General features: G+C 68.0%; 93 protein-coding genes (2 of these 93 only partly in view). 55 read left to right on the top strand and 38 right to left on the bottom strand.

Going from position 1 to position 115,343, the window contains the following annotated elements; genetic code table 11:
* The 4 genes from ABZX86_RS09185 to ABZX86_RS09170 all read right to left on the bottom strand — a co-directional run.
* Nucleotides 1–230, bottom strand: the start of a protein-coding gene (locus ABZX86_RS09185; RefSeq protein WP_355121674.1) for a PadR family transcriptional regulator. It extends 337 nt beyond the left edge of the window; only the first 230 of its 567 coding nucleotides appear in the window; its start codon is at nucleotides 228–230; the stop codon falls past the left edge of the window.
* A gap of 14 nt (nucleotides 231–244) precedes the next feature.
* Nucleotides 245–2,143 (bottom strand): precorrin-3B C(17)-methyltransferase, encoded by a 1,899-nt coding sequence (gene cobJ, locus ABZX86_RS09180; protein WP_355121672.1) that lies wholly within the window; start codon nucleotides 2,141–2,143, stop codon nucleotides 245–247.
* Nucleotides 2,140–2,775, bottom strand: coding sequence for a precorrin-8X methylmutase (locus ABZX86_RS09175; RefSeq protein ID WP_355121670.1), 636 nt, complete (start codon nucleotides 2,773–2,775; stop codon nucleotides 2,140–2,142). The genes cobJ and ABZX86_RS09175 overlap by 4 nt, the downstream gene beginning before the upstream one ends.
* Nucleotides 2,776–2,837: 62 nt before the next feature.
* Nucleotides 2,838–3,275: an Lrp/AsnC family transcriptional regulator gene (locus tag ABZX86_RS09170; RefSeq protein ID WP_327139704.1), complete on the bottom strand. Its 438-nt coding sequence runs from the start codon at nucleotides 3,273–3,275 to the stop codon at nucleotides 2,838–2,840.
* A gap of 158 nt (nucleotides 3,276–3,433) precedes the next feature.
* Here ABZX86_RS09170 and ddaH point away from each other — a divergent pair, with 158 nt between their 5' ends.
* A complete protein-coding gene (gene ddaH / locus ABZX86_RS09165) occupies nucleotides 3,434–4,309 on the top strand; it encodes a dimethylargininase (RefSeq protein WP_355121668.1) in 876 nt (291 codons plus the stop codon).
* Here ddaH and ABZX86_RS09160 read toward each other — a convergent pair.
* The 3 genes from ABZX86_RS09160 to ABZX86_RS09150 all read right to left on the bottom strand — a co-directional run bounded on the left by ABZX86_RS09160 (nucleotide 4,278) and on the right by ABZX86_RS09150 (nucleotide 6,522).
* The gene (locus ABZX86_RS09160; protein WP_355121666.1) at nucleotides 4,278–4,826 is read right to left on the bottom strand and encodes a hypothetical protein; all 549 of its coding nucleotides are present in this window, start codon (nucleotides 4,824–4,826) and stop codon (nucleotides 4,278–4,280) included. The genes ddaH and ABZX86_RS09160 overlap by 32 nt on opposite strands.
* Nucleotides 4,827–4,997: 171 nt before the next feature.
* Complete coding sequence (cobG, locus tag ABZX86_RS09155) at nucleotides 4,998–6,197, bottom strand: precorrin-3B synthase (protein ID WP_355121664.1); 1,200 nt, start codon at nucleotides 6,195–6,197, stop codon at nucleotides 4,998–5,000.
* 37 nt (nucleotides 6,198–6,234) lie between these two features.
* Nucleotides 6,235–6,522 (bottom strand): hypothetical protein, encoded by a 288-nt coding sequence (locus ABZX86_RS09150; RefSeq protein WP_327139700.1) that lies wholly within the window; start codon nucleotides 6,520–6,522, stop codon nucleotides 6,235–6,237.
* 273 nt (nucleotides 6,523–6,795) lie between these two features.
* Between ABZX86_RS09150 and cobN the strand changes: the two genes are divergently transcribed.
* The 3 genes from cobN to ABZX86_RS09135 all read left to right on the top strand — a co-directional run bounded on the left by cobN (nucleotide 6,796) and on the right by ABZX86_RS09135 (nucleotide 11,818).
* Nucleotides 6,796–10,404: a cobaltochelatase subunit CobN gene (gene cobN / locus ABZX86_RS09145; protein WP_355121662.1), complete on the top strand. Its 3,609-nt coding sequence runs from the start codon at nucleotides 6,796–6,798 to the stop codon at nucleotides 10,402–10,404.
* A 327-nt stretch (nucleotides 10,405–10,731) separates the two neighbouring features.
* Nucleotides 10,732–11,271 (top strand): hypothetical protein, encoded by a 540-nt coding sequence (locus ABZX86_RS09140; RefSeq protein ID WP_355121660.1) that lies wholly within the window; start codon nucleotides 10,732–10,734, stop codon nucleotides 11,269–11,271.
* 166 nt (nucleotides 11,272–11,437) lie between these two features.
* Nucleotides 11,438–11,818, top strand: a complete 381-nt coding sequence (locus tag ABZX86_RS09135; RefSeq protein WP_355121658.1) for a PPOX class F420-dependent oxidoreductase — start codon at nucleotides 11,438–11,440, stop codon at nucleotides 11,816–11,818.
* Here the strand turns inward: ABZX86_RS09135 and ABZX86_RS09130 are convergent.
* Both ABZX86_RS09130 and ABZX86_RS09125 read right to left on the bottom strand, forming a co-directional pair.
* Nucleotides 11,815–12,861, bottom strand: a complete 1,047-nt coding sequence (locus tag ABZX86_RS09130; RefSeq protein WP_355121656.1) for an LLM class flavin-dependent oxidoreductase — start codon at nucleotides 12,859–12,861, stop codon at nucleotides 11,815–11,817. The genes ABZX86_RS09135 and ABZX86_RS09130 overlap by 4 nt on opposite strands.
* Nucleotides 12,861–13,373, bottom strand: coding sequence for an SRPBCC family protein (locus ABZX86_RS09125; protein WP_355121654.1), 513 nt, complete (start codon nucleotides 13,371–13,373; stop codon nucleotides 12,861–12,863). Before ABZX86_RS09125 ends, ABZX86_RS09130 begins: the two co-directional genes overlap by 1 nt.
* A 116-nt stretch (nucleotides 13,374–13,489) precedes the next feature.
* Between ABZX86_RS09125 and ABZX86_RS09120 the strand changes: the two genes are divergently transcribed.
* Nucleotides 13,490–14,029, top strand: a complete 540-nt coding sequence (locus ABZX86_RS09120) for a helix-turn-helix domain-containing protein (protein ID WP_355121652.1) — start codon at nucleotides 13,490–13,492, stop codon at nucleotides 14,027–14,029.
* Nucleotides 14,030–14,050: 21 nt separating this feature from the next.
* On the opposite strand, the gene ABZX86_RS09115 is transcribed toward ABZX86_RS09120, so the two are convergent.
* The 6 genes from ABZX86_RS09115 to ABZX86_RS09090 all read right to left on the bottom strand — a co-directional run bounded on the left by ABZX86_RS09115 (nucleotide 14,051) and on the right by ABZX86_RS09090 (nucleotide 19,470).
* Complete coding sequence (locus ABZX86_RS09115; RefSeq protein WP_355121650.1) at nucleotides 14,051–14,434, bottom strand: PPOX class F420-dependent oxidoreductase; 384 nt, start codon at nucleotides 14,432–14,434, stop codon at nucleotides 14,051–14,053.
* A gap of 99 nt (nucleotides 14,435–14,533) precedes the next feature.
* Nucleotides 14,534–15,220 (bottom strand): TetR/AcrR family transcriptional regulator, encoded by a 687-nt coding sequence (locus tag ABZX86_RS09110; protein ID WP_355121648.1) that lies wholly within the window; start codon nucleotides 15,218–15,220, stop codon nucleotides 14,534–14,536.
* A gap of 53 nt (nucleotides 15,221–15,273) precedes the next feature.
* Nucleotides 15,274–15,771, bottom strand: a complete 498-nt coding sequence (locus ABZX86_RS09105) for a hypothetical protein (protein WP_355121646.1) — start codon at nucleotides 15,769–15,771, stop codon at nucleotides 15,274–15,276.
* Between the two features lie 14 nt (nucleotides 15,772–15,785).
* Nucleotides 15,786–18,281 (bottom strand): FtsX-like permease family protein, encoded by a 2,496-nt coding sequence (locus tag ABZX86_RS09100; RefSeq protein ID WP_355121644.1) that lies wholly within the window; start codon nucleotides 18,279–18,281, stop codon nucleotides 15,786–15,788.
* Complete coding sequence (locus ABZX86_RS09095; RefSeq protein ID WP_355121642.1) at nucleotides 18,278–19,009, bottom strand: ABC transporter ATP-binding protein; 732 nt, start codon at nucleotides 19,007–19,009, stop codon at nucleotides 18,278–18,280. Before ABZX86_RS09095 ends, ABZX86_RS09100 begins: the two co-directional genes overlap by 4 nt.
* Before the next feature lie 20 nt (nucleotides 19,010–19,029).
* Nucleotides 19,030–19,470: an SRPBCC family protein gene (locus ABZX86_RS09090; RefSeq protein ID WP_355121640.1), complete on the bottom strand. Its 441-nt coding sequence runs from the start codon at nucleotides 19,468–19,470 to the stop codon at nucleotides 19,030–19,032.
* Nucleotides 19,471–19,696: 226 nt separating this feature from the next.
* On the opposite strand from ABZX86_RS09090, the gene ABZX86_RS09085 reads away from it, so the two are divergent.
* From ABZX86_RS09085 to ABZX86_RS09005, 17 genes are all read left to right on the top strand, one after another.
* Nucleotides 19,697–26,218, top strand: coding sequence for a type I polyketide synthase (locus tag ABZX86_RS09085; protein WP_355121638.1), 6,522 nt, complete (start codon nucleotides 19,697–19,699; stop codon nucleotides 26,216–26,218).
* Complete coding sequence (locus ABZX86_RS09080; protein WP_355121636.1) at nucleotides 26,215–27,153, top strand: metallophosphoesterase; 939 nt, start codon at nucleotides 26,215–26,217, stop codon at nucleotides 27,151–27,153. The genes ABZX86_RS09085 and ABZX86_RS09080 overlap by 4 nt, the downstream gene beginning before the upstream one ends.
* A complete protein-coding gene (locus ABZX86_RS09075) occupies nucleotides 27,150–27,380 on the top strand; it encodes a hypothetical protein (RefSeq protein ID WP_355121634.1) in 231 nt (76 codons plus the stop codon). Before ABZX86_RS09080 ends, ABZX86_RS09075 begins: the two co-directional genes overlap by 4 nt.
* The gene (locus ABZX86_RS09070) at nucleotides 27,377–27,988 is read left to right on the top strand and encodes a hypothetical protein (protein WP_355121632.1); all 612 of its coding nucleotides are present in this window, start codon (nucleotides 27,377–27,379) and stop codon (nucleotides 27,986–27,988) included. Before ABZX86_RS09075 ends, ABZX86_RS09070 begins: the two co-directional genes overlap by 4 nt.
* Entirely contained in the window at nucleotides 27,985–29,544 is a 1,560-nt protein-coding gene (locus ABZX86_RS09065; protein ID WP_355121630.1) for an NAD(P)/FAD-dependent oxidoreductase, read from the top strand. The genes ABZX86_RS09070 and ABZX86_RS09065 overlap by 4 nt, the downstream gene beginning before the upstream one ends.
* Complete coding sequence (locus ABZX86_RS09060; RefSeq protein ID WP_355121628.1) at nucleotides 29,541–30,404, top strand: SAM-dependent methyltransferase; 864 nt, start codon at nucleotides 29,541–29,543, stop codon at nucleotides 30,402–30,404. Before ABZX86_RS09065 ends, ABZX86_RS09060 begins: the two co-directional genes overlap by 4 nt.
* A complete protein-coding gene (locus tag ABZX86_RS09055) occupies nucleotides 30,401–31,891 on the top strand; it encodes an NAD(P)/FAD-dependent oxidoreductase (protein ID WP_355121626.1) in 1,491 nt (496 codons plus the stop codon). Before ABZX86_RS09060 ends, ABZX86_RS09055 begins: the two co-directional genes overlap by 4 nt.
* Nucleotides 31,888–38,202, top strand: coding sequence for an SDR family NAD(P)-dependent oxidoreductase (locus ABZX86_RS09050; protein ID WP_355121624.1), 6,315 nt, complete (start codon nucleotides 31,888–31,890; stop codon nucleotides 38,200–38,202). Before ABZX86_RS09055 ends, ABZX86_RS09050 begins: the two co-directional genes overlap by 4 nt.
* 27 nt (nucleotides 38,203–38,229) lie before the next feature.
* Complete coding sequence (locus ABZX86_RS09045) at nucleotides 38,230–39,699, top strand: polyketide synthase (protein ID WP_355121622.1); 1,470 nt, start codon at nucleotides 38,230–38,232, stop codon at nucleotides 39,697–39,699.
* 34 nt (nucleotides 39,700–39,733) lie between these two features.
* On the top strand, nucleotides 39,734–40,252 hold the full coding sequence (locus ABZX86_RS09040) for a DUF4442 domain-containing protein (RefSeq protein ID WP_355121620.1): 519 nt from the start codon (nucleotides 39,734–39,736) through the stop codon (nucleotides 40,250–40,252).
* Between the two features lie 200 nt (nucleotides 40,253–40,452).
* Nucleotides 40,453–40,698 carry a CsbD family protein gene (locus ABZX86_RS09035; RefSeq protein ID WP_355121618.1) on the top strand — a complete coding sequence of 82 codons (246 nt, stop codon included), beginning with the start codon at nucleotides 40,453–40,455 and terminating at the stop codon, nucleotides 40,696–40,698.
* A 447-nt stretch (nucleotides 40,699–41,145) separates the two neighbouring features.
* On the top strand, nucleotides 41,146–42,177 hold the full coding sequence (locus ABZX86_RS09030; RefSeq protein ID WP_355121616.1) for a LacI family DNA-binding transcriptional regulator: 1,032 nt from the start codon (nucleotides 41,146–41,148) through the stop codon (nucleotides 42,175–42,177).
* 33 nt (nucleotides 42,178–42,210) lie between these two features.
* A complete protein-coding gene (locus ABZX86_RS09025) occupies nucleotides 42,211–43,221 on the top strand; it encodes a ribokinase (RefSeq protein ID WP_355121614.1) in 1,011 nt (336 codons plus the stop codon).
* On the top strand, nucleotides 43,211–43,600 hold the full coding sequence (rbsD, locus tag ABZX86_RS09020) for a D-ribose pyranase (protein ID WP_355121612.1): 390 nt from the start codon (nucleotides 43,211–43,213) through the stop codon (nucleotides 43,598–43,600). Before ABZX86_RS09025 ends, rbsD begins: the two co-directional genes overlap by 11 nt.
* A gap of 101 nt (nucleotides 43,601–43,701) precedes the next feature.
* Nucleotides 43,702–44,658, top strand: coding sequence for a sugar ABC transporter substrate-binding protein (locus tag ABZX86_RS09015; protein ID WP_355121610.1), 957 nt, complete (start codon nucleotides 43,702–43,704; stop codon nucleotides 44,656–44,658).
* A gap of 82 nt (nucleotides 44,659–44,740) precedes the next feature.
* On the top strand, nucleotides 44,741–46,267 hold the full coding sequence (locus tag ABZX86_RS09010) for a sugar ABC transporter ATP-binding protein (RefSeq protein WP_355121608.1): 1,527 nt from the start codon (nucleotides 44,741–44,743) through the stop codon (nucleotides 46,265–46,267).
* Nucleotides 46,264–47,265, top strand: a complete 1,002-nt coding sequence (locus ABZX86_RS09005; RefSeq protein WP_355121606.1) for an ABC transporter permease — start codon at nucleotides 46,264–46,266, stop codon at nucleotides 47,263–47,265. The genes ABZX86_RS09010 and ABZX86_RS09005 overlap by 4 nt, the downstream gene beginning before the upstream one ends.
* A gap of 74 nt (nucleotides 47,266–47,339) precedes the next feature.
* Here ABZX86_RS09005 and map read toward each other — a convergent pair whose 3' ends face one another.
* Nucleotides 47,340–48,107, bottom strand: coding sequence for a type I methionyl aminopeptidase (map, locus tag ABZX86_RS09000; protein WP_355121604.1), 768 nt, complete (start codon nucleotides 48,105–48,107; stop codon nucleotides 47,340–47,342).
* Between the two features lie 77 nt (nucleotides 48,108–48,184).
* Here map and ABZX86_RS08995 point away from each other — a divergent pair, with 77 nt between their 5' ends.
* Complete coding sequence (locus ABZX86_RS08995; protein ID WP_355121602.1) at nucleotides 48,185–48,460, top strand: helix-turn-helix transcriptional regulator; 276 nt, start codon at nucleotides 48,185–48,187, stop codon at nucleotides 48,458–48,460.
* A 12-nt stretch (nucleotides 48,461–48,472) separates the two neighbouring features.
* On the opposite strand, the gene ABZX86_RS08990 is transcribed toward ABZX86_RS08995, so the two are convergent.
* The 3 genes from ABZX86_RS08990 to ABZX86_RS08980 all read right to left on the bottom strand — a co-directional run bounded on the left by ABZX86_RS08990 (nucleotide 48,473) and on the right by ABZX86_RS08980 (nucleotide 52,143).
* Complete coding sequence (locus ABZX86_RS08990; RefSeq protein WP_355122589.1) at nucleotides 48,473–49,411, bottom strand: trypsin-like peptidase domain-containing protein; 939 nt, start codon at nucleotides 49,409–49,411, stop codon at nucleotides 48,473–48,475.
* Between the two features lie 279 nt (nucleotides 49,412–49,690).
* Complete coding sequence (locus ABZX86_RS08985) at nucleotides 49,691–51,265, bottom strand: AMP-binding protein (protein ID WP_355121600.1); 1,575 nt, start codon at nucleotides 51,263–51,265, stop codon at nucleotides 49,691–49,693.
* 14 nt (nucleotides 51,266–51,279) lie between these two features.
* Nucleotides 51,280–52,143, bottom strand: coding sequence for a nitronate monooxygenase (locus tag ABZX86_RS08980; protein ID WP_355122587.1), 864 nt, complete (start codon nucleotides 52,141–52,143; stop codon nucleotides 51,280–51,282).
* Nucleotides 52,144–52,350: 207 nt separating this feature from the next.
* Between ABZX86_RS08980 and ABZX86_RS08975 the strand changes: the two genes are divergently transcribed.
* The 4 genes from ABZX86_RS08975 to ABZX86_RS08960 all read left to right on the top strand — a co-directional run bounded on the left by ABZX86_RS08975 (nucleotide 52,351) and on the right by ABZX86_RS08960 (nucleotide 54,975).
* Complete coding sequence (locus ABZX86_RS08975) at nucleotides 52,351–52,962, top strand: TetR family transcriptional regulator (protein WP_355121598.1); 612 nt, start codon at nucleotides 52,351–52,353, stop codon at nucleotides 52,960–52,962.
* A gap of 13 nt (nucleotides 52,963–52,975) precedes the next feature.
* Nucleotides 52,976–53,806, top strand: coding sequence for an alpha/beta hydrolase (locus tag ABZX86_RS08970; RefSeq protein WP_355121596.1), 831 nt, complete (start codon nucleotides 52,976–52,978; stop codon nucleotides 53,804–53,806).
* Nucleotides 53,807–53,928: 122 nt separating this feature from the next.
* Nucleotides 53,929–54,582, top strand: a complete 654-nt coding sequence (locus ABZX86_RS08965) for a hypothetical protein (RefSeq protein ID WP_355121594.1) — start codon at nucleotides 53,929–53,931, stop codon at nucleotides 54,580–54,582.
* A 3-nt stretch (nucleotides 54,583–54,585) separates the two neighbouring features.
* Complete coding sequence (locus ABZX86_RS08960) at nucleotides 54,586–54,975, top strand: hypothetical protein (RefSeq protein WP_355121592.1); 390 nt, start codon at nucleotides 54,586–54,588, stop codon at nucleotides 54,973–54,975.
* Nucleotides 54,976–54,984: 9 nt separating this feature from the next.
* Here ABZX86_RS08960 and ABZX86_RS08955 read toward each other — a convergent pair whose 3' ends face one another.
* Nucleotides 54,985–55,788 carry an alpha/beta hydrolase gene (locus ABZX86_RS08955; RefSeq protein WP_355121590.1) on the bottom strand — a complete coding sequence of 268 codons (804 nt, stop codon included), beginning with the start codon at nucleotides 55,786–55,788 and terminating at the stop codon, nucleotides 54,985–54,987.
* Between the two features lie 335 nt (nucleotides 55,789–56,123).
* Between ABZX86_RS08955 and ABZX86_RS08950 the strand changes: the two genes are divergently transcribed.
* Genes ABZX86_RS08950 through ABZX86_RS08935 form a run of 4 tightly spaced genes read left to right on the top strand, consistent with a single transcriptional unit; the run spans nucleotide 56,124 to nucleotide 60,883 of the window.
* A complete protein-coding gene (locus tag ABZX86_RS08950; RefSeq protein ID WP_355122585.1) occupies nucleotides 56,124–57,128 on the top strand; it encodes an LLM class flavin-dependent oxidoreductase in 1,005 nt (334 codons plus the stop codon).
* Nucleotides 57,125–58,333 (top strand): GNAT family N-acetyltransferase, encoded by a 1,209-nt coding sequence (locus ABZX86_RS08945; protein WP_355121588.1) that lies wholly within the window; start codon nucleotides 57,125–57,127, stop codon nucleotides 58,331–58,333. Before ABZX86_RS08950 ends, ABZX86_RS08945 begins: the two co-directional genes overlap by 4 nt.
* Before the next feature lie 28 nt (nucleotides 58,334–58,361).
* On the top strand, nucleotides 58,362–59,633 hold the full coding sequence (locus ABZX86_RS08940; RefSeq protein WP_355121586.1) for a condensation domain-containing protein: 1,272 nt from the start codon (nucleotides 58,362–58,364) through the stop codon (nucleotides 59,631–59,633).
* On the top strand, nucleotides 59,630–60,883 hold the full coding sequence (locus ABZX86_RS08935; RefSeq protein WP_355121584.1) for a glycosyltransferase: 1,254 nt from the start codon (nucleotides 59,630–59,632) through the stop codon (nucleotides 60,881–60,883). Before ABZX86_RS08940 ends, ABZX86_RS08935 begins: the two co-directional genes overlap by 4 nt.
* A gap of 252 nt (nucleotides 60,884–61,135) precedes the next feature.
* On the opposite strand, the gene ABZX86_RS08930 is transcribed toward ABZX86_RS08935, so the two are convergent.
* Nucleotides 61,136–61,876, bottom strand: a complete 741-nt coding sequence (locus ABZX86_RS08930) for a 3-oxoacyl-ACP reductase family protein (RefSeq protein WP_355121582.1) — start codon at nucleotides 61,874–61,876, stop codon at nucleotides 61,136–61,138.
* 102 nt (nucleotides 61,877–61,978) lie between these two features.
* On the opposite strand from ABZX86_RS08930, the gene ABZX86_RS08925 reads away from it, so the two are divergent.
* Nucleotides 61,979–62,380: a MerR family transcriptional regulator gene (locus ABZX86_RS08925; RefSeq protein WP_355122583.1), complete on the top strand. Its 402-nt coding sequence runs from the start codon at nucleotides 61,979–61,981 to the stop codon at nucleotides 62,378–62,380.
* Here ABZX86_RS08925 and ABZX86_RS08920 read toward each other — a convergent pair.
* Entirely contained in the window at nucleotides 62,364–63,761 is a 1,398-nt protein-coding gene (locus tag ABZX86_RS08920; protein WP_355122581.1) for a TldD/PmbA family protein, read from the bottom strand. The genes ABZX86_RS08925 and ABZX86_RS08920 overlap by 17 nt on opposite strands.
* Before the next feature lie 22 nt (nucleotides 63,762–63,783).
* Complete coding sequence (locus tag ABZX86_RS08915) at nucleotides 63,784–65,319, bottom strand: TldD/PmbA family protein (protein WP_355121580.1); 1,536 nt, start codon at nucleotides 65,317–65,319, stop codon at nucleotides 63,784–63,786.
* A gap of 178 nt (nucleotides 65,320–65,497) precedes the next feature.
* Here ABZX86_RS08915 and ABZX86_RS08910 point away from each other — a divergent pair, with 178 nt between their 5' ends.
* The gene (locus tag ABZX86_RS08910) at nucleotides 65,498–66,448 is read left to right on the top strand and encodes a helix-turn-helix domain-containing protein (RefSeq protein ID WP_355121578.1); all 951 of its coding nucleotides are present in this window, start codon (nucleotides 65,498–65,500) and stop codon (nucleotides 66,446–66,448) included.
* On the opposite strand, the gene ABZX86_RS08905 is transcribed toward ABZX86_RS08910, so the two are convergent.
* Nucleotides 66,445–67,212: a TSUP family transporter gene (locus ABZX86_RS08905; protein ID WP_355121576.1), complete on the bottom strand. Its 768-nt coding sequence runs from the start codon at nucleotides 67,210–67,212 to the stop codon at nucleotides 66,445–66,447. The two genes, ABZX86_RS08910 and ABZX86_RS08905, sit on opposite strands and share 4 nt — an antisense overlap.
* A gap of 473 nt (nucleotides 67,213–67,685) precedes the next feature.
* Between ABZX86_RS08905 and ABZX86_RS08900 the strand changes: the two genes are divergently transcribed.
* The gene (locus ABZX86_RS08900; RefSeq protein ID WP_355121574.1) at nucleotides 67,686–68,939 is read left to right on the top strand and encodes a histidine kinase; all 1,254 of its coding nucleotides are present in this window, start codon (nucleotides 67,686–67,688) and stop codon (nucleotides 68,937–68,939) included.
* 27 nt (nucleotides 68,940–68,966) lie between these two features.
* Nucleotides 68,967–69,629 carry a response regulator transcription factor gene (locus tag ABZX86_RS08895; RefSeq protein WP_297617418.1) on the top strand — a complete coding sequence of 221 codons (663 nt, stop codon included), beginning with the start codon at nucleotides 68,967–68,969 and terminating at the stop codon, nucleotides 69,627–69,629.
* Between the two features lie 114 nt (nucleotides 69,630–69,743).
* Here the strand turns inward: ABZX86_RS08895 and ABZX86_RS08890 are convergent, their stop codons facing one another.
* Nucleotides 69,744–70,652: an LLM class flavin-dependent oxidoreductase gene (locus ABZX86_RS08890; RefSeq protein WP_355121572.1), complete on the bottom strand. Its 909-nt coding sequence runs from the start codon at nucleotides 70,650–70,652 to the stop codon at nucleotides 69,744–69,746.
* A gap of 60 nt (nucleotides 70,653–70,712) precedes the next feature.
* Between ABZX86_RS08890 and ABZX86_RS08885 the strand changes: the two genes are divergently transcribed.
* From ABZX86_RS08885 to ABZX86_RS08850, 8 genes are all read left to right on the top strand, one after another.
* A complete protein-coding gene (locus ABZX86_RS08885; RefSeq protein ID WP_355121570.1) occupies nucleotides 70,713–71,150 on the top strand; it encodes a MarR family transcriptional regulator in 438 nt (145 codons plus the stop codon).
* Between the two features lie 72 nt (nucleotides 71,151–71,222).
* Nucleotides 71,223–71,717, top strand: a complete 495-nt coding sequence (locus ABZX86_RS08880) for an FxsA family protein (protein ID WP_355121568.1) — start codon at nucleotides 71,223–71,225, stop codon at nucleotides 71,715–71,717.
* 39 nt (nucleotides 71,718–71,756) lie between these two features.
* Nucleotides 71,757–72,542 (top strand): alpha/beta hydrolase, encoded by a 786-nt coding sequence (locus ABZX86_RS08875; protein WP_355121566.1) that lies wholly within the window; start codon nucleotides 71,757–71,759, stop codon nucleotides 72,540–72,542.
* Between the two features lie 78 nt (nucleotides 72,543–72,620).
* Nucleotides 72,621–74,216, top strand: coding sequence for an amidohydrolase family protein (locus ABZX86_RS08870; protein WP_355121564.1), 1,596 nt, complete (start codon nucleotides 72,621–72,623; stop codon nucleotides 74,214–74,216).
* Between the two features lie 43 nt (nucleotides 74,217–74,259).
* Nucleotides 74,260–75,915: an apolipoprotein N-acyltransferase gene (gene lnt / locus ABZX86_RS08865; RefSeq protein WP_355121563.1), complete on the top strand. Its 1,656-nt coding sequence runs from the start codon at nucleotides 74,260–74,262 to the stop codon at nucleotides 75,913–75,915.
* Nucleotides 75,916–76,282: 367 nt separating this feature from the next.
* The gene (locus ABZX86_RS08860; protein WP_355121561.1) at nucleotides 76,283–89,938 is read left to right on the top strand and encodes an amino acid adenylation domain-containing protein; all 13,656 of its coding nucleotides are present in this window, start codon (nucleotides 76,283–76,285) and stop codon (nucleotides 89,936–89,938) included.
* A complete protein-coding gene (locus ABZX86_RS08855) occupies nucleotides 89,935–90,927 on the top strand; it encodes an ATP-binding cassette domain-containing protein (RefSeq protein WP_355121559.1) in 993 nt (330 codons plus the stop codon). The genes ABZX86_RS08860 and ABZX86_RS08855 overlap by 4 nt, the downstream gene beginning before the upstream one ends.
* A gap of 77 nt (nucleotides 90,928–91,004) precedes the next feature.
* Nucleotides 91,005–91,796, top strand: a complete 792-nt coding sequence (locus ABZX86_RS08850) for an ABC transporter permease (RefSeq protein ID WP_355122579.1) — start codon at nucleotides 91,005–91,007, stop codon at nucleotides 91,794–91,796.
* A gap of 66 nt (nucleotides 91,797–91,862) precedes the next feature.
* On the opposite strand, the gene ABZX86_RS08845 is transcribed toward ABZX86_RS08850, so the two are convergent.
* The gene (locus tag ABZX86_RS08845; RefSeq protein WP_297617393.1) at nucleotides 91,863–92,198 is read right to left on the bottom strand and encodes an RNA polymerase-binding protein RbpA; all 336 of its coding nucleotides are present in this window, start codon (nucleotides 92,196–92,198) and stop codon (nucleotides 91,863–91,865) included.
* 188 nt (nucleotides 92,199–92,386) lie between these two features.
* On the opposite strand from ABZX86_RS08845, the gene ABZX86_RS08840 reads away from it, so the two are divergent.
* Entirely contained in the window at nucleotides 92,387–92,713 is a 327-nt protein-coding gene (locus tag ABZX86_RS08840) for a hypothetical protein (protein WP_355121557.1), read from the top strand.
* On the opposite strand, the gene ABZX86_RS08835 is transcribed toward ABZX86_RS08840, so the two are convergent.
* Nucleotides 92,664–93,707: a hypothetical protein gene (locus tag ABZX86_RS08835; protein ID WP_355121555.1), complete on the bottom strand. Its 1,044-nt coding sequence runs from the start codon at nucleotides 93,705–93,707 to the stop codon at nucleotides 92,664–92,666. The two genes, ABZX86_RS08840 and ABZX86_RS08835, sit on opposite strands and share 50 nt — an antisense overlap.
* A 188-nt stretch (nucleotides 93,708–93,895) precedes the next feature.
* Nucleotides 93,896–94,555, bottom strand: coding sequence for a M23 family metallopeptidase (locus ABZX86_RS08830; RefSeq protein WP_355121553.1), 660 nt, complete (start codon nucleotides 94,553–94,555; stop codon nucleotides 93,896–93,898).
* Between the two features lie 182 nt (nucleotides 94,556–94,737).
* Between ABZX86_RS08830 and ABZX86_RS08825 the strand changes: the two genes are divergently transcribed.
* Nucleotides 94,738–95,064 carry a metalloregulator ArsR/SmtB family transcription factor gene (locus tag ABZX86_RS08825; protein ID WP_355121551.1) on the top strand — a complete coding sequence of 109 codons (327 nt, stop codon included), beginning with the start codon at nucleotides 94,738–94,740 and terminating at the stop codon, nucleotides 95,062–95,064.
* A gap of 11 nt (nucleotides 95,065–95,075) precedes the next feature.
* Here ABZX86_RS08825 and ABZX86_RS08820 read toward each other — a convergent pair whose 3' ends face one another.
* Nucleotides 95,076–96,065 carry a glycosyltransferase family 9 protein gene (locus tag ABZX86_RS08820; RefSeq protein ID WP_355121549.1) on the bottom strand — a complete coding sequence of 330 codons (990 nt, stop codon included), beginning with the start codon at nucleotides 96,063–96,065 and terminating at the stop codon, nucleotides 95,076–95,078.
* A 203-nt stretch (nucleotides 96,066–96,268) separates the two neighbouring features.
* On the opposite strand from ABZX86_RS08820, the gene ABZX86_RS08815 reads away from it, so the two are divergent.
* Nucleotides 96,269–96,619 (top strand): hypothetical protein, encoded by a 351-nt coding sequence (locus ABZX86_RS08815; RefSeq protein WP_355121547.1) that lies wholly within the window; start codon nucleotides 96,269–96,271, stop codon nucleotides 96,617–96,619.
* A gap of 88 nt (nucleotides 96,620–96,707) precedes the next feature.
* Here the strand turns inward: ABZX86_RS08815 and ABZX86_RS08810 are convergent, their stop codons facing one another.
* Both ABZX86_RS08810 and ABZX86_RS08805 read right to left on the bottom strand, forming a co-directional pair.
* A complete protein-coding gene (locus tag ABZX86_RS08810; protein WP_355121545.1) occupies nucleotides 96,708–97,406 on the bottom strand; it encodes an SGNH/GDSL hydrolase family protein in 699 nt (232 codons plus the stop codon).
* The gene (locus tag ABZX86_RS08805; protein ID WP_355121543.1) at nucleotides 97,403–98,998 is read right to left on the bottom strand and encodes an MFS transporter; all 1,596 of its coding nucleotides are present in this window, start codon (nucleotides 98,996–98,998) and stop codon (nucleotides 97,403–97,405) included. The genes ABZX86_RS08810 and ABZX86_RS08805 overlap by 4 nt, the downstream gene beginning before the upstream one ends.
* Before the next feature lie 118 nt (nucleotides 98,999–99,116).
* On the opposite strand from ABZX86_RS08805, the gene ABZX86_RS08800 reads away from it, so the two are divergent.
* Nucleotides 99,117–99,746, top strand: a complete 630-nt coding sequence (locus ABZX86_RS08800) for a TetR/AcrR family transcriptional regulator (RefSeq protein WP_355121542.1) — start codon at nucleotides 99,117–99,119, stop codon at nucleotides 99,744–99,746.
* Nucleotides 99,747–99,842: 96 nt separating this feature from the next.
* Here the strand turns inward: ABZX86_RS08800 and ABZX86_RS08795 are convergent, their stop codons facing one another.
* The 4 genes from ABZX86_RS08795 to ABZX86_RS08780 form a co-directional block, all read right to left on the bottom strand.
* Nucleotides 99,843–100,178 carry a YnfA family protein gene (locus ABZX86_RS08795; protein WP_327139656.1) on the bottom strand — a complete coding sequence of 112 codons (336 nt, stop codon included), beginning with the start codon at nucleotides 100,176–100,178 and terminating at the stop codon, nucleotides 99,843–99,845.
* 59 nt (nucleotides 100,179–100,237) lie between these two features.
* Nucleotides 100,238–101,455 (bottom strand): Dyp-type peroxidase, encoded by a 1,218-nt coding sequence (locus tag ABZX86_RS08790; protein WP_355121540.1) that lies wholly within the window; start codon nucleotides 101,453–101,455, stop codon nucleotides 100,238–100,240.
* Nucleotides 101,448–102,017 carry a copper chaperone PCu(A)C gene (locus ABZX86_RS08785; RefSeq protein ID WP_355121538.1) on the bottom strand — a complete coding sequence of 190 codons (570 nt, stop codon included), beginning with the start codon at nucleotides 102,015–102,017 and terminating at the stop codon, nucleotides 101,448–101,450. The genes ABZX86_RS08790 and ABZX86_RS08785 overlap by 8 nt, the downstream gene beginning before the upstream one ends.
* A 333-nt stretch (nucleotides 102,018–102,350) precedes the next feature.
* Entirely contained in the window at nucleotides 102,351–102,902 is a 552-nt protein-coding gene (locus ABZX86_RS08780; protein ID WP_355121536.1) for a hypothetical protein, read from the bottom strand.
* A 109-nt stretch (nucleotides 102,903–103,011) separates the two neighbouring features.
* Between ABZX86_RS08780 and ABZX86_RS08775 the strand changes: the two genes are divergently transcribed.
* The 3 genes from ABZX86_RS08775 to ABZX86_RS08765 all read left to right on the top strand — a co-directional run bounded on the left by ABZX86_RS08775 (nucleotide 103,012) and on the right by ABZX86_RS08765 (nucleotide 107,432).
* Complete coding sequence (locus tag ABZX86_RS08775) at nucleotides 103,012–103,701, top strand: response regulator transcription factor (RefSeq protein ID WP_355121534.1); 690 nt, start codon at nucleotides 103,012–103,014, stop codon at nucleotides 103,699–103,701.
* Nucleotides 103,702–104,021: 320 nt separating this feature from the next.
* Nucleotides 104,022–105,044 (top strand): HAMP domain-containing sensor histidine kinase, encoded by a 1,023-nt coding sequence (locus ABZX86_RS08770; RefSeq protein WP_355122577.1) that lies wholly within the window; start codon nucleotides 104,022–104,024, stop codon nucleotides 105,042–105,044.
* Nucleotides 105,045–106,130: 1,086 nt separating this feature from the next.
* The gene (locus ABZX86_RS08765; RefSeq protein ID WP_355121532.1) at nucleotides 106,131–107,432 is read left to right on the top strand and encodes a DUF4173 domain-containing protein; all 1,302 of its coding nucleotides are present in this window, start codon (nucleotides 106,131–106,133) and stop codon (nucleotides 107,430–107,432) included.
* A gap of 28 nt (nucleotides 107,433–107,460) precedes the next feature.
* Here the strand turns inward: ABZX86_RS08765 and ABZX86_RS08760 are convergent, their stop codons facing one another.
* Together ABZX86_RS08760 and ABZX86_RS08755 are read right to left on the bottom strand one after the other, a co-directional pair.
* Nucleotides 107,461–107,814 carry a DUF1801 domain-containing protein gene (locus ABZX86_RS08760; RefSeq protein WP_355121530.1) on the bottom strand — a complete coding sequence of 118 codons (354 nt, stop codon included), beginning with the start codon at nucleotides 107,812–107,814 and terminating at the stop codon, nucleotides 107,461–107,463.
* Between the two features lie 94 nt (nucleotides 107,815–107,908).
* Nucleotides 107,909–108,808 (bottom strand): TIGR03619 family F420-dependent LLM class oxidoreductase, encoded by a 900-nt coding sequence (locus ABZX86_RS08755; RefSeq protein WP_355121528.1) that lies wholly within the window; start codon nucleotides 108,806–108,808, stop codon nucleotides 107,909–107,911.
* Nucleotides 108,809–108,871: 63 nt separating this feature from the next.
* On the opposite strand from ABZX86_RS08755, the gene ABZX86_RS08750 reads away from it, so the two are divergent.
* The 5 genes from ABZX86_RS08750 (at nucleotide 108,872) to ABZX86_RS08730 (ending at nucleotide 114,896) form a co-directional block, all read left to right on the top strand.
* Entirely contained in the window at nucleotides 108,872–109,429 is a 558-nt protein-coding gene (locus tag ABZX86_RS08750; protein WP_355121526.1) for a sugar O-acetyltransferase, read from the top strand.
* 177 nt (nucleotides 109,430–109,606) lie between these two features.
* Nucleotides 109,607–111,565, top strand: coding sequence for a CocE/NonD family hydrolase (locus ABZX86_RS08745; RefSeq protein WP_355121524.1), 1,959 nt, complete (start codon nucleotides 109,607–109,609; stop codon nucleotides 111,563–111,565).
* A 359-nt stretch (nucleotides 111,566–111,924) separates the two neighbouring features.
* A complete protein-coding gene (locus ABZX86_RS08740) occupies nucleotides 111,925–112,791 on the top strand; it encodes an NAD(P)H-binding protein (protein ID WP_355121522.1) in 867 nt (288 codons plus the stop codon).
* A gap of 104 nt (nucleotides 112,792–112,895) precedes the next feature.
* Nucleotides 112,896–113,690: a helix-turn-helix transcriptional regulator gene (locus ABZX86_RS08735; RefSeq protein WP_355121520.1), complete on the top strand. Its 795-nt coding sequence runs from the start codon at nucleotides 112,896–112,898 to the stop codon at nucleotides 113,688–113,690.
* Between the two features lie 312 nt (nucleotides 113,691–114,002).
* Complete coding sequence (locus tag ABZX86_RS08730; RefSeq protein ID WP_355121518.1) at nucleotides 114,003–114,896, top strand: fructosamine kinase family protein; 894 nt, start codon at nucleotides 114,003–114,005, stop codon at nucleotides 114,894–114,896.
* A gap of 13 nt (nucleotides 114,897–114,909) precedes the next feature.
* Here the strand turns inward: ABZX86_RS08730 and ABZX86_RS08725 are convergent, their stop codons facing one another.
* A protein-coding gene (locus tag ABZX86_RS08725) for a phage tail protein (protein WP_355122575.1) crosses the window boundary here: on the bottom strand, nucleotides 114,910–115,343 show its 3' portion. 28 nt of this gene lie beyond the right edge of the window; the window shows 434 of its 462 coding nt (coding positions 29–462); the start codon falls outside the window, past its right edge; the stop codon is at nucleotides 114,910–114,912.

Here is a 115,343-nt window from a genome sequence, read left to right as displayed (position 1 = left end):
GCTCCGGCCTCGCCCTTGTCGACGAGGCCGTGCTGATGCATGGTCGCCAGCTCGCGGTACACCTGACTCTGGGTGATGGTCCAGAAGTCGCCGATGCGATCCTGCGCCTGGGCGACCAGGTCCCAGCCGGACATATCGCCCTGATGGAGGAATCCCAATAACGATGCGGCCGTCGAATTGAGAGGGCGCCGCGTCTTGTCGTCTGCCACTACACTCCTTCCAGCCTGCATTCCACTATGGAATATTAATCGCCGTACCGTCGAGAAGTGAACACCCGGGGCCCGCCGGCCGCGTCGAACACCGTGGTGGTCGATGCGCCCACGATCAGCAGGGTGCGCATATCCACCTCGGCCGGGTCCAGCTCGGCGAGGGTGACCACCCGCACCGATTCGGCCGGACCGCCCACATCCCGCCCGATCACCACCGGGGTCTCCGGCGTGCGGTGCTCGAGTACGAGATCGCGCATGGCGGCCACCTGCCAGGTGCGCTGTGACGAGGCCGGGTTGTAGACGGCGAACGCCATATCCGCGGCGGCCACCGCGGCGATCCGCCCGGCCACCACCTCCCAGGGCTTGAGCCGATCCGAGAGCGAGATCATGGCGAAATCGTGCCCGAGCGGTGCACCCGCGCGGCTGGCCACGGCACTGGCCGCGGTCACCCCGGGCAGTACTCGGACCGGCACATCACGCCACTGCGGATCGGCCGACTCCTCGACCACCGCCGCCGCCATGGCGAATACCCCGGGATCTCCACCCGAAACAACCACGACCCTCGCACCACCCTTGGCCAGATCCAAAGCCATTGCCGCCCGCTCGGATTCGACCTTGTTGTCACTGGAATGCCGTCGCTGTCCCACCCGCTCCGGCACTCGATTCACATATGTCGCGTACCCAACGATATCGGTAGCCTCGGCCAGCGCGCGCGTCACCTCCGGCGTGGTCCACTCCGCGGCCCCGGGTCCCAGCCCGATCACCACCACCTCACCGATCGAATCGTCCTGCGCCGCGGCCGCACTCGCGGCAACGGCGAGAGCCGCGACGGTGCCGGCGACAATCGTGCTCGTCGTCGTGGCAGTGGGATCCGCGGCGGGCGCGGTTGAGGGAGCGGTGCCAGGCACCGTCACGGCACCTGTCCCGGCAGTATCCGCCGCGGGTGCGCTCGATGGAAGGATATGAACCGCAGCGGTATCGGCACCTGTGGTGCTCGTGGTCGTAACGGCGGTATCCCCTGCGGAGGTGCTTGCTCTCGGTGCGGGAGTACCGGTGGCTGCGTCGGTCGCGGCCTGCGCGGTGGCTGCGCGTGATGTCACTGCTCCGGAGGCAGTGCGGCGGGGCGTATCGACCGCGCCTGCGGATCCGGTAGTTGCGAGCGTGGATTCGGTCGATGAAGTGCCGGACATGTTGTCCGTCAGGGTGATTCGCGTGACCGGCTTCGGGCCGGGGACCACGGTGATGGCGAAGTACGGGACGCTGGCTTCGTCCACGTCGGCGGCGCGCAGGACGCGCTGGCGGGTGGAGCTGGCGCGCTCGACGTAGTAGGCGTCGGCGAGGCGGCCGGAGTCGGCGAGAGCCTGGCGGACGCCGGGGTAGGTGCGGCCGAGTTTCATGATGGCGACGCCGTCGGCCTCGCGCAGGCGGCGGGTGAGCTCGTCCGTGGGCATGGTGCCGGGCAGGACGGTGAGGACCTGATCGCCCTCGACCAGCGGGGTGCCCAGGGCGGCAGAGGCGGCGCTGACCGAGGTGACGCCGGGAATGATCTCGGTGTCGAAGTCATCGGCCAGGCGGCGGTGCATGTGCTGGAAAGAGCTGTAGAACAGCGGGTCTCCGGCCGCCAGCAGGGCGACCGAGCGTCCGGCGGCCAGATGTTCGGCCAGGCGCGCGGCGGCGGTTTCGTAGAACTCGTCGATGGCTCCCTGATAGCCACCGGGGTGATCGGTGGTCTCGGTGGTCACCGGGTAGACGAGGTGCTCTTCGAGCTGGCCCTCGCGCATATAGGGCGCCGCAATGGCGCGCGAGATGCTGCGTCCGTGCCGGGCGCTGTGGAACGCGATGACATCGGCCGCGCCGATGATCCGCGCCGCCTTGACCGTCACCAGTTCCGGATCGCCGGGGCCCAGGCCCACACCCCAGAGCTTGCCGCTCATTCTTGTTCGCTCGCAATCGCATTGAGGGCGGCGGCGGTCATGGCGCTACCGCCGCGCCGGCCACGCACGGTCAGGAATTCGATGCCGCCGTATTCGGCGAGGGCCTGCTTGGATTCGGCCGCGCCGATGAAGCCGACCGGAATGCCGAGCACGGCAGCGGGTTTCGGGGCGCCGGCGTCGAGCATGTCGAGCAGGTGGAACAGCGCGGTCGGCGCATTGCCGATGGCCACCACCGCACCTTCCATCCGATCGCGCAGCAGTTCGAGCGCCGCAACGGATCTGGTGTTGTTCATCTCGGCCGCCAGAGCGGGCACGCGCGGATCACCGAGCAGGCACAGGACCTCATTGTCGGCGGGCAGCCGCTTCCGGGTCACGCCCGAGGCGACCATATTCGCATCGCACAGAATGGGGGCACCCGCGCGCATCGCGGCCCGTGTCCTGGTCACCACATCGTTGCTGAATTCGACATCCCCGGCCAGATCCACCTGCCCGCAGGCGTGAATCATGCGCACCACCACCTGCGACACGTCCGCCGGAAAGCGGGCCAGATCCGCTTCGGCGCGAATGGTCGCGAACGAGCGCCGATAGATCTCGGCCCCGTCGGTGAGGTAGCTGGTGCGCACGTCGGACATGGGGTCCACCCTAGATTTCCGCTGCGCGTGACCTGGGGGCGGGTGGTGTCGCTCCGCGGAAATCAGGTGCGCGGGCGTTCCAGCAACCGGGACATGACGATGCTGCTGCGGGTGCGGCCGACGCGGGCGTTCTCGCGGATGCGCTCGACGGTGACCTCGATTTCGGCCATATCGGTGGCCATGACGTGCACGAGGGCGTCGGCCTCACCGGCAATCGTCCAGATACCGATCACCTGGGGGATGGGTTCGAGGCTGCGGCGCAGTTCGGCGGGGGAGATGTTGTCGCGGTAGTAGACCTCGACGTAGGCCTCGGTGCGCCAGCCCAGGGCGGCGGGATTGACCAGTGCGGTGAAACCGGTGATCTGCCCGCCCGCGACCATCTTGTCGACGCGGCGTTTGACGGCCGGGGCGGAGAGCCCGACGATCGCGCCGATCTCCTGGAAGGAGGCGCGGGCCTGCTTCAGCAGAATGGCCAGAATTCGCCGATCGAGATCGTCCACCGGTCTCTCCGTTCGCGGAAGCGTGGTGTTTTTCGCCTTGACGCAATGATTCGCCGCTAAATCATAAATCTACGCAACGATTCGCTATATCAAACGCAACGGTACGCCATTTACCTTCGGGATCAAGCATTGTCCGCGCTGTTCCCGAAGGAGCCTCGTTGACCTCCGTAGCCACGCTTCGCGCCCCCGAACCCGCAGGCATCCGCCGCCCCACTCCGCGCCGCTACCTCATGTGCCGTCCCGACCACTTCGACGTCTACTACGCGATCAATCCCTGGATGGACACCTCCGCTCCCGTGGATCGCGCGCTGGCACGGGCGCAGTGGGAGAACCTGCGCACCACCTATGAGCGGCACGGGCATGTGGTCGATGTGGTCGAGGGCGTGGCCGCCCTGCCCGATATGGTGTTCGCCGCCAATGGCGGTCTGGTGATCGGTGACCGGGCGCTGTCGGCCCGCTTCGCCAATCCCGAGCGCGCTGCCGAAGGCCCGGCGTATCACGATTGGCTTGCCGCGCAACGCTTCACCCAGGTGCTGGCCGCCCGCGAAACCAATGAGGGCGAAGGCGATTTCGCCATCGCCGGGGACCGCATTCTGGCGGGTACCGGATTCCGCAGCTCCCGCGCCGCGCACGAGGAGGTGCAGGAGTTCTTCGAATTGCCGGTCATCTCACTGGAATTGATCGATCCGCGCTTCTACCACCTCGATACCGCGCTCATGGTGCTCGACGACACCATTGCCTACTACCCGGCGGCCTTCAGCGGTGAGAGTGCGCGCCTGCTCGCGGGCATGTACCCGGATGCGCTACTGGCCACCGAGGACGATGCGAATGTGCTCGGCCTCAATGGCGTCTGCGACGGCTACCACGTCTTCATGAGCGAGCGCGCGACCGGCTTGGCGGCGCAGTTGCGGGCGCGCGGCTATGAACCGGTGGGCATCGACCTGTCGGAATTGCTGAAGGCCGGTGGCAGCGTGAAGTGCTGCACCATGGAACAGCATGCGGTCAGAACGGCAGCGTTGCCTTCCATGGACTGACCGCGGGATCGTGCAGCGGATGTGCCTGCACGAGGAAGCGCAGCAGCAGGATCGCCCCGCTGATCTGTAGTAGGGCGAGTGGAATCTCGGCGACCACCGCGGTGGTCACCGAGACCCACAGATCCTCGGGCGCGGCGGTGACGATATCGAACCAGGCATCCACCAGCAGCAGCATTCCGGTGCCGAAGGCGGGCAGTACCAGCATGACGTGCCGCCGCCACCCGAGGTAGGCCGTCGCGGCCATCATGAGCACCAGCAGCACATCGAACCCGATCCAGGTCAGCGACCAGTTGCGGGCGTGATAGTCGGCGGGCAGCGTGAGGCCCAGGTATACGAGCCAGGGGATCATGGCCAGGCATCCGCCGACCATGAGCGTCAATCGAATCCGGCGATGCAACCGCACCAGTTCGGGCCGCGGCAGCCGCGGCTCCCACACCCGCAAGCGTTTGATGAGCTCGCGCCGCTCCACATCGGACATGGCCGCGATCTCCTCATCGCCCATTCTCGAAATGGTCATGCCGACCTCCTGCACCCGATCCGTATGCCTGATCCGGACAACACTTCACGCCCTCTGAACCATCCACTCTGCGCCGGAAAGATCGCCGTGAACAGTGCGGTGGAGACTTCGCACCCCTACGGCCGGGAAGTTGTGCCGAACATGTCCGGGAAGTCGTGCCGGACAGGGCTCTCAGCCGGCCGGATCGATGCGGTAGCCGTCGCCGGTGGCGATGATGTCGGTGACCGCGCCGCGGGGCCGGCCGCAGCGGCGCTCGCAGCCGGACCAGTGCTGGCGGCCGGACGCCACGATTTCGGCGGCTTCCAGCCCTTCGCGGGCGAATTGGGGCGCTCCGGCGGGCACTACACGGCCGGATTCGACCGCCTCGGCCACATCGGCGCGTACGTCGGTCCGGGATTTCGCGCAGCCCGGCATGCCCGCGCAGGCACTGGCCAGCAGCCAGGGGGAGTGCGCATCGAAGATCAATCCCATGGGAGCGAGCACTCGCACCACCTGCTCGGCGGCCCACTCGTCGAGGTCGGCGATCACCAGACTGCGCCACGGGGTGAGCAGGATCGGCCGCTCCACGGCGGCGATGAATTCCGCGGTGCGCGCGGGCAGCGAACCGAGCGGCACCCCCGCGCCCAAGGCCACTCGATCGTCGCCCTGGGTCATCCAGCCGATCGGAATCTCGTGCCGCACACCGATTTCGATGGATTCGCCGCTGGTATCGAGTCCGGATCGAGTGGTCAGCAGTCGATCGGTGAGACGGGGACCGGCATCGGGGATCTCGTGCAGCCGCCACTGCCCGTCGCGCAGTTCGAGAAAGCCGTGCGCCGCCGCGAGCATGAGGTCGACCGCGTCGCCGGCAGACACCCGCACCCCGGAGTCCGCACCCGCCAGCAGCAGCGCATAGGTGTCGCCGTCTACCGCGTGCACGCCGATATCCCCGCCGAGCCCGCTGACATCACCGCGGCCGTCATCGAGCGTGAACAGCACGCGCCCCGGCAATGTCGCCAGCAATGGGTCGGCCTGCAATCCGGCATCGAGTGCAACAACCATTCCGTGCACATCGGCCGTGCCGCCGACCCGCCCGGCCAGCGGTGAGGCGATGATATTGCGAATCCGCTCGTGCGAGGCGCTCGGCAGCAGCCCGGCCGCGGTGAGCCGCACTTCGAGTGCGCTCGCATCGCGTACCCGCCGCAGCTGCACATTGCCGCGCGAGGTGAGTTCGATACTGCCGTCGGCCAGTTCGCGCGCCGCCTCGGCGAGCGCCTGCAATTGCTGCGGGGCGAGCTGCCCGCCGGGCACGCGAATACGCGCGAGGGGCCCGTCGGCGGCATCGTGCAGACGCAGCACGCCCGGGCAGGAATCGGGATCTGTTCGGGTCATGACCGGTCAAGCCTACGGTGACCGGCGGTGCGGGAGATTATCGAGGTCCGTGCTGCGCTTGCCATTCCGGCCAACCGGCCTGGTGCGGTTCGATCGAGCTCGGGACACCGCGGCGCAGCGCGAAGGCCGGTGATGTTTCCCAGGTGTCCTGGAGCAGGTTCGGGGTGTTGTGGTGATCGAGGTGGTCCCGGTGCACGGTGGTCAGCTGCACCGTGATCCCGAAGAGAGCCGTGGCGGCGAAGATGATGCCCGCGAGCATCGCGTACCGCGTATTGCCACTGCCGGCGGCGACCAAAGTCATGCCCAGCATTGCGAAGGCAACCAATGCGCAAAGATATCCTGACCAGGCAGCGAATCGATTCCGCCTGACCCATCCTGGAGTGTTCGGCATACGGGCAGCGTACGCGCGGATTTCATAGCGGAACAGCATTGCCGACCAGGCTTTGCCGCACTGTGATCAGGGCGCGATAGCATCGGCGGGCTCGTCGGACGGAAGTAGCCGGTGCAATTCCGGTGCGGTCGCGCCACTGTGACAGTCAGACCTTCCCGTCGAGCGCCACACCGTGCTGGGCGCGTCACCCGAGGAAGGCCGAAACCTGTGATTTTGCTGCTGTCCACGTCCGATACCGATCTGCTGAGCGCACGTGCCAGTGGAGCCGAGTATCGGCTCGCCAATCCCGCGCGACTGCTGCCGGAGGATCTGCCGGCGCTGCTCGACGGCGCCGATCTGGTGATCGTGCGCATTCTCGGTGGTAAGCGGGCGTGGGAGGAAGGTCTGGAGGCGGTGCGCGCCAGCGGGACTCCGCTGGTCGCGCTCGGCGGTGAGATCGCACCCGATGCCGAGCTCATGGAGTGCTCCACCGTGCCCGGCGGTGTGGCCGCCGATGCGCACAACTATCTGGCGGCCGGTGGCCCCGGAAACCTCTTGCAGCTGCACAACTTCCTCTCCGACACCGTGCTGCTCACCGGATTCGGTTTCGAGCCGCCGGTGGAGCTGCCCAGCTGGGGCCGGCTGGAACGGGATGCGCGCCCGGTAGCCGAGGGTGCGCCGACGGTGGCGGTCGTCTACTACCGCGCGCAGCATCTGGCCGGGAACACCGGTTATATCGATGCGCTGTGCCGGGCCATCGAGGACAAGGGCGCGCGGGCGCTGCCGGTGTACTGCGCCTCGCTGCGGACCGCCGAGACCGATCTGCTGGCGGAGCTGCGCCAGGCGGACGCGCTCATCGTGACCGTGCTCGCCGCCGGCGGTACCAAACCGGCCACGGCGTCGGCCGGTGGTGATGACGAGGCCTGGGATGTGGGCGCGCTCGCCGATCTGGATGTGCCGATCCTGCAGGGGCTCTGCCTCACCAGCGGCCGCGAGCAGTGGCAGGCCAATGACGACGGCCTCTCACCGCTGGACGTCGCCACCCAGGTGGCGGTGCCGGAGTTCGACGGCCGCATCATCACGGTGCCGTTCTCGTTCAAGGAGTTCGACGCCGACGGCCTGTCCACCTATGTGCCCGACCCGGAGCGCGCTGCCCGCGTGGCCGGAATCGCGGTGCGGTACGCGCGACTTCGGCATATTCCCAATGCGGACAAGCACATTGCCCTGGTGTTGTCGGCCTACCCGACCAAGCATGCCCGCATCGGCAATGCCGTCGGGCTGGACACTCCGGCCAGCGCGATTCGGATTCTCGATGAACTGCGTTCCGCCGGTTACTATCTCGGCGAGCCGGGGGAGATCCCCGGACTGGAGGAGGGTGACGGCGACAAGCTCATCCACGCGCTGATCGCCGCCGGTGGTCAGGATCCGGACTGGCTGACCGCGGAACAGTTGGAGGGCAACCCGATTCGCATCGGCGCCGATACCTACGGCGCCTGGTTCGCCACGCTGCCGGAGGATCTGCGCGAGGGCGTCACGCAGGCGTGGGGCGCCGCACCCGGCGAACTGTATGTGGATCGCTCCGCCGATCCGAAGGGCGAGATCGTCATCGCCGCACTGCGTTTCGGCAATATTGTGCTGATCGTGCAGCCGCCGCGCGGTTTCGGGGAGAACCCGGTCGCCATCTACCACGATCCGGATCTGCCGCCGAGCCACCACTATCTGGCCGCCTACCGCTGGCTGGCCGCGCCCGACGGGTTCGCCGCCGACGCCATGGTGCACCTGGGCAAGCACGGCAACCTGGAATGGCTGCCGGGCAAGACCCTCGGCATGTCCGCCTCCTGCGGCACCGATGCGGCGCTCGGGGATCTGCCGCTCATCTACCCGTTCCTGGTGAACGATCCGGGCGAGGGCACACAGGCCAAGCGCCGCGCCCACGCCACCCTGGTCGATCATCTGATTCCGCCCATGGCGCGCGCCGAAAGCTACGGTGATATCTCGCGTTTGGAGCAGCTGCTCGATGAGCACGCCAATATCTCCACCCTCGATCCGGCCAAGCTGCCCGCCATCCGCCAGCAGATCTGGACGCTCATGCGCGCGGCCAAGATGGACCACGACCTCGGGCTGGCCGAGCGGCCGGACGAGGACGTCTTCGACGATATGCTGCTGCACGTCGACGGCTGGCTGTGCGAGATCAAGGATGTGCAGATCCGCGACGGCCTGCACATTCTCGGCCAGGCGCCCGCCGGTGAGGCCGAGGTCGATCTGGTGCTCGCCATGCTGCGCGCCCGCCAGCTGTGGGGCGGCGAGGTGAATGTGCCGGGTCTGCGAGAAGCGCTGGGGCTCAGCGAAAGTGGTGACGAATCGCGCGAGCGCGTCGATACCGTCGAGGCCCGCGCCCGGGAACTGGTCGCGGCCATGCAGGAGGTCGACTGGGATGTCGATTCCATCGACGCCGTCACCGAGGACCTGGTCGGCACCGAGGATGCCGCGCGACTGGACGTAGTGCGCCGGGTGATGGGATTCGCTGCGACAGAAGTGGTTCCGCGACTGCGCCAGACCGGGATCGAGATCACCCGTATTCTGCACGCGCTCAATGGCGGGTTCATTCCGGCCGGGCCCAGCGGTTCGCCGCTGCGCGGGCTCATCAATGTGCTGCCCACCGGCCGCAATTTCTACTCGGTGGATCCCAAGGCCGTCCCCTCGCGGCTGGCCTGGGAAACCGGTCAGGCCATGGCGGATTCGCTGCTGGCGCGTTATCTCGCCGATCACGGCGAATATCCGCGCTCCGTGGGCCTTTCGGTATGGGGCACCTCCGCCATGCGCACCTCCGGCGACGATATCGCCGAGGTTTTCGCGCTGCTCGGTGTGCGCCCGGTCTGGGACGAGGCCAGCCGCCGCGTCACCACGCTGGCGGCGATCGATCTCGCGGAGCTGGGCCGTCCGCGCATCGATGTGACCGTGCGCATCAGCGGCTTCTTCCGCGATGCCTTCCCACATGTGCTGGCGCTGCTCGATGACGCGGTACGCCTGGTCGCCGAGCTCGATGAGCCCGCCGAATCCAATTACGTTCGCGCACATGCCCAGGCGGATCTGGCCGAGCACGGCGATGAGCGCCGCGCCACCACCCGCATCTTCGGATCCAAGCCGGGCACCTACGGTGCGGGCCTGCTGCAGCTCATCGATTCCAAGAGCTGGCGCACCGATGACGATCTGGCGCAGGTCTACACGGCCTGGGGCGGTTTCGCCTACGGCCGCGATCTCGACGGTGCGCCGGCCGCCGACGATATGCGCACCGCCTATCGCCGAATCGCGGTGGCGGCCAAGAACACCGACACCCGCGAACACGATATCGCCGACTCCGACGACTATTTCCAGTACCACGGCGGCATGGTGGCCGCGGTGCGCGCGCTCACCGGTAAGAATCCCGAGGCGTATATCGGCGACAGCACCCGGCCGGATGCGGTGCGCACCCGCACGCTGTCCGAAGAGACCGCTCGGGTATTCCGGGCCCGCGTGGTGAATCCGCGCTGGCTCGAGGCCATGCGCCGGCACGGTTACAAGGGCGCGTTCGAAATGGCCGCCACGGTCGACTATCTGTTCGGCTACGACGCCACCACCAATGTGGTCGCCGACTGGATGTACGAAAAGCTGGCCGAGAGTTATGTATTCGACGAGGTGAATCGCAAGTTCATGGAGCAGTCGAATCCGTGGGCGCTGCACGGCATTGCAGAGCGTTTGCTGGAGGCGGCCGAGCGCAAGCTCTGGGAGGCTCCGGAGGCCGATACGCTGGAGCGTCTGCGCCAGGTCTACCTGGAAACCGAAGGCGAACTGGAATAAGCGAATTCCGCTTCACGCGGTGTGATGGGTTGTCCGCAGAGGACATCGGCGGACAACCCGGACACCTGTTCTACCCTCGGAGTGAGTCTGAGAGGACCATAAGAATGGTTCCCTCGTCATACTCGGGGAGGCATCGATAGCCGAGGCGCCGGGAACTCCAACCACACTAGTGGGTTTGATAATTAGATGTGGATTCCTTGATTCGCCGCGTGAATCCGGTACGCGCAATCGAGTCGTAGTCTCCGGCGTTCGCTGTGTCATCGATGACACGGAATGCGCCTACTCGATCGTGCGGTGAATCGGCTCTTTCGAATGCAGGTAGTCATTATGAGAATCGCCAAAATCGCCGCTACAACACTTCTTTCGATTGCCGCGCTCTGTGTCGCGACGGTCACCGCCCATGGTGAGCCGGTCCTGGCGCAACCGGGCATCAGTGGTGTCGATCGAGGGGTCGAGTACACCACCAGCCTGGCGCCCGATCGCTCCGCCGTCACCACCACTCTCGCCGGTGGCCACTTCGAACTGGCCGGCGGGACGGTGAATGTGATCGGACCCGATGGTGCGTCCATCGCATCGCTACCGCTGGCGTACCAGCTGGCCGATCGGTCGCTGAACGTGGTACCCGAAATCGACTCCACCGGTACGACATTGACCGTGCGTCCCGAGAACGCGGCCGATATCGCCGCGCCGACGGTGCAGACGGTCGCGCTACAGAACGTGGCCAATGCCGGATCGATCGTGGGCGGGGCGGTCATCGGCTGCATCGTCGGCGCCGTGGTCGGTTTCTTCTTCTTCGTGGTCGGAGCCATTGTCGGCTGCGGCGTGGGTGGCCTGCTCGGCGCGATCATCGCCGGAGATCAGCCCTGAGGTGAGCACGGCCGTGCCAGGGCAGCACCTGGCCGTGCGTATGGCGGACCGCCGGACCGGGCGACCGGCCCGGCGGTTCGACCGTGACGCCGTACGACTGTGGTCGTAGCCGCACGTGCGCTTGCGGACGGATGCCGTCGCGGTACGGCGGGCATACCGTTCGATCATGACTTGGAACGATGTGGCTCAGGCCAAATACGCCCTGCTCACCACGTACAAGAAGGACGGCACCCCGGTCGCGACCCCGGTCTGGGTGGCCCCGGACGGCGCCCGCATCCTGGTGTGGACCAATCCGAAAACCTGGAAGGTCAAGCGAATTCGCCGCAATCCGCAGGTGACCGTGCAGATCTGCGATAACCGGGGCCGGCCGCGCGGGGCGGAGATCCTGCCCGGCACCGCCGAGGTTCTGGACCCGGCGGGCACCGAACTCGTACGCACCGTGGTGGGACGCAAGTACGGCCTGCTCGGCACGCTCGCCATCCGCGGTCACAAACTCGTGCTGGGCGCGGACCGGTCGGTAGGCCTGGCGATCATTCCGCAGAGCTAGGCGCGATCGCCGAGTTCGCGGACCATGTCGATGCCGCGGCCGAGGTTGTCGAGCTTGTCGTGCAGGGTGTCACCGGCCGGGTAGAGGCGCACGGTGTCCACCCCGGTGTCCCGCCAGACCCGCAGCCGTTCGCGCACCCGCTCCTCGGTGCCGATGAGTGTGGTGGCCAGGACCATATCGTCGGTGATCAGGGCGGCCGCACCGTCGCGGTCACCGCTCTGCCAGCGTTCGCGGACCCGTTCGGCGACATCCGCCCAGCCCTGGCGGCTGTAGGCATTGTTGTAGTAGTTGGTGGATCCGGAACCCATACCGCCGAGTGAGAAGGCGAGCTCTTTCTTACGGTTGCCGAGGATTTCGGCCAGCTGTGCCTCACCGTCGACGATATTGATCTCCGCGCCCTGGCAGATATCGAGGTCGGCGCGGGTGCGCCCGGAACGGGCCAGCCCGTCGTCGAGATGGGTGAAGTAGGCGTCCGCGCCCTCGGGAACGAAGCTGGTGCCGAGCCAGCCGTCGGCGAGTTCGCCGGTGAGCTCCAGCATCTTCGGGGACAGTGTCGCAAGGTAGATCGGCACCGAGACCGGCGGCATGCTCGAGCGCATCGGGCGGCTCTCGCCCGGCAGCGGGATGGTGAACTGCCTGCCCTGGTAGCTGATCTTATTGCCCGTGAACACCTGTCGAATGATCTCGACGGTTTCGCGCATGCGCGTCAGCGGCCGTGCGAACGGAACTCCGTGCAGCCCTTCGATGACCTGTGGTCCGGAGGCTCCGAGGCCGAGCAGGAACCTGCCTTCCGAGAGCTGCGCCAGGGTCATGGCGGTCTGCGCGATGGTGACGGGGGAGCGGGTGCCGAGCTGAATAATGCCGGAGCCCAGCAGGATTCGCTCCGTGCGCGCCGCCAGAAACCCCAGCGGCGTGGGTGCGTCGGTACCCCACGCCTCGGCCACCCAGCAGATATCGAGCCCGAGTTTCTCGGCCTCGACCACGAAGTCGGTGAGATCGCGCCAGCTGCCCGCCGAGCCTTCGATCGTTGTCGCGGTGCGCATTACGCCTCCTGCTCCATGAGGGTCTTGATGGCGGCGAGGTTGGCTTCCATACCGCTCTCGAATTCGCGCAGGCGGACGAAGACGATCTTCTGCTCCTTGTCGGGCATGGCATCGATGGCGTAACTGAGGCCGGATCGGGCCGGGCCCATTTGCGTCCACTGCTCCAGCACGGTGCCCGAGCCCTCCGGCCGGAGCGTGAATCGCCAAATGCTGGAAGGGTATTCGGGCGCGCCGACGGCCCAGGCGAAGCTGTGTTCCGGCTCGCAGGTCACGATCGTGCTGATCGTCTCCCAGCTGCCGAGTGCGTCGTGCTCGTTCTGCCCGGCGAACCGGGCGCCCGGCGCGGGTCCGCTCGCCTCGTCGAGCCAGTGCACGCTCCGCAGTTCCGCGCTCAGCCGGGGCATGAGCTGTATATCGCTGACGCACTCCCACACCCGGCGCGGCGAGGCCTCGATGTACGTCTGTGCCGCCACTGTCGGGGTGTCCGCGTACACCTGTCCGGTCCATTCCACAGCGAGCTCCTTCCATCCGTTGACGTCCATAGTTGCGTAGATAGACCCACTGGTGCAAGAGCTGTCCACACGTCTTATCTGCTGAGTCTCGAAGAGAGACTCGCTAGGATGACGGTATGAAGCGCACGTCGTTCGCGAACTGGCCCTGCTCGGTGGCGCGCACCATGGATCTGCTCGGCGACTGGTGGACGCCGCTGGTGCTGCGTGAGGCGTTCTACGGTATTCGCCGCTTCGACGAGTTCCAGCAGGAATTGGGTATTGCCCGCAATACGCTCTCGGAGCGGCTGCGCCGGCTGGTCGAGGCGGGACTGCTGGAGAAGCAGGTCTACGAGACCATGCCCGTCCGGCACGAGTATGTGCTGACCGAGTCCGGGCGAGATTTCTACGGCGTGCTGCTGGCGATGACGGCGTGGGGTGATCGCTGGCTCTCGGGGGAGGCGGGTCCGCCCGTCGTCACCCGGCACGAGAGCTGCGGCCACGACGCCGACGCGCAGGTGGTCTGCTCACACTGCGGGGAACGCCTCGAATGGCCGGATGTCACAGCGCGGCCCGGACCCGGCTATCCGCCGAAACTCTTGGCGCGCCCCGATGTTCGGCGCAGATTCGGGCTCGACGACGCTGCGCGGCCGGCCGAATCGAATCGCCCGGCCGGCTGAGTACGAGTCGAACAGCGACCGTCAGACGTCGGCGGTGATCTCGATGCCGACCGTGCCGTCCTTGCCGCGCCGCAACGTGCTGGCTCCGACAACGAGCAGGCCCTGCAATCCGTAACGGCGCTTGATCAGCCCGCGCACTCGCTCGCTGCCCGCCCCGTCCAGCACGGTGGCCTTGGCCTGCACGATCTCACCCGAGGCCTTGCCGCGCACATCGCACGGTTGCACCGTGACCTGCGGATTACGCCGCGCGCGCTTGACCTTCCAGCTGTCGGCGACCGTCCAGACGTAGAGGCGGCCATCGTCGAGCGCCGCCCAGATCGGCGTGCCGACGGGGGTGCCGTCCTTCTTGAAGGTGGTCAGCAGGACGTACTTGGCGGTCCCCGCGGGGCCGAACGGATTATCCACGCCCGCAGCCTATCCGGTGGCGGGGACGGCAGCAGATCCGCTGACGGTTATAGGCGCGTGTCGCCGCGGGCTCCTGGGCGGTAGTGCCGCACTGCCTGCTCAGGCGGTGGGGGCGGCGACCATGCGCCGGGCGACGGCGGCGTAGTCGGCGCCGATCTGGTCGGGGGTGCGGCGGTAGCCGGGGTGATACCAGCGGGCCGTGTCGACGCAGAGGGAGAGCAGGGCCAGGGCGGTCGAGCCGGAATCGGTGATATCGAATTCGCCCGCCGCGGCGCCCTCGGCGACCAGATCGCGAATCACGCGATAGATGGCGTGCTGGACGGAGACGACCTCGGCGTGGTGCTCGGGGGTGAGGTCGGTCAGATGGTGCAGCACCACGCGCGCGGGGGCATTGTGCTCGGCGTGCCAGACCGTGAGGTCGTGCACGGTCGCGGCCAGGCGGTCCGCGGCGGTGCCCGGCCGACCGGCGGCGGTGGCGGCGACCTGTTCGGTCAGCCGCATGGAGGACAGGGAAATGCTGTGCAGCACAGCCTCTTTCGATCGGAAATGCACATACAGCCCGGCGGGGCTGAGGCCGGCGCGGGCGGCGATATCGCGGGTGGTCGTGGCGTGGAAACCGCGTTCGGAGAAGGCTTCGACGGCGGCGAGGAAGACCCGGCGCTGCCCCTGCGGATAGCGCCGCTCGGAAGGCTCGAAACTCGCGAGCGCGGTGGCAGGGGTCGCTTTGCCACCGGGCGGGTGGCCGGCGACCGGAACCGCGTCGGCCGGTGTGTGGTCTATACCCATCGAAACATTATCGCGCGGAGCGGGTTTCGGGTGCGCGGCGGCCGGTCGATGGCTCAGTTCGCACAGGCCGGTGACGTGGCTCCGGCGTTCACCAGCATCTGGCATGCCCAGGCCTTCTGCAGCTTCCAGCGGCCGCCCTCGGCGACGAACGGGATCACGGCCTGACCGTCCACGGGTTTGCCGTTGAGGGTGAGATTCGCGGTCGCCTGCATGATGCCGTTTCCCGCGTACTCCACCCCCACCACGGTGATCTTCACGCCATTGCTCACCCCGGCCCGGGCCATCTTGCCGACCAGATCGGGGTCGAGATCCGAACCCTGGACCAGGTCGAGTCGCTGCGCCGCAGGGGTATTCGGGTCCAGGGCGATGCCCAGGCCGGCATTGAGGTCGGCCGGGCCGGGCAGTGGGAGCGGCGGCTGGTCGGTGGCCTGCGCGGAGCTGGTGTGGGCGGCCGGTGCGGGGCCGTCGCCGGACCCTCCGCATGCGGTCACGGCGCACAGCATCGTTGCCGTGAGCAGCAGGCGTGCCCCGAAGGGTGTGTGGCGGTTCATGATCGGCTCTCTGTTCACTCGGCGCTCACCGCGTCGATGATATTGAGGCGGGCGGCCCGCACGGCCGGCGGAATCGAGCCGAGCAGGCTCAATCCCATGGCTCCGGCGGCGAATACCAGCGCCAGCGGGCTCGGACTGTAGGAGACGTCGAGATTCATGATGTTGGGGGTGAGGGTGTCGAAGAAGTACTGGCTCGCGAGGCCGAACAGCATCCCGAGCACACCGCCGACAATGCCGATGCCCGCGGCCTCGGCGAGCACCATGCGCAGCGTGAGGCGGCGGCTCGAGCCCATGGCTCGCAATACTCCGATTTCGCGGCGACGTTCGAGCACCGACAGCGTCAGTGTGTTCAGCAGCGCGACCGCGGCGATCAGCACGATAATGATCCACACCGCGTTCGACACCGCCATGGCCTGTTCGGCGGAACCCTCCGCACTGGCCAATGATGTTGCGCCGGAATAGGCATGGACGTCCGGCGGGGTCAGGTGCGCGATGGTGTGCAGTAGACGATCCCGGTCGGTGCCGGGCTTACCCCGCACTTGCAGGATCGTCGCGCCGGGCCGGTCGAACCACTCCCGCATTTCGTTCAGGCCCATGCCGAGGGTGCCGGTCATCGCCGAGAAATACGACACGACGCCCACCACCCGGATGCGCTGCAATCCGTGCGGTGTCTGGATCGGCAATTCGTCGCCCACTCCGACATGGAGGTTGCGGGCCATGTCCTGGGAGACCACCACACCGCGCCCGGCGACCACCTCGTCCCGGACCGCGGGCTCGAGCGCTTCGTACAGCGGGTTGACGCTGCCGGCAGCCAGTCCGTAGAGAATCACCTTGTTGTCGCCGAGGGTCGCGTAGGCCACCTGGCCCTCGGTGACGTTCGCCACCTCCGGCACAGCGGCGATCGTCGTCGCCAGATCCGCGGGCAGCGCGGGGCCGGTGGGGAATTCGTCGGGCGGATGCGAGGCCACCCAGACATCGACCGTGCCCGTCGATCCCAGGGAACTGCGCATGGATCCGAGCAGATCATTGTTCGCACCGGTGATGGTGATGGTCACCGCTACCGCCATGAATACCGTCATCAGCGTGGCCCATACCCGGCGCGGCGCTCGTTCCAGCGAGGTCGCGGCGAGCTCGCCCGCCCGGCCGAAGCCGCGTGCGACCCACGAGGTGGCTCTGACGAGACTGCCGGTCAGCGCGAAGCACAGCATGAGGCCGGCCCCGAAGAACAGGCTCAGCGCGATGCCCGACCACACGAAGGCACTCAGGTGCAGCCGCACCAGCACGATCGCCACCGTCACATTGAAGATCGCCGCCCACCCCGCCCCCAGGCGCAACCACAGCGGCACCCGATCCGCGACGCCCGCGCCGACCGGGGCCAGGGCCTCGACCGGTGACACCTTGTACACCTGGTGCGCCGCGACACCCGAGGCCACCATGCTGGTACCCGCCGCGGCCACGATGGCGATCGGAATCGCGTAGAGCGGAAGCGAATACGTCATGCGCGCCTCGATGGACTGCACCATGGCCGGCGGCAGCGTGCCGATCGCCGCGCGGCCCAGGCCGATGCCCAGCACCGACCCGGCCGCGCCGCCGATCACGCCGATGACCGCGGCTTCGACGAGCAGATCGGCCACGATCGTGGTGCGCCGTCCGCCGACGGCGCGCAACATCGAAATGACCGGTCGCCGTTGCACGATCGCCATACTCATGGCGGTGTAGATGAGGAAGGCCGCCACGATGAACGCGAGCGCGGCGCCCATCAGGGTCATGTACTGCAGCATGCGCAGCGCGCTGCCGGTCTGTACGGCCCGCAGGCTCGGCTCCGCGACCAGCGCCCGGCCCGCCACCGCGGTGGTGACGGCGGCGCGCAGCATTGCCGGATCCGCCTGTGGCGCAGGCACAATCAGCACGGAGTCGATCAGGCCCGGCCGGCCGGTCACCCGCTGGGCGATCGCGAGCGAGGTCAGCACGTAGTGGCCCGCATTGAGCCGATCCAGTTTCGGCCCCGACAGCACGCCCGCCACGGTGACTTCGCCGGAACCGATCCGGAGCTTCTCGCCCGCCGTGACGCCGACACCGGGACCGACCAGAACCCCGTTCCCCGTTGACATCAAGGCGCCCAGCTGTCGTTCGACCGCGTCTTGCAGATCGCTCTCCAGGGCGGCGGCGCTCAGGTCGGCGCCCAGCAGCAGTATCGGCCCGGCCGAGCTCGGAACCTTGGTGCGCACCATCGGGACGGCATGGGCGACGCCCCGCGCATCGGCGATATCGTCGCGCACCGAGATCGGCAGGCCGGAGTCGGTGACGCCGGAAACCTCCAGTGTCGCTGTGCCCGCCAGGCCTTCGATGAGCTGGTTCACCGATCCGGTCAGGGAGCCGAAGATGCCGAACACCGCGACCAGGAAGGCCGCGGATACGGCCATGACCGTGGTCGAGGCGATCGTCCGCCCGCGATGAGCGCTGAATTCGCGCACGCTGAACAGTCGCCAGCGATCGATCAGTGCCGTCATGGGTGTTCCCGAACCGTGGCAACCGGTACCCCGGCGCCGAGCCGGGACGCACCGGTTTCGTCACCGGTGATCCGGCCGTCGCCCAGAGTCAGGATGCGGTCGGTGGCGGCCGCGGCCTCGCCATTGTGCGTGACCATGACGACCGCGTGATCGTCGTCGTGGGCGATATCGGCCAGCAATTCCATAATGGCCGCGCCTGTCTTGGAATCGAGATTGCCGGTGGGTTCATCGGCCAGGATCAGCGGCGGATCCATCATCAGGGCCCGGGCCAGCGCCACCCGCTGCATCTGCCCGCCGGACAGCTCCGAGGGGCGGTGTTCGGCCCGGCTGCTCAGGCCGACCAGTTCCAACAGCTCCAGCGCCCGCCCCTTCGCGGAACGTAATCCCTTGCCGTCCAGCAGTTTCGGCACCGCGACGTTCTCCCATGCGGACAGGGTCGGAAGCAGATTGAAGAACTGGAAGACGAAACCCACCTGGTATCGCCGGAATTGGGATTGACCGTCGTCGTCGAGCTGCCCGATCTCCTTGTCCCGGAACCTGATCGATCCCGAGCTCGGCACGTCCAGCGCGCCGAGCACATGCAGCAGCGTGCTCTTGCCCGCGCCCGACGGGCCCACGACGGAGACGAACTGCCCCGTCGCTATCCGCAGGCTGACTCGATCCAGTGCCCGCACGGTCTCGCCGCCGATGCGGTACTCCCGCACCACATCCGCCAGTTCGAGCAGCACTACGGCTCCTCCCGGACCCATCAGCCGACGTCTTCGGACAGCTTGGCCAGCTTGCTCATGGAGTTGGTCAGCTGTGTCTGCGCGTCCCGCTCGATCACCTGGGTCAACTGCGCGTTCAGCATCGCGCCGGAGAAGTTGCCGGCGATGGTCAGCTGGGAGCCACCGGGCCGCCGCTCGATGCCGAAGCTGAACTCGCAGATCAGGCCAACCTCGCTGCGCCCCGCGAGGGTCAGCTGCATGGGCGGTTTGAACGCGGTGATGGTCAGCTCGAGCTTGTGGGACATGCCGAGCATCCGAACGTTCTGGACCAGCGTGGAATTCACCGACATGCGTTCCGGCGGCTGCTCGACGAAGCCGTCGTGCATGACAAACCATTCCTGCCATGTCGAAGTATTCGCGAGGATCGAATACAGCTGCATCGGACTGGCTTCCAGTGCTCGTGTGACCTCGAAACCGGACATGACACCTCCTGGAGCGACGCATACAGCTAATATGTCGCAACTGCTTGCTCGGATTCGGGCGAATTATCGACACCTCGAGCCCGGGCCGTCGGGACCCGGGCGTGGCTGTGAGCATTTACCATTCGAGCTCGATATGCAAGTGGATCATAGTCGTGCACATTTCAGATTGCCCCGGAACGTGTTGCAGACCTCGTTGTGATGCGGTACCTTCTCGCTCGTCACCGCAATGACCATCTGGCAGAGGCGCTTTGGTGTCGCAAAAGCGCGGCGGACACTTCTTCGATTCTTGGTCCTGTTCTACCTACCGGAACGGGACATCTCTATCCATATGGGGGCAGTCGTGACTGATCGCATTCTCTCTGGCGACCCGATCGCGGTCGTCGGCATGGCGTGTCGTTTTCCGGGTGGCATCGATTCGCCGGAATCGCTATGGCAGTTCCTGGTTAATAGTCGGCACATTTCCAGCAAATTTCCGCCCGATCGGTCTATGACCGAGCTCGCTGATATGGCATCACCCGAGATCGCCGCGGCCATGGCGCCGATGGGCGGCTTTATCGACGAGCCGGGCGAATTCGATCCGGAGTTCTTCGGAATCAGTCCCCGGGAAGCCAAGGCCATGGATCCGCAGCAGCGGATGGTGCTCGAAACCAGCTGGCAGGCCCTGGAATACGCGGGCATCGACCCGACGACGCTGCGGGACACCGATACCGGCGTCTACATCGGCGCCATGGGCGGGGACTACGCGTATCTGATTCCGGGCCAGCAGGATCTCGATCCGGGATATGTGGCCATGGGCGTGAGCCAGAGCGTGCTCTCCGGCCGCGTGTCCTACATCCTGGGCCTGCAGGGTCCGACGATGAGTATCGACACGGCCTGCTCGTCCTCGCTGGTGGCGATGCATCTGGCGGCCCGGGCGCTGGAGGCGGGCGAATGTTCGCTCGCCCTGGTCGGCGGAGTCTCGATCATGTCGACGCTGACCGGATTCTTCGCGCTCGGCCAGCACGGCGCCATCTCCAAAGTCGGTCGCAGCAAGCCGTATTCGGCCGACGCCGACGGCTTCTGCATGTCCGAGGGCGTGGCCGTACTGGTGCTCGAGCGGCTCTCCGATGCCCGGCGTCAGGGCCACGAGGTGCTCGCCCTCATGCGCGGCGCCGCGGTGAATCAGGACGGCGCCACCAAGGGTCTGACCGTGCCCAGCACCTCGGCGCAGCAGAAGCTGATCCGGGCCGCGCTGGCCGACGCCGATCTCGCGGGCGCCGATATCGATGTGGTCGAAGGGCATGGAACCGGCACGCCGGTGGGCGATCCCATCGAGCTCGAAGCCCTGTTCACCACCTACGGCCGGGACCATTCGGCCACCGCACCGCTGCTGCTGGGTTCCATCAAGGGGAACTTCGGGCACACCCAGGCCGCCGCGGGCATCGCGGGCGTGATGAAAATGATCCAGGCCATGCGGCACGGGATCGTGCCGCCCACCGTGAATGTGAGCGAGCCGACCGCGGCCGTCGACTGGTCCGCCGGGACAGTCGATCTCATCACCGAATCCGCCCCGTGGCCGGACCGCGGCGGACCGCGCCGGGCCGGCGTCTCCTCGTTCGGCATCAGCGGAACCAATGCCCACGTCATTCTCGAGCAGGCGCCCCCGGCGCAGCCGATCACGCCCGTCGACCTGGAACGGCAAGTGCCACTTGCGGTGTGGCCCATCTCCGGTAAGACGCCCGAGGCGCTGGCCGAGCAGGCCGCGCGACTCGCCGAGCATGTCAGGGCGCATCCGGAGTTCACCTCACGTGAGGTGGGCCATGCGCTCACCGCGAGCCGCGCCACGTTCGACCATCGCGCGGTCGTGCTCGGCGGCAACCGGGTCGATCTGCTCGCCGGTCTGGCGGCGGTGGCGGACAGCGTGCCGGTCGGGCCGATTCGCGGCCAGGCCGCCGAGCGTCAGGTCGTTTTCGTCTTCCCCGGTCAGGGCGCGCAGTACGCGGGCATGGCGGCGCAGCTGATGACCGAATCCCCGGTATTCGCGGCGAAGATCGCCGAATGCGAGGCGGCACTGTCGGAGTTCGTCGACTGGTCGCTGACCGATGTGCTGAACGAGACGGCGGGCGCACCCTCGCTCGACCGGGTCGACGTGGTACAGCCCGCCCTCTTCGCGACCATGGTTTCCCTTGCGGCACTGTGGCGTTCACTGGGCATCGTGCCCGCCGCCGTGCTCGGGCACTCGCAGGGCGAGGTCGCCGCCGCGTATGTCGCCGGTGCGCTCTCGCTCGGCGATGCCGCCCGGATCGTGACGCTGCGCAGTAGGCCGCTGCGCGAGTTGGCCGGTACCGGCGGCATGGCCTCGATCAATGCCCCGGCCGCCCGCGTCCGCGAACTGATGGCCGGTATCGACGACCTCTACCTGGCCGCGGTCAATTCCCCGTCCACCACGGTGGTCGCCGGTGGTGTGGACGCCGTGGCCCGAATCCTCGCGGTCTGCGAGCGAGAAGCCGTGCGCGCCAGGCAGGTTCCGGTCGACTACGCCGCGCACACCCGCCATGTCGATGTGCTGCGCGAGCAGCTCGACGCCGCGGTGGCCCCGATCACCGCGCGGGGCAGCGATATCACCTTCTTCTCCACGGTCACCGGCGACGAATTGTCCACCGACAATCTGGGTCCGGACTACTGGTTCCGCAATCTGCGCGAAGCCGTCAGCTTCGAGCAGGGCTTCCAGGCCGCATTCCAGTCCGGCTACAACGCCTTCCTCGAGATGAGCGTGAACCCGGTACTGACCGCCGCCATGCACGAATCCCTGGGCGCCTTCGCCGATTCCTGCCTCGTCGCCGGCTCGCTCAAGCGGGAGGACGCCGGGATCGAGCGCTTCCTCGCCTCCGTGTCCGAAGCGCACGTCCAGGGCGTCTCGCCGAACTGGTCCGCGATCTATCCCGCCGGCTCCGCGCGGTCGATCCAGTTGCCCACCTACGCATTCCAGCGCCAGAAGTACTGGCTGGCCAGTGTTTCCGGGGCGGGCGGCAAGCCCAGCGGTCTGGGTCTGGCCGAGGCCGGGCACCCGCTGCTCGGTGCGGTGGTCGAACTGCCGGGCGCGGACCGTTTCCAGTTCAGCACCCGCATCTCTCTGGCCACCCATGCCTGGATCGCCGATCATGCCCTGCACGGCAATGTGCTGCTGCCCGGTGCGCTACTGCTGGAGTTGGCATTACACGCCGGTGACAAGCTGGGCGCACCCCAGGTCGAGAAGCTGACCATGTACTCCCCGGTCACGCTGCCCACCGAGGGCGCCATTCACCTGCAGCTCGTGGTGGGCGAACTGGTGAAGCCCGGCCGGCGCTCGGTGGCCATCTACTCCCGTCCCGAGGACAAGGACGGTGAACTCGGCCAGAGCCAGTGGAGCCTGCACGCCGACGGGCACCTCACCACGGCTTCCCGGACCACGGAGACCGACGCCCAGGGGCTGGAACTGTGGCCGCCCGTCGGTGCGGTGCAGGCGATGGAGCCCGGGCCCGCGTACGAGACCCTGGCCGCGCTCGGTTATCAGTACGGCCCGGTCTTCCAGGGCATGAAGGCGGTCTGGCGGCGCGGCGACGATATCTTCGCCGAGGTCGCGCTGCCGGATTCGGTGGCCGACTCGGACAAATACGGACTGCATCCGGCGCTGCTGGATGCCGCCATGCAGACCGGATCCGCGGCGGCGGCGCTCATGCCCTCGGAAGCGGGCGCGATCCGGCTCCCATTCGCCTGGGAACGCGTCGAACTGCGCGCGGTGGGCGCGAAGGCGTTGCGGGTCAAGCTGACTCCGGCGGGCACCGATCGCCTGCGCTGGGTGCTCGGTGACAGCGCCGGGCGCATTGTCGCCGCCGGCACCCTGCAGGTGCGCACCATTTCGATGACCAAACTCGCCACCCGCGGCCTGTCCGGTCGGCAGGATTCGCTGTTCAGCGTCGACTGGCTGACCGTTGCGGCGCAGCGGGCGCGCTACTCCGCGCGTCAGGGCGAATGGGCCGTGGTCGGCAGCCAGCCGCTCGGCGTGCACGGCGACGACGGCCCGGTCACCTATGCGGATCTCGAGTCCTTCTATGCCGCAATGGGATCCGGCACCGAGACCGAGATTCCGAAGGTGGTGGTGCTGTCCCGGGTGGCCGTATCGACCGGCGCGGAGCCGGGTGCGCATCCGGCCGAGGCGGTGCGTGCGGAACTGGCGGACATGCTGGCGCAGCTGCAAACCTGGCTGGCCGACGCACGATTCGCCGAGACGAAGCTCGTCATTCTCAGTCGCGGCGTGCAGGCCGTCACGGCCGCCGAGGACATCTCCGATCTGGCGGGCGCCACGGTGTGGGCCCTGGTACGCAGCGCGCAGTCCGAATACCAGGACCGGATTGTGCAGGTCGATCTCGACGAGGCCGGTATCAGCCTCGATCAGCTCGCCACCGCGGTGCAGCTCGACGAACCCGAATTGGCGCTGCGGCGCGGCGAATTCTTCGGCAGGCGAATCCGTTCCGGTCTCGATGCGGCGGCCACCGCCGGCGCCCGGCTGTCCGGGGCCTGGCGGCTCGACATTCCGGCGTCGGGCAATCTCGAGGATGTGGCCCTGGCCGAGGTCACCGGTGCCGATGCCGAACTCGCCCGGGGCGCCGTGCTGGTCGAACAGCGCGCCGCCGGGCTCTCGTTCCCCGTCGCGCTGACCGGTGTCGGCGCCGGGACCGGCACACCGACACGCCTGGTGCACGAAGCCGCCGGTGTTGTGCTCGCGGTGGGTGCGGATGTGACCGGAATCGCGACGGGTGACCGGGTTTTCGGATTGTTCGACGAGATCGCCGCGACCGCGGCCACCGATCACCGGCTGCTCGCGGTGGTACCTGCGGCATGGTCGTTCGCACAGGCCGCGGCCGCGCCCGTCGCGTATCTCACGGCCCTGCACGGCCTTCGCGATATCGCGGCGGCGCAGTCGGGCGAGCGGGTGCTGGTGCACGCCGCGACCGGCGGCGTCGGCACGGCCGCGGTGAACCTGGCCCGGCATCTCGGCCTGGAGGTATTCGCGACGGCGAGCACGCCCAAGTGGGATGTGTTGCGCGGTATGGGATTCGCCGAGGACCACATCGCTGATTCGCGATCCGGACAGTTCGCGACCCAGTTCGCGAGCGAACGCGGCCTCGATATCGTGCTGAACCTGTTGCCCGGCAACCGCACCGGCGATTCGCTCGGCCTACTGTCCGCCACCGGCCGGTTCGTCGAGATCGCCAGGGATGCGGTGCGTGAGCCGGAGGCGGTCCGTGCGGAGTCCGGGGTGTCCTACGCTTCGTTCGAACTGGGCGCGCTCGACCCGAATGTCCTGGGCGCCATGCTCTCCGAGTTGTCGGCGCTCTTCTCGAGCGGCGCTCTCGGACCGCTGCCCCTGACCCGATTCGATGTGCGGCACGCGGCCGCCGCCCTGCGTCACCTCGGTGAGGCACGGCATATCGGCAAGGTGGTGCTCACCTGGCCGTCCGCCTTCGATCCCGACAGCACCGTGCTGATCACCGGCGGTACCGGCAAGATCGGCGGGATCATCGCCCGCCATCTGGTGTCCGCCTACGGCGCCAAGCACCTGCTGCTCACCAGTCGCAGCGGCGCCACGGCCGGCGGAATCGCCGAACTGATCGCCGAATTGGGAGAGGCGGGCGCGCAGGTGCGGGTGGCGGCCTGCGATGCCAGTGATCGCGACGCGCTGGCCGCAGTGATCGCCCAGGTGCCCGCCGCGCATCCGATCGGCGCGGTCGTCCATCTGGCGGCCACCCTGGCCGATGCGACCTTCGCCGCACTCACCACCGGGCACCTGGACGCCGTCCTGCCCGCCAAGGCCAACGGCGCCTGGTATCTGCACGAGCTGACCCAGCATCTGGATCTGTCGATGTTCGTGCTGTTCTCGTCGGCGGCAGGCACTTTCGGCGCGGCCGGGCAGGCCAACTACGGCGCGGCCAATGTCTTCCTGGACAGTCTGGCCCGGCACCGGTACTACCGTGGACTGCCCGCGACCGCCATGGCGTGGGGCTGGTGGGCCGAGGACACGTCCAATACCGGTGGGATGGACGAGAAGGACCGTGCCCGGCTCGGCCGCATGGGCATCACCCCGATTCCGACCGCGGAGGCCCTGGGCCTGTTCGATGCCGCACTGCGCACCGGACAGCCGTACGCACTGCCGATCGGCATGGATCTGTCGCTGCTGCGCATGGCCCAGTCGGTGGCGGAACTGCCCCCGTTCTTCCGGGCGCTGCTGCATGCGCGGCCGCGGGCCACCCAGCAGATGGGTGATCCGACGCAGCTGGCCAAGCGGCTGGCCGGACTGAGCCCGTCGGAACAGCACGAGACGGTGATCGAGCTGCTCAAAACGCCCATCTCCATGGTGCTGGGTTACTCCTCACCCGATGCGGTGCAACCGGATCGGGAGTTCACCGAAATGGGCATCGATTCGCTCAGCTCGATCGAACTCGGTACCCATCTGCGGGCGCTGACCGGTGTGAAGCTCGCCAATTCGGTGATCTTCCAGTACCCGACGGTCAGCCTGCTGGCCCGGCACGTCATGGACCAGATCACCCCGGAGGACGCGGAGCTGGCCGATCCGATCATCGCCGAGGTCGAGATGCTGCTCGAGCGCCTGTCCGCCATTCACGACGGCGGCCCGGTGCCCGAGGAGCTCATGGCGCGCCTGACCGGCTCCATGGGACGCCTGCGCGCGAGCGAGAGCGTGGCGGTGGGCTCGGCGGAGGGCGCGGCGTGAGTTCCCTGCTCGCGGTGAGTGATCTGCATATCAGCCACCTCGGCAACCGTGAGGTGGTCGAGCGGATCCGGCCGAACTCACCGCAGGACTGGTTGATCGTGGCCGGCGATGTGGCGGAGAAGACCGAGAGCATCCGCTGGGCGCTCTCGGCCCTGCGCGAGCGGTTCGCCAAGGTGATCTGGGTGCCGGGGAACCACGAATTGTGGACCACCGCACTCGATCCCGGGCATCTACGGGGTGCGGGGCGATATCGGCATCTGGTCGAGGTCTGCCGCGAGATCGACGTGGTGACGCCGGAGGATCCCTATCCGGTGTGGGAGGGAGCGGGCGGACCCGCGGTGCTCGTGCCGATGTTCCTGCTCTACGACTACTCCTTCCTGCCGCGCGGGGTGCACACCAAGGCAGCGGGTTTGGCGCTCGCGGAGGCCAGAGGCACCGTGGCCACCGACGAGCACTTGCTCGCCCATGACCCGTACGCCTCTCGGGAGCAGTGGTGCGCCGAACGCGTGCGCTATACCCGCGAGCGACTGGACGGGCTGGACCCGGCCGTGCCGCTGGTGCTGATCAATCACTTTCCGCTGGTGCGCACTCCGACCGATCGCCTGTTCCGGCCGGAGTTCGCGATGTGGTGCGGCACCGATCTCACCGCGGACTGGCATCGCCGATACCACGTGGCCTGTGCGGTCTACGGGCACCTGCACCTGCGCCGCACCGATCATATCGATGGTGTGCGGTTCGAGGAGGTGTCCATCGGCTATCCGCGCGAATGGCGGCGGCGCGGACTGCCCGATCCGCTGCTGTGTCAAATCCTGCCCGCTCCAGACGATTCCACGCGATCGAACGCGCTCGCCCGGCGGACCGTGGATCGGGCGATGCGAGTGGCGGGCGCGTTCGCTCGTCACGCCACCGGTGACAAAGGACAACTACCACGATGACCCAGACGACAGATCCCAGAGCCGTCCTCGAGCGGGAACTCGGTGCGCGCCTGCCCGCCCTCGACGTGCTGTCCGACGATCAGTGCGCCGATCTGCTGTCCCTGCTCGAGACCACGCCCCGGCGCGATCGCGCGAAGGCGAGACAGGAACTGGCGGAAAAGAATGCGGCGCGGCCGCGTCCCGTCCGCGCGCTGGTGGGCGCGGTCCTGCTGGGGCGGCGGTCATGACCGAGCGCGCGACACAGATTCAGCTCCGCAAGGTGGCCGAAGCCCTGCAGGTGGACCCGGTGCGCATCGCGTATCTCGAACAGGCAGGCGCGGAAGAGCTTTCGGCGCTGCGCGACAGGCTGGTGGCACATCTGCACGACCGCTATGCCGTCGAATACGGGCGGATCACCCGGCTGGGGCAACTCGCCCCGCTGCGGGTGGCGGTGCCGCTGGCGACCGGGATACTGCCGCCCCGGCTGCTCGGCCGTTCGCTCAGTGCGGCGCTGCTGGACAACCGGACCGAGCGCTCCATGTCGATGCTGTCGCAACTGGACCCGGTGCTCGTCGCCGATGCGGCGCCGTACATGAATCCCAGGGTCATGGGCGAGGTGGCCGAACGCGCCGACCCGTCCCTGTTGGCTGCGGTGCTCGATGAACTGCTGGCCCGCAAGGACTTCGCCACGGCCGACCTGTTCGCCGACTATGCGACCGCGATGTTCATGGCGCCGGAATCGGCGGTGGCCCTTGCGGTCGCACCCGCTCCGGCGCCGTCGCGGAGGTATCGAATCGCGCTGTCCGGCACCGCCTTCACTCTCCGTATCCGCGAGTTCGTCAGGAAGCGAAAATGACCGACAAAGCCCCCGCACTGCTCGAGGTAGCAGTCATCGGCGCCGGATTCTCCGGTATCTGCGCCGGAATCAAATTGCGCCAGGCCGGGATCACCGACTTCACCCTCCTCGAGCAGGCGGAGGACATCGGCGGCGTGTGGCATTGGAATACCTATCCCGATGTGGCGGTGGATATTCCGGTCTGGGGTTACAGCTTCTCCTTCGAGCGGAATCCGAACTGGGAGTACGCGTATGCCCGGGGTCACGAGATCAAGGCCTATGCCGACCGGTGTGTCGACAAGTACGGCGTGCGCCCGCATGTGCGGCTCAATACCGAGGTGGTGCGGGCGGCGTGGGACGACGCCGGGCATTTCTGGCGGCTCGACACCACCCAGGGGCCGGTCCACGCCCGATTTATCATCATTTCCTACGGCGGTCTGGGCCGGCCGAAATATCCGGACATCGAGGGACTGGACTCCTTCAAGGGCCCGGTAATCCACAGTGCGCGTTGGGATCACACGCTCGATATGCAGGGCCAGCGGGTCGGTGTGATCGGCACCGGGTCCTCCGCGGTGCAGATCATCCCGGCGACCGCCGAGATCGCCGAGCAGGTGCACGTCTTTCAGCGCACGCCGATCTGGGTCCTGCCGAAACCGGACTTTCCGCTGCCCCGGCTATTGCGCTTCGGATATCGAATGCTGCCGTTCCTGATGTTCATTCCGCGCTGGATCGCGGTGTTCTGGCTCGAGGTGTTCTACAACGCCGTCTTCCGGTACAAGATCCCCGCCTCGGTGAAAATGCTGGAATCGGTGATCATGAGCGCGCTGCGGCGCGGGGTGCCCGATCCGGTGACCCGGGCGAAGCTGACCCCGAACTACCGCATGGCCTGCAAGTTCCCGTCGATGTCGAGCACCTACTACAAGACCTTCGCGCGCGAGAACGTCAATCTGGTCACCACCGATATCGCCGCCATCACCGAAACCGGGGTACAGACGGTCGACGGTGACCATCACGAGATCGACATGCTCGTGCTGGCAACGGGTTTCGAAACGCTCGATGCGACCAATCTGCCCCGATTCAAGACCACGGGACGGGGCGGTCAGGATCTGCGCGAGCTCATCCTGGCGGACCGCAAGGGTCAGTACGAGGGCCTGACGCTGCCCAAGATGCCGAACAACTTCACCGTGCCGGGTCTGTACGCCATGACCGGTTCCTTCTTCGTCACCATCGAGAGCAGTGTCGATCATGTGGTGCGCTGCATTCTCGAAGCGCGCCGCCGGCAGGCGACCGCCGTGGAGATCAAAGCCGAACCCTTCGCCACCTATGTGCAGGAGATGATCGGCCGCCAGTACAAGACGCTGTTCTACCGTTCGAACTGCGAGCGCACGCACAGTTGGTATTTCGACGAGAACGGTGACGTGCCCCTGTTCCGGCCCACGAGCACCGCTGAGGCGGCCTGGCGGGTCCGGCACTCGCCGCTCGAGGACTACACCTTCCGCTCGCTCGGTGACGCCGCGCTCGAGGACGCCGCCCTCGGGGACACGGGTACGGACCTGCGGGACCGGAGCGCCTCATGACCGAATCGACCATGCGCGATGTCTCCGATACCGCCCGGTGGGTAGCGGCCTTCCGGGCGATCGAATCGGCCCGGCCCGACGCGCTGTTCCACGACCCGCTCGCGGCGACGCTGGCGGGGCCCCGCGGCCCGGCGCTGGCCTCCGGCACCAGCATGTGGCCGACGGTGGTGCGGACCAAACTCATCGACGATCTGATCCTCGATTCGCTGCGCAACGGCTGCGATCGCGTGATCAATCTCGCCGCGGGGCTCGACACGCGGCCGTATCGGCTCCCGATTCCGGGCGAGATCGATTGGTACGAAGCGGATTTGCCCGCGATGAGCGCCTACAAGGAGTCACTGCTGGACGGTGAGAAGGCGAACTGCCGCCGGATCGTCGTACCGGTCGACGTCACCGATACCGCCGCACTGGCGGAATTCCTCGCCGAGGCGACCGCCGGGGCCGAACGCGCGCTGGTGCTCACCGAGGGACTGCTGCCCTATCTGCAACCCGGCGAGGTGCGGGCGCTGTCCGCGGTGCTGCGGCGGGCGCCGATCCGCTGGTGGATGATGGACCACTGGTCACCGGCCATGCTCCGGGCCGTCAATGTGATCCTGGGGCGCCGGCTCGGCACCGCCCGTTGGCAATTCGGCGCGCCCCTCGACTTCTTCGAGGGCTGGTCGATCGATGCGGCGCATTCCACATTTCGCGCGGCGGCCCGCTGGCGGCGTTCGCCCGCACCGCTGTGGGGCTCGGCCCTGCTGCCCGACGCCGGAATCGGCCCGCTCGAGCGTTCCCGGCTGTGGTGCGGGGTCGTCCGGCTCACCAATGCCGGGTGGCAGGAACGGGAAGCGGCACAGCACGAGGAGAGCGCACAGTGAGTTCCCCAGAGCAGACCCGCGTCGAGGTCGTGGTGATCGGCGCCGGGTTCGCCGGTATCGGCGCCGGAATTCGCCTGCGGGAGGCGGGTATCGACGATTTCGTCATCCTCGAGAAGGCGGACAGCGTCGGGGGTGCGTGGCAGGCCAATACCTATCCCGATGTCGCCGTGGACATTCCGATGTGCAGTTACGCCTTCTCCTTCGAGCCGGACCTGCGCAGCGCACGCACCTATCCCAAAGGTCATGAGATCCAGGCGTATGCCGAGCGCTGTGTCGACAAGTACGAGCTGCGGCAGCGTCTGCGACTCGATACCGAGGTCACCGGAACGGCGTTCGACGAAGAGCAGCACCTGTGGGAGGTACAGACCAGCCGGGGGCCGCTGCGGGCGCGGTTCCTCATCGTGGCGCACGGCCCGCTGGTCCGGCCGCGGATACCCGCCATCGAGGGGCTGGACACGTTCGCCGGGAAGGTGATGCACAGTGCCCGATGGGATCACGAACACGATCTCGACGGCGAGCGAATCGGCGTGATCGGCACCGGATCGTCGGCGGTGCAGCTGGTTCCGGCGATTGCCGAGCGGGTGAAACAGCTGCATGTCTTTCAGCGGACCCCGGTCTGGGTGGTGCCGAAGCTGGACCTGCGGATTCCGCGTCTGCTGCAAGTGCTGTTCCGGGTGATGCCGCTGGCGCTGCTGGTGGTCCGGTTCCAGTCCAACGTTTTGCACGAGGCGATCGCCTATCTGGCCTTCCGGCTCAAGATGCCCGCACTGGTGCGACTGATCGAGCGGTTGTCATTGAAGGCCTTGCGTAAACAGGTCCCCGACGACCGAGTGCGGGCGCAGCTGACACCGCAGTACCGGTACGGATGCAAGCGTCCGGCAATCTCCAGTAACTACCACAGGACTTTCGCACGGGACAATGTCGAGCTCGTGACCGCGGACATCGTTCACATCACCGAAACCGGTATCAGTACTGCCGACGGCGAGCATCGCGAACTCGATACCCTCGTGCTGGCCACGGGTTTCAACACCTTCGAACGCGGGGCCAATCCGCCGTTCCCGATTATCGGCCGTAATGGAGTGGACCTGGCCGATTACTTCGAAACGCACCGTCACGGTTCCTACGAAGGCGTGACAATGCCGGGCTGGCCGAACAGTTTCGCCGTGCTGAGCACCACGTATTCGCTGACCGCCCTGTACTTCCCGATGATCGAGAATTCGACGATCCATGCCGTTCGGTGCATCCGGGAGATGTACGCGCGCGGCGCGACCTGCGTCGAGATCAAGCCGGAACCGCACGCGGCATTCGTGCGCGATATGCAGCGGCGCCAGGCGACATCGGTGTTCCTGCAGGGGGACTGCCGTACCTCGACGTTCCTGGACCAGCACGGGGACGCTCCGGTGTTCCGGCCGTCGACCGGGCTGACCGCATGGTGGCGAGCTCGGCACTTCCCGATGGATCACTACTCGTTCACGACGTCGCAGTGACAGAGACCTCGGGAGTGACAGCGCATTCGATCGTCACAGCGTCCTCGACAGTCGCGGAGCCTTCGCGCGAGCCCGTGGCGATCGTCGGAATGGCGGGGCGGTTTCCCGGCGCCGGCGATATCGACGCCCTGTGGGAGTTGCTGAATACGCGCGGTGATGCGATCGGCCCGGTGCCGCCGCAGCGATGGGATGCGCAGGCGCCGCTGGACCGGGACAGGCGGATTCAGGCCGTCGGCGGGTTCCTCACGGGTGTCGGCGAATTCGATGCGGCGTTCTTCGGCGTGTCACCCCGAGAGGCCGCCGATATCGATCCGCAGCAGCGGCTCATGCTCGAAATGGCCTGGCGCGCACTGGAAGACGGCCGGGTTGTGTCGGATGCTCTGCGCGGCACCCGAACCGGGGTCTATATCGGGGCGTCCTGGCACGACTACGAGATCCTGCGCAAGCAGCGGGGTCTCGGGGCGAGCCAGCACAGTGCGGTCGGCACCGCACTGGACGTCATCGCCGCCCGGCTGTCCTACACGCTCGGCCTGACCGGTCCCAGCCTGACCGTCGAGACCGGCTGCTCCTCGGCGCTGGTCGGACTCGACCTCGCGGTGCGGGCCATCCGGTCCGGGGATATCGAGGCGGCGCTGGTCGGTGGGGTGAATCTGATTCTCGCACCGGATGTTTCGATCGGGCTCACGCATTTCGGCGGACTGTCCGCGGGCGGGCGGTGCGCGGCCTTCGGCGCGGATGCCGACGGATTCGTCCGGGGCGAGGGCGTGGTCGCGATCTATCTCAAACCGCTGCGGGCCGCGCTGCGCGACGGTGACCGCGTGCGGGCGGTGATCGTGGAAACCGTGGTGAACAATGACGGCGGCGGCGCGAGCCTGGTGACGCCGAGCATCGACGGTCAGCGCGATCTGCTGCGGCGGGCCTACCTGGCACGTGGATTCGATATCGACCGGCTCGGCTATCTGGAAGCGCATGGAACCGGTACGCGCCGCGGCGATCCCATCGAGGCGCAGGCGCTCGGGGAGATGCTGGGTACCGGGCGCAGTACCGCCGGTGGGCCTTTGCTGATCGGCTCGATCAAGACCAATATCGGTCATCTGGAAGCGGCTGCGGGCATTGCGGGACTGGTCAAGGCGGTCCTGTGTCTCGAACACCGCGTGGTGCCGCCCAGCCTGCACTCCGAGGTGCCCAATCCCGATATCGCCTTCGATGATCTGAACCTGCGAATCGTGCGGGAGCACACCGCACTCGGTGCGGGAGCCGATGTCCACATCGGGGTCAACTCGTTCGGGTGGGGCGGTACCAACGCGCATGTGGTGCTGCGTGGTGCGGATATTGCCGCCACACTGGCGGCGGCGGACCCTGACATCCTGGGTTTTGTGCCGGTGTCGGCGCATGCTGCCGAGGCGCTGCAACAGCGCTGCCGCGATATCGCGGATCTGGTGGATGCGGATCCCACTCGACTGGATGCGATCAGTTCGGCGCTGGGCCGGGGCGCGCCGGCACTGCCGCTGCGCAGCGCGGTGCTGGGCACCGCGCCGGGTGAGGTGGCACGGGCGCTGCGACAGCATGCCGATGACCCCTCGGCCGAGCAGGCATCGATCCTGTCGGGCCGGGCCCGTGATCTCGGCCGCACGGCCTTCGTCTTCCCCGGTCAGGGCAGTCAGTGGCATGGTCTGAGCGCCGCGCTCTACGGGCATGATCCCGACTTCACCGCGGCCGTCGATGCCTGTGCCGTGGCATTGCGGCCGCATGTCGACTGGGATCCGGTCGCGGTGCTGTCTGGTGCCGCCGGGCCGGGGTGGCTCGAGCATGTCGATCAGGTGCAGCCGGTGCTGTGGGCACTGTCGCTCGCCATTGTGGCCGTCTGGCGGCGGGCCGGGATCGTGCCCGATGTCGTGATCGGCCACAGCCAGGGCGAGATCGCGGCGGCGACCGCAGCGGGGTTGCTCGGTATCGACGAGGCCGCACGCATCGTGGCGCGGCGCAGTGCGCTGCTGCGAACGGTCGCGGGGACCGGCCGCATGCTGGCTGTGGAGCTGGGTATCGGCGAGATTCCCGGCGCCATAGCGGGATTCGAAGATGTCGTGGCACTGGCGGTGCACAATGGGCCGACCTCGTGCGTGCTGTCCGGCGATACGGACTCCCTCGAGGCATTGAACGAGATATTGGCTACCGACGGCGTGTTCTGCCGGATGGTCAAGGTGGATTACGCCTCGCACAGTCCGCAGATGGACGCACTGCGCCTGCCGCTGCTGACCGAGTTCGCCGGGATCGCGCCACTGCGCGGCAGCGTGGAGATGTCGCCGGGCAGCGTGGGGATACTGCCGGGCAGCGTGGAGATGATGTCGACGGTACGGGTGCAGGCCGTGGTCGCGACCGATCTCAGCGGTGAGTACTGGGTGGAAAACCTGTGCAGTCCTGTGCGTTTCGCTGAGGCGATGAGCGCGGTGTTCGATGCCGGTGTCACGCATGTGATCGAGATCAGCCCGCACCCGGTGCTGTTGCCCGCCGTCGAGCAGCTCGCTGCCGAGCGGACTGACCCGCCCGTGGCGCTGCCGTCGTTCTATCGCGATTGCGATCCGGTTCGAGAGCTGGCGCGTAGTCGGGCTCGCGCCTTCGTCGCGGGACTGCGGCCCTTCGGTACCGGTATGCGCTCGAACTCCATTGCGCTGCCGCCGTATCCGCTGCGGGCGCAATCGCATTGGTTGCCGGAGTCCGGCTCGGCCGTACCGATCGGCGCGGACCTGCTGCGACTTCGGTTGTACCCCAGTGCCATCGAGGCCGGAGCCTGGCAGGCGACGGTCCCGATCGACCTGGAATCGCTGCCGTGGCTGGCCGATCACCAGGTCGGCGAGACGGTGGTCATGCCCGGGGCGATGATGGCCGCGCTCGCCCTCGCAGCAACCCGTGCGCATCTCGGAGCCCACCCGGCAGGGTTGTCGGGCCTGCGGTTCGTCGAGAAGCTCGTGCTCGGGATCGCGCCGGTGCGGGTGGAAATCACACTGCGCCAGGACTTCTCGTCCGGAGTGAGCTTCGAGATCGCCTCGCTGGCCGCCGATGCCAACAGCTGGACGGTACATGCGCGCGGACGGGCGCTGCATACGATCGCACCGGCCGCTGCGCCGCTGCCCTTCCCGGTCGGTGCTGGCGAATCACCGTTGAATGCCGAGCTGCTGGTTGCCGATTTCTACGCGGCCTGCGCCCGGCGCGCACTGAACTATGGCCCGGACTTTCGAGGCGTGCGCGAACTTCGGCGCTGGCAGACGGGAACCGGGCAGTGCGCACTGGCCAGGATTGTCCTCGGCGAACGCGCCGGAGCGCAGGCGCATGCGGGTGAACTGCACGCCATACTGCTGGACAGCGCCATGCAAACCGCATTGGCGCTGTTCGACGATGAACGCACCGTGCTGCCCGCAGGGATCGCCGAACTGCTGCTGGATGCCGAACCGGCCGGATTCATCGACACCGCCTGGGCATACGCGGTCCGGCGGTCGGGCACCAGCGCCGATATCCATCTCTTCGATGCGCACCGCGCACCGCTGGCGCGGATCATGGGTCTGGAACTCGTCTCGATCGATAACGAACAGACCGCTTCCCGCCGGTACGACCGTGAATTCGTACTGTCCTGGTGCCGTGTCCCGCGAGATGAAACACGAAGCTCGACAGGATCATTCGCCGTGATCGGCGATTCGGCGTCGACCGCCGGGCTGGCTGCGGCCCTGCAACGCCGCGGTGCTTCGGCCGGAGTCGTGAACGGCGCCGCCGACAGCGAGGTCGACACCGTGGTCTACCTCGCGCCCACGGAGCAGGAGGGTCTGGGCGCACAGCGCCGGGGCCTGATCGAACTCGGCGAACTCGTCGGCGCCTGTGTCCGATCGACCTCGACGCCACCGCGTCTGGTCGTCGTGACCGCCGGAGCCCAGGCGGTCGACTCGTCCGAGCGGCCGGATCCGGGCGGAGCGCTGTTCTGGGGGTTCGTGCGCGTCGTGCGCCGCGAACACCCCGAACTTTCCGCGGAGATCATCGATCTCACTGCGCTGCCTCACCCTGATGCCGACCGGCAGCGGCGGTTCGACGACTGTGCGGCCGAACTGCTGGCCCGCAGCGGTGCGGACCAAGTGATGCTGCGCCCGGAGCAGCGCTGTCTCGGGCAGCTCGAACAGGGCGAGCAACCGGAAGTGACTGCGCCCGTGCGCCCATGGCAGACGCCGGCGCAGCCGTTCCGGCTCGCCTCTGCTTCCGGCCGGTTCTGGGAGGGCCTGCGGTACCGGTCGCTCGAGGTGCGCCCGCCCGGACCAGGGGAGGTACTGATCGAAATCGATGCGGCGGCACTGAATTTCATCGATGCGATGAAGGTGGCCGGGACCTATCCCGACGATTCGGCCGGGCGGGATCTGCTCGGCATCGAATGCGCGGGTGTGATTCGCGCCGTCGGTCCCGAGGTGCGCGATCGAGCCGTGGGGGAGCGGGTGGTGGGCTGCGGTTTCGGTGCGCTGGCATCGCATCTGACGGTGCGCGCCGAGCATACGCAGCCGGTTCCGGAGGCCATGGCGTCCGATCTCGCCGCGGCATTACCCATGGTGATCACAACGGCCTGGCACGCACTGGTCACGCTCGCCCGCTTGGCACCGGATGAGGCCGTGCTGATCCATTCCGGCGCAGGAGGATTGGGGCTGGCCGCCATCGGTGTCGCCCGCAGCATCGGGGCACGGATCATCGCCACCGCGGGCACGGAAGAGCGCAGGGCCTATCTGCGCCGCGAGCACGGAATCGAGCATGTTTTCGATTCCCGGGCGCTCGACTGGGCGGACGAGGTGCGGGCGGCCACGGGTGGTCGCGGCGTTGATGTGGTGCTCAATTCTCTGACCGGCGTCGCGATCGATCTGGGCATCGACGTGCTCGCCGAGGACGGCCGCTTCATCGAGGTCGGCAAGAAGGACATCTACGCCGACCGCCGGCTCGGGCTGAAGCCGTTCGCGAAGGGAATCAGCTTCACCGCGGTCGATCTCGCCGGATTGATGACACGCCGGCCCGAACGTTTCGCCGCCGCATTGCGTGCGGCATGGCGGCAGGTCGGCGCGGGGCGGCTCGATCTCCCGCCGATCACCGTGCACGACTTCGCCGACGTCGCCTCGGTGCTGCGGGATATGCCCCGGGGCGAACATATCGGGAAGTTGGTGCTGTCCGGTCCGGAGACGGTCACCGATATCGTGCCGGAGTCGTTGCCGGAAGGGCGTTTCCGGGCGAACGGCACCTACGTGATCACCGGCGGGCACGGCGCGCTGGGCCGCAGCCTGGCCGAGTATCTGCTGGCCCAGGGCGCGGGTGCGGTGGCCCTGATCGGGCGCAGCGCACCGGAGTCGGTGGGTTCGACGGCGGTACGCAGCTATCGGGCCGACGTCGCGGATATGAAAGCGCTTGCCGCCGTGCTTGATTCGATCCGTTCGGAGCTGCCGCCGCTGCGCGGGATCTTCCATGCCGCGGGGGTGCTCGAAGATGCCACCGTGCTGGGCATCGATGCCGATCAGGTGGAGCGGGTACTGCGGCCGAAGATCGACGGCGCCCGGCATCTGGACGCGCTCACCGCGGCCGATCCGCTGGACCTGTTCGTATTGTTCTCCTCGGCCGCCGCGCTGATCGGCAATCCCGGTCAGTCCGCGTACGCCGCGGCGAACGCCTATCTCGATGCGCTTGCCCTGGCCCGTCGCCATGCGGGGCGACCGGGACTGAGCATCCAGTGGGGGCCCTTCGCGGAGATCGGTCTCGCTGCCGCACAGGAGAATCGGGGTGCCCGGCTGGCCGAGCAGGGCATGGGCAGTTTCTCCACCGGCGAGGCATGGACCGCCCTGACCACCTTCCTCGGCGACGAGCGCACTGTGGTGGGGTACCTGTCGTTCGATCAGCGCCAGTGGTTCGACGCCTATCCCGACGCCGCCGCCCAGGTGAGCTGGCAGGTGCTGCGCCGCAGCGCCGCGACCGGGCCGGTGCGGTCGGCCGGCGGCGATTTCCACACCGCGCTGGCGGGGGCGACCGCTGCCGATCGGCAGATCCTGGTGCGAGAGAAGATCACCGAGGTGGCCGCGCGCGTGCTGCGTATCCCGCCCGCCGATCTCGATCCGGGCGCACCGTTCAAGGCGCTCGGGCTCGATTCGCTCATGAGTCTGGAGCTGCGCAACCGGCTGGAATCGGCGTTCACACTCAGGCTTTCACCCACGCTGCTGTGGACCTACGGCACCACCGGGACCCTGGCCGTGGCGATCGGCGAACGACTGGCCGACGCGGCGTCCGGGATCGACGTGACCGCCGGCTGACAGCACCGGATATCAGGAGGTACTCCCATGGACAGCGCGAGTCCCCGCGACTCCGACGGTACGGCGCTGCGCCGTGCCACCCAGACGATCAGGCAGTTGCGGGCACAACTGGCGCAGCACAGCGCCACCGGACCGGTCGCGGTGGTCGGCGCCGGTCTCCGGCTGGGCGGCGGCATCAACGATCTCGACGGTTACTGGACGGCACTGGCGCAGGGGCGCAGCCTGATCGGGGGTATGCCGCCGCACAGGCGGTGGCCCTTCGAGGACGAGTGGGATCGGCTGCCTACCCAGGGCAGCTTCATCGACGACGCCCTGGATTTCGATCCGGACTTCTTCGGGATCAGCCCGCGCGCGGCCCAGGCCATCGATCCGCAGCACCGGATGCTGCTCGAAGTGTCCTGGGAAGCCTTGGCGCACGCGGGTATTCGGCCCGGCGCGGCGCGCGACGATGTGGTCAGCGTCTTCGTGGGCATTACCGGCCGGCACGATTACGCCGACTGGGCCCGCCAGCAGGCCGACGCCCACTGGGCCCTGGGCAATGGCCACAGTTTCGCCGCCGGTCGTATCGCCTACACCTTCGGATTCACCGGGCCCGCAGTGGCATTCGACAGCGCGTGTTCCTCATCGCTGGTGGCGGTGCACCACGCGGCCGGGTCGCTGCGGCGCGGCGAATCCGATATCGCGCTGGTCGGCGGCGTCAATCTGATCCTGTCGCCGGGCTCCACCCGGATGATCACCCACACCAAATCCCTTGCACCCGATGGTCTCTGCAAGACCTTCGACGCCCGGGCCAATGGTTATGTGCGCGGCGAGGGCTGCGCCATGGTGGTATTGAAGCGGCTGGCCGACGCCCAACGGGACGGTGACCGCGTGCTGGGCGTCATTCACGGCACCGCGATCAATCAGGACGGTCGCTCCTCGGGTTTCAGCGCACCGAACGCCGACGCCCAGCGCCGGGTGATCGAGGCGGCGCTGGTGGACGCCGGGTGTACCCCTGCGGATATCGGACTACTCGAAGCGCACGGCACCGGTACCGCACTGGGCGATCCGATCGAGGTCAGTGCCATTGTCGCCGCACTCGGCAGCCGAAACGGCGGTAGGGCACTGCATGTGGGATCGGCCAAGACCAATCTCGGCCATCTCGAGGCCGCCTCGGGGGTGGTGGGACTGCTCAAGGCCATCCTCTGCGTCCGGGAACGAACGGTGCCGCCGGTCGCGCATTTCCAGACCTTGAATCCGCGTATCGACCTGACCGGCACCGACATTCGAATATCCGGCGGGACGGCCCAGTGGTCGGCCGAGAATTCGGGCCCGCTGGCGGGGGTGAGCTCCTTCGGCATTATCGGCACCAACGCACATGCCATCGTCGGACCCGCGCCGGAGTTCACCGCGGCCATCCCCGCCGGAGGCGAATTGCCGCGGCCCGGCTGGAATCGAATCACCTGTGTCCCAGCGTTTCTCGGCGAGGCCCCGCGCGCCACACCGGCCCTGCGCTGAGACCACATCCCACGCACCGAAAGGCATCGCCGAATTGTCGACTCCGCCCGACTTCACCTCGGCCACCGGCCGCTCCACGCCGCCGCGCTCGGCGCGCGCCATGGTCGTCGGCCCGCGCCTGTTCCCGGCATTGATGAACTGCTACCCGCCCTTCCTCTGCGCCGGAGTACGGGTCCGCCGGGTCGCACCCGATTGGACCGCCATCCGCGTCACCCACCGAGTCCGCCCGTGGAACTGGAATGTGAATCGTTCCGCCTTCGGCGGCACCCTCTTCGCCATGACCGACCCGTTCTACGCGGTCATGGCTGCCCGCCAACTGGGCCCCGGCTACCGCATCTGGAACACCACGGGCAGCATCGACTTCCTCGCCCCCGGCCGCGACACGGTCACCGCCACCATGGAACTCGACCCGGCACAGATCGAGTCCATCCGGTCCGCGACCGCCCGCGGCGAGAAGTCGATCACCACCCACACGACCGAAATCCTCTCCGCCGACGGCACACTCGTAGCCCGAGCCTCGCAATCCCTCTACGTCCGGCGCGCGCATCCGTAAGTCCTGCAATCGCCGAATAGGTCACCAAAGCCTTGTGGATCGAGAGCCTCGGCGCGTCCGGGCTGCTCTCGATCGGCAAACCACGGCGGCAGAGCGGCGATCCCGGTGGGGGTGAATTGGTTTGTCCCAGACCTGTTTTGGATGTGAACTCGCGGGTAGGACCGGGATGTCCCTGCAATTCGACTGTGAAGGAACATCCCATGTCCGAGCATGACAAGAGTGGTTCGCGAGAAGGTATCGAAGGCGTCGCGGAGGACGTCAAGGGCCGGATCAAGGAAGCCGCCGGCGCTGTTCTCGGTGACGACGACCTGCGTCAGGAAGGCCGGAGCCAGCAGGACAAAGCGGAATCTCAGCGCGAGGCGGCGAAGCATGAGGCGCTCGCGGAAAAGGATCGCGCACAGGCCGATCTGGAGGAAGCGCGTCAGCGCGCACATCAGGATCGCTGAGCCGAACATGGTGGCTCAGAACCAACATTGACGTAGTCGATCGCCCGGCCTCCCGGCAGCATTCAGTCAGTGAGGAGACAGCTGGCAGTCGCTCACCAACGGGAGGCCGGGCACGCGCTCGTTCAGAGGGTTCGCCGCCTGGTCTGGCCGACCAGATCCATGCCTGGGCAATGTGGTCACTCGGGGCGAGTGTGCCCGGAATGCATGAGTTCCCGGCCGGATCGGTGAGGGTGTCGAGCAGCTTGTCGTGGCGGTAGTGCGAGATAGCCGGCGAATTGCAGGCAAGCGCCCGTCGAGACGAGCCGGCTTCGCGGGAATGCGTTTGGCGCCCTGACGATTTCGGCGCGTTCGCCGGGTGTGTGATCGAACCGTTATCGAAGTACTGCTTGTCAGTCGGGTGTGATCCACTGCATACTCCTCAATCAACACGAGTTGATTGAGGTCGATATGGTGACGCGGCGCGATGTTGCGCGGCTGGCGGGAACGTCGGACGCCATGGTCAGTTATGTACTCAATGGCGGGCCGCGGCGGGTGGCGCCCGCTACCCGGGACCGGATTGTGGCGGCTGTCAACGAGCTGGGGTATCGGCCCAATGCGGTGGCCCGCTCCCTGAAGATGTCCCGGACCATGACGCTCGGGCTGGTGGTGCCCGACAACTCCAACCCGTTCTTCGCCGAACTCGCCAGGGCCATCGAGGATGTCGCGTTCGAAGCCGGGTACACATTGCTGCTGGGCAATGCCATGGACAACGACGAGCGTGAGGCCACCTATATCCGGATCTTGATCGACCGGCAGGTGGACGGGCTGATCGTGGCGCCCGCGCACGGCGCGAGCAGTTGGATCGCGGAGCTGTCCGGAACCGCGGTTCCGCGCCTGGTGCTCGATCGCGAGCTGGATCTGCCCGGTGCGACGCACGTCCTGGTGAACAACGAGGGCGGGGCGTATGCGGCGACGAAACATCTACTGGGCCACGGATTATCGCGGATCGGCTGCATCGCGGGCCTGGAGGGCATTCATCCGACGGTGGATCGCGTCGCGGGGTGGCGCCGGGCGCTCATCGACTCGGGGCGGCCGCCGGCGGACGGGATGCTGGTGCATGCGCCGTTCGGGCGGGCCTACGGATATCGCGCGGGCCGCGAACTGCTGGCCCGGCCGGATCGGCCGGAAGCGCTGTTCGTGGCGAGCGATGAGCAGGCGCTCGGGGTGCTGCGTGCTGCGGCCGAGCTCGGTGTACGAGTACCGCAGGATCTCGCGATCTGCGCATTCGACGGTATCGAGGGCAGCGCCTATACGGTGCCCGCGCTGACCACGATGAGGCAGCCGTTCGAGAGCCTGGGCCGCTCGGCGGTCGAGTGGCTCCTGGCCAAGATCGCCGATCCACCGTTGGCGCCGGGCCGGATCACCCATGAAACGACGCTCGTGGCGCGCGGATCGTGCGGTTGCCCGGATCCGCTCGGCGGCGATTCGGCGATCGAATAGCACTGCCAGGCAAACGAGTTCAGGAATCCAATGATGTGTGAACCAGTCGTGGTCGTGGTCGGCAGTGTGAACATGGATCTCTCGGTCCGGGTGCACAGCCTGCCCTACGCCGGCGAAACGGTCTCCGGCGGCGCTCTCCAGCGGGGTGCCGGCGGAAAGGGCGCCAATCAGGCGGTCGCAGCTCGAAGACTCGGTGCGCGAACGGCATTGATCGGACGAGTCGGTGCCGATGAGTTCGGCTCCGAGTTGCGTGGTGTGCTCCGGCGGGCCGAAGTCGACGATTCGGCGCTGACAACCACCGACGCGGCCACCGGCTCCGCGCTGGTCGTCATCGACTCGGCGGGCGAGAACATGATCACGATCTCTCCGGGGGCGAACGGCACGCTCGGGCCCGGCGAGATTACCAGGCACGCCGCGCGAATCGCGGCGGCCGATGCCTTGCTGCTGCAGCTCGAAGTGCCGATCGCAGCCTGTCTCGCGGCGGTCCGGACCGCTCGCGCCGCCGGTGTGCTCGTCGTGCTCAACGCGGCCCCCCTGCCTCCGGATGTCAGTCCGGAACTGCTCGAATTGATCAGCGGCACAGACATTCTGATCGTCAACGAGGGCGAGGCGGCGGGTTTGCTCGATGCCGCGGAATCCGCCGGATACCGAGACGGTATGAGGGCCGGTGCCGACACCCGGCGGTCCGAGCTCGCCGCGCTGCCACTCCCGGCGGCGCTACGTGCCCTGGGTCCACGCGAAGTCGTCGTCACCCTCGGCTCGCGTGGTGCGGTGTACGCCGACGCGGACGGTGATCTCGACAGCTGCGCCGGATTCATCGTCGAGGCCATTGACGCCGTCGGCGCGGGCGATGCCTTCTGTGCGGCCCTCACCGTGCATCAGGTGTCGAACCGTACCGATTTGGGGTCGGCAGTCCGGTATGCCTGCGCCGCAGGAGCTTTGGCCACCACTCGCCGCGGCGCGCAGTCCGCGGCACCCACCGGCGCCCAGATCGACGCGTTACTGCGCACCGCGACCTCGCGCAGGAGTGACTATGCGTCCTGACGGCCTCTGGCATCCGCGCCTCATGCAGATTCTGACCGGTCTCGGCCATACCGACGTGATCGTCGTCGCCGACGCGGGCTTGCCCATCCCGCCCGGTGTGGAGCAGATCGATCTTCTCTGGCGACGCGGCGAGCCGGGATTCCTTCCCGTGCTGCGCATGATCCTCGCCGAGGCGGTCTTCGAAAGTGCCGTCCGGGCAAGCGAACTCACGGACACGGTGACACTCGACGGCATGGCTACCGCGCTCGCTGAGATTCCGGTCTCGACGGTGCCGCACGCGGAACTCAAACAGTGCACCGTGCGGGCGCGGGTGATCGTCCGCACCGGCGAGGCGACCCCGTATGCGAACGCTGTACTGCACGCCGGAGTCGCTTTCTAACCGCTGCGGCGGCAGTGACCAGGCCGACGCTGAGGCACGCCGCCTGTCAACTCGTGTCAACGAACCATCGATCCCAGGAAAACAAGAGAGGTCTACCCGAAATGCGAAGAAACACAAGGACGGTACTCGCTGTCATAGCCGCGGCGACCACGCTGACGCTCAGTGCCTGTGGCACCGAGCAGACGGCATCGAGCCCGGCCACGAATGCCAATGGCAAGCCCACGGTGTGCCTGATCATGAAGTCGCTCGCCAACGAGTACTTCCAGCAGATGCAGAAGGGCGCCAAGGAGCACGTCGACCAACTCGGCACGCTCGACCTGCAGATCGCGGGCATCCAGAACGAGACCGATGTCGACGGGCAGATCGCCCTGGTCGACAAGTGCATCACCCAGCAGGTGCAGGCCATCGTCATCGCCCCGGCCGATTCGAAGGCGCTGGTGCAATCGGTGGTCAAGGCGAGCAAAGCCGGCATCAAGGTGGTCAATATCGACGTCGCACTCGATCCCGATGCGCTGAAGTCCGCCGGTGTCGAGGTCCCGCTCGTCGGCCCGGACAACCGGGCCGGAGCGAAACAGGTCGGTGACGTGCTGGCTAAATCAGTCGGGGCAGGCGGCAAAGTCGCGATCCTGGAAGGCAATCCGGGCGCCGACAACGCATTGCAACGCAAGAACGGCTTCAACGACACCATTGCGGAATCGAAGCTGACGCTGCTGGATTCCAAGACCGCGCACTGGGAAACCGATGAGGCCTACACGGTTTTCGGCAATATCCTCACCGCGCACCCGGATCTGCAGGGTGTGCTGGCGTCCAACGATTCGATGGCGCTGGGCGTCATCAAGGTGATCCAGGAACGCCACGCCAATGTCAAAGTCGTTTCTATCGACAATATTCCGGCCGTGAAGCCGTTCCTGCAGAACGGCCCGATGCTGGCGACCCTCGACCAGTACGGCTCCGAGCAGGCCGGTGACGGCATCGACGTCGCCATGAAGCTGATCGCCGGCCAGTCCGTCACCGGTTGGCAGAAGACCCGGATGAACGTCGTGACCGCCGGGGCTTGAGGGGCCCGACGTGCACGAGGGCCGGGGTGGAATCGGTCCAAGCGATTCCACCCCGGCACATCCTGAGAGTAGTGGGAGCAGTATGAAGCCCGAATCCGAGTCCGGTGTCCTCTTGAATGTCACCGGCCTGACCAAGCGCTACCCGGGCGTCACCGCCCTGGATGGCGTGGATCTGAGCGTCGCCGCCGGTGAGATCCACGTGCTGATCGGCGAGAACGGCGCGGGCAAGTCGACGCTGGTCAAATGCCTGGCAGGCGTCGAACAACCTGATGCGGGACAGATGACCCTCGGCGGCGCCGAACATCGTCCCGCCGGTGCGGCCGACGCCCTGCGGGCCGGAATCCAAGTGGTCCACCAGGAATTGGCGCTCCTGCCGGCACTGACCGTCGCCGAAAACCTCTTTCTGCAGCGCTTGCCGCGCCGGTTCGGCGTCGTCGACCGCCGTGCCATGCGAGTGCGTGCCACGGCTCTGCTCGAGCAGGTGGGCCTGGATGTGTCCCCGCAGACCGTGGTCGGCCGCCTCGGCATCGCGCAGATGCAGTTGGTCGAGATCGCCAAGGCGCTGTCGACCGAATGCCGGCTGCTGATCATGGATGAGCCGACCGCCACGCTGACCCCGCGCGAGACGGCGAACCTGTTCAAGGTGATGCGCCGGCTCAAAGACGAGGGTGTCGCGATCATCTTCATCTCCCATCACCTCGACGAGATCTTCGACATCGGGGACCGGGTTACGGTGCTGCGCAACGGAACCAGCGTCGCGGCCCGTGCGATCGCCGATCTGGACATCCCGGGTCTGGTCCGGATGATGGTCGGGCGTGATCTGGCCGCAGAGTATCCGCCGGTCATCGCGCGACCCCGGGGTGAGGAGCTGCTGCGGGTCAGCGAGTTGGTGGTCACCCCGCGCACACCGGCGATCTCGCTGACGGTGCACGCCGGTGAGGTCGTCGGCGTGGCCGGGCTCGTCGGTTCCGGGCGGACCGAGGCGATGCGTGCGATCTTCGGTGCGGACCGGTCCGCCGGTGGCACCGTCGCGGTGCACGGCCGGGCCGCGCGGATCAAGAGCCCGCGCGATGCGGTCCGCAGCGGTCTCAGCTTCCTCACCGAGGACCGCAAGGCCCAAGGTCTGGTACTGGACCTGTCGATCGCCGCGAATGTAAGCCTGGCCAGCCTGGACAAGGTCAGTCGTGCCGGGCTGCTGCGGCGGCGGGCCGAAACCGCCTCAGCCCTGGAGCTTTCCGGGAAATTGCGGATCAAGGCGTCCGGTCCCGAGCAGGCGGTGCGAGCGCTGTCGGGCGGCAATCAGCAGAAGGTCGTCCTGGGTCGCTGGCTGGCCGCCGACGCCGATGTGCTGATCGTCGACGAGCCCACCCGCGGCATCGATGTCGGCGCCCGCTACGAGATTCATCAACTCATGCTCGATCTGGCCGGTGCGGGCAAGGGCGTCGTGGTGGTCTCCTCCGATCTGCCCGAACTCATCGGCATCTGCGATCGCATTGTCGTGTTCTCGGCCGGCCGGATCACCGGCGAAGTCGCTCGCACGGATTTCGATCCCGAACACATCCTCAACCTCGCCTACTCCGGCTATCTGAAGAACGGCAGTGCAGCATGACATCCCTCACCACGGCGCGAGCCGATTCGCGCGCGAGTCAGGTGGCGAGCCAGGTACTCGGAGAGGCCGGCATCGGCGTGGCATTGGTGGCGCTGGCGGGGTTCTTCCTCGCTGCCGCACCACATTTCGCGACCTCGGGCAACCTGCGCGACATCATGACCCAGATCACCCTGAACACCATTCTCGCGGTCGGGATGACGTTCGTGATTCTGGTGGGCGGCATCGATCTGTCGGTCGGTTCCGTCATCGCACTGTGTGCCGTGGTGGCCGGCAAGGCTATGGAAAGCAGTGGCTCGTCGGCGATTCCGCTCGCCCTCGGACTCAGTCTTCTCATCGGCGCGCTGTGTGGACTGATCAGCGGCTTCGTCACCGAGCGCTGGAAGGTGCCCTCGTTCATCGTCACCCTCGGAATGCTCTACGCCGCACGGGGTGCGGCCGAGCAATACACGAACGCCCGCACCATCTACGACCTGCCCAAGGCGCTGACCAACTTCGGCACCCGGACCGTCGCGGGCATCCCCGCGGTCTTCGCGGTGGCGCTGCTCATCGTCGCGATCGCATGGTTTGTGCTGTCCCGCACCGTCTTCGGGCGCCTGGTCTACGCGACCGGCAACAATGAGGAAGCGGTGCGACTGTCGGGGCACCGGACCAATTTGATCAAGATCATCTGCTTTGTCATCGGCGGGTTGTGCGTCGGGATCGCCGCCGTCATCTACATGGCTCGACTCGGCGTCGCCAGTCCGATCCTCGGCCAGGGTTACGAACTCAACGCCATTGCCGCCGTGGTGATCGGCGGGGCGAGCCTGTCGGGCGGCCGCGGATCGGTGATCGGCACATTGCTCGGGGCCTGCCTGCTCGGGGTCCTCACCAACGGCCTGCTGCTGATGGGCGTCTCGGACTTCCAGCGGACAATGGTGACCGGCACGGTGATCATCATCGCCGTCATTCTCGACGCCTACCGCAAACGGTTGATGACGCGATTGTCCGGCACGTCCTGACGTGTGAGACGGCAATGCCGCCGTGTGCCGAACACGGCGGCATTTTTGCGGGCGCTCGGGGGCGCTGCAGGGAGTCAGGCGGTGCGGGTGAGGATCTCCGGACCGTCGGCGGTAATGGCGATGGTGTGCTCGGAGTGTGCGGTGCGGGAGCCGTCGGCGGAGCGAATGGTCCAGCCGTCCGGATCGGTGATCACCCGATCGGTGGTGCGGGCGAACCAGGGTTCGATGGCAATGGTCAGGCCGGGGCGCAGTGGGTAGCCGCGGCCCGGGCGGCCGGAATTGGAGACGTGCGGGTCCTCGTGCATGGTGCGGCCCAGGCCGTGGCCGCCGAATTCGGTGTTCACGCGGTAGCCGTGATCGTGTGCCACTCCGGCGATGGCCGCGGAGATATCGCCGATGCGATTACCGGGCTGTGCCGCGGAAATGGCGGCGTCGAGGGCGATTTCGGTGGCGCGCACCAGTCGTGCGTCCGCCGGATCGGCGGTGCCGACAATGACGGTGGTGGCCGAGTCGGCGACCCAGCCGTCGATATCGACGGCCAGGTCCATGGTGAGCACATCACCGTCGCGCAGGTCGTAGTCGAACGGGAGGCCGTGCAGGACGGCGTCGTTCACCGACAGGCAGACGGTATTGCGGAACGGGCCGCGGCCGAAGGACGGCGCATAGTCCCAGTAGCAGGAGGTGGCGCCGCGCTCGCGAATGCGTTCGCGCACATGGGCTTCCAGCTCCAGCAGGTTCACCCCGATCGCGGCCTTCGCGCGCAGCTCGGCGAGTACCGTGGCGACGAATTCGCCGGTCACCCGCATGCGGGCGATCTCCGCCGCGGTCTTGAGTTCCACCATGACAACCTCCGTATCGGTATTTTAATACCGACCATAGCGGGTTGCGGTATTTTTATACCAACCGTAGGGTGGCGGGCATGGTTCGACTTCCCCTGACTCCGGCCCAGGTCCAGGCGGGTTCCCGGCTAGGCGCCGCATTGCGTACCGCCCGGGCCGAGCGTGAACTCGCCGAGGTGGCCCTGGCGGCGGGCATCTCGCCGGAGACGCTGCGCAAAATCGAATCCGGGCGGATGCCGACCCCGGCCTTCGGCACGGTGGTCGCGCTCAGTCGCGCCCTCGGTATCTCGCTGGAGGAGCTGGCCGAGAACTGGCAGCCCGCACTGCCCGAGACCGCCCGGCGCACCGCGTCCTGACCCGCGATGCGGTCAGTCGGCCGTGAGTTCCCTCGGTACGGCGATCACATCGACCATGGCGCCATTGCGCAGCACCGTAACCGGCATGGCGCGGCCGATGGCATCGCCGAAGAGCTGGCGCTGAATGCCCTGTGCGTCACGCACTTCCCGGCGGGCGACGCTCAGCACGAGATCGCCGCGACGTAGTCCGGCCTGGTCGGCGGGGCCGCCGCGCACCACCTCCACAATGCGCAGACCGGCGCTCTGCCCGGTGCGTTCGGCAACCCCCGCGGGCAGGGGAGCGGGCACCCCGACGATGCCGAGGTAGGCCCGCCGCACCCGGCCCTCGTGCAGCAGGGTGGTGATGATCCGGCGCGTGGTGACATTGATCGGGATCGCCAGTCCCAGGCCGATTCCCGCGACGGCGGTATTGACGCCGACCACCCGGCCCGCCGAATCCGCCAGCGCCCCACCGGAATTGCCCGGATTCAAGGCGGCATCGGTCTGGATCACATCCTCGATCACCCGCGCCGCCCGGCCGTTGCCCACCGGCACCGAGCGTCCGAGTGCACTCACCACACCCGCCGTCACCGATCCGGCCAGGCCCAGCGGACTGCCCACAGCCACGACCAGCTGCCCGACCACGAGGGTGTCGGCATCACCCATCGACACCGCCGCCGGCGCGCCGCCGCGCGCCCGCAGCACCGCCAGATCCGAGAGCGGATCCACGCCCACCACATCGAATCTCGACTCCACGCCGTCCGCGAAGACGACCACCCCGTTCTTGGCCGACCCCACCACATGCGCATTGGTCAGCAGCGAGCCGTCATCGGTGAACACCACCGCGGAGCCGCCACCGCGCCGGGTCTGCACGCTTGCCACGTGGGGTGTCACCGATGCGGCGACTGCGATGACGGTCCGCGAGTACGCATCGAGTGCAGCGGCTTCGGCTGCCGCCCCGCTGACCGGCACGCCGTTCTCGGCGGCAGCGCCCGCGGGACCGCTGTGCGCATCGGCGTTCGTCGCGATGGCGTGTTCGGCGGGAAATTGCCCGTTGCCCGTGGGCACGCCACCGGTATCGGGCTCGCGCCCGGCGTCATCGGGTCTCGCCGCGGGCGAGAGGGCTGGTTCATCACTCACGTCGACCACCCGCTTACATGATTACGGTGCTTTATCCCAGGATGCCCGCGCGTGGGCGGTACGGCATCCTGTTCGCTGGTGGCGCAATATCGTTGTGACGCAGGCGGGGTCTCAGTTGATCTGCCGGACCTGTCCGGCCCAGTACGGTGCGCGCAGGGCCTTCTTGTCGACTTTGCCCGAGGGGTTCAGGGGGAGGGCGTCCGCGAAGTCGAGGGTTTTGGGCGCCCAGACGCTGCCCTTGTGCTGCTTGACCAGTGCGATGAGTTCCTCGGCTGCGACGGTGTGCCCGGGCTTGGGGACGACGATCGCGTGTACCGCCTCGCCCCATTTCGGGTGCGGGATACCGATGACCGCGCACTGGGCGACCGCCGCATGCTGGGTGAGCACATCTTCGACCTGACGCGGGAAGACATTGAAACCGCCGGTGACCACAAGATCCTTCTTGCGGTCCACCAGGAACAGGTAGCCGTCGGCGTCGAGGTAGCCGATATCGCCGGAGTGCACCCAGTCCTCGCGCAGGGCCTCGGTGTCCCTGGTCCCGTCCAGGTAGCCGGACATGCGGCCGAGTTGGCGTGCGCAGATTTCCCCGGTCTCGCCGACGGGCAGGTGCCGATCCTGCTCGTCCTGAATGGAGATGTCGACGTGGAACAGGGGACGGCCCGCCGAGCCGAGTCGGGCGAGGGCGGCGGGATCATCGAGCACGTGGTCCTGTTTGCGCAGGCAGCTCAGGAAGCCCGGTTCGGTGCCCGCGTAGGTCTGGATGAAGACCGGGCCGAGCGCCTCGATGGCGGCGCGCAGCTTCTCCGGCGCCATGGGCGAACCGGCGTAGATCACCGTGCTCAGCGAAGACAGTTCTGCCGCAGCGAGTTTCGGATGGGTGAGCATCAGGTAGATGACCGTGGGCACGACCGCGGTGGCGGTCACCCGGTGGCGGACGATGGTATCGAGCAGCGTGTCCACGTCCAGGCCCGGCATGATCACATTGGTGCCGCCGCGCAGGAAGGTCGGCAGCAGGAAGATCTGGGTGAAGTGGGTCAGCGGGGCGCCGTGCGCGAAGATCTCGCCGGGGCGGGTGTCACCGATTTCCAGGCCCGCGGTGAGCAGATAGTGGCTCAGCCGATCGTGGGTGAACAGCACGCCCTTGGGGGTTCCGGTGGATCCGGAGGTGAACATGATGTGTGCGGGATCGCCGGGGCTGATCCGCACCGGTGGGGTGCAATCGTCTCGGGCGCCGAAGGTTTCGCCGTAGTCGGCCGCCAGGTCGCCGGGTCGCTCGCCCAGGCGGATCAGCCGTCGCAGGGTGGGCACCTGATCCGCGATCGCCGCGACGGTGGCGTCGAAGGACTCGTGATAGATCAGGGTGGTGGCGCCGGATTCGGTCAGAGAGTAGCGGTGGTCGTCGGCGGACGCCTTCGCCGCCATCTGCACCGGCACCGCGCCCGACTTCCAGATGCCGTACTGGGTGGGAACGAACTCCAGGGTGTTCGGCATGAGCAGGCCCACGCGCTCACCCGGGGTAATGCCCAGGGCGAGTAGACCATTGGCGATGCGATTGGTCGCCGACCGCAGCTCGGTGAAGGTCAGCGACCGGTCGCCGGCGATCAGGGCGGTGCGGTCGGAGTGGTAGGTGCAGGCCCGATCGAGCAGGCGGGTGACCGGGCCCCACAGTGAGTTCTGATCCGTCATGGCAGTTGTTCCGTTCACTTGCGGGCGGTTTCGAGAAGTGCGGCGCGAGCCTGGTGGTACTCGCGGCGCACGCGGTCGATGACCTCGGCGGCCGGGATCACACCGTGCACACCGGAGACCGAATGCCCGGCGCTCCACACGGTCTGCCCGCCGAGCAATCTCTCGGTCTGGAAGTCGCCCGCCGAAACCTGCTGGGCGGCATGGGCGTCCAGCCATTCGGTGAGGAGGTTGGCGGGCAGTCCGCCGATGTGCGCGGTCTCGCGCACATCATCGAGGGTGGCGGCGACGACCGCGGCCTGATAGTCCTCGCGCGCCAGGCTTTCCGGGGTGGCGATGAATCCGGTGCCCATATAGGCCAGGTCCGCGCCCAGCGCCTGGGCGGCCAGCAGGGCGTGGCCGTCGCCGATGCCGCCGGCCAGCACGAGGGGGCCGCTGAATCTTTCGCGCACCGCGCGCACGAAGGCGAAGGGATTGGCCGATCCGGTCTGGCCGCCCGCGCCCGCGGTGAGCAGGATCAGGCCGTCCACGCCCGCGGCCAGCGCGCGTTCGGCATGGCGCAGGGTCGCGACATCGGCGAAGACCCGGCAGCCCGCCCGGTGCAGCGGTTCGATGACGGGTGCGGGGGAGCCGACGCTGGTGATGACCAGTTCGATGCGGTGCGCGATGAGCAGATCCAGGTCGGCGGTCAGGCGCGCGTTGGTGCGGTGCACCACCAGATTGGGTGCGATCGGCGCGGCCTCGGGTGTCAGATCGGCGGCGATCCGGGTCAGCCATTCGTCGAGCAGCTCGGGAGTCGCCGCATTGTGTGTCGGGAAGGAGCCGATCACGCCACCTCGGCAGGCCGTGGCCACCAGTTCCGGGCCGGATACGCCGGTCATCGGGGCGGCGATCAGCGGGAGCGTCAGCCGGTCGGCCCAGTCTGCGGGTAGCGCCACGAATCCTCCGAAATGTGCATCCTGTTGACATGAAAGTGCGTCAAGTGCACTCTGAACCAAGTAGAGTGCAACTATCCAGGTTGCGGTGGTCCGGTGTCAACCGCGAGGCGAAGGGATGGGCGATCGTGCCGACAGGGAAGGATGTGGATCGTGAGAAGCAGCGAGACGCCCTCCCTGCGCGCGGCCGCCCGCACCCTGGCCCGTCAGCGCATTGTCGACGCCGCCATCGAATTGGCGGGCAGTGCCGGCTGGAATGCGGTCCGAATGGTCGATATCGCCACCCGGGCGGGGGTGAGCAGGCGCACGGTGTTCAACGAGTTCGGCTCCAAAGCCGCTGTGCTGGAGGCGATGTCATGGCAGAACACCTCGCGCTACCTCGCCGGTTCGGCGGCGGTGTTCGAGGAGAATATCGACGATCCGGTCGCGGCGGTGACGGCGATCGCCGAATTCGTGCTGCGCACGATTGCCGAGGATCCGCTGGCGGCGGTGGTGCTGCACGCCGCCCCGGAGGCGCCGGACGAGATGCTGTCCATGATCACCACAGGATCGGGCCCGTTCGTGGCCGCCGCGGCCCAGCTCGCACTGCAACGCATGGAGGAGCACTGGGGCGACAGGTTCCGCCCCGGCATCGATCTGGAATTCTTCGCCGACAGCCTGGTCCGCCTGCTCTTCAGCCATCTGGTCCAGTCCACCGGCACCCCCGAGCGCACCGCGCGCTCGCTCGGGCAGCTCATGCGCCTGGCGCTGCTCGATCCGCCCTAGAAAGGAATCGTCAATGATGACGAACCTCGACGATCGCCTCCCGCCCAGCTCGGCCACCTCGCTGCGGGCCGGAAACGGCGAACCACTCCTGCTGCTGCACGGCGGCACCAGCTCCTGGCACTGCTGGGAGTCGGTCGCGCCGTTGCTCTTCGACGATCACGATGTCTTCGCCCCGACCATGGCCGGGCACGCGGGTATGCCGGATCTGCCGCGGCCGTACACCATCGCCAAGGCCGTCGACTGGCTCGAAAAGACCATGGACGAGGCCGGATTCGAGACCGCGCACATTGCCGGGAACTCGCTCGGCGGCTGGCTGGGCATGGAACTCGCACGGCGCGGCCGGGCGCGCAGCGTGATCGCGCTCTCGCCCGCCGGGGCCTGGTCCACCACCGAGACGCGGGTGCCGAGGATCTTCCGCATCATGCACGCCCAGCAGCGACTGGGTGCACCCGTGCTACCTCTGGTCATGCGGCCGCCCGCGCTGCGTCGCGCCCTGCTGCGCACCGTCTGCGAGCACGGCGACCGCCTCACCGCCGACCAGGCCGTCCTCGCCGCCCGAAACGCACTGCGCTGCACCGCTCTCGACGACTTCCCGTCGGTGATCGCCACCGAGTACGAGCCCTACGGAATGCTCGACATCCCGATCCTCATCGCCTGGAGCGAGAAGGACCGCATCCTCCCCGCCGACCACTACGCCGCAAACTGGCGCCGCTACGCCCCGTCCGCGACATGGCGCACCCTGCCCGATGTCGGCCACGTGCCGATGTACGACAACCCGGAACTGGTGGCCCGGACCATCCTCGAATGGACCGCGCACGCAACCGCGATCCGCACGGCGAGCTGACCTACGGTCGTGTGATTGCGCCCGGATTGCTGGATGCGGTTCGGTTGCCGATCATGAAGGGATCATGCGGCCGACTTCTGGTAGTCGGCCGGGTGTGGCTGTGAGGCTTTAGCATTCGGGGTATGCGCGCGGTTGGATGGTTTCGAGTCGCACTGTGTGTGGCCGTGCTCGGGACGAGTGGGTGTATCGGGGCGGTGGATCGTGCCGATTTCGAGCAGCAGATTCGTACGCGTGGGGGTGGGTTGGTGAGTGCGCTGCCGCAGGGGGCGGTGGACGCGCTGACGCGGCGGTGGGGGGCTGCCGAGGTGCGGGCCGATGTGATGGTGCTGACCGCGCCGAGTTCGACGCAGTTCCGGCTCGTGCTGAATGATCAACCGGCGCAGGTGAGCAGGTTTTTGGGCGACCATGATGATATGACCGCCAGTGCGCCCACCGTCCGTGTGCGGGTTCGTCATCCGGAGGGGTCGCGGCAGCTCGACGATTATTCGTACATGCTCGGTGCGCTCAGCTCGCCGCAGCCGGTCCGGGTTTCGGCGTACGACGACCTGGATGGAGAGTGCTTCACCCTCAGCGAGGTGACGGGATTGGCGCGGCTCGAGGAGGTCGTCGATACGGCGCTGGCGCGCAGCGCACTGGCCGATGGGCAGGTGACGGTGATCGTGGTGAGCCGGTTCGGCGGTGAGATCCGGATGGTGGCCAATGTGGTGTCGCCACGGTCGGAGGTGGTCGCGGAGTTCGACCGTACGGGCGCGTTTGTTCGAATGCAGCAGGTGTGAGTCATGAGCCGACTGTTGGTGACCGTGCTCTCGACCGCTGTCGGGGCCGGTGTGTTCAGCTGCGTGGTGCCGGTGGCGATCTGGCCCGGGGAGGCGAAACTCACTGCGCCGCTGTTTTGTTCGGCGCCCTTCACCGAGCCGATGGTGGTGTCCGACACCACGCACGACTCGGAGGGGACTTCGACCAATTACACGCTGTACTGCGTCGGTGAGCGCGGTGCGCTCACCGACGAGGGCTTCGCACTGCCCATGCTGGTACTGCTCGCGGCGCACATTCTGATCGCGTCCGCGGTGGTGCTGACGGCGGGTCTGTGGGCCCGCCGCCATCCCGTCAAGGTCGAGGACGCACCCGTTGCCAGCACCAATGGGCCCGTCGACGCCGTCGAATACTGATCCGGGACGCTACGCCTCGAGGAACTTCTTCAGGGTGGGCGTGAAGAACTTCGGCTTCACCTGATGGCTCTGACCGGGCAGCTCGACGTAGACCGCGCCCGGAATGGCCTGGGCGAGAGCGGCATTGCTGTGCCGCATCCACTTCGGGCTCTTGGAACCGGCGAAAACCGTTGTGGGGGCACTGACGTAGTCGTACCGGCCGTCCGGAACGGGCCGGCCGTCGAGCGCGTCTTCCATGAAGTGGCGGTCATAGGTGAGGGTGAAGGCCGTCGTCTTCATCTTGGACCAGCCGGGCAGCAGCGGGAATACGGTGGCCAGCGGGCGCGATAGGCCCATCCCCGCGTGCAGGAAGTACTTGATCGCCGCACCCGGCTTGTCCGCGGCGATGAGTTCGGCGATACGGTCGTGATACTCCGCCGGTGCGGGTTTGCGGGAATCGTCTGTGATGAGCGGGTATTCGTACAGCGCGAGTTTGTCGACGGCGAGGCCGTGCTCGACCGCGGCCAGCACCAGGCCGACGCCGGAGGAAAAGGTGCACAGACTGACCGGCTCGCCCGCCTCGGCGGCCACGGCGGCCAGATCCTCGATCTCGTGCTCCCGATCGTAGGGCAGCGTGTCACCGCTCTGGCCGCGCCCGCGCCGATCGTAGGTGTAGACGGTGAAGCGATCCGAGAGTTCCTGTGCGACAGCGGCACACGGGCCCATATCGCGGTAGCAGAACGCACCGTCGACGAGGACGACGGCGGGGCCGCTGCCGATTTTCTCGTAGGCGATGACGGTGCCGTCCTTGGAGATCACGGTCGAGGTGCTCATGGCGGGAATCCTTCGTGTGCGAACACTGAAGAGGGGCTTTTACCAGTGCGAACGGGGCCGATACCCAGGAATCATCGCGCGGCAGGCCACTTTTCGCGGGAACTTCCGGCTGGAAACCGCGTCGGGCGCGCCGCCGCGGCGGCACTGCGAAGGTACGCCGGTGCGCGCGGTGCCCCTGCCGGTGGTACCGGCGGGCGGCGGATATCCGCCCGGTGGTACCGCGCCGCCGGCGAGCTAGTGACTGGGGTATCCGAGCGTTTGCCAAGAGCCACTGCGCATTCAATATTTGCGGGGTGAATTCGACGTCGCCCGTGGTGACCGCGCTCCGATTGAATATGACCAATATCGACGAACCCGCCGCGGGGCATCAGCAGCGGTATCAGGCGGCGCTGGATATGGCCGAGTACGCCGACCGGCACGGGTTCGCCGCCATCAGCTGCGAGGAACATCATCTCTCCGGTACCGGCTGGCTGCCGTCTCCGCTGCTGCTGGCCGCGGCGATCGCGGCCCGCACCCGTCAGGCGGGGGTGAGCATCAGCGCCCTGCTGATACCGCTGTACGACCCGGTGCGGCTGGCCGAGGACATTGCCGTGCTGGACAACCTGTCGGGTGGGCGCCTGGCCATTGTCGCCGGAATGGGTTACCGGCCAGCGGAATACGCCGCCATGGGCCGCGACTGGGCTCGGCGCGGGCAGCTCATGGATACCGCGCTCGAGGTCATGCTGGCGGCCTGGGGGGATGCGCCGTTCGAGTACAACGGCACTCTGATCGACGTCACCCCCAAACCCTGTACGAGACCGCACCCGCTGCTGTTCGTCGGCGGGATGACCGCGGCGGCGGCGCGCCGTGCCGCCCGGTTCGGACTGCCCTACTCCCCGCCCATGTCCATGCCCTCGCTCGAGGCGCTGTACCTGCGGGAGCTGGAGGTGCACGGCCACCAGGGCTTTGTGCACCGCCCCGAACCCGGCAGCAGAATCACACTGCTGCACGAGAATCCGGATGCGGCCTGGACGGAGTTCGGGCCGTACATCCTCAATGAGGCCCGCGAATACGGGTCGTGGCGCCGGGCCGGACTGCCACGCCCGAATGAGGCCTCGGTGGACTCCGTCGAACGGGTGCGAACCCACGGATACGCCGAAATCCTGACCCCCGAGCAGCTTCTCGCCCAAATCGCCGGTGGCCGTACCGAAATCATTGTGAACCCGCTCATCGGCGGTCTGCCGGTGGAGGCGGGCTGGGCCTGCCTGCGGCTGCTCGGCGACGAGGTGCTGCCCCGCATCGAGGCCGCGCAGGACTGCGCACACACCGATTCCCGCACTACGAAAGGCGTGCCCGCATGATTTCCGAGCTCATGTCCTACCGGGAGGGCCTCGCCGTCGACGGCCTGATCATCCGCCGGGCCCGCGAGGACGATTGGGATGCCCTGCGCGACTGCTACTCCCGCGCCTTCGGCGGGGTGCGGACCCGGGACTTCGACAGCTGGAAGAAGCAGTTCCTGCTCAGCGATATCATTGTGGCCGAAGATGTCTCGGATCCGGACGCACCGTTCATCGTCGGCACCGGTTCGGTGATCCGGATGAGCGCCACGGTGCCCGGCGGCGCACAGCTGCAGGTCGCGGCCTGTGCGCAGGGCATGGTCGCCACCACCCATCAGAAGCGCGGGCTGTATTCCAAGATCCAGGCCGAGATGATGTACATCGCCCTGGAGACCGGCGCCGACGTGTTCGCCGCCATGCCGGGACCGGGCGGCAATTACGGCGCGGTCGGGGTGGCCAGCCACACCCGGCATCTGCGCATCGACCGCCGGCGCGCGAAACTGCGTGCGGGCGGCGATGATTCGGCGCTGGTGCGGGAACTGCGCCCCAGCGTGGCCCGACCGCGCCTGCGGGAGATCTACGACCGCTGGCAGCAGGCGAATCCCGCGGCCCTCAGTCGCGGCGAATTCTTCTGGCCCGCGACCTTCGACGACGAATCGTGCGTGATCGTGCACCCGGACGGCTACGTGGTGTTCGATCTGGTCGCCGACACCGTGCTGGTGCGCGATTTCTGCGCACTCACCGTGGCCGCGCACCGCGAACTGCTGCGCTGCCTGCTGGGACACGGTGAGTACAACGAGATCCGGATGGACACCGCGGTGGACGATCCGACACCGCTGCTGCTGGAGGATCCGCGGGTCGCCGCGGTGACCGGCGTCGACACCGGCGTGTGGATGTGGATCCTGAACGCCGCCAAGGCCTTCCGGGTGCGCACCTACCGTGCGGACTTCCACGGTGTGATCCGGGTCGACGACCCGTACGGCATGAGCCCGGGGTTGTTCACCCTCGATATCTCCGACGGTCTGGGGAGCTGGGAACCGGCCCCCGAGGACGCGCAGGCGGATGTACGCCTGGGCCCGGTCGAGCTGGCCAGCAGCTACTTCGGCGCGCATACGCCCCTGGAACTGCACCGGGCCGGACGGATCGAGGAACTCACCGCCGGTGCGATCGCGGCCCTGGATCAGGCACTGGCTCCGATCCGGCGGCCCTTCAATATCACTCCCTTCTGACGATCACTCCCTTCTGACGAGGACACCCATGACGACCCTGCGCCCCGGGCGGCTGACCGCCGCCGCCAAGAAGTTCCTGATGTGGGATCCGAATCCGGCCCTGTTCGGAATCACCATTCCCTGCCCCGTTCCGGTCTCCATGGGATTGGAGCAGGCGCAGCAGCTGATCAATGCGCTCATCGACAATCACGAATCGCTGCGCAGCCGCTACAGCTACGGGATGGAGGCCGCCTGCCTCATCGAGCCGGCCTCCGGCGGAGTGATCGATAGCGCCCGAATCGATGTGCGGACCGTCGATATCGAGAACCTCGACCACAATCTGCTGCCGCAATTGATGGAGGAGGAGACCGCCAAGAGCAATCTGCGGCTCGATCCGCCCTCGGGCAAGCTGGTGACCGCGGCACTGCTCACCCGGTCGGCGGATGTCAATATTCTGCTGCTCACCATCCATCACATCGCCATCGACGGCGTCGCCATGTGGGTGATGTGGGATGACGTCGCGACCTATGTGCGGCAGTGGGAGGCGGGGGAGACCATCGCGCTGCCGCCGGAGCAGACGACCGGCTCGGACTGGGCCGCCTTCCTGGACGAGTACGCGCTGACGCGCACCGCGGATGTGGACTACTGGGTCGGCGCCTCCGATAGCGAACCCAATATCGAGAACCGCCCCGCCACACCGGAATCGGCGTTCCTGGACGGCGTGATCGAAGGCGCGGTCGCGGAACGGCTGCTCGACGAACTGCCCGTCGCGCTGGACTCGTCCTACACCCGGATCCTGCTGGTGGCACTGGGTTTGGCCATCGAGGACGTCACCGGTGTGGCGCGGCCCGTGCAGGTGCAGAAGCACGGCCGCTACAGCCGGCTGCGCCCGGGCACCGACCTGAGCCGGACCGTCGCCTGGCTCTCGGACGACTACCCCTGGCTGGTGCGACCGGTGGCGGGCAGTCACGGCGCCCGCATGCGCGATGCGATCGCCACCTACCCGAAGAATCCGGAGGACTTCACCCTGCTGTTCTGGCATCACCCCGACAGCTGGTCGCGGCTCATCGAATTCAATTTCCCGAAGTTCTACTTCAATTTCCTCGGAGACGTCGGGGTGTGGATTCCGGGCGCGCACTCGCGCGAACAGGCGCGCCTGACGGTGTTCGACCTGAGCATGTTCCTGGGCGCGAGCCAGAACGACGGTGTGCGCCGCGTGCACTACTCGGTGCACTCGCCGGCCGGGGGTATGGGCATCGGCCGGGTGGAAGAGATTGTGGCGCAGTGGCTGTCGATCCTGGAAACGGTGGAGGTGGCATGAGCAGGATCATTATGGCCGGCATCGGCAGCCGCGGGGATATCGCGCCGCTGACCGGTCTCGGACTGCGCCTGCGGGAGGCCGGGCACGAGGTGGTGGTGGCCGCGCACGCGGTCTTCGCCGAACTGATCACCGGGTGCGGACTCGAATTCCGGGAGATGGAGACCAATGTCGACGTCGATATGACCGATCCCGACGTCGACAAGCGCAAGGCCGGGTGGAAGTTCGCCTCGCCCAGCGGTGTTCGGGGCATGGGGGAGGGCATGATCGCCGCGCTGCGCGATGAACCCGCCGATCTACTGCTGCTCACCCAATTGACCGAGTTCGCGGGGTTCGCGCTCGCGGAGGCCAAGGGCATTCCGGCGATCGGATTGCGCTTCCAGCCGATGTCCTCGACCGGCGAGCATCCGCCCGCCTCGATGGGCGCGGTTTCCCTGGGCGCCACCGGCAATCGGTGGGCCGCCGGTATCGGGTCGTGGATCATCAATCGCGTCTTCGGCGGGGTGGTCGCCGGTTTCCGGCGCGAACTGGGTCTGCCGGAGGTCTCCATGCGGGAACTGCGCCGGCGCCGCACAGCTGCGCAGTGGCTGGTGCTGCACGGCTATTCGCCGAATGTGGCGCCGCGGCCCGCGGATTGGCGGCCGGGCCTGGAGGTGACCGGCTACTGGTGGCCGCCCCGGCCTGCGGACTGGGAGCCGCCCGCCGATCTGGTGCAGTTCCTGAAGGCCGGAGCGCCACCGGTATTCGTCGGCTTCGGCAGCATGGTCGACAGCGCCGAACACAGTGCGCGAGTGTCGAAGATCGTGGGCGATGCGCTGCGGCAGGCCGGGGTGCGCGGGATCGTCCAGTCGGGCTGGTTGCAGCTGGAGGTGAGCGGCGAGGACCTGATGACCATCGGCGAGGTACCGCACGATTGGCTGTTCCCGCGCATGTCGGCCGTCGTCCATCACTGCGGCGCAGGCACAACGGCCGCGGGGATCCGCGCCGGGGTGCCCGCGATCGCGGTACCGGTCTATTCGGATCAGCCGTTCTGGGCCAAACGCCTGGCCGAACTCGGTGTCAGCGCGGCGACCATCCCGCATCCGAAACTGTCCGCGGACCGCTTGGCCGCGGCTATTCGCATCGCGACCACCGACACCGGTCTGCGCGACAATGCGACTCGGCTGGCCGCGCGCATCGCCGAGGAGGACGGCGTCGGCGCAGCGGTGAAGATCATCGAGGCGCAGCTCACCGCCGTCTCGAACCCGAAATAGCGGCGGGCGCTCGGCGAGAGGATCTCGCCGAGCGCCCGCTTGCCCGCAACGGCGAGGGCTGCCACTGACTCCGGAACGGCCTGGGCTGCCACCCGACTGCGGAGTGGTGTGGGCTGCCACCCGACTGCGGAGTGGTGTGGGCTACCGCCCGACTGCGGAGTGGTGTGGGCTGCCACTGACCCTGGGGCCGCCTGGCTGGCGGGTGAGTCCGGAATCGCCTGAGCTGCCCGTGTATTCGGACTGCCGAAGTCCTCAGACGGTGTATCCGCCATCGACGGCGAGCGCGGTGCCGGTGATGTAGCGGCCGCCGGGACCCGCCAGATAGGACACCGCCGCGGCGATATCCTCGGCCTCGCCGTAGCGCCCCAGAGCGGTGAGCGAGCGCTGGAATTCGGCGGTATCGCCGTCTGCCGGGTTCATATCGGTGTCGATCGGGCCCGGATCCACAATGGTGGCGGTGATGCCCCGCGGTCCCAGTTCCCGCGCGAGCCCCTTGTTCAGACCGATGAGCGCGGATTTGGCCATCGACTGCAGTACGAAGTTCGCGCCGGGCAGTCGCCCGTTGAAGCAGGATCCGATGCTGATGATCCGCCCGCCCTCGCCCATATGCCGGGCGGCGGCCTGTGCGGCCAGGAAGACCGACCGGACATCCACGGCGAGAACACGATCCAACTCCTCGGCGTCCACCTCCGCGAGCGGGCCGTAGGTGAGGAAGCCCGCATTGTTCACCAGGATGTCGAGGCGGCCCAGCTCCCGTACCGTCTGCTCGACCGCCGCGGCGGCGGCTTCCGGCCGGGTCAGATCGGCCTGGAGGATGATGGCCCGCCCGCCGTCGGCCTCGATCTGCTTGGCGACCGCCCGCGCCTGGTCGGCCGCCTGCACATAGGTCAGCGCGACCGCCGCGCCCTCGCCGGCCAGTCGTCGCGCGATGGCCGCGCCGATTCCGCGGCTGCCGCCGGTCACCAGTGCTACCTTGCCGGTCAGGTCACTCATGATTGCTTCCTTCGTAGACGAGTTCGTGTGTGTCACAAAGGAATACTGAAACCCTTACACTGATGTGAGGGTCAAGGGCTTGATGAGTGAGATGTGGGTTACATGCGAATCGGCGAGCTGTCACAGCGCACGGAAACCTCGCGCCGCCTGCTGCGGTACTACGAGGAGCAGGGGCTGATCTTCTCCAGCCGCGAGGCCAATGGCTACCGCGACTACGACGAGGAACTGGTCGATCGGGTGCTGCAGATTCGCGGCATGCTGGCGGCGGGGCTGCCCACGCGGATCATCAAGCAGATCCTGCCGTGCCTGCTCACCCCGCGCACCATTCACTCCTTCGATGTCACGCCGGAGATGCTGACCACGCTCGAACTCGAGCGGGACAGCATGACCGAGCGCATTCACGTGCTGGAGCGCAATCGCGACGCCGTCGCCCGGTACGTCGCGGAAGTGCGCCGCGTGCAAGCGGAATCGCCGGTTCCCGCCGGTGCTATGTCGCCCGGCTGACCGACGACATGTGGAAGTCCGGGATGCGCAGCGGTGGCATGGCGGTGCGGGTGAACCAGTCCTTCCATTCGCGCGGGAGAGTGATCTCGGTGCGTCCGGCCTCGCTCACCCGGCGCAGCAGATCCAGCGGTGATTCATTGAAGCGGAAGTTGTTCACCGCCGCGGTGACCTCACCGTTCTCCACCAGGTAGACCCCGTCCCGGGTGAGACCGGTGAGCAGCAGGGTCGCCGGGTCCACCTCGCGGATGTACCAGAGGCAGGTGAGCAGCAGCCCGCGTTCGGTATTCGCGATCATCTCCGCGAGCGAGGCGTCGCTGCCACCGGTCATGAGCAGGTTCTCACCGGGAAGCGTGACGGGAGCATCGAATTCGGCCGCCGTGGCGCGCGGGTAGACGAGTGATTCGATGACACCCTCGCGCACCCAGTCGGCGCGCCGGGCGCTGAGGCCGTTGTCGAAGACCGACAGCGATTCCGAGGACGCCGGGGTGGCCACGAACGGGCGGTACTCCAGACCGGCCGCACTCGGATCGGAGTAGAGGGTCAGCGGAATATCGCTGAGCCGCTCACCGATTCGGGTGCCGCCCGCGCGGGAGAGCGCGGTATGGCCCTCGTGCGCACCGCGGCCCTCCATGGTCCAGGACAGATAGATCATGAGATCGGCGACGGCCGAGGGCGGCAGCAGCGTCTCGTAGCGGCCGGCGGGCAGTTCCACCCGGCGCTTGCTCCAATCGAGGCGGCGCGAGAGTTCGGCGAGCAACCCTGGGACATCGACATTCTGGAAGTCGCTGGTGCCCGTGCCGACCCAGGCGCTGGCCAGCTCCTCGCCGGAACCGCGCTTGCCATTGATCTCCACCGACCCGGTGGGCTGCACCCAGCGCCGCCGAATTCCCGTGGAGGTGCCCAGCCAGGTGGAGTGCACCTGGTGATGGGCGAAACCGTAGAGCTGATCGGCGCCGTCGAAGCCGGGCGCGAGATCGCGTGCCAGCTCGGCGAATACCGCGATATCGGTGGCGCCGGGCGCGCCGTCCCACGCCAGCGTCCAATCCAGGGTGGCCTTGTCGATAGTGTCCGGATCGAGCAGTGGCATGGCATCGCGCGCCGGTTCGGCGGTGCGCGCGGCCTCCTCGCTGGCGCGCACCACGGCCTCGATATCGGCCGGGTCCACACTCGTGGAGCTGACGCTGCCGACGCGGGCCGCACCGGATCCGTCGCGCAGCACCGACACCACCGCCCAGTCCCGGGCGACCGAGGAACCGTTGGTGGTCATGGAATTTCCGGCCCAGCGCAGGGACGCCTCGTGCGCGTCGGTGACTATGACCATGGCCTCATCGGCGCGCGAGGACCGCAGCGCGCGTTCGACGACCTCGGGGGCGGGGAGCACACTCATCGTGTCGGTCCTTTCCTCACTGCCCGGCTTCGGCGCGGGTATTGAGAATATTGATGCCGCGCACCAGGACTGATGGGCAGCCGTGCGAGACCGCCGCGACCTGGCCGGGCTGTGCCTTACCGCAATTGAACGCGCCGCCGAGCTGCCAGGTGGACGGGCCGCCGACGGCCTCCATCGATCCCCAGAAGTCGGTGGTGGTGGCCTGGTACGCGACATCCCGCAGCTGTCCGGCGAGCTCGCCGTTGCGGATGCGGAAGAAGCGCTGGCCGGTGAACTGGAAGTTGTAGCGCTGCATATCGATCGACCAGGATTTGTCGCCGACGATATAGATGCCGTTCTCCACCCGGGAGATGAGCTCGGCGGTCGAGGTATCGCGCTCGGGATCGGGTTGCAGTGACACATTGGCCATGCGCTGGATCGGCACATGGTGCGCGGAGTCGGCGTAGGAGCAGCCGTTGGAACGCTCCAGGCCCAGTCGCGGCGCGAACACCCGATCGAGTTGATAGCCCACGAGTGTGCCCTCGCGCACCAGATCCCAGCGCTGCCCGGCCACGCCCTCATCGTCCCAGCCGACGCTGGCCAGGCCGTGCTCCTGGGTGCGGTCGCCGGTGACATGCATGATCGGCGTGCCGTAGCGCAGGGTGCCCAGCTGATCGGGGGTGGCGAAGGAGGTTCCGGCGTAGGCGGATTCGTAGCCGATCGCGCGGTCGTACTCGGTGGCGTGGCCGATGGATTCGTGAATGGTCAGCCACAGATTGGTCGGATCGATGACCAGATCGGTGGGTCCGGCGGTGACGGTGGGGGCCTTCACCTTCTCGGCCAGCCACTCCGGGATCTGCGCGAGTTCGCTGTGCCAGTCCCAGGTTCCGTCGGCGCCGGTCACGTACTCCCAGCCGCGCCCGGCGGGAGCGGCGAGGGTGCGCATGGTTTCGAACACGCCCGCCGAGGGGTCGACGGTGATGGCCTCCAGCTGCGGATGCAGTCGCACCCGCTGCTGGGTGATGCGCGAGCCGAGCGTGTCGGCGTAGTAGGTCTGCTCCTTGACCTGCAGCACGGTTGCCGTCACGTGATCCACGCCGTCGGCGGCCTGGAGCCGCTCCGAATAATCCAGCAGCAGTGCCACTTTGTCCGGTGTCGGGACCGCGAAGGGGTCGACGTCGTAGGCCGAGACGTACTCGGCGTCGACGTAGCGGGGCTCGTCGGCGAGCTCCACCCGCTCGCGATTCAGTGCCCGCAACGTGCTGGCAACCGTTACGGCGCGCCGGGCGACCTCCACGGCCGCCTCCGGAGTGAGGTCGGCATGGGAGGCGAAACCCCAGGTGCCGTCGACGATGACGCGTACCGCGAAGCCGAGATCGGTGCTGTCGCGCACCGATTCGACGCGGCCGTCGCGTACTCGGATGGACTGCTGCGCAAGTCGATGCACCCGCAGATCGGCATAGTCGGCCCCGGCCGCGCGCGCCGCCGACAGGGCGGCTTCGGCAAGCGCTGCCAGGGGGAGTGCGCGGAACTGCTCGTCCACGACCTTGGTTGCGATGCTCACCCGGACCACGCTAGAGGGTGGCCCAGGTGCCGATCAACAACACGCTGCCGCACTATGGAATTCGCACGGTGCAAACCTGCACACGCTGCAACGATGCACGAAGTGCGAAGAAGCACACCAGGAAACGCACGCGACAAGCCCAGTACATGCCACGTTTTCGGGCTCGAATGCCGTAGCGTCTGCCCGCGTGCCGCCATCCGCGCTTCGCGACCGCAAACGAGAACGCACCCGCCGCGCCCTTTTCGAGGCCGCCGTCGAACTATTCGAGGCCAGAGGCTATGACGCGACCACCGTCGCCGATATCGCCGCCGCGGCCGAAGTCGGGACCAGAACCTTCTTCAACTACTTCGCCAGCAAAGAGGAACTGCTGTTCCCCGAACCGGACGAACGGGTCCAGTCGGCGGCGCAGGCCATCGCCACCAGACGACCGGGCGAACGACCGGTCGAGGTGCTGCTGCGCGCGCTGCGTGCGGCCGGTGACAATCCGGGAGAACACCGCGGCGACGCCCTGCCCGCCCGCATCGCGGTACTGCGCGCCCAGGTGTCGCGCACGGTGCCGGCGGTGAGCGGACGTGCCGCCCATGCGCAATTGGCCGCGCAGCAGGAGATTGCCAAACATTTGCGGGCAGCCTTTCCGGAGGAGCTCGACGAAGTGGGTTCGGCCGCACTGGTCGGCGCTGTTGTCGGCGCGGTCTCGGGTGCGCTCACGGTGCTGTTCCAGACCGGCGCCATCGACGATCCCGAACTGCTGCAACGCAAAATCCAGGAGACCACCTCGAAGGTGCTGGCGCCGTGGCTGACTGCGCCCGCGGACGCCGACGGCAATCGTGGGATCCGGGCGGGCAGCGCGGAACTTTCCGTCGTACCCGACAGTCCTGCGGGCCGGATGGTCGCCGCGCCGCGCGAGACGGCCGCCGCCCCGCGTGAGACAGCTACGGCCCCGCGTGAGACAACCGGTGCGCCGCGTGAGGCCGCTGCCGCCCCGCGCGAGGCATATGGGCTGCCGCGCAATGATGTTCCGGTCCGGCATCTCGGTGCGGCGGTCCTGCGGCGCACCGAGACGTTCCACGGGGAGCGTGCCGAGTCCTATCGCCCCGAGGAACACGAGCTACGCACGTCGGAAAAGTCTCTCGTCTAACCGAATTGCTGCCAGCCCAGTCGAATCACCATGGCCACCACCACAACCAGCAGCACCACACGCACGAAACCCGCGCCGCGGGCCAGGGCCATGCGTGAACCGACCACGGACCCGGCGACATTCGCGACCGCCATGGACAGGCCCAGCCCCCACAGCACATGACCGGTCGAGGCCAGGAAGATCAGCGAACCCAGATTCGAACCACAGTTGATGACCTTCGCCATCGCGGCGGCGCGCACGAATTCGGTGCCGAGCAGGGTGGCGAAGGTAATGATCAGAAAGGTCCCGGTGCCGGGGCCGAGAATGCCGTCGTAGAGGCCGATCAACCCGGCGGCCAGGCCCACCACCAGCAGGGTCTTGCGCCGGGTGGGCGGATGGGTGGCCATGGTGAGGCCGATCGCGGGCCGCAGCGTCACGAAGATCGCGACCCCGACCAGCACCACCATCACGATGGGTACGAAGTACTTCCGATCGATGAGCCCCACCGCCGCCGACCCGCACGCCGCCGCGATCGCCGCGAGCACCGCGCCCGGCAGCAGCAGTTTCCACCGGATGGGCACCTTCCGCGCGAAGGTGATCACCGCCGCGCTCGTCCCCGAGAACGCCGCAATCTTGTTGGTGCCCAGCGCCGTCTGCGGCGCCAGCCCCGGCAACACCACGAACAGCATCGGCAACACGATCAACCCGCCCCCGCCCACCACCGCATCGACCCACCCCGCCGCCGTAGCCGCACTCAGCAACACCGCCCAGTCACCCACACCCATCCCGCGACCCAATCAGACCGGACACCACCCGGCAAACCGCGCACCCGCCCACGGTGATCACCGCCGAGCTGTCCGGATCGCGCAGCGCGGCCGCGTCCCGCAGCCCTGACCCGGGTTGCGGCGCATAGGCGAACGCTGTGCGATCACATACGCCGAGCTGTTCGGATCGCACAGCGCGTGTCCGCGTCGCGCAGCCCTTGACCCGGGTTGCGGCGCATAGGCGAACGCTGTGCGATCACATACGCCGAGCTGTCCGGAGCACAGCGCGTGTCCGCGTCGCGCAGCCCTTGACCCGGGTTGCGGCGCACAGGCGAGCGCTGTGCGATCACACACGCCGCGTTTGTTCGGATCGCACAGGGTGTGTCCGTGCAGCTCTGGCAGGGGTTGCGGCGTATTGCGGGGCGCTGTGCGAGTGTTGCCGGTGTCACCGACGCGGGGCGGGCGGGGGCTGGACTGGGCTTTAGGGTGGGGAGATGCGTCGGTTCAGTCTGTGGCTGCGGGGGAAGCCGCTCATCGCCGATTCGATATTGGCGCTGGGGCTGCTGATCATCGATGTGCTGGCGGTGAGCGAGAGCCGGCACAAGATCACGTATCTGGTGCTGGGTGTGGCGCTGGTGCTGCCGATCATCTTCCGGCGGACACATCCGCGGGCTGCGGCCATCGTGCTGGTGGTGCTGTCGATGAGCACCAGTCTGGTGCACGGCGCGGGGGATGACACGGCGGTGCATCCGGCGCTGCTCGGGCTGGGCATCATGCTCTACACGCTGGTCGCGTATGTGGGCCGCCGCGAAGGACTCTGGTATCTGGGCGCGCTGCTGCTCGACAGCCTGCTGTCCTACGCGATGATCGGGAAGCCCGGCGGCACGGATATCCCGTTCACCGCGCTGTATTACGCCCTGTGCTGGACCTTCGCCGAATTCGTCGGCGCGCGGCACGCGTACGACAATGAGGTCGCCGCGCGGCTGGCCGTCGCCGATTACGACCGGGAACGGCGCGCACACGACGCGGTGGCGGCCGAACGCACGCGCATCGCCCGTGAGCTGCACGATGTGGTGGCGCATGCGGTGAGCGTCATCATCGTGCAGGCCGACGGGGCGCGGTATGCGCTGCGGCATGATCCGGATTCCGCGGAGAAGGCGCTGACCATCATTGCCGGGACCGGTCGTGATGCGCTGCGCGAACTGCGCCGCACCGTCGAACTGCTGCGCATCGAGCATGCGCCGGAAGAACTTCCGCAGCACGGCACCGCGGGCATTGCGAAAATGGTGCAGATGATGCGCGATACCGGGCTCGAGGTGACCCTGGAACTGCGCGGGGAACTCGATACCGTCAGTCCGGAGGTCAGCCTGGGCATTCACCGGATCGTGCAGGAATCGCTGACCAATACCCTCCGGCACGCCGGTCCCGCGCCGCGCGCCCAGGTCCGGGTCGCGCGCGGTGCTACCGAGGTGCTGATCGATATCGTCGACTTCGGCGGCACTCCGGCCGCGCCCGCCGCCGATTCGAGTCCGTCGGCGTGCGGGCCGGGAGTGCCGCGCAACGGCTCGGGTGCGTGGGTCGATGGACCCTCCGGTCCCGAAGCGCGCATCCCCGGCAGCGGACTCGGCCTGGTCGGCATGCGCGAACGCATTGCCGTGCTCGGCGGCACCCTCAGTACCGGCAAGAACGCCACCGGCGGCTGGGCCGTGCACGCCGGCATCCCGCTCGACCGCACCGCCGGTGAGTGAGATTGCCCGACCGATAGATTGGTTCCCGTGCCGATCACCGTACTTGTAGTCGACGATCAGGAACTCATGCGCGCGGGGCTGAAGATGGTGCTCGGCGCCCACCCCGACATCGAGGTGGTGGGGGAGGCCGACAATGGCGCGACCGCCATCTCCCGCACCGCCGAACTGCGCCCGGACGTTGTGCTCATGGATGTGCGGATGCCGGTCACCGACGGTGTCACCGCCACCGCCCGCATTATCGAATCCGGTTGCGGCAGCCGGGTACTCGTCATGACGACCTTCGATCTCGATGAGCACGCGCTGGGCGCACTGCGCGCCGGGGCCAGCGGTTTCCTGCTCAAGGACACCCCGCCCGAGGACCTCATCTCCGCCATCCGCAGCGTCGCCGCCGGAGACGCCGTCGTTTCCCCGAAGGTCACCAAGCGACTATTGGACCGCCTCATCGCCGATGATCCGGCTGCCGGACGCGACCCGGCGATCCTCGACGCCCTCACCGCCCGCGAGCGTGAGGTTCTCGAACACATTGCCGTAGGCCGCTCCAACGCCGAAATCGCGGCGACGCTGTTCCTCTCCGAAGCCACCGTCAAGACCCACGTGGGCCGCGTTCTCACCAAACTCGGCCTCCGCGACCGCGTCCAAGCCGTGGTTCTGGCGTACGAAACCGGCCTGGTCAGGCCCGGTAGCGCCTGACGGAATCGGCTGCGCCACGCCATGGTCCGCGCTTGTGGAACAAGTGCTCCGGTGAAACGCGCCCGAGAGACCGCGTGGAGTTCAGGCCGGGGAGCGTCCGCCGGATTCGCCGCGTCAGGCCGGGGTCTGTTCGCGGATCGGGGCGATGATCTGTTCGGACAGCCAGGCTCCGACCTCGATCGGATAGGGCGCGCGCAGGCTCAGCACCACGTGAGTGATTCCGGCGCCGGCCAATTCGAGGACGGTGCGGCGGGTGGCCACCGGATTGTCGTAGTTCACGATCAGTTGCACTGACCGGGTGATCTCCGCCGGATCGCGGCCGAGGGCGGCGCAGTGCTCGTCGAGCACCCGGGCGCGGTCGATGATGACATCGAGGCCATTGTGCGGCGGGCCGGGGATATTCCAGAGGTCGGCGTATTCGGCGACCAGGCGCAGGGTGCGATCGCCCCAGCCGCCGAGCAGCAGCGGTGGGCGGCGGGCCGGTTTGGGTTCGTTGTGATTGCCGATCAGGGTGTAGTGCTTGCCGTGGAAGTCGAATTCGGGCTCGGTCCACATCTTTTCGAGGATGGTGATGGTCTCGGCCAGTCGCTGCAGGCCTTCGGCGGGGGAGACCAGGGGGAGTCCGTAGGCGGTGTATTCGGCTTCGGCGGGGTTGGGGCCGGGAATGCCGCCGGTGCCGGGCGGCTGCCGGGTGCCGCCGACGCCGAGACCCATGATGAGACGTCCGCCCGAGATGGCGTCGACGGTGCTCGCGATCTTGCCGAGGACAGCGGGTTCGCGAATTCTATTGCTGGTCACCAGGAGTCCGAGTCGCAGTCGCCGCGTGCGTGCGGCCAGTGCGGCGAGCAGCGTCCAGCCCTCCAGAATCGAGCCGTCGGCGGGTCCGTTGATCGGCATCAGGTGATCCCACAGCCAGGCGTCCTCGATCTCGGGGAGGCCGTCGATCTCCTCCCAGACTCGCAGGATGTCCTGGTAGCCGACGCGCATGGGCGTGGTTTTCACGCCGAATCTGATTCGTGTCATAACTTCAGGCTAGCTGATCGTCAGTACTGCTGACTATCAGTGGAACGGTAGAGTGCCGGCATGGCCGAGCCGACACCGGACGATGACGTCCTCACACCCCGACTGGGTTATCTCCTCAAGCGCGCGTATGCGGGGCTGGCCGAGGAGATCGGGAAGGCCTTGCAGCCGTTGGGAATCGACAGCCGCGAACTCGCCGTGCTGGCGCTGCTGAACGCGACGGAGACGCCGCTGTCCCAGCTCGAGGCCGCGCAGCGACTCGGTATCGACCGCACCACCATGACCGGCTTTGTCGACGGCCTGGAGGACAAAGGCCTGGTCACACGCCGTCGCAGCGCGGAGGACCGGCGCAAGAACATCGTCGAACTCACCGTCAACGGCACCGAACTGCTCACCGCCGCCGAGGTGCTGCGCACGGCGGCGGAATCGCGGTTCCTCGCCCCGCTCGGCACGGCCCGGCACCGGGCGCTGCTGGATGCGCTGCGCACGCTTACGCTGTGACCGACGCCGCAGCCGGGAGAAAAATCGAGGGGTCGGGCGTTACTACGGGTAGATCGCCGAAAGGATCGCCACATGCCCGCACTACTGTTTGCCGCGTACTTCATCGCCGAGATCGCCACCCTGGTGTTCTTCGGCCACCTCATCGGCGTTTTTCCCACGATTCTGCTGCTCATCGCGGGGTCGGCCATGGGCCTGATCCTGGTGCGCTCGCAGGGGCGCCGGGTGTTCGAGAACTTCCGCAAGGCCTCGCGCGGTGAGATCGAGCCCTCCACCGCCGTCGCCGACGGCGCGCTGGTCACCGTGGGCGCGGTGCTGATGTTCGTGCCCGGTCTGCTCACCTCGCTGGTCGGTCTGGTGGCCCTGGTGCCGTTCACGCGGTTCCTGGTGCGCCCGGTCGTGGCCGCTTTCGCCGCGCGCCGCCTGAATCGGGTGGCCATGGCGGTCGGTCCGAACGGATACCGCAATGTGGTCATCGACCCCGACGGTGAAGTCATCGACGCTACTGTCGTGTCCGAGTATTACGACGATGGCCAGGGCACTGCCCACCGGATCATCGATCCTCGCTGACCACAGACCCCGGAAATACCTCGAAGGACAGATAACTCCATGTCGAGCGATACGACCGTGTCCCATGGCGATGTCACCCTGCCGGTGACGCGCTCGGGATCCGGCCCGCAGCTGGTATTCATCAATGGCGCCGGCGCGACCCAGGTCGCGTGGAAAGCGGTCATTGCCGATCTGCCCGGCTATGAGAGCATCACCTTCGATCTGCGCGGCCATGGAAAAGCTTCCACCGCAAGCACATACAAGGTCGCGGACTTCCTGTCCGACGTCGAGGCCGTGCTGGCCGAGGTGCAGGCGGACCGGCCGATTCTCATCGGCTGGTCGCTGGGCGCCGATCTCGCGCTCGCCTATGCCGCGGCGCATCCGGGCGCCGTGGCCGGGCTGGTACTCGTCGACGGTGCGGTGCCGATTCAGCAGCCGCTGGTCACCGATGCGAAGGCCATGCGGGCATCGGTCACCAGTCTCGGCACCAAACTCGCCATGCTGCTCGTGCGATTGACTCCCTACCGCTATGCGATGCCGGGCAATGCCTTCGCCGATCTCACCCTCGAGGTGGACGAGCGCCGTCAGCATCATCTGCTCGATACCTATCGCGCGCTGGACTGCCCGGTCTCGATGCTGCTGGCGACCGATACGGCCACCGGGCACGATGCCAAGGCAGAGCGGGTGAACCGCACCTGGCGTGAGGGCGCCGAGGTGCTGCAGGTCGCCGATCCGGACATCACCGTGCAGTGGATCGAAGGCAATCACAAACTGCCCTTCAGCCACCCGGCCGATATCGCCGCCGCCATCAATGCCCTGTCCAAGCAGGTTCAGCAACCGAAATAGCGCCTCGAGTGTGAGCTACGCCCGGTGTGTGGAGTGCGGTTGCGGCCCAGGCGAGGGCGTGGGGCAGACTTGAAATCCGTGAGTACCCAGTTGCTTGTCGGCGGTCGCATCTACAGCTCGAGTAATCCCGACGCCACGGCCATGGCGGTCACCGACGGCACCGTGGTGTGGGTCGGCGCGGACCGCACCGGGCGGGCGCTGCATCCCGAGGCCGAGGTCATCGAACTCGACGGAGCCTTCGTCGCACCGGCATTCGTGGATCCGCACGTGCACGTGACGGCGCTGGGGTTGAAGCTCACCGGACTCGATCTGTCGCAGGCCGGTTCCCTCGCCGAATGTCTGGAGCTGCTGGCCGCCTACGCGGCCGCGCATCCGGACGGGCCGGTGCTCGGCGATGGCTGGGACGAGACCGGCTGGGCCGAGGGGCGTGCGCCCACCCTCGCCGAAATCGATGCCGCTGCGCCCGGGCGGATCGTGTATCTGGTTCGCGTGGACGCGCATTCGGCCGTTGTCTCGACCCCGCTGCTGGATGCGGTCGAGGCGATCACCGAGGCGACCGGCTTCACTCGCGGCGAGCCGCTGCGCAGCGAGGCGCATCACCGGGTGCGCGCTGCCGCACTGGGTGCACTGTCTCCGGCGCAGCGTGATCGTGCGCGCCGCGCCGCCCTCGATGCCGCGGCCGCCAATGGCATTGCCGCCGTGCACGAATGCGCCGGACCCGATATTTCGGGCGAAACCGATGTGTGTGAGCTGCTGGAGTTCCAGCACGGGGTGGAGGTGCGCGCCTACTGGGGTCAGGCCGTGCGCACCGCCGACGAAGCCCGCACCCTGATCAAGGAACTCGGCGTGCACGCCCTCGGCGGCGATCTGTTCGTCGACGGTTCGATCGGCTCGCACACCGCCTGGCTGCGCGACCGGTACGCCGACCACGACAGCACCGGCACCGCCTACCTCGACGCCGATGCCATTGCCGCACATGTCCTGGCCTGCACCGAGGCCGGTATCCAGGCCGGATTCCATGTGATCGGCGACGCCGCCACGGATGCGGTGGTCACCGGTTTCGAACGCGTGGTCGCCCAGGTCGGCGGCCCGGCCTTCGCCGCACGCGGCCACCGCATCGAACACGCCGAAATGCTCGACGCCGCACAGATCGCCCAGTTGGCCGCCTGGGGCGTAATCGCCAGCGTCCAACCGGCTTTCGACGCCACCTGGGGCGGCCCGGACGGCATGTACGCCACCCGCCTCGGCCCCGACCGCGCCGCCACCCTGAACCCCTTCTCCGCCATGGCCGCCGCCGGCATCTCCCTCGCCATCGGCTCCGACGCCCCCGTCACGATCCTGAACCCCTGGGAAGCCCTGCGCGCCGCCGCGAATCACCGCACCCCCGGCCACCAGATCTCCCCCCGCGCCGCCTTCGCCGCCGCTACCCGCGGCGCCTGGCGCGCCGGCGGCGTCCGCGACGGCGTCGCCGGAACCCTGGTCCCCGGCGCCCCCGCCTCCTACGCCGTCTGGGAGGCAACCGATCTCGTGGTCGCCGCCGCTTCCGACAAAGTCCAGCGCTGGTCCACCGACCCCCGCTCCCGAGTCCCCGGCCTCCCACCCCTCACCCCCGGCGCCCCCCTGCCCCGCTGCCTGTCCACCGTGCACCGCGGGACGACCATCCATGCCCTCTGAGCCCACCCCCGAAAACTCAACGTCGACAATGTTTTCCGAATCGATGAATCGAGTGGTCTCGTTGCTACGCCGATATCCGGTGCTCGTGCGGATGGTGACCGCGGTCGTCGCGGGGTTGTTGCTGTTCGCCAGTTTTCCGCCGCGGACGCTGTGGTTTCTGGCGCCGGTGGGGATTGCGGTGCTGGTGCTGACCGTGCGCGGGAGTGGGCGGCTGCGTGGGGGATTCGGGTACGGGATGTTGGCGGGGCTGGCGTTCTTTTTGCCGTTGCTGCCGTGGACGGGCATCTATGTGGGGCCGGTGCCGTGGATTGCGCTGTCTGCGGCGCTGTCGGTGTATGTGGGATTGTTCGGGGTGTTCGTCCGGTTGGTGGGGCGGCTGCCGGGGTGGCCGGTGTGGGTGGCGCTGGGCTGGTCGCTGACCGAGTGGGGGCGGTCGAGTTTTCCGTTCGGCGGATTTCCTTGGGGGAGGCTGGCTTTCGGGCAGGCCGATGGGTGGTATCTGCCCTTTGCCATGGTCGGCGGGGCACCGCTGGTGAGTTTTCTGGTGGCGCTCACCGGTGGTGGGCTGGCGGCGCTCGCGGTGTGGTTGCTGCCGTCCGCGCGCGCGGCGTACGCGGCGCAGCCGAATCGTCCCAGATGGGGCGTGCAGCGTCTCACATCGTGGAACCGGATTGTTGCTGCGGCAATGCTTGTCGCTATAGTTCCGATCACCGGAGTGATCCTCCGGACCGCGCTGCCCCGCCCGGAGGACGGCAACCGGCCGATCACGGTCGCCGCGATCCAGGGCAGCGTGCCGCGGCTGGGACTGGACTTCAATGCCCAGCGCCGCGCGGTGCTCGACAATCACATCAAGCGCACCGAGGAACTCGCCAAGGCCATCGCGGCCGGGCAGGCCCCGCAGCCGGATGTGGTGATCTGGCCGGAGAATTCGTCCGATATCGATCCACTCCGCAATGACGACGCCTACGACCTCATCACGCAGGCCGTGCGAGATATCAAGGCGCCCATCCTGGTCGGCGCGGTGCTCGTCAATGACGATCGCACCACCACCAATTCGGTCATCGTGTGGGATTCCGCCGGTCCGGGCGAGCGGCACGACAAGAAGATCATCCAGCCCTTCGGCGAGTACCTCCCGTATCGCGGCTTCTTCCGGCACTTCTCCGAATACGCCGACCGGGCGGGCTATTTCGTCCCCGGCAAGGGTGACGGCGTGGTGCATGTGCAGCCCGCGAGCGGCGGCGCACCCGTCGCGATCGGCGTGGCCACCTGCTACGAGGTCGCCTTCGATCGCGCCTTCGAGGAGGCCGTGCAGGCGGGCGCGCAGATTCTGACGGTGCCCTCCAACAATGCGACCTTCGGCCACAGCGAGATGACCTATCAGCAGCTGGCCATGTCGCGCATTCGCGCGGTGGAGCACGGTCGCGCCGTGGTGGTTTCGGTGACCACCGGTGTTAGCGCCATGATCACCGCCGATGGCACCATCCAGCAGCAGACGCCGCAGTTCGTGCCGGCCGCGCTGGTGGCCACCCTGCCGCTGCGCACGGACACGACACTCGCCACTCGATTGGGCCCCGCGCCGGAGCGCATTCTGTGTATCCTGGCCGCGGCCGTCGCAGTGGCGGCGGTGATTCGACGGCGAACGCGCACTTCGGCGGCGCCGGTCGATGCGGAGGGAACCGGCAGTACGCAGTCGGTGTAGGACACCGTGAGTATTCGGTGCAGAACACAGCGGGCACGTGTGACGAGGGCCGTCCCGCTTCGGCGATAGATGTTCGCCAATATTTAGCTGGGGTCTGTCCTCTGACCGATATGCCCAGATTCCCAGTGGTTACTTTTGCGAGTTAAGCCACAATCGTGAGGTTTGCCTTGAGGTAGCTGTCGAAAAATAAGCTCCGCCAACACTGTTCGCCGCAGAGCAACTCGAGATCAACACCCGTCCACTCGGCGGGAGGCTCCGAATCATAGGGCGTGGATCACGTCCTACGGATCGCGCGTGCGCGAAATCCGGGAGGACGGCCCGCCGGGGTTCGGGGAGTTGCGTCTTACAGCGGCAGAAGGAGTGTTTGATGAGTTCATTGGCCACCGATCGTGTCGACCAATGTTCTTCGGGTGAATTCTCGGCTCAACCTTTCGCGCTGTCTCCCGCGCAATCGGCCCTCTGGTACGCGCAACGCATCCGGCCCGATATTCCGCTCACCATCGCCCAGTACGTAGAGATCCACGGCGATCTGGATGTCGGCCGGCTGCTGTACGCCATCGAGCGGTTCGGCGCGGAGACCGAGGTGGGCCATGTGCGGCTGCTGGAGCTCGACGGGGTGCCGCACCAGGTGGTCGATCCCACCTGGCGGCCGGGCTGGGCGCGCATCGATCTGCGCGAGGAGCCGGATCCGCGCGCCGCGGCCCTGGCGTGGATGAACGACCACGCCAACTCCGCCATCGATATCGAACACGATCCGCTGACCATCAATGTGGTGCTGCGGACCGGGGATTCGGCCTACATCTGGTACACGCGCGGCCACCACATCGTCATCGACGGGTACGGCGCCATGAACGCGACCACCCGCACCGCCGAGATCTACACGGCGCTCGAAAGTCATACGGAGCCGGTGGTTTCCCGCGCGACGCCGCTGTCCACCATCTACGGCGACGAGATCCGCTACCGCGATACCAGCCGTTTCCGCAATGACGGCGACTACTGGCGCGAACAGCTCGACGGCGTCAGCGAGCCGATCACCCTGTCCGCCAGCAGCATTGCCGCCGCCTCCTCCGATGTGGGCCGCCGCTGCGCCACCGCGATGCTGAGCGAGCAGGTCGAGGCCGCCGTGCAGACCGCGGCAACCACCTTCGGCTCCAATACCTCCGCGCTCTTCGTGGCCGCCCTGGCCTGCTACGTGCGGTCGGTCACCGGCAACCAGGATGTGGTGCTGAGCCTGCCGGTCTCGGCGCGCACCACCGTGGCGCTGCGCCGTTCCGCGGGTGTGGTGTCGAATGTGGTGCCGATCCGGGTGCGTTTCGAGGGATCGGTCTCCGTCGCCGATACCGTGCGCGCCGTCGAACTGCAGATCACCGGTGCGCTGCGGCATCAGCGCTACCGCAGCGATGACATCCGCCGCGACTGCGGCTACTCCCGGGACGCCCGCGGGTTCTTCGGACCCATGGTCAATCTCATGCTGTTCCACAGTGAATTGAAGTTCGGCAGCCTCGTCGGTTCGCTCAATGTGGTCTCCACCGGTCCGGTCGAAGACCTGTCCATCAATCTCTACAACGGCGGCGGCAACCGCATCCACATCGATTTCGAGGCCAACCCGCGCCTGTACGGTGATGCCGAACTGGCCATGCACCACGGCCGTTTCCTCGATTTCCTGGAGCGCTTCCTGCGCGCCGACCCGCAGTCCGCCGTCGGCGATCTGCCCGCCCTCACCGATCTCGAGCGCGAACGCGTACTGCACGAATGGAATTCGACCCAGGTCGCCCGCCAGGAGGGCACCCTGGCCGGGCTCTTCGCCGACCGGGCCGCCATGTGCCCGAGCCGGGTGGCCCTGGACTTCGAGGGAGAGACCCTCACCTACGCCGCCTTCGACGAGCGCGCCAATCGCCTTGCCCGCGAGCTCATCACGCGCGGCGCCGGTCCGGACACGGTGGTCGGCCTGGCCATCCGCCGGCACCTCGACCTGCTCATCGGCATGTACGCCGTGGTGAAGGCGGGTGCGGCCTATCTGCCCCTGGATCCGGACCATCCGGTCGAGCGCCTGGAGCAGATCCTCGAGCAGGCGCATCCGGTGTGTGTGCTGACCGCCTCCCGCGACAAGCTCGAATTGCCCGCGCAGGCAACCAGATTCGATATCGACACCGCCGATCTGTCCGCATACGGCGGGCGCCCGATCACCGATGCCGATCGCCTCGCCCCGCTGCGCGCCGATCACCTGGCCTATCTGCTGTTCACCTCCGGCTCTACCGGTAAGCCCAAGGGCGTCGGCGTCACTCACGCGGCCATCGTCAACCGGCTGCGCTGGATGCAGCACGCCTATCCGCTCGACAGCACCGATGTGGTGCTGCAGAAGACCCCCGCCACCTTCGACGTCTCGGTGTGGGAGTTCTTCTGGCCGTTGCAGATCGGCGCGCGCCTGCTCATCGCCGCCCCCGACGGGCATCGTGATCCGGGCTATCTGGCCCGGATCATTGCCGACAAGGGCGTTACCGCGGCGCATTTCGTGCCGTCCATGCTGTCGGTGTTCCTCACCGATACCGATGTGGCCGGCTGCACCGGCCTGGCCCGGGTCTTCTGCAGTGGTGAGGCGCTGCCCGCCGCCACCGTCGCCGAGTTCCACGCCGCGCTCGGCACCGGTCCCACCGCCCCGCAGCTGCACAATCTCTACGGCCCCACCGAGGCGGCCGTCGACGTCACCGCCTGGCACTGCACGCCCGGTGCGACGGACGTGCCCATCGGCGCACCCATCTGGAACACCCGCACCTATGTGCTGGACGCCCGCATGCAGCCGGTCGCGCCCGGCGTGGTGGGTGAGCTGTACCTGGCGGGTGTGCAGCTGGCGCGCGGCTACCTCGGCCGCCCCGCGCTGACCTCGGATCGCTTCGTGGCCAACCCCTTCACCCCCGGCACCCGCATGTACCGCACCGGTGATCTGGTGCGCTGGCGCGGTGGCCGGACCGGTGTCCTGGAATACCTGGGCCGCAGCGATTTCCAGGTCAAGATCCGCGGCCTGCGCATCGAACTCGGCGAGATCGAGGCCGCCCTGCTGTCGGACAAGCGGATCGCGCGCGCGGTCTGCGTGGCCCGGCGCGGGCGCGGCGGCGATGAACTCGCCGCCTACGCGGTGACCGCCCCCGGCGTCGCACCGCTCGATCCGGCCGAACTCACCACCGGTCTGCGCCGCGTCCTGCCCAGTTATATGGTGCCGCCGGTCATCATGGTGCTCGACGAACTACCGCTCAGCGCCAACGGCAAGGTGGACCGCAAGGCACTGCCCGATCCGGATGTGGCCGCGCGCCGCCCCGCCCGCACCGTCGCCGCCCCGCGCACCGAGGTCGAGCGGCAGATCACGGCCGTCTTCGCCGAGATGCTCGGCACCGAGGACATCGACGTCACCGACAATTTCTTCGACCTCGGCGGCAATTCGCTCACCGCCGCGCGGGCCATCGCCCGGGTGAACGCCGCCCTCGATGCGAGCGTCACCATTCGCGACCTGTTCGAATACTCCACCGTCACCGCCCTGGCCGGTCGGCTCGACAGCCTGCAGGGGGAAACCGCCTCACTGAAACTCATTGCGGCACAACGTCCCGACCACATTCCGCTGTCGCTGGCACAGCAGCGGCTGTGGATCCTGAACCGCTTCGCCGAACATGCCGCCGCCTACAACATGCCGCTCGCGGTGGAACTTGCCGGGCCGCTGGACATCGCGGCGCTGCGGGCCGGTCTCGTGGATGTGCTGGAGCGGCACGAAAGCCTGCGCTCCACCTTCCCGGATACTCCCGAAGGCCCGTGCCAGGAGGTGCATCCGGCGTCGGAGATCCCGCTGACCCTCGATCCGATCGATGCCACCGAGGCCGATGTCCGCACCCTCGCCACGGAATTCGCCGGATACGGTTTCGATCTGCGCAGTCAGGCCCCGGTCCGGGTGGCGCTGTACGAGACCGGGCCCGAGCGATACCTGTTTCTCATGGTGCTGCACCACATCAGCGGCGACGGCTGGTCCATCGCACCGCTGACCCGCGACATCATGGTCGCCGTCGCCGCGCGTGCCGAGGGTGCGGCCCCCGCCTGGACGCCGCTGCCGGTGCAGTACGCGGATTTCGCACTGTGGCAACGGGAACTGCTCGGCGACGAAGCCGATCCGGCCAGCGCGCTGTCCAAGCAGCTGGCCTACTGGCGGGCGGCCCTGGCCGATCTGCCCGATCAGCTGGATCTGCCTCTGGACCGCCCGCGCCCGCGGCAGCGCTCCACCGAGGGTGGCCGGGTGGAATTCACCATTCCCGCCGATATCCGCCGCCGGCTCGCCGCCGTCGCGGCCGAGCGCGGCGTGAGTACCTTCATGGTGCTGCACGCCGCGCTGGCGACAGTGCTTGCGCGCCTGTGCAATACGGTCGATATCGCGATCGGCACGCCCATCGCGGGCCGTAGTGATCCGGCGCTGGACGAGCTTGTCGGTATGTTCGTCAATACCCTGGTGCTGCGCACCCGTGTCGATCCGGCCGCCGGCTTCGATCGCATGCTCGCCGAGGTCCGCGATACCGACCTCAATGCCTTCGCCAATGCCGATGTGCCGTTCGAGCGCCTGGTGGAGGTGGTCAATCCGGAGCGGTCCGCCGCCCGGCATCCGCTGTTCCAGGTCATGCTGTCCTACGACAGCACTCCGGAGCTGAGCATCCAGCTGCCCGGCGTCCTCGCCACGGTGCAGTCCATGGACGTGGACATCGCCAAATTCGATCTGCAGCTGACCGTGCACGAACCGCTCGGCATCGCGTCCGAGGATATGCCGCTCACCGCCGAATTCGGTTATGCCGCAGACGTCTTCGACCACAGCACGGTGGAGGCCATCGCCCGGCGCTTCGGCGCGATCCTGGCCGCGGCCGTCGCCGACCCGACCATTCCGGTGGGCGATCTGCCGCTGCTGGATGCCCGCGAGATCGCCAAGCTGGTGCCCATCACGGGATCTCCGGCCGAGGCCTCCAGCACCCTCGCCCGACTGCTCACCGATACCGCCGAGCGGCTGCCCGATGCGGTGGCCGTGCGCTACCTCGGCCGGGACACCACCTACCGGGAACTCGACGAGCGCTCCAATCGCCTGGCGCGGGTGCTGATCGAGCACGGCGCGGGTCCGGAGGTCGTGGTCGCGGTGGCATTGCCGCGCAGCCTGGACTGCATTCTCGCGGTGTGGTCGGTGGCCAAGACCGGCGCCGCCTACGTCCCCATCGATCCGGACTACCCGGCCGGGCGCATTGCGCACATGCTCTCCGATTCCGGCGCCATGCTCGGCCTCACCAGCCCGGACCGGCACGCGGAAATGCCGGACTGGCCGGGAAACCGTGGGCGGCACCGCAAGACGTATGTGGACTGGCTGCTGCTCGGCTCGCAGGAGCTGGCCGACGAATGCGCGCGGCACCCGCTGTCGCCCGTCACCAATGCCGACCGGCACCATCCATTGCGCACCGCCGGACCGGCGTACCTCATCTACACCTCCGGCTCCACGGGTAAGCCCAAGGCCGTCGTGGTCACCAACGCGGGCATCGCCTCGCTGGCCCGCGAGCAGATGCATCTGTTCCGGGTCACCGATTCCGCACGCACCCTGCACTTCTCATCGCCGAGCTTCGACGCCTCGGTGCTCGAGCTGCTGCTCGGCTTCGCCTCCGGGGCCACCCTGGTCGTCGCGCCCGCCGGTATCTTCGGCGGCGCGGAGCTGGCGGCACTGCTGCGCGAGGAGCGGGTGACCCACGCTTTTGTCACCCCCGCCGCGCTCGGCACCGTCCCGGCCGAGGACCTGCCCGATCTGGAAGCGGTCATCGTCGGCGGCGAGGCCTGCCCCGAGGAACTGGTCCGGGTCTGGACCGATCCGCAGTCGCGGCCCGCGCACCTGCCGGTGCGCCGCATGCACAATATGTACGGCCCGTCGGAGGCGACGGTCGCGGCCACCGCCACCGGACCCATGATCGCGGGCCGTCCCGTGCCCATCGGCCTGCCGGTGCGCGGTATGCGGCTGTTCGTGCTCGACGCCCGCCTGCACCCGGTGCCGCCGGGTGTCGCGGGTGAGCTGTACCTGTCCGGGCCCGGCCTGGCACGCGGTTATCTCGGACGGCACGGCCTGACGGCGCAGTCCTTCCCGGCCAATCCGCACGGCCGGCGCGGTGAGCGCATGTACCGCACCGGCGATCTGGTGGTCTCCGACGGCGCCGGGCAGCTGCGCTTCCTGGGCCGCGCCGACGATCAGATCAAGATTCGCGGCTTCCGTATCGAACTGCGCGAGATCGATCATGTGCTGCGCTCGTACGAGGGAATCACCTTCGCGCTCACCGTCGTCCACAATGACGAACGCGGAATCGGCCGTCTGGTCTCCTATCTCACCGCCGACACCGAGGTGGATATCGCCGCGGTGCTCGAGAACGCACGTGGCCGGCTGCCCGGGTACATGGTGCCCTCGGCGCTGACCGTGCTCGACGCCATGCCCGTCACCCCGTCCGGCAAGCTCGATCGCAAGGCGCTGCCCGCACCGGATTTCGCGGCCGTCGCACCCTCGCGCGCCCCGGAATCGGAGCTGGAACAGCAGGTCGCGCAGGTGTTCGGCACCGTGCTCGGCGCGGAAGTACAGGGCGCGGAAGACAATTTCTTCGAGATCGGCGGCAATTCGCTGCTGGCCACCCGGCTCACCGCGGCCCTGCACACCGAATTCGGGGTGGAACTGCCGGTCCGTGCCATCTTCGAGGCGCCGACCGTAGCGGGTGTGACCGTGCGCCTGCAGGAGGCGCCCCGGACGCAGCGGGCAGCGCTGGCTGTGCACACCCCGCGTCCGGAGCGCATTCCACTGTCGCTGCCGCAGCAGCGACTGTGGTTCCTGAATCGATATTCCCCCGAATCCAGTGCCTACAACATTGCGTTCGTGCTGCGAATCGACGGCGATCCGGATGTGGCGGCCCTGCAGGCGGCCCTGTCCGACCTGATCGAGCGGCACGAGGTGCTGCGCACCGTCTTCCCCGAGGACGAGCACGGCGCCAGCCAGGTGCTGCTGGACACCGCCCGCTGCCTGCCGGTGCTCGAGGCCGTCGAGACCGATGATGTGGGCGCCCGCACCGCGCTGCGCTCGCTGGCCCGGCGCGGCTTCGATCTGGCGCACGAGATCCCGCTGCGAATCACCCTGCTGCGCACCGGGAAACGACGGCATCAGCTCGGCATCGTGCTGCACCACATCGCCGCCGACGGCTGGTCGCTGGGCCCACTGACCCGCGATCTGGCGCTGGCCTACAGTGCCCGGCACGGCGGTGTCGCGCCGAAGTGGACGCCACTTCCGGTGCAGTACGCGGACTTCAGCCTGTGGCAGCGCGAATGCCTGGGCCAGGAGCAGGATCCGGAGAGCTCGGCCGCCACCCAGCTGGCCTACTGGCGCACCGCGCTGGCGGACCTGCCGGAGGAAATGCCGCTGCCCTACGACCGGCCGCGCCCGATCGAGGCCACCCAGCGCTCCGGCGTGGTGCGCTTCGAGGTGCCCGAGACCCTGCAGCACCGCCTGGCCGACACCGCCCGCGCCAATGGCGTGAGCATGTTCATGGTGTTGCGCTCCACCCTCGCCATCCTGCTGCGCGTGGTGACCGGCGGCCGCGACATCGTCATCGGCACCCCGGTCGCCGGGCGCACCGATACGCGTCTGGACGAGCTGGTCGGCATGTTCGTCAATACCCTGGTGCTGCGCTCGGAGGTGGATCCGGACCGCAGCTTCGCCGAACTGCTGCAGGCCGACCGCGATACCGAACTGGCCGCCATGGCCAATGCGGAAGTTCCGTTCGAACGCGTGGTGGAGGAGCTCGGCAGCGGCGCCGGGGCCATGCGCCCGCTGCTGCAGGTCGCGCTCACCGTGCAGGACACGCCGCTGCCGGCCCTGCAGCTGCCGGGCCTGGGCCTGCAGGCCGAGGAGCTCGATATCGCCCTCGCGAAATTCGACCTCGAACTGCGGGTGCTGCCCGGCGACCGTCCCGAGGCCGATCAGCGGTCCTACGAATTCGTCTATGCCGCAGAGCTGTTCGACCAGCAGACGATCGAGGTGCTCGCCGAGCGCCTGGTGCGGATCTTCGATACCGTCACCGCCGATCCGCGGGTGCGCATTCGCGCCATCGACGCGCGCACCGATGTCGAACGCGAATTGCTCACTCCCGCCTGGGGACCGGCGCCGGAACCGCAGTGCAGTCTGGCGGCCTACTTCGCGGCCACCGCGCATCTGAATCCCGAGCGTGAATTCCTGCGCTTCGGTGAGACGGCACTGACGTATCTGGAATCGGATGTGTACTCGAACCGCCTGGCGCGGGCGCTCATCGCCCAGGGCATCGGCCCGGGCGATCGGGTCGCCCTCGGTCTCACCCGTTCGGCGGAGTCGGTGCTGTCGGTGCTGGCGGTCGCCAAATCCGGGGCGGCCTTCGTCCCGGTCGATCCCGGCTATCCGGCGGATCGGGTGCGGCACATGCTCTCCGACTCCGGCTGCCGGGTCGGCATCAGCATGACCGAGCACGCGCCGCGACTGCACGCCGCGGCCGGCGACCACCCCATCGAGTGGATGCTGCTCGACAATCCCGAGCTGATCGAGGAATTGGAGGTGCTCGACGACAGTCCGGTCACCGATGTGGACCGCATCTCCACGCTGTGGACCGGTGATCTCTCCTATGTCATCTACACCTCCGGTTCCACCGGGCGGCCCAAGGGTGTGGCCGTCACCCATGGCGGACTCTCCAATTTCGCCGACGAGATTCGCGATCGCATGCGCGTGGAGCGGGATTCGCGCACCATGCACTTCTCCTCGCCGAGTTTCGACGCCGCCATCTTCGATCTGCTGCTCGCGATCGGCTCCGGCGCCACCATGGTCATCGTGCCCGCCGATATCTACGGCGGTGACGAACTGGCCGCGCTCATGGAGGCGGAGCAGATCAGCCACACCTTCCTGACCCCGGCCGCCCTGGCCACCATCGATCGCGAGCGCTGGGAACTGCCGGATCTGCGCGCGGTCGCGGTCGGCGGTGAGGCCTGCGGCCCGGAACTGGTGGCGCGCTGGGCGCCCGGACGCCGCATGTTCAACGGTTACGGGCCCACCGAGGCCACGGTGGTCGTCACCATGGCCGGACCCATGGAGCCGGGAGTGCCGGTCACCATCGGCACCCTGGTGCGCGGCGCCCGTGCGGTGGTGCTCGACGAGCGCCTGTGCCCGGTACCGGTCGGTGTGCCCGGTGAGCTGTATGTCGGCGGCCAGGGCACGGCCCGTGGCTATATCGACCGATTCGATCTCACCGCAGCACGATTCATCGCCGACCCGTACGGGCCGGAGGGTTCGCGCATGTACCGCACCGGAGACGTGGTGCGCTGGACCGCCGCGGGCGAGCTCGTCTACCTCGGCCGCAGCGATCATCAGGTCAAGGTGCGCGGTTTCCGCATCGAGCTCGGCGAGATCGACGCGGTGCTCACCTCGCATCCGGCAATCCGCTTCGCGCACACCGAGGTCCGCGATATCGCGGGTACCAGGAGGATCGTCTCCTATGTGCTGCCCGCGGGGCCGGAGCTCGACCTGGAGCAGGTGCGGGTGCACTGCGCCGAGCATCTGCCCGTGCACATGGTGCCGAGCAGTCTCACACTGCTCGACCACATTCCGCTGACCCCGGTCGGCAAGCTCGACCGCGACGCACTGCCGCAACCCCAGGCCGTCCTCGCGCATATCTCCCGTGATCCGGAGACCGACACCGAACTGCTGGTCGCGGAGGTCATGGGCGAACTGGTCGGCGCGCAGCAGCTCGGCGCCGACGACAGCTTCTTCGAGGTCGGCGGAAACTCGCTGCTCGCCACCCAATTGGTGGCCCGCCTGGCGACCGCCACCGGTGTCCGCCTCGAAGTGCGTGCCGTCTTCGCCGCACCCACCGTGGCCGGACTGGCGGCACAGCTCGACGCCGGACCTGCCTCGACGGATCTGCGACCCGAACCGCGGCGCCGCACCCGTCCGCCGCAGATTCCGCTGTCGGCCGCACAACGGCGGCTGTGGTTCCTGGAGAAGTTCAATGCCTCCGGCGCCAATGCGGAAGCCATGGGCGCGTACAACATTCCGGTGGCCCTGCGCCTGCGCGGCGAACTGAATGTTCCGGCCCTGCGCGCGGCGTTGCACGCGGTGCAAACTCGGCACGAGACACTGCGCACCGTCTTCCCCGAGGTCGACGGCGAGCCGTGTCAGCACGTGCTCGACGCGGTCGAAGCCGCGGTGGCGCTGCCGGTCTGCACCGTCGCGGCCGCGGACGTTCCCGGTGAGATCCGCCGGATCGCCGCCGCCGGATTCGACCTCGCCACCACGGTGCCGCTGCGCGCCACCCTGCTGCGCCTGACCGGCGCCGCCGGTGCCGAGGGCGACGAACACGTCCTGGTCCTGGTGGTGCACCACATCGCCATGGACGGCTGGTCACTGCGCCCGCTCGCGGTCGATGTGGCCACCGCCTACAGCGCACACGCCGGCGGGCAGGAACCGGACTGGCCCGAACTGCCCATCCAGTACGCCGATTACACGCTGTGGCAGCAGGATGTGCTGGGCCGCGAAAGCGATCTGGATTCGGTCATCAGCAAGCAGCTCGACTACTGGCGCGGGGCCCTGGACGGCAGTCCCGAACTGCTGTCGGTACCCGCCGACCGCCCGCGGCCGCCGGTGCCCACCTATCGCGGCGGCACCGTCGACTGCACCCTCGACGCCTTCACCCACCGCGAATTGCAGTCCCTGGCAGCCGAACACGGCGTCACCATGTTCATGGTGCTGCACGCCGCGCTCGTCGCCCTGCTGCACCGCCTCACCGCCGGTGACGACATCACCGTCGGCACCCCCATTGCCGGGCGCGGACATCCGGCGCTGGATCAGCTGGTCGGCATGTTCGTCGGCACCCTGGTCCTGCGCACCCGGCTCGACCGCGACGCCGCCTTCGGCGATCTGCTGCGGGCGGTCCGCGATACCGATCTGGAGGCCTTCGCACACGCCGACGTACCGTTCGAACGGCTCGTCGAGGTGCTCAATCCCGCACGCACCCAGGCACATCACCCGATGTTCCAGGTCATGCTCTCGGTGCAGAACCAACCCGCGCAGGTGCTGGAACTGCCCGGCCTGCGCATCGAGGCCGACGACGCCGATCCGGGTCTGGCCAAATTCGATCTGCAGTTCACGCTCACCGAATCCTGGACGCCGGGTCGTCAGCCCGACGGCATCACGGTCTCGGTGAACTATGCGACGGACCTGTTCGACGAGCACACCGCGCAGCGCCTGGCGGACCGGTTCGTGCGACTGCTCGGTGCGGCTGTGGCGAATCCCGCCACCGCCGTGGGTGATCTGGCACTGCTCGATTCCGGCGAATGGTCGGCGCTGGCGCCGGTCCGCGGGGCCGAAGCCGGGCTGCCGATCACCTTCCCCGAGGTGTTCGAAGCCGCGGCCAATCTCAACCGCCAGGCCATCGCGGTGCGGGCGGCAGGCACCCAGATCTCCTACGACGCACTCGACCGCTGGACCAACCGGCTGGCGCGCACACTCATCAGCTACGGCGTCGGCCCGGAAACCCTGGTCGCCATGGGTATTCCGCGCTCGGCCGAATCGGTGGCCGTCACCCTGGCCATCGCCAAGGCCGGCGCCGCGTTCGTGCCCGTCGATCCCAATTACCCGGAGCAGCGCATCAGCCATATGCTGCTGGACTCCGGTGCGGCCGTGGGCATCACCCTCGCCGCACACCGTGAGCGCATGCCCGACGGCGCGAATTGGACTGTGCTGGACGCGCCTTCGTTCCGGCGCCGGGTGCTGGCGGCCTCGGATGCGCCCATCACCGATGACGAGCGCACCGGCCCGCTGCGCATGGACAATCCGGCGTACGTGATCTACACCTCCGGCTCCACCGGCATCCCCAAGGGCGTAGTGGTCACACACGGCGGTCTGTCCAACTTCGCCGCCGAAACCGCGCAGCGCTTCGAGGTCGGCCCCGGCTGCCGGGTACTGCATTTCGCCACACCGAGTTTCGACGCCGCCATGCTCGATCTGCTGTTCGCGCTCGGCGGCGCCGCCACCCTGGTGATCAGCCCGCCCGGCGTGGTCGGCGGTGCGGAACTGGGCCAAGTGTTCGTGCAGGAGGGCATCACCCACGCCTTCATCACCACCTCGGCGCTGGGCACGGTCGATCCGGCCGGTGTCACCGCGCTGCGCCATGTCCTCGTCGGCGGTGAGGCGCTGCCGCCGGACCTGGTCACCCGCTGGGCGCCGGGCCGCAAGCTCTACAACGTGTACGGGCCCACCGAAACCACCATCGTGACGGTCATGTCGCAGCCGATGAACCCGGGCGGCCACATCACCATCGGCGGACCCATCCGCGGTGTGCAGGCCACCGTCCTGGACGGCCGGCTGCACCCGGTCCCCGCCGGGGTCACCGGTGAACTGCAGCTGTCCGGCGCCGCACTGGCGCGCGGCTACCTGCGCCGGCCCGGGCTCACCGCACAGCGCTTTGTGGCCAACCCGTTCGGCAAGCCCGGCGAGCGCATGTACCGCACCGGCGATCTGGTGCGCTGGATCGAGCGCGGCGGCCGCGTGCAGGATCTGGAGTACATGGGCCGCACCGACCATCAGGTCAAGATTCGCGGTTTCCGCATCGAACTCGGTGAGATCGACGCGGCCCTGGCCCGGCATCCGGAGGTGGAGTTCGCCACCACCATCGGCCACCGCACGCCGGCCGGTGCGACCGCACTGGTGGCCTATGTGAAGCCGCGCAACGGGACCGCACCCTCCGTGGACGCCCTGACCGCGCATGTGGCGGAACTGGTGCCCAATTACATGGTCCCGCAGTCGATCATGCTGCTGGACCGGGTGCCGCTCTCGCCGGTGGGCAAGCTGGATCGCGATGCCCTGCCCGAACCGGTCTTCGCGGCCCGCGAGGGTTACCGGGCGCCCGGCACGGCGACCGAAGCGGCACTGTGCGCCGCCTTCGCCGACGTGCTCGGTGTCGAGCAGGTCGGGGTGGACGACGGGTTCTTCGAACTGGGCGGTAATTCGCTGCTGGCCACCAAGGTGGTCTCGCAGCTGCGGGCGGCGGGCGTCGACCTGCCGGTGCAGGCCATGTTCGGCGAATCCACCCCCGCCGCCATCGCGCGCCGCCTCGCCGACGCCGACGGTGATGCGGGGGCCGCCCTGGCCGTCGCACTGCAACCGCTGCTGCCGTTGCGCCCGATCACCGAAGCCGGTGTGCCACCGCTGTTCTGCATACACCCGGCGATCGGGCTGGCCTGGTGTTTTGCCGGACTGCTCGCGCACCTGCCCGCCGATCGGCCCGTCTACGGTCTGCAGGCGCCGCACGTCAGCGGCGACAATGATCACCGCACCGCCGCCGAAGCCGCGAGAAGCTATGTGGCGCATATGAAGTCGGTGCAACCGCAGGGTCCCTACCATCTGCTCGGCTGGTCGCTGGGCGGTCTGCTCGCCCACGAGATCGCGGTACAGCTGCAGGAGGCCGGGGAGGAGGTGGCGCTGCTCGCGCTCATGGACAGCTACCAGCTCTCCGATCAGTGGCTCGAGGAGGCGGTGCCCAGCGTCGCCGATATCATCGGCGAATTCGGCAGCGACCTGCTCGGCGGCACCACCGATGTGGATCCGCGCATGAGCCTGCAGGAGGCGGCGGAATTCCTGCGCAGCCGGCCGGGACCGTTCGCGGCCCTGACCGTCGACCATCTGGAACGGCTCTACACCGGCTATGCCAATGGCGCGGTGCTCGCGCACAATTTCGACCCGCGCGTCTTCATCGGCGATCTGCTCTTCTTCACCGCCGCCGACGACGAGATCAACCGGGCCGATCCGGACCGCTGCGCCGCGGCCTGGGATCCCCACATCACCGGCGTGGTGCGCGATCAGCTCGTGCGCTGCCGGCACTCGGGCATGACCACGCCCGAATCCCTCGCAGTGATCGGACCCGTACTGCGGGATCACCTGTCCACCAACGTTTCACGCACCCAGCGGGAGGGAAGCCGATGAGCCTCGCGGTAGAAGTGGACGGCCTGGTCAAGTACTACGGCAAGGTCCGAGTGCTGGACGGGGTGGATCTGGAGATCCCGTCCGGCACCGTCATGGGCCTGCTCGGGCCCAATGGCGCCGGTAAGACCACCACGGTCCGGATCGTCACCACCCTGCTGGCCCCGAGTGCGGGGAGCGTCCGGGTGGCGGGCATCGACGTGCTGAAGGATCCGGCCCGCGCCCGGACCCGGCTCGGCCTGTCCGGGCAGTACGCGGCGGTCGATGCCAATCTGACCGGCTTCGAGAACCTGCGCATGGTGGCGCGGCTGTACGGCATGAGCCACCGCAAATCCGCCGAACGCGCCACCGAACTGCTCGCCGCGCTCGGGCTCGAACATGCGGCGGGCAGGCAGGCGGGCACCTACTCCGGCGGTATGTCGCGCCGGCTCGACCTGGCGGGGGCACTGGTGTGCCGTCCGCCGGTGGTGGTGCTCGACGAACCGACCACCGGTCTCGATCCGCGCGGGCGCATCGATATGTGGCGGGTCATCGGCGAATTGGTGGACGACGGCACCACCGTGCTGCTCACCACCCAGTACCTCGAGGAAGCCGATCTGCTCGCCGATCGCATCACCGTCATCGACCGCGGGCGGGTGATCGCCCGCGGGTCGGCCGATGAGCTCAAGACCTCCATCGGCGGCGACAAACTCACCGTCACCCTCGCGGCGGGTCAGGATCCCAAGCCCGCCAAGCAGATTCTGGCCCAGGTCGGCCTCGGCGAGCCCAGCACGGACGCCGACATCGATCAGGTGACCGTCGTCGTGGGCGACGGCACCCGCACCATGGTCGAAGCGCTGCGCCGCCTGGACGACGCGGGCGTGTGCGTGGTCGACGCCACCGTGCACCGGCCCAGCCTCGACGACGTATTCCTTTCTCTCACCGGCAAATCCGCGGACCGCAAAGCAGCGGCCCGACGCACCGACACCGTGCAAGAGGAGATCCTCTCGTGACCACCACCGCTCCCGCCCCCGAGACCGCGGCGGCGCAGGACAGACAGCGTGAACCCGGCGGCGCCTCGCCCATCCTGCTGCCCAGGGCCATTCGGGACAGCGCCATCGTCGCCTACCGCAATCTGCTGACCATCCTGCGCGTGCCGACGCTGCTGGTGACCGCCGCCATCCAGCCGCTCATGTTCGTCTTCCTGTTCGCCTACATCTTCGGGGCGTCCCTGGGCGGCGGGCAGTACCGCGAATTCCTGCTGGCCGGAATCTTCACGCAGACAGTGGCTTTCAATGCGGCCTTCACCACCGTCGGCCTGGCCAATGACTTGCACAAGGGCATTATCGACCGCATGCGCACCCTGCCCATGTCGCGGCTGGCGGTGCTCATGGGCCGCACGCTGTCGGATCTGGTGGTCAATATTCTCGCCCTGGCCGTCATGGTCGGCTGCGGGTACGCGGTCGGGTGGCGGATCAACGGCGGAATCATCGATGCCGTCATGGCTTTCGCGGTGATCCTGCTGTTCGCCTTCGCCATGTCCTGGATCGGCGCGCTCACCGGGTTGCTCTCGCCGAGTGTCGAGGTGGCCCAGAGCGCGGGCCTGATCTGGCTGTTCCCGGTGACCTTCATTTCCTCGGCGTTCATCTCGGGGGAGACGCTGCCGGGGCCGCTGCGCACCGTCGCGGCCTGGAATCCCATCACCGCCGTCTCGGCGGCCGGGCGCAAGCTCTTCGCCAACGGTTCCCCGCCCGGGTTCACCGCGGCCACGGGCTGGCCCGCCGACCACTGCATCGAGTACTCGGTGCTGTGCTCGCTCGCGATCCTCGCCGTTGCCGTGCCGCTGTCGCTGCTGCGCTACCGCAAGGTCGCCAGCCACTAGCAACACCACGAAACGAGCCCCTCTCCCGGATCGGGAAGGGGCTCGTTTCGTGTATGTCCGGCGGTATTACGCCCGGCGACGGCTCTTGATCAGATCCATCCGCTCCTGCAGGAGCTCCTCGAGCTCCTCCTTGCTGCGACGCTCCAGCAGCATGTCCCAGTGCGTACGCGGCGGCTTCACCTTCTTGGGCTCCTGTGTGGTGCCCTCGAGCAGGATGCCCTCCTGGCCGTTGCGGCACAGCCAGGTCGGGGGGATCTCGGCGTCATCGGCGAAGGGAACATCGAATTCCTCGCCATTGTCCGTCCGGTACTTCGCCATCCGACGGGGAGCCAGGTCGTGGTCGCGGTCGGTCTCGTAGCTCACCGCTCCGAGCCGACTGCCACGGAGTACGCGATCTGCCATGAGTGCGGTCCCTTCTCGCCTATCGGCAACGTCTTGACTTCAGTTCAACGCTTCTACCTACTGAACGTAGAAGCGCAGGCTTCCGTTCCCGTGGGGAGAACCCAGTCATTCTACTCGTTCGGCCGTATGACTTTGCTCCGGCGTGCCAAGCGCCCGGTCAGCGCCCGCAACGGTTAATGTCTCCGGTCATGTCGCGCCGCCTGACGCCGCCCTGCCAATGGTGTGGCAGAGAGATCGCCGATTCCGAGGTCGGGCGCCGTCGGCGCTACTGCCGCCAGTCCTGCCGGCAGCGGGCCTACGAGCATCGAAACAGTGTGAAGGGCACCGGCATTCCGGAGGATTCGGTGGTGCTGACGGCCGGGGAGGTCGCGGATCTGTCCGACCGCTGGTTCGCGGCCCGGTGTGCGGCCGAGGATGTCGCCACCGCCGTCGCCGAGGGCGCCGATTCCATCGAACTGTCCGATCTCACTGCGATATTGGTGAAGCTGACACGTGAGGCCGAGCGGTTGCGCTAGGCAGCTGCGTGGTGAGCGGCTCGCTCGAGGAACTGTCGCGGCGGTGCAGCGCGTAGACCAGGCCGGTGCCCGCCGCCACCACGGCGGCGACCGCGCCGAATCCGGTGAGGGTGGCGGCATCGGGGTGCGTGAGCGGCTGGGCGCGCAGTGCCTGCCACAGCAGCACCCCGAGCAGTCCGGCATACCCGAGGGCCAGGACCCAGATCAGGTCGGCGCGTGCGCGTTCGGCCCGCAACCACGGCACCCGAGGTGCGAGGCGGGCCAGGACGAAGGCGGCCACGATCAGGATCTGGATGCCGTGCAGTCCGACGAAGTGCGGGATGCGCAGATCGCCGCCGACGGTGCTCCAGTGCGTGACCGGTATCCCGCCGACCCCGTCGCGGACCACGGGCCGGCCGTGCTCGACGGTGTGCCCGGCGGCCAGCTCCACCGGATGGCCGTAGGCGTCGGTGGTCTCCTGCTTACCGGTGAAACCCATGAGATAGCCCAGGCCCATACCGACCACGGCGATCGCGAGTCCGGCGTGAATGGCGCGCGTGGTGGGCCGATCGGTGATGTGCTGCCACGAAAGTGTCAGTGCGATCACCAGATTCGCGACGAACAGGCCCGGCACGCCGGAGGCGAAGACCATCTGCCCGATGCTGTTGACCTGATCGGTCTGGGTATTGAAGTGGCTGAAGGTGCCGCGCGCGGCCTGCAGCGCGATGAATCCGACATCGACGAAGGCGGTCAGGGCGAACAGTGTGCCCATCCACCACGTCAGCCGCTGCCCCCGGTGCGGGAAGGACAGCAGCCAGGCGAGTGTGCCGGTGTAGAGGGTGAAGGCGACGGCGAACTTGAGCGGTTTGAGCCACACCGATTCGTGCAGCAGCATGCGATCGTCGAAGAGCATGGCGCACAGGGAGAATACGGCGAGCGTGATCATGACGGCGGAGGTGACGAGCAGGGGGCGATGCAGCCGTCGAAGGGCGGGAGCGAGGGCAGCGGTGGTCATATCCCGACGTTATGGTCGCGATTGCGGCGGCCACGTCCCCCGAAGGTGTGGTTCGCACGTAGTACCCGGGTACTAGAACAGCCTCGCCCGGAGTGCTCCGGGCGAGGCTGTCAGCGTTCTTGCCCCGGACGGCCGCAGCGGTAACCCCTCATCGATAACCGTTGCGGCGCTTGGCTTTTTCCGATTGTCTAGCCGACATCCATGCCGCGCCCGGCGAGCCAGGGCAGCGGGTCGATGGCCGAGCCCGGGGCGGTGTGCACCTCGTAGTGCAGGTGCGGTCCGGTGGAGTAGCCGCGATTGCCCACGGTGGCGATCTCGTCGCCGGCGCGCACCTGCTGGCCTGTCTGCACCAGGATGTCCTGCATATGGCCGTAGACGCCGATGGTGCCGTCGTCCTGCTGCACGCGCACCCACAGGCCGAAGCCCGAGGCCGGACCGGCCTCGATGACGGTGCCGTCGGTGACCGCGCGAATCGGCGTGCCGAAGCCCTCGCCGAAATCGATGCCGGCGTGCATGGCGCCCCAGCGGACCCCGAAGCCGGAGGTCAGCGGACCGCTCACCGGGCGAACGGTTTTCGGGCGGGCCTGTTCGATGCCCAGGTTCTTCAGGAAGTCGAGGACCTCCGGCGGCACGGTCTGCGGCATCTGCGCTTCGCGCGGGGTGAAGGCGGTGAACTCCGCGGTGTGGGTCGCGGCGACCGTATCGGTATTCGCATCGGCGTGCGGATCGACGGCGGCGAGCGCGGCCATGGAGGCGCCGACGACCGCGGTCACGGCTACTGCACGGGTGGCCGCCGCGCGGTACCGGCGGGCCTGACGGCTTCTGGATAACGGAACGGTTACGGGCATGGACTGAACGTACGGGAGGTTATAACCAGTCGAGAAACCGTGTAATCGCCGTCACGTCGACCCGAAAGCCCAGTTCGCAGGTTACGGACAGGTAACGACACGCAGGTAATTTTGGTATGACCTCGGCGATGGGCCCCTCGGCGTGTATTGACATGATCATCGGCGATGGACACCCTGCTTAAGTGGTCGCTAATGGAGTCGCGGTACTGAGCGCGCTTGCCGATCCCACTCGGCGGGCCATCTTCGAAGCGCTGCCACCAGGTCCGCGATCGGTCGGTGAGCTGGCCGCCGCCGTGGGTGTCACCAGCTCGGCGGCGTCGCAGCATCTGAAGGTGCTGCGCGAGGCCCGCCTGGTGATGGTCCAGCCCGAGGGCAATCGGCGGCTCTACTGTCTGGACCCGCGCGGTCTGGCCGATGCGCGGGACTATCTGGAGCAGTTCTGGCCGAGTGCGATCGCGGCGTATTCCGCGGCCCTGTCGAATGCGCGCGCTGATATCGCGGAGACCTAGGGCGGAGCGATTCAGCCCACGCGCCGATAGGCCTGCTGCCCACGGCGATCCATGCCCGTGCCGGGCCAGGGGCGCTTGCGCAACTGTTTGTCGATGGCATTGACAACCTCGGGCACGTCGATCTTCAGCAGGCCCGGGTCCGGCGTGTCGCCCTGCGGATCGCCGATCTGCCCGGCCCAGAGCACGGCATGGCGACCCAATAGGTGGGGTGGCGGACCGCTGCGGCTGGGCGGGGTGGGACCGAACAGCAGCACCGTGCGGGTGCCGAAAGCCGTTGCGAGATGGGCTACCCCGGTGTCCCCGCACACCACGAGGGCGGCCTCGGCGACGGTGGCGGCCAATTCGATGAGGTTCTGCTGACCCGCGAGCACCCGGGCCGGGGCCAATCCGGCACGGGCCGCGACACCGAGGGCGATATCGCGTTCGGTCTCGTCCCCGGTGAGGACGACATCGCGACCCTGCACCAGCAGATGCCGCACCACCGCCGCGAACCGGTCCGGCGGCCAGCGGCGTGCGGGTGCCCCCGCGCCGATGTGCACGACCACGCAGTCGCGGTGGCTGGTGCTCGCGACCGGCGGCACCAGGCCCAGATTGCGGCGGTCGGCGCTGATGCCCGCGGTTTCCAGCAGATAGCACCAGCGGTCCACGTCATGCATCTCGGCGGGCCAGTCCGGTCCGTCCAGATCGGGGAAGGCGGGATTGCGATAGGTCAGAATCTGTTCGGGCCGTGTGCGATTGAGTTCCACAATGCTCTCGGCGGTGGCGCTGTGCAGATTGACCACGAGTGCGGGCGGCGCACCGTCCCAGCGGATCGCGGCCGGATCGGTGGTCGGCACCATCTCGTCGACGGAGGCGATCAGGTCCACAATGGGTTTGAGCCGGTGCGGTGCGGCGAGCGCGATATGGTCCCCGGGCCGGGCCCGGCGCAGTGCGCGTAGCGCGGGGACCGCGGTGAGAAGATCACCCAGTCCGTGTGCCCGCAGCACGAGTACAACCGCCACCTGCTTCTCCTACCCGGTTACTGCCCGCAACGGGAAACTCTCCCTTCGACACAGAGAGTCACTGGAGGTGGACTACCCGGCCCGCGGGGGCGTGAAACTCGTTCGCGGGTAGGTCGTGAGACACATTCGTACCGCCCATCAGCTGCCTTTTCCGGTACTACCGCCTGTCGTTGACGAGTGCCGATCAACTACGGTGTGCAGTCATGGACTTCGTCTACAACCTGGTCGTCGTAGCGCATCTGCTGGGTATGGCGGCAGTGGTCGGCGGATATATCGCCGCCCAGCCGCGCGTCTCGGAACTGATGGTGTGGGGCGCGCGCGCCCAGCTCGTCACCGGCATCATTCTGGTCGGCATGGCCGAGTCGATCGACTCGCTCGACAAGGACTTGAATATGCCGAAGGTCATCACCAAACTGGTGGTGGCGGTGCTGGTCGCGGGCTTCGCCGAAGTGGGCCGCGCCGATGCCAAGCGCGGCAAGGCGTTGCCGTGGATGACACATGCGGCCGGTGGCCTGGCGATTCTGAATGTTTTCATCGCCACGCTCTGGCACTGAAGAACTGGCACTGAGCAACTCGCCGAAACCATTGCCGCACAGGGTGCCCCATTGCACCCTGTGCGGTTCTGTCTGAGCGGGGCCGGGCCTACTCGCCGTCCGGTCCCGAGTCCGCGTGGCGGGCCAGCGATTTCGCGAGCTCGGCGGCGACGATGGCCTGACCCGCCATGGTCAGGTGAATACGGTCGGCGCTGAGCCAGTCCGGGCGCAGGCGGGCGGGGTGCCCCCAGAATTCGACGAGAATGCCGTCGTGGCGGGCCGCGGTCCGGCGCACGGCCTCGGCGAAGGCGGCGAAGCGGGGGCGCAGCGGTTGCAGCGGACCGGTGAAGGCATCGGCGAGGGTGAACAGGGCCAGGCGCGCGCCGGTGGCGGTCGCCTCCCCGCACAGCCGGTCCAGATCCTGTTCCACGGCACCGAGATCGGCTTCGCGGCGCATGAGGTCATTGCCGCCGCCATTGACGAACACCAGATCCGGATGGAATTCGTGCAGGGCGGCAAGCTGTTCCGCGCGGATCTCGCCGAGGGTCGCGCCCGTGCGGCCGGTGTTGAGGTAGCGGGTTTCCGGATGTGCCGCGCGCAGCCAGCCGGCCAGGCGATCGGCCCAGGGCAGCATGGCGAATCCGATGGCGGGATCACCGGTACCCGCGGCGATGGAATCACCGATCACGGCGAAGCGCCGCCACGGCACCGGGCGCAGCAGTTCGCGGGCCGCGGTGTCGGACAGCAGCATCGGGTCCTCGAAGACGGCCGGGTCGTCCTTGCGGGTGCGCAGGTCGTAACTGGTCATAGGTTTGCCTCCTCGGCACGGGCGGGCAGGGCGGCGAGTGCGGCGGCGACCACGGCGATGACCGCGCAGACGGCGAACAGCGTATGGAACGCGGTGAGCGGATTGCCGGGGTGTGCGGCGAAGACGGCGGCCAGTACGCCGACACCGAGCGCACCACCGGACTGCCGGGCGGTGAGGTTCATGCCGACGCCTGCGGCGAAGCGTTGCGGTGGCAGCGATCTCGCGGCGGCGGTGCCCAGCACGGTGATGACTATTCCGAGGCCGCCACCGCCCAGAATGCCGGCGGGCACCCACGCTCTCCAGAGTGCGGGCGTGGCGTTCCAGACATCGGTGCTCATATAGAGGGTGGACGCGGCGAACATGAGCGCCCCGGCGACGCCCAGCCAGCGCTGTACGTTCTCGGGGGCGCGGCCGGCGGGGATCGCGGTCACCATGGAGGCGATGGCCCCGATGGTCATCAGGCCCGCGGACTGCAGCACCGAGTAGTGCCACACATTCGCCAGCCACAGCGGTCCGGCCAGCAGCCACGCGAACATGCTCGCGCCGAACACGAATGCCACGGCATTGACCAGCGCGTACCGGTGACTGCGCCACAGGGTGACGGCAATGGCCGGTCGTGGATGCCGCCGCGAGCGCCACAGGGCCAGGGCCAGCAGCGCCAGTCCGCCGATGCCGCAGGCGAGCGTGCGCCAGGAATCCCAGCCCCACTGCTGCCCCTGCGTCACCGCGGCCACCACACCGCCGATGCCGAGCCCGGTGGCGGCGGTGCCGATCAGATCGGGCAGTCCGTCGGAGTGTCCGCTCTCGCGGACGGTGAGGGTGAGTCCGAGCGCGATCAGCACTACCGCGATCGGCACATTGATGACGAAAACCGAACGCCAGCCGAACCATTCGACCAGCGCCCCGCCGGCGGCCGGTCCGACCGTCGCGGCGAATCCGCCGGCCGCGGTCCACGCGGCCATGGCCACACCGATGCGCTGGGGCGGGGTGAGGCTCAGGACCAGGCTCAGACCGGCGGGAATGAGGAAAGCGGCGGTGGCGCCCTGCAGGAAGCGCCCGGTGATGAGCCAGTCCGCTCCCGGGGCGAGTGCGCACAGCAGTGAGGTCAGGGCGAATCCGCCCAGGGCGCCGAGGAATACGCGCCGCCGCCCCAGTGCGTCGGCCAGGCGTCCGGCGGGGGTGAGCAGTGCGGCGAAGGCCACCGCGTATCCGCTGACCACCCAGGTGAGGGTGGCCGGTGCGGTGTGCGGGTAGTCGCGGCCGATGGCGGGGAAGCCGATATTGACGACCGAAAGATCCAGGAAGGCAACAAATGCCGCACCGCATGCCACCAGCAGGGCACGCTTGGTCGATCGGTCGGCGGGCGCTGCGGAGGTAGCCGGTGGCGGTGATGTGGACGGCAGTACTGCTGATGAGGGTGGCGGCGCTGCGGGCCGAGGCGGGGATGCGGGCTGCGGTGGGGATGCGGGCTGCGGTGCGAAGCGCGGCGCAGGCGTGGTGTGCGGTTCGGCAGTGGTGGCAGGTGTGCCTGGAATGCCGGAACCGGTGGCGTGTGGCGGCACGGCGGGCGGCCGCGCGGAGAGGTCTGTCATGTCGAGGCTTTCGAGCGGAGGTGACAAGCCGGAAGGAAACTGTACGCACGATCGTTCGTATTGTTGAAAAGTACGACCGATCGTGCGTTTTCGCAACAGATAATGCGAGACTGGAAGAATGTCCGAGCCGATGCACACTGCTGAGCAGCAGGTTTCCGATCAGCGCCTACTCAAGGGCGCTCGCGCTCGTGCCAGCATCGCCCGGCATGCCGCCGATGTGGCCTCGGTGGAGGGCCTGACGGGATTGAGCCTGGGCCGGCTGGCGACCGATCTCGGGGTCAGCAAGAGCGGTGTGGCCACGCTCTTCGGCACCAAGGAGAATCTGCAACTGGCCGCCGTCGAATCGGCGCGTCAGGTCTTCATCGACCATGTGGTGCGCCCGGCGCTGTCCGAGCCGAAGGGCATCGCGCGCCTGCGGTCCTTCATCGCGCACTGGTTCGCGTATATCGATGAGCCGGTGCTACCGGGCGGTTGCTTCCGGGTTGCGGGTCTGTCGGAATTCGACAGCCGCCCCGGTCCGGTGCGGGATGCGCTGTCAGCAGACCGGTCGGATTGGTTTGCGCTGCTGGAGAAGGAGATTCGGCGCGCGCAGGAGGAAGGCTATGCGGGTGTGCACGATCCGCACGCACTGGCCTTCCAGCTCGATGCGCTGGTTTCCGCGGCCAATACCGCCGCCCGGCTCGGCGACGAGAGCGCCATCTCGACCGCGCGGACTCTCGTCGACGCGCTGATCGGGGCGAATGCGTAATCGCCTCTGCGCGTGCAATTCTGCACGCACTGCCTCAGGCCGCGCCGCACCCCGTTGTGCATCGGATGCGCGAATGCACCGAGGCCACAGCCGGTTTCACGTTGAACGGGGCCCGTACATGATGAGCGCGACACCGGCCAGGCACACCAGCGCACCGGACACATCCCAGCGATCGGGCCGGAAGCCGTCGAATGCCATGCCCCACAGCAGCGATCCCGCCACGAACACGCCACCGTAGGCGGCGAGGATACGGCCGAAGCTCGCATCGGGCTGCAGGGTTGCCACGAACCCGTACAACCCCAGCGCGATGACTCCGGCGCCCATCCACTCCCAGCCGCGATGTTCGCGGACGCCCTGCCAGATGAGCCAGGCCCCGCCGATCTCCGCGACGGCGGCCAGTGCGAACAGCACGATCGAACGCAGCACGGTCATGCTGGTCACCCTAGAACCCGGCCGGGCCGCCCCTCATGGAAGGTCCGGCCGGGTCGGGGTCACCGGTCGAACAATTGCTGTCCCAGGTATCCGCCGGGCGCCGGCACGCCGGGCGGGAGGACGAAGACAGCCGAACCGACCGGTGTGGTCCATTGATTGAGCGCGTCGAACTCCGCGAGTCGCTGCTGCACCGGCAGGTATTGCGCATCGACATCGCGTTGACAGGACACGAACAGCAGACCCGAATTCGACACCTGGCCGGGCGCGGGCGCTTCGTCGTAGTTGTAACCACGACGCAGGAACCGCTCACCCTCGTGCGTGTGGTGGGCACGCGCGATATGCGAGGACGGCGGGATGACCGGAATGCCGTACTTGTCGACAGCGGCGAAATCCGGTTCATCGAATTCCTGTGTGCCCGAGAGCGGTGCGCCGTTCGCATCGCGGCGGCCCAGGGTGATGGCCCGGCCGTCGGCATCGAGCTCGTCCCAGGTGTCCAGCTTCATGGCAATGCGCCGCAGCACCAGCGAGGTACCGCCTGCCAGCCACTGCTGCCGGGCGCCGTCATCCCAGACCAGGCGATCGAAATCGACTGTGCGCGGGGCGATATTGACCGTCCCGTCGATCTGCCCGAGCAGATTGCGCATGGTCTGCCCCTTGGCCGCATTGCGGAAGCCGCGCTGCACCCACCGCACCTGCACCAGCGATTTCACATGCTTGGACAGCACGCGCACCGCATGCGACACCGTGGTGGTCTCCTCGGCGCAGATCTGCAGCAGCAGGTCCGCACCGGTGTAGGCCGGGTCGAGGCGGTCGATGGTGAAGGGCGGCAATTGTTTGAGCCAGCTCGGGCGCCGGTCCTCGAGTCCGGCGACCGTGAACAGCTCCGGTCCGAACCCGACTGTCACCGTGAGCCGGGCGGGGCGCTGGGCCAGCTCCGGTTCGGTATCGGCGAGTGCGGGCTTGCCCTGGGTCAGGCGTGCGGCATCGTCGGTCCAGATCCTCAGCACGCCGATGATGTCCTCGCGCCCGACACCCGGCTTCAGATCGAAGCCGACGAAGGCCGCCGCACCCGGAGGTTCGGTTTCGATGCCCGCCTGGTGCTGGCCGTAGAACGGGACGGTCTCGAGTGCGGGATCGGCATGATGTTCGCGATGGGTGAGAGTGGCCGCACCCCAGCCGATTCCGGCCGCACCCGCGGCTCCGGCGACGGCGGCGCCCCCGCCCAGCAGGCGCCGCCTGCTGAGCCGGGAGGGATGCGGTGTGGTCGGCTCAGCCACCGTGCGCGGGGCTCTCGGCGCCGCTGGTAGGGGCGGCGTAGTTCTCCTGACCGCCCGCGAAGTCACGCACCTGCGCGGTGACGGTCGTGGTGGAACCGTCGGAGAACACCAGCGTGATCCGGGTGTCGGAGCCGGTGCGCAGCGGCTGCTTCAGATCCATGAACATCAGGTGCTCGGCGCCGGGCTCGAGCGTGGCCGATCCGTGCGCGGGAATGGTGAGCCCACCCTCCTTGGGGCGCATGGTCTTATCGCCGCCGACGCCGTCGGTGACGACCTCGTGGATCTCCACCCGCGCCGAGGCCGGGCTGGAGGCGGCGACCAATTGCACCGGGTTGTCACCGGCATTGCTGAGCGTGCCGAACGCGGCGGACATACCGCTGTCGGCGGCTTTGATCCACTGATCGCTCATGGTCACTTTGTCCGCGGCCTTGGCGGTCGAGGTGGAGCCGGAATCGGAGGAACAGGCGACGGGGAAGACAGCGAGCGCCGAGACGGCGGCGACGGCCGTGAGGCGGCGCAGTACGCGGGGAGCGCGCAGGGGGCGCAGAACTGATGCGGACACGAAGAATCTCCGATCGATGAGGGGGAGGCAGCAGAACCCCGGACCGTGGTGTCGGCGGCCGCGAATCCGGTGTGCCGGATTCGACGTCAGTGCGACACAGGGACAGCGCAGCGACACAGCGGCAGTGCAACCGCACAGTGGCAGCGCACACACGACGTGAGACGCACTGGTCGACCTGGCGAATCAGTTCGACGCGGCGAATCAGTCGGTCGTGATCGCGGACAAGGCAACTCGCGCCGAACGCACCGGGCCGAATGCGAACACCGGTGGACGCGCAGGCGAAATGTGCCGATCTCGCGACCGTATGGCGTGCCTACCGCCAGCGCGGAGCTGTTACGCCGGTACGGGGTGAAGGAACGGGAGTGCGAACGCGGGTGGCCCGCGCCGCCCGATTCCAGGGCTGACCAGCAGCCGCCGCAGTACCGCCCGATCATCGGGAGTAGTCGTCCGGGCAGTGTGCGCGGGTGGTTCCGGCGCGATGCCCAGCGCCACGATGAATCGCCGCACACTCGTCACGGCCCGCCGCATTCCGGCCTCGGCGGCCCGAATGACCATGGCGCCGAACGGAATCGCCACCAGATGCGCCATCAGCATGATCGGCGAGGCCGCGTGATGATGATGCTCGGGCGACGTGGACAGCGCGATATGCCCGATGGCCTGTCCCGCGGCCAGCATGCCCATGAGCCAGATCAGCCCGTAGCGCGGCCGCAGCGAGGCGACAACCACGCCGACCAACCCGCACGCCGCGAACAGCAGCGCCAGCGACGATCCCGCGGGCGCGGCATTCCCGCCACCGAGTCCGTGCGCTCCGAGGGCCACGGCTCCGGAGGCTGCGCCGACGGCGGCACCACGCAGGCGCGCGGTGTGATCCGTCGGTGATTGCACCCGGTCATGCTAATGCGCGGCCGGTGCGCGCCGGCGTTCAGCCCGGTCTCCACAAGATCTTCACAAGCGGTGCGAACCATCTCCACGCGCACTGCCTAGTGTCACCAGCATGGAAATCAGCCAGCAGGGCAGTGCGCGGCGGATTCTGGTGGTGGAGGACGAACCGACCATCGCCGAATCCATTGCCGCCCGCCTGCGCGCCGAGGGCTTCACCGTCGATCTGGCTCATGACGGTCCCGCCGGTGTCGCGGCCGCCGAGAAGCTGCACCCGGATCTGGTGGTCCTGGACATCATGCTGCCGGGTTTCGACGGCCTCGAGGTATGCCGCCGCATCCAGGCCCGCCGTCCCGTGCCGGTGCTCATGCTCACCGCGCGCACCGATGAGACCGACATGCTGATCGGTTTGGGTGTCGGCGCCGACGACTATCTGACCAAGCCGTTCTCCATGCGAGTGCTCACCGCTCGCATTCACGCCCTGCTGCGCCGTGTCGAACGCACCGCCGCTCCCGGCGCGACCATCATCGTGGGCGATCTGCGCATCGATGTCGATCAGCGCCGGGTCTGGCGCGCCGATGCCGAAACCCAGCTCACCCCACTGGAATTCGAGCTCCTGGTGCATCTGGCCCGCCGACCGCGCGCCGTGCTGGCCCGCGACCGGCTGCTCTCGGAGGTCTGGGGATGGGCCGACGCCTCCGGCACCCGAGCCGTCGACAGTCACATCAAGGCGCTGCGCCGCAAACTCGGCGCCGACCTCATCCGCACCGTGCACGGCGTCGGTTACGCCCTGGAGGCGAGATGAGCCCGCAACCCTCCGCACCCGAGTCGCCTGCGCCGGACGGTGAGCTACCTGCCGCTGAGGGCACGCCGCCTCCCGGAGCTGAGGACACGCCGTCTCCGGGATCCGACGCCGCTGACCGACCGGAAGCCCCGGCGGCTCCACCCGGTGCCTGGGCTGCCGATTGTGCGGCGCGCTCAACCGATACAGGGGTGCCCGCGCCCGACGGTGCGTTGGTTACGCCCGATCGTGAGGTGCCCGCAACCGGCAGTGGGCCGCGCGCAACCGATGGTGGGGCGTCGGCAACGGTGTCCGGATCGGCGAGGGAGCCTGCGGTGCGTCGGATGGAGCTGGTGCGGGCGGCGGGCAATCGTCTCGCCGCGCGGTTGCCCCGGCCGCTGGATCGGGTGCGGTCGATCAAGATGAAGCTGGCCATTCTCATGCTGGGGTCGGGGGCGGTGGCGTTCGGGTTCTTCGCCTCGCGCATCGGGTGGCTGCCCCCGCGCACCACCGTGGCCGCGATGCTGATCGCCCTGGTGACTTCGCAGGTGCTCGCACACGGTATGACGCTGCCGCTGCGGGAGATGACCGCGGCGGCCAAACGTATGGCGCAGGGCGATTATTCGCGGCGGGTGCGGGCCACCTCCCATGACGAAGTGGGTCAGCTGGCGGAGGCGTTCAATCAGATGGCCGCCGATCTGGGGGCCGCCGATCAGCAGCGCCGCGATTTCATCGCCAATGTGTCGCACGAATTGCGCACGCCCATCACGGCATTGGGTGCGGTGCTGGAGAACCTGGTGGACGGTGTCGCGGAACCGGACCCGGCCACGCTGCGCACCGCGCTCGCGCAAACCGAACGTCTGAGCCTGCTGATTTCTGAGCTGCTGGCCCTGTCCAGCATCGAAGCCGGCGCCGTGCGGCTGTACCTGGAGCACCTGCCGGTGGACCTGCTGCTGAAAGAGGTTGTCGCCGAAGCCGAAGTCATGGCCGCCGCCATCGACCGCCCCGTCCGCTTCATTATCGCGGCCACCCCCGGCCTGACCGTCCGCGCCGATCGCGCCCGCCTGCACCAGGTCCTGCTCAACCTCCTCGACAATGCCACCCGCCACGGCCCCGCCCACGGCGAAGTCCGCCTCACCGCCCACACCCTGCGCTCGCACACCGTCCTCGAAGTCCACGACGACGGCCCCGGCATCCCCATCCCCGAACGCGCCCGCATCTTCGAACGCTTCACCCGGGGCGGCGGCAGCGGCGGCGGCACCGGCCTGGGCCTGGCCATTGCCCGCTGGATAGTCGAACTCCACGGCGGCACCATCGCCGTCACCGCCCCCGGCTCCCGAATCCGCGTCACCCTCCCCAACACCTAACTCCTCCGCTCCGGCAACAGCCGCCCCGATCTCACACCTCCCGGCCGCCCCAGGCCGCCGGGCCACTCCCGCACGCCTACCGAAGGATCACCCATGCCCGAAAACCCCATCCCCACACCCGACCCCGAAACCCCGCCCACCCACCAAGTCCCCGCCCCCCAACCCCCCAATGACCCGGCCCCTGCGGCCCCACGTCTCTCCCCAACGCTCGAGGAGAGACCCGACCCCACCGAACCACCCACCGCATCGAGACCGCCCGAGACGCTTCCGCCTGGCGAACCGAGAACCGGCCGAACAGGGCCGAACGTAGTTGCATCGCCCGACCTCTCGGCCCCCGGAACTCAACTGCACGGTGGAGCGCGACCCGGCCCGGTCGAGGTGCCCCGGATGAATGAATCCGACTCTGCCAGCGTTGAATTCGAGGCTGCCGCGACGCCAGGTCTGAGGGATGCCGACATTTCCGAGAGTGGCGGTGAGTCGACGGCGAGTGGGTCTGTTCCGCTATCGGAGGCAATTCAGCCTCCCGGATCGAGATCGGCATCGGTCTGGTCGGCGAGCCCGCCGCCGGGGTGGGTGGCAGAGATAACGATCGGAGGTGAGGCGCTTGCGCCGGTCGGAGGGCCGGGGTCAGCTCTTCCGGAATTTCCGAAACGTACTGTGCCGCTGCGGCTTCCACCGAGGTCGGCGATTGTTCCGATGCCTCGTGGGACGTTGCTTGCGGTCGGCGGGGCGGGGGTGGCCGCCGCTGTGCTGGTGCCACTGGATCGGCCGGGGATCGGGTGGGTGCTGGCGGGGTGTGTGACTGCTGGCGCGGTGTGGGTGGTGGATCGGGTCGGGCGGCGGGATGCGGCTGCTGAGGCTCGGGAAACCGCAGGTGGCATTACTGCGACGACGGCGGATGCGGCGACAGCGGGCTTGGGGGCTGTCTCGGGTGCGGCTGAGGGTGGAGATCCGCCGGTCGTGGCGTCCGGGTCTCGGAAAACTGCTGGTGGCACCCCCTCGGTGCAGTCGGGTGCGGGTTCAGCGGCGGCCTCGGGGCGTGCCGCCGCTGGGATGCCTGATTCCGATTTCGCACACGCAGTGCGTATGCGTCTGGTGAATGTGGTCTCGTCGCGGATGTGGTGGGGTGCGCTGGCGTTGGGGTTGCTGGGGGTCGGTGTGTTTCGGGCTGCGCCTTGGTTGTTCGTGTTGTGCGTGCTCGGGGCGGGGGTGGCCGGATCGTTTGCCGCGGTGGGGCGGCGGTCGGTGTTCGGGGTGTTCTTCGACATGGTGGCGGTGCCCTGGTCTGCGGTGATGTCGGTGCCGTGGCTGTATCGGGGAGTGGGTCGCGGGACGGGGAGTCGGCGGGTGGGGGCTCGGGTGTGGTGGTCGGTCGCGGCGACCTTGGCGCTGCTGCTGGTGTTCGTGCCGCTGCTGGTGGGGGCTGATCCGGTGTTCGCGCGATTGGTCGATGCCGTGGTGCCGGCGCTGGATACCGCGCTGCTGGTGCAGTGGGGATTCGTATGCACGATCGCGGGCTTGGGGGTTGCGGGGGCACTGTATGTGCTGGCGGGTCCGCCTCCGGCGGCCGACGGGCCGTCGCGAGTGACCGGCTGGATGGATCTGGTGATTGCCGGCGGTGCGGCGGCTGTGCAGGAGCGAGGCACGGAATCGGTTGCGGCGCCGCGTATTCGGCGACTGTCGCGGACCGAATGGGGTTTGCCGATGGGTGCGCTGACCGTCTTGTTCATGGTGTTCGTCAGCACGCAGCTGGCGGTCATGTTCGGTGGCGACGGGTATGTGCAGCGGACGGCGGACCTGACCTATGCGGAGTACGCGCGCAGTGGGTTCTGGGAGCTGTCGATGGTCAGCATGCTGACGCTCGCGGTGATCGCGGTGGTGCAGCGGTGGGCGGCGCAGCAGTCGGCGGGGGATCGGCTGTGGCTGCGGGTGGGAGTGAGCGCGGTGAGTGTGCTGACGCTGGTGATCGTGGCGTCCGCGCTGCATCGCATGTGGACCTACCAGCAGGCGTACGGATTCACGGTGCTGCGACTGCTGGTGGAGGTGTTCGAACTGTGGATCGGCCTGGTCTACCTGCTGGTCCTGGCCAGCCTGGTGCGATTGCGCCGGGAATGGGTGCCCCGGGCAGCGGCGGGCGCCGCGCTGGCCACCCTGCTGGTGCTGGCGGTGGTGAATCCGGAACACCTGGTGGCCGACCGCAATATCGATCGCTGGCAGGCGGGCAAAACCCTCGACTCCGAGTACCTCGGCAGACTCTCGACCGATATCCTGCCCGCCCTCGACCGCTTGCCCGCAGCGCAGCGCGAGGAGATCGCGAGGGATGTGCGCGCCGGGCTCGACCGCGATACCTGGCAGGGCTGGAACCTGTCCCGATCGTCCGCCCGCTGACGCCCCGCGGTCATGTGAGCAATTCGGCTCAGTGGCGCGCGCTGCGTTCGGTGAGCAGCGTGGCCGTCCGCCCGATGAGGTCGTAGGGAATCGGCTTGTCCAGTGCGAACTTCAATGTCCCCCGCCCGGAGCGATACGGCGCGATGGCCTGCTCGTACGCGGCATCGCCCTCGGGCACCGGGTACATGCTGATGTGCTTCTTCCACCCGGCGAAGTACATCACCGGGTGGGTGCCCACCTGCATGGTCGGAATCTGATAGCTGATGGTCTCGGTGCAGTCCGGTAGCGCCGCACGGATGGTCGCGCGCACCTGCCGCAATATCTGCTGCACCGCCTCGGGGAAGTCGGCGATGTACTCATCGACGGTCGAAGTCTCCGACATCACTGCCACCTTCCGCGCTCGGCCCCGGGTACACAGCATTCACCTCTGACGGTACCGGTGGCGCTCAGCCGGTACCCGGGTAACCGCGCAGAGTTCACCCGCGCAATCGTCCGAGCAATTCGGTGGCGGCGGCGAGCATCCCGTCCACCGAATCGGTGAGGTACATGAGCTCGACGAACACATCGTCGAATCCGGTCTCGGCGACGACCTGTTCGATGGTGTCCGCCACCTGCGCTACCGAGCTGCCGGCCGCGACATTCACCCGCAGAATCGTGTGAATGCCCTCCGGGTCGCGTCCCGCGGCCACCGCGGCCTTGTCGATGATCGCGCGCATCTGCAGCAATCGCGCACCCCACCCCGGCGGCCCGGGCACCGGAACCACCGGCAGCCAGCCCTCGGCCCGCTGCCCGATTCGCGCCAGCCCTGCCGCACTGAACGCGCCCAGATAGATCGGCGGCCGCGGCCGCTGCGCGGTCTGCAATTCACTGCGATGCTCGCGCACCGAGACGAAACGCCCCTCGTGCCCGGCCGGATCAGTGGTCCAGATGGCTTCCAGGGCATCGAGAGTCTCATCCAGGCGCGCCCCGCGATGGGTGAAGGGCACCCCGGCCGCCTCGTATTCCTCCGGCGACCAACCGATCCCGAAGCCGGGCACCAACCGCCCGCCGCTCACCACATCCAGGGTGGTCAGCGAGCGCGCCAGCAGTGCGGGCCGATACAGCGGTGCGATAAGCACATTCGTGCCCAGCCGCACCCGGTCGGTGACCGCGGCCGCGAGCGCGAGCACCAGGAACGGATCGAGAATCGCATTGAATTCGTCCGGAATGGTGTCCTTGCCGCCGTATCCGACCGTCGGGTTCGTCGCGGCTATGAGCCGATCCCCGACCCAGAGACTGTCCGCCCCGGCCTGTTCCACCGCCGCCGCGTAGCGCATCACCTGATCGCCCTGGGAGGCCTGAGTACCGAACTGGGGGAGCGAGAATCCGATCTTCACTTCACCGTTGATACCAGACGCCGCGCTGCCCTCGCACAGTCCGGCATTCGGCAGGATGGAGGCGTGGGAGAACACAAGGATCGCATGCTGCGCGGCGAGCTCTACCGCGACAGCGACCCCGAACTCGTCGCCGAACGCCGCCACTGCCAGGAGTTGCTGGACGCATTCAATGCCACCGGTGCAGGGCAGGAGCAGCAGCGGCACGCCCTGCTCACCGATCTGCTGGGGGCGATCGGGGAGGGCTCCTGGATCATGCCGCGCTTCCAGTGCGATTACGGGCATCTGATCCGGCTGGGGGACAACAGCTTCCTCAACTACGACGCCATCGTGCTCGATTGCGCGCCGGTGACCATCGGCGATGACGTGTCCATCGGCCCGCGTGCGCAACTGCTCACCGCACTGCATCCGATGGCGGACCACGAACTGCGCAGGCAACGCTGGGAGAGCGCCGCGCCCATCGTGATCGGTGACAATGTGTGGCTCGGCGGCGGGGTGATCGTCTGCCCGGGAGTCAGCATCGGGTCGAATATGGTGGTCGGTGCGGGCAGTGTGGTGACTCGTGATCTGCCGGAACGGGTGTTCGCCGCGGGCAATCCGGCGCGGGTGATTCGCGCGCTCTGACCGTGAGCTGCGGGTTGCGAGAATCTCTGTCCCGCAACGCCTTGGGTGTTGGTCGATTGCACAATCGGGCAGCAGGAATTCGGACGCGCTGCCGTAGTGACAGCGCCGCGGAAATCCCTTACCGTCTGAGACAATGGGCTCGCATGCTGGTGAGCCACCTCGGCAAAGGAGCCGAACATGTCGCCTTCGCAGGAATCCGCCTCCGCTTCGGCCGCACTGGGCGCACCCGGCGCCGCACTGCCGCCCAACGCGCGCTTCAAACTCGGACCGGCCCGCTACCCCCGGATTCAGGTGGATCGGGGGATCGGAATCCGTTTGAGCGACGGCACAATTCTCTCCGCCGACATCACCCGGCCCGCCGATCGGCACGGCAGGGCCGTCACCGAGGGACTGCCCGCGGTCATCACCCTGAGCCCGTACAACAAGACCTTGATGACGCGCGCCAACCCGCTGATCAACCTGGTGTCGGCGCTGGGCCCGCTGGTCTACCGCGCGGTCCCGCCGTCAGCACACGGGCGTGCCGGCGGCCGGGAAATGCTGCGCGCACTCGGCGGCGGCGCGCTGGAATCGATCCGCGCCAACCGAACCCTCATCTCCCGCGGCTACGTCCACGTCGCGGTGGATGTGCGCGGCACCGGAACCTCCACCGGCCGACTGGAACTCATGTCCGCGCGGGAACAGCGCGATCACCTGGAAGTCCTGGAGTGGGTGCGCACTCAGCCCTGGTGCAATGGCGACCTCGCCATGACCGGCATCTCCTACCTCGCCATCACCGCCCTGCAAACCGCCGGACACCGCCCCGAGGGCCTGAAAGCGGTTTTCGCACTGGTCGGTTCGGAGGACCCCACCCGCGACATCATGCTCACCGGCGGCACCCAGTCCACCTTCAATCTGGCCTGGATCGCCGCCGTCAACGGCACCAAATGGCTGCCCTCGGTGCCTGGACTGGTGAAAACCGGTGCCGTCGGCCAGTTTCTGCGCGATCGCCTCGCCAGCCCCTTCACCCGGCTGCCCGACGTCGCCGGAGCACTGCTGTCCGATCAGCACCATCAGCACTTCTACGACGACGAAGCCACCGACCGGCGACCGCGGCTGGAGAATTTCACCGCCGCCACATGGATCCACGCCGGTTGGCACGACGTCTTCGTCCGCTCCGCACCCGGCCTGCATCAGCGACTCCGACTGCCCGCCGGCGCAGCACAACTCGTGGTCGAGGACAGCTATCACGTCGGCCCCGGCACCGGATTCGGCTCCGCCGACCACCCGCAGCGCCTCGACGAACTGCAGTGCGCCTTCTTCGACCGCTGGGTCAAAGGCATCGACAACGGGATAGACGAATACGGGCCCGTCACCGTCCGCCAGCTCGGCGGCGGCTGGGTCAGCCGCGACACCTTCCCGCACCCCGACGCCCGCGTACACCAGTGGTACCTGTCCGCCGTGCCCAGCGGCGCGGCCGCACACGCCGCCGCCGACGGCTCCCTGACCGACACGCCCGACCGCTATCCGGGCCGAATTCGCCTGCCGCGCAAGCGACCCGGCATCACCTCCCAGACCAGCAGCTGGATCCTGATGGGCCTGCCCACCCTGCTCGGCCGCGACTGGGCCGTCGACGACCGCGCACACGAAGCGGCGACAGTCACCTTCACCAGCGCGCCCCTCCCCGAAGACCTGCTGCTGTCCGGCCCCCTCAACCTGCGCCTGCGGGTGATCGCCAGCGGCACCGACGCCTTCTGGGCGGTCACCATCTGCGATGTCTCCCCGGACGGTTCCTCCGCGGTCATCGCCCGCGGCGCCCTGCGCTCCAGCCGCCGCGCCGTGGACGAGGGCACAAGCCATTACGTCGACGGCCAACTCCTGACCGCAGACCACCCGCTGACCGCCGCCACCGTCCTCCCCGTCCAGCCCGGCACCCCGCACAACCTCGACATAGACATCACCCCCACCGAAGCCGTTCTGCACGAGGGCCACCGCCTGCGAGTAGCCATAGCCCGCACCAGCTGGCCCCGCTACTTCCTCACCCCGGTCGTCTCCCGACACATCAAAGACCAGGCCATAGTCCTGGACCCCCGCCACCCCAGCCTCCTGACCTTCCTCGCCGCCCCCGCCACCCTCGAGGAACCACCCGCCTCGGCATAACAAGCACCCCCGCCGTGCACCCCAATCGCCAACACCACCGACCTCATCGCCGAGAGGGCTCTGGTGGAGGCGACACGCCGCACAGCGCCACCATCAGAGCCCTCTCGATGAAGCCGGGTCGGCCCTCGCTGATGTGCGTGCCTGTTCCTCGGTGACGTGGCCCCGGCCGAGGTCCCGCCGTTCCTGCGGAAGGACGGAGTGATGCGGTCGTGAGGTTCGGCGCGACGATGACCCGCACACATCTGAGGTGACCGCAGCCGAGGCGAGGTCGCCGCGCGCGGTGGGGCGGCATGCCGACCGATTGTGCGGCGGCGGTGAAAGGGCCTGTGGCGCAAGGGTGCGGGCCGTACCGTTGGATGATGGAACCGGTACTCGTCACCGGTGCCGCCGGGGGACGGCAGGGCTCGACCGGGCGGCACCTCACAGCGCAACTCCTCGGGCGCGGCATCCCCGTGCGCGCCCTCGTGCACACCGATGACGAGCGGGCCGTAGTGCTGCGCGCACTCGGCGCGAACGTCCTGGTCGGAGATCTTCGCGATATCGCGTTCACCCGCGCGGCCATGGACGGGGTGCGTGCCGCCTACTTCACCTACCCGGTCATCGACGGACTGCTCGATGCCGCAGGCGCTTTCGCCGTCTGTGCCCGCGAAGCCCGGATCGAGCGGGTGGTCGCCGTCTCCCAGCTCGCCGCCGGACCGCAGGCGCTCACCCCGCGCATGCGCCAGCACTGGGTGGCCGAACAACTGCTCGATTGGGCGGAGGTCGGCGCAATCCACCTGCGCGCGGCCGTCTTCTACGAAAATCTCGCCCGCATCGCCGATACCGGAGACCCGGCCACCCTCACCCTGCCCATGGGCGCCGCGCACACCGAACTCCCGCTCGTCGCCGCGAGCGATGTGGCCCGCGTGGCGGCGGGCCTGCTCGGCGACCTCGACAGCAAATCCGAGCCGGTCCTGCTGCTCACCGGCGACGTCCAATCCATCGGCGCCGCAGCCCACACCCTCGGCCGCACCTACCGCGATACCGATCCCGAAACCTGGCGCCGCTGGGCCCTCGACGTCTACGGCAGCCCGCATGCCGCCGAACACCTCACCAAACTCTGGGAGATCTTCCGGCTCCTCGGCGAAGGCACCGGGCTCTATCAGGTGACCCCTGCCATCCAGCAGTACGGCGGACACCCGCCGATCACCCTGGCGGACTTCGCCACCCACCGCCCGGGCCACTGAACAGCGGATTCGATTCGCACAGATTCCAAAACAGATCCCGAGGTACTCCGCGCATTACCTGACGGGTAATGGTTTGCGGTGCCGCGGATTCGTACGATCAACGCATGCGTACACAGACTGCCGGCGATCTCCTGCGGCACTGGCGAGTCACCCGCCGACTCAGCCAGCTCGAACTGGCGGGGCGGGCCGAGACCTCCACTCGGCACCTCAGCTTCATCGAGACCGGGCGGGCCACACCCAGCCGGCAGATGGTCCTGCACCTGTCCGACGAGCTGGAAATCCCACTGCGGGAACGCAATCGGATGCTGCTCGCCGCCGGATACGCACCCGTCTACGCCGAACCGGAACTGGATACCCCCGCCATGGAACCGGTGCGCAGCGCCATCCGGCAGATTCTCGCCGGGCACGAACCACATCCGGCGCTGGCCGTCGACGCCGGCTGGAACATGGTCGACGCCAATGCGGGCATCGCACTGTTCCTGGAAGGCGCCGACCCGCGACTGCTGGAAGCGCCCGTCAACGCGCTGCGCCTGAGCCTGCACCCGGACGGACTGGCCGGCCGCATCATCAACCTCGCCGAATGGCGCGGGCACCTCTTCGAGCGGCTGCAACGGCAGATCGACGTCAGCGGCGCACCCGAATTGATCGCGCTACTACAGGAATTGCGCGGCTACCCTGGCGGCGAAGAATCCCCGGGCCTGCCGGACCCGGACCAGGCCGTTGTCCCCATGCGCTACCGCTACGACGGCCACGACCTCGCCTTCATCAGCGTCACCACGGTATTCGGCACACCCATGAACGTCACCGTCGCCGAACTGGCGATCGAAGCCTTCTTCCCCGCCGACGCGGTCACCGCGGCACTGCTTCGCGAGCGCATCGCCATCCGCGCCGACTCCTAGCAGCGTCATGCGCCACCCCGGGGGGTCATGCGCCATCCCGAGGTGCTGTTCGCCCCGCCGGGCCGATGCGTTGCGTCGTGATTTCGGGCTTTGTGACGTGATTCCGGTGTCGGCTGATTCGACAGGGACTGAGCGCAACGCTGTCGATGCGTCGAGATCCGGCCTGAGCGGTCAAAATCCCGGGTAGGGCGGTAATAATTGCCGCCGTCCTTCGATCTTTGACCGCTCAGGCCGGATCTCGACGCGCCCGGATTCACACCGGGCGGCTCAGACCGGAGTCACCTGAGTCGAAGTCCGACACAATGTGTATTCATGGATGTCGCCGCGCGCCTATGCGAACTCACCGGTGTGCCGGTGGGCCGATTGACCAGCCTCGGACGACACCATGCCTGGGCCCTGTACCGCGGCGAACTGGCCGACGGGCGCTCGGTATTCGTGAAGGCGGCTCCGGATGATGCCGAATCTTCCGATCAATCCGATTCGGACGTTGAGTTGTTCACGACCGGGGGAGTGTTCGCGGCAGAAGCGGCCGGCCTGCGCTGGCTGGCCGAAGCCGATGCGGCGATCGTCCCGCCGGTGATCGCCGATGACGATCGCATGCTCGTATTGCCTTGGCTGGCACCGGAATCCGCGTCACCGGCCGCCGCCGCACAGTTCGGCCGCGCGCTGGCGGAATTGCACGGCAGCTCGCCTGCCACCTACGGCGCACCCTGGCCCGGCTTCATTGCCACACTGCCGCTGGACAATTCACCGACCGCGGGGGAGTGGGGGAGCTGGTATGCCGAACGGCGGCTGGCTCCGTACCTTCCGGCCGCCGAGCCACACCTCGGCCGGGACGGTATTCGGCTGATCGAACGGGTCATACAGCGCATCGGCCACCTGTCCGGTCCGCCGGAGCCGCCGAGTCGTATTCACGGGGACCTGTGGTCGGGCAATGTCCACTGGTCCGGTCAGCGTGCGCTGCTGATCGATCCGGCCGGGCACGGCGGGCATCGGGAGACAGATCTGGCCATGCTCGCACTCTTCGGCGCCCCGCACCTCGACCTGATCCTCGCCGCCTACCGGGAGTCCGCACCCCTGGCTTCGGGCTGGCGGCAACGCATTCCGCTGCATCAACTGCATCCGCTGCTGGTGCATGTGGTGCTGTTCGGCGGTTCGTATCGCGGGATGTTGCTGGCGGCCGCGGCCTCGGCGCTCGCTGCTTAGCCGCGGGCCGGGATCAGTATTCGTTCTTGATCACGAAGTAGGAGCCGCGAATCGTTCCGGCCAGCTTCGACTTCTGCCGCGCGAATTTGAACTTCGAGAGCTCCTCGGGGATCTCCATCCCATCGGAGAGCTTGAACCCGACCGCGCGCTTGCCGTCGTCGTCGACCGTGTACATCACGTTGATCGACAGGCCGCTCTCGTAGAAGACGTAGGCGATCTTGATGTTCTCCACCTGGAAGGCCGTCGCCTCGAGCGGGGGAGAGGCGATCACGATGCCGCGTTCCTTCTCGAGGATGGTGTGGATCCACTCGATGGTCGATTTCGCCTTGTCGGCGGGCTCCACTGTGAACACATGGTCGTACTTGTTCTTGAAGTACCGGGCCTCGTTCGCCCGCAGGCCGGCGAGCGCATCCGCGACCGGCGACGATTCCAGTCCGACGGTCGAGA

This window comes from Nocardia sp. NPDC006630 (genome assembly GCF_040611495.1).
Lineage (GTDB): Bacteria > Actinomycetota > Actinomycetes > Mycobacteriales > Mycobacteriaceae > Nocardia.
Note: the sequence above shows the minus strand (reverse complement) of the source record. Positions and strands in the feature narration are given on the sequence as shown.

Excerpts from the sequence above, each read along its gene's own strand:
- cobJ (WP_355121672.1), bottom strand. The coding sequence starts at position 2,143 with ATGAGCGGCAAGCTCTGGGGTGTGGGCCTGGGCCCCGGCGATCCGGAA.
- ABZX86_RS09175 (WP_355121670.1), bottom strand. The coding sequence starts at position 2,775 with ATGTCCGACGTGCGCACCAGCTACCTCACCGACGGGGCCGAGATCTAT.
- ABZX86_RS09160 (WP_355121666.1), bottom strand. The coding sequence starts at position 4,826 with ATGACCATTTCGAGAATGGGCGATGAGGAGATCGCGGCCATGTCCGAT.
- cobG (WP_355121664.1), bottom strand. The coding sequence starts at position 6,197 with ATGACCCGAACAGATCCCGATTCCTGCCCGGGCGTGCTGCGTCTGCAC.
- ABZX86_RS09140 (WP_355121660.1), top strand. The coding sequence starts at position 10,732 with ATGAGAATCGCCAAAATCGCCGCTACAACACTTCTTTCGATTGCCGCG.
- ABZX86_RS09135 (WP_355121658.1), top strand. The coding sequence starts at position 11,438 with ATGACTTGGAACGATGTGGCTCAGGCCAAATACGCCCTGCTCACCACG.
- ABZX86_RS09130 (WP_355121656.1), bottom strand. The coding sequence starts at position 12,861 with ATGCGCACCGCGACAACGATCGAAGGCTCGGCGGGCAGCTGGCGCGAT.
- ABZX86_RS09120 (WP_355121652.1), top strand. The coding sequence starts at position 13,490 with ATGAAGCGCACGTCGTTCGCGAACTGGCCCTGCTCGGTGGCGCGCACC.
- ABZX86_RS09110 (WP_355121648.1), bottom strand. The coding sequence starts at position 15,220 with ATGGGTATAGACCACACACCGGCCGACGCGGTTCCGGTCGCCGGCCAC.
- ABZX86_RS09105 (WP_355121646.1), bottom strand. The coding sequence starts at position 15,771 with ATGAACCGCCACACACCCTTCGGGGCACGCCTGCTGCTCACGGCAACG.
- ABZX86_RS09100 (WP_355121644.1), bottom strand. The coding sequence starts at position 18,281 with ATGACGGCACTGATCGATCGCTGGCGACTGTTCAGCGTGCGCGAATTC.
- ABZX86_RS09090 (WP_355121640.1), bottom strand. The coding sequence starts at position 19,470 with ATGTCCGGTTTCGAGGTCACACGAGCACTGGAAGCCAGTCCGATGCAG.
- ABZX86_RS09085 (WP_355121638.1), top strand. The coding sequence starts at position 19,697 with ATGACCATCTGGCAGAGGCGCTTTGGTGTCGCAAAAGCGCGGCGGACA.
- ABZX86_RS09075 (WP_355121634.1), top strand. The coding sequence starts at position 27,150 with ATGACCCAGACGACAGATCCCAGAGCCGTCCTCGAGCGGGAACTCGGT.
- ABZX86_RS09070 (WP_355121632.1), top strand. The coding sequence starts at position 27,377 with ATGACCGAGCGCGCGACACAGATTCAGCTCCGCAAGGTGGCCGAAGCC.
- ABZX86_RS09065 (WP_355121630.1), top strand. The coding sequence starts at position 27,985 with ATGACCGACAAAGCCCCCGCACTGCTCGAGGTAGCAGTCATCGGCGCC.
- ABZX86_RS09060 (WP_355121628.1), top strand. The coding sequence starts at position 29,541 with ATGACCGAATCGACCATGCGCGATGTCTCCGATACCGCCCGGTGGGTA.
- ABZX86_RS09045 (WP_355121622.1), top strand. The coding sequence starts at position 38,230 with ATGGACAGCGCGAGTCCCCGCGACTCCGACGGTACGGCGCTGCGCCGT.
- ABZX86_RS09035 (WP_355121618.1), top strand. The coding sequence starts at position 40,453 with ATGTCCGAGCATGACAAGAGTGGTTCGCGAGAAGGTATCGAAGGCGTC.
- ABZX86_RS09030 (WP_355121616.1), top strand. The coding sequence starts at position 41,146 with ATGGTGACGCGGCGCGATGTTGCGCGGCTGGCGGGAACGTCGGACGCC.
- ABZX86_RS09025 (WP_355121614.1), top strand. The coding sequence starts at position 42,211 with ATGTGTGAACCAGTCGTGGTCGTGGTCGGCAGTGTGAACATGGATCTC.
- rbsD (WP_355121612.1), top strand. The coding sequence starts at position 43,211 with ATGCGTCCTGACGGCCTCTGGCATCCGCGCCTCATGCAGATTCTGACC.
- ABZX86_RS09015 (WP_355121610.1), top strand. The coding sequence starts at position 43,702 with ATGCGAAGAAACACAAGGACGGTACTCGCTGTCATAGCCGCGGCGACC.
- ABZX86_RS09010 (WP_355121608.1), top strand. The coding sequence starts at position 44,741 with ATGAAGCCCGAATCCGAGTCCGGTGTCCTCTTGAATGTCACCGGCCTG.
- ABZX86_RS09005 (WP_355121606.1), top strand. The coding sequence starts at position 46,264 with ATGACATCCCTCACCACGGCGCGAGCCGATTCGCGCGCGAGTCAGGTG.
- map (WP_355121604.1), bottom strand. The coding sequence starts at position 48,107 with ATGGTGGAACTCAAGACCGCGGCGGAGATCGCCCGCATGCGGGTGACC.
- ABZX86_RS08995 (WP_355121602.1), top strand. The coding sequence starts at position 48,185 with ATGGTTCGACTTCCCCTGACTCCGGCCCAGGTCCAGGCGGGTTCCCGG.
- ABZX86_RS08985 (WP_355121600.1), bottom strand. The coding sequence starts at position 51,265 with ATGACGGATCAGAACTCACTGTGGGGCCCGGTCACCCGCCTGCTCGAT.
- ABZX86_RS08980 (WP_355122587.1), bottom strand. The coding sequence starts at position 52,143 with ATGACCGGCGTATCCGGCCCGGAACTGGTGGCCACGGCCTGCCGAGGT.
- ABZX86_RS08970 (WP_355121596.1), top strand. The coding sequence starts at position 52,976 with ATGATGACGAACCTCGACGATCGCCTCCCGCCCAGCTCGGCCACCTCG.
- ABZX86_RS08965 (WP_355121594.1), top strand. The coding sequence starts at position 53,929 with ATGCGCGCGGTTGGATGGTTTCGAGTCGCACTGTGTGTGGCCGTGCTC.
- ABZX86_RS08960 (WP_355121592.1), top strand. The coding sequence starts at position 54,586 with ATGAGCCGACTGTTGGTGACCGTGCTCTCGACCGCTGTCGGGGCCGGT.
- ABZX86_RS08955 (WP_355121590.1), bottom strand. The coding sequence starts at position 55,788 with ATGAGCACCTCGACCGTGATCTCCAAGGACGGCACCGTCATCGCCTAC.
- ABZX86_RS08950 (WP_355122585.1), top strand. The coding sequence starts at position 56,124 with ATGACCAATATCGACGAACCCGCCGCGGGGCATCAGCAGCGGTATCAG.
- ABZX86_RS08945 (WP_355121588.1), top strand. The coding sequence starts at position 57,125 with ATGATTTCCGAGCTCATGTCCTACCGGGAGGGCCTCGCCGTCGACGGC.
- ABZX86_RS08940 (WP_355121586.1), top strand. The coding sequence starts at position 58,362 with ATGACGACCCTGCGCCCCGGGCGGCTGACCGCCGCCGCCAAGAAGTTC.
- ABZX86_RS08935 (WP_355121584.1), top strand. The coding sequence starts at position 59,630 with ATGAGCAGGATCATTATGGCCGGCATCGGCAGCCGCGGGGATATCGCG.
- ABZX86_RS08930 (WP_355121582.1), bottom strand. The coding sequence starts at position 61,876 with ATGAGTGACCTGACCGGCAAGGTAGCACTGGTGACCGGCGGCAGCCGC.
- ABZX86_RS08925 (WP_355122583.1), top strand. The coding sequence starts at position 61,979 with ATGCGAATCGGCGAGCTGTCACAGCGCACGGAAACCTCGCGCCGCCTG.
- ABZX86_RS08905 (WP_355121576.1), bottom strand. The coding sequence starts at position 67,212 with ATGGGTGTGGGTGACTGGGCGGTGTTGCTGAGTGCGGCTACGGCGGCG.
- ABZX86_RS08900 (WP_355121574.1), top strand. The coding sequence starts at position 67,686 with ATGCGTCGGTTCAGTCTGTGGCTGCGGGGGAAGCCGCTCATCGCCGAT.
- ABZX86_RS08890 (WP_355121572.1), bottom strand. The coding sequence starts at position 70,652 with ATGACACGAATCAGATTCGGCGTGAAAACCACGCCCATGCGCGTCGGC.
- ABZX86_RS08885 (WP_355121570.1), top strand. The coding sequence starts at position 70,713 with ATGGCCGAGCCGACACCGGACGATGACGTCCTCACACCCCGACTGGGT.
- ABZX86_RS08880 (WP_355121568.1), top strand. The coding sequence starts at position 71,223 with ATGCCCGCACTACTGTTTGCCGCGTACTTCATCGCCGAGATCGCCACC.
- ABZX86_RS08875 (WP_355121566.1), top strand. The coding sequence starts at position 71,757 with ATGTCGAGCGATACGACCGTGTCCCATGGCGATGTCACCCTGCCGGTG.
- lnt (WP_355121563.1), top strand. The coding sequence starts at position 74,260 with ATGAATCGAGTGGTCTCGTTGCTACGCCGATATCCGGTGCTCGTGCGG.
- ABZX86_RS08860 (WP_355121561.1), top strand. The coding sequence starts at position 76,283 with ATGAGTTCATTGGCCACCGATCGTGTCGACCAATGTTCTTCGGGTGAA.
- ABZX86_RS08855 (WP_355121559.1), top strand. The coding sequence starts at position 89,935 with ATGAGCCTCGCGGTAGAAGTGGACGGCCTGGTCAAGTACTACGGCAAG.
- ABZX86_RS08845 (WP_297617393.1), bottom strand. The coding sequence starts at position 92,198 with ATGGCAGATCGCGTACTCCGTGGCAGTCGGCTCGGAGCGGTGAGCTAC.
- ABZX86_RS08840 (WP_355121557.1), top strand. The coding sequence starts at position 92,387 with ATGTCGCGCCGCCTGACGCCGCCCTGCCAATGGTGTGGCAGAGAGATC.
- ABZX86_RS08835 (WP_355121555.1), bottom strand. The coding sequence starts at position 93,707 with ATGACCACCGCTGCCCTCGCTCCCGCCCTTCGACGGCTGCATCGCCCC.
- ABZX86_RS08830 (WP_355121553.1), bottom strand. The coding sequence starts at position 94,555 with ATGCCCGTAACCGTTCCGTTATCCAGAAGCCGTCAGGCCCGCCGGTAC.
- ABZX86_RS08815 (WP_355121547.1), top strand. The coding sequence starts at position 96,269 with ATGGACTTCGTCTACAACCTGGTCGTCGTAGCGCATCTGCTGGGTATG.
- ABZX86_RS08810 (WP_355121545.1), bottom strand. The coding sequence starts at position 97,406 with ATGACCAGTTACGACCTGCGCACCCGCAAGGACGACCCGGCCGTCTTC.
- ABZX86_RS08805 (WP_355121543.1), bottom strand. The coding sequence starts at position 98,998 with ATGACAGACCTCTCCGCGCGGCCGCCCGCCGTGCCGCCACACGCCACC.
- ABZX86_RS08800 (WP_355121542.1), top strand. The coding sequence starts at position 99,117 with ATGTCCGAGCCGATGCACACTGCTGAGCAGCAGGTTTCCGATCAGCGC.
- ABZX86_RS08795 (WP_327139656.1), bottom strand. The coding sequence starts at position 100,178 with ATGACCGTGCTGCGTTCGATCGTGCTGTTCGCACTGGCCGCCGTCGCG.
- ABZX86_RS08775 (WP_355121534.1), top strand. The coding sequence starts at position 103,012 with ATGGAAATCAGCCAGCAGGGCAGTGCGCGGCGGATTCTGGTGGTGGAG.
- ABZX86_RS08770 (WP_355122577.1), top strand. The coding sequence starts at position 104,022 with ATGGAGCTGGTGCGGGCGGCGGGCAATCGTCTCGCCGCGCGGTTGCCC.
- ABZX86_RS08765 (WP_355121532.1), top strand. The coding sequence starts at position 106,131 with ATGCGTCTGGTGAATGTGGTCTCGTCGCGGATGTGGTGGGGTGCGCTG.
- ABZX86_RS08760 (WP_355121530.1), bottom strand. The coding sequence starts at position 107,814 with ATGTCGGAGACTTCGACCGTCGATGAGTACATCGCCGACTTCCCCGAG.
- ABZX86_RS08745 (WP_355121524.1), top strand. The coding sequence starts at position 109,607 with ATGTCGCCTTCGCAGGAATCCGCCTCCGCTTCGGCCGCACTGGGCGCA.
- ABZX86_RS08740 (WP_355121522.1), top strand. The coding sequence starts at position 111,925 with ATGGAACCGGTACTCGTCACCGGTGCCGCCGGGGGACGGCAGGGCTCG.
- ABZX86_RS08735 (WP_355121520.1), top strand. The coding sequence starts at position 112,896 with ATGCGTACACAGACTGCCGGCGATCTCCTGCGGCACTGGCGAGTCACC.
- ABZX86_RS08730 (WP_355121518.1), top strand. The coding sequence starts at position 114,003 with ATGGATGTCGCCGCGCGCCTATGCGAACTCACCGGTGTGCCGGTGGGC.